Annotated in this window: 98 protein-coding genes and 1 tRNA gene (1 of these 99 running past the window's edge); 51 read left to right on the forward strand and 48 right to left on the reverse strand. The window is 66.5% G+C overall.

What is annotated here, in order from left to right; all coding sequences use genetic code 11:
* Positions 1-2,674, reverse strand: a 2,674-nt coding sequence (locus GXY47_15205; protein ID NLV32488.1) for a TonB-dependent receptor, incomplete at its 3' end; no start/stop codon positions are given.
* A 461-nt stretch (positions 2,675-3,135) separates the two neighbouring features.
* On the opposite strand from GXY47_15205, the gene GXY47_15210 reads away from it, so the two are divergent.
* Positions 3,136-5,505, forward strand: coding sequence for a tetratricopeptide repeat protein (locus GXY47_15210; GenBank protein NLV32489.1), 2,370 nt, complete (start codon positions 3,136-3,138; stop codon positions 5,503-5,505).
* A gap of 16 nt (positions 5,506-5,521) precedes the next feature.
* Here GXY47_15210 and GXY47_15215 read toward each other — a convergent pair whose 3' ends face one another.
* The 4 genes from GXY47_15215 to GXY47_15230 are packed head-to-tail and all read right to left on the reverse strand — an operon-like array spanning position 5,522 to position 8,863.
* Positions 5,522-5,746 carry a hypothetical protein gene (locus tag GXY47_15215; GenBank protein NLV32490.1) on the reverse strand — a complete coding sequence of 75 codons (225 nt, stop codon included), beginning with the start codon at positions 5,744-5,746 and terminating at the stop codon, positions 5,522-5,524.
* Between the two features lie 10 nt (positions 5,747-5,756).
* On the reverse strand, positions 5,757-6,164 hold the full coding sequence (locus tag GXY47_15220; GenBank protein NLV32491.1) for a hypothetical protein: 408 nt from the start codon (positions 6,162-6,164) through the stop codon (positions 5,757-5,759).
* Between the two features lie 12 nt (positions 6,165-6,176).
* The gene (locus tag GXY47_15225; protein NLV32492.1) at positions 6,177-8,003 is read right to left on the reverse strand and encodes a carbamoyltransferase; all 1,827 of its coding nucleotides are present in this window, start codon (positions 8,001-8,003) and stop codon (positions 6,177-6,179) included.
* Complete coding sequence (locus GXY47_15230; protein ID NLV32493.1) at positions 8,000-8,863, reverse strand: class I SAM-dependent methyltransferase; 864 nt, start codon at positions 8,861-8,863, stop codon at positions 8,000-8,002. The genes GXY47_15225 and GXY47_15230 overlap by 4 nt, the downstream gene beginning before the upstream one ends.
* 463 nt (positions 8,864-9,326) lie before the next feature.
* Between GXY47_15230 and GXY47_15235 the strand changes: the two genes are divergently transcribed.
* The 10 genes from GXY47_15235 (at position 9,327) to GXY47_15280 (ending at position 19,771) form a co-directional block, all read left to right on the forward strand.
* Entirely contained in the window at positions 9,327-10,253 is a 927-nt protein-coding gene (locus GXY47_15235; protein ID NLV32494.1) for a hypothetical protein, read from the forward strand.
* Between the two features lie 219 nt (positions 10,254-10,472).
* Entirely contained in the window at positions 10,473-11,432 is a 960-nt protein-coding gene (locus GXY47_15240; GenBank protein NLV32495.1) for a tetratricopeptide repeat protein, read from the forward strand.
* A 217-nt stretch (positions 11,433-11,649) separates the two neighbouring features.
* The gene (locus tag GXY47_15245) at positions 11,650-12,426 is read left to right on the forward strand and encodes a hypothetical protein (GenBank protein ID NLV32496.1); all 777 of its coding nucleotides are present in this window, start codon (positions 11,650-11,652) and stop codon (positions 12,424-12,426) included.
* A gap of 356 nt (positions 12,427-12,782) precedes the next feature.
* Positions 12,783-13,889, forward strand: coding sequence for a response regulator (locus GXY47_15250; protein ID NLV32497.1), 1,107 nt, complete (start codon positions 12,783-12,785; stop codon positions 13,887-13,889).
* Complete coding sequence (locus GXY47_15255) at positions 13,877-15,796, forward strand: 4Fe-4S dicluster domain-containing protein (protein ID NLV32498.1); 1,920 nt, start codon at positions 13,877-13,879, stop codon at positions 15,794-15,796. The genes GXY47_15250 and GXY47_15255 overlap by 13 nt, the downstream gene beginning before the upstream one ends.
* A 12-nt stretch (positions 15,797-15,808) precedes the next feature.
* A complete protein-coding gene (locus GXY47_15260; protein NLV32499.1) occupies positions 15,809-16,348 on the forward strand; it encodes a 2Fe-2S iron-sulfur cluster binding domain-containing protein in 540 nt (179 codons plus the stop codon).
* On the forward strand, positions 16,348-17,172 hold the full coding sequence (locus tag GXY47_15265) for a methyltransferase domain-containing protein (protein NLV32500.1): 825 nt from the start codon (positions 16,348-16,350) through the stop codon (positions 17,170-17,172). Before GXY47_15260 ends, GXY47_15265 begins: the two co-directional genes overlap by 1 nt.
* Before the next feature lie 8 nt (positions 17,173-17,180).
* On the forward strand, positions 17,181-17,975 hold the full coding sequence (locus tag GXY47_15270) for an SDR family oxidoreductase (GenBank protein ID NLV32501.1): 795 nt from the start codon (positions 17,181-17,183) through the stop codon (positions 17,973-17,975).
* A 71-nt stretch (positions 17,976-18,046) separates the two neighbouring features.
* Complete coding sequence (locus GXY47_15275; GenBank protein NLV32502.1) at positions 18,047-18,415, forward strand: hypothetical protein; 369 nt, start codon at positions 18,047-18,049, stop codon at positions 18,413-18,415.
* A gap of 81 nt (positions 18,416-18,496) precedes the next feature.
* On the forward strand, positions 18,497-19,771 hold the full coding sequence (locus GXY47_15280) for a hypothetical protein (protein ID NLV32503.1): 1,275 nt from the start codon (positions 18,497-18,499) through the stop codon (positions 19,769-19,771).
* 40 nt (positions 19,772-19,811) lie between these two features.
* On the opposite strand, the gene GXY47_15285 is transcribed toward GXY47_15280, so the two are convergent.
* Both GXY47_15285 and GXY47_15290 read right to left on the reverse strand, forming a co-directional pair.
* Complete coding sequence (locus GXY47_15285; GenBank protein NLV32504.1) at positions 19,812-21,650, reverse strand: aldehyde ferredoxin oxidoreductase family protein; 1,839 nt, start codon at positions 21,648-21,650, stop codon at positions 19,812-19,814.
* Positions 21,651-21,791: 141 nt separating this feature from the next.
* Positions 21,792-22,622, reverse strand: a complete 831-nt coding sequence (locus GXY47_15290; protein ID NLV32505.1) for a hypothetical protein — start codon at positions 22,620-22,622, stop codon at positions 21,792-21,794.
* Between the two features lie 190 nt (positions 22,623-22,812).
* Between GXY47_15290 and GXY47_15295 the strand changes: the two genes are divergently transcribed.
* A complete protein-coding gene (locus GXY47_15295; GenBank protein NLV32506.1) occupies positions 22,813-23,754 on the forward strand; it encodes a CAP domain-containing protein in 942 nt (313 codons plus the stop codon).
* Positions 23,755-23,789: 35 nt separating this feature from the next.
* Here the strand turns inward: GXY47_15295 and GXY47_15300 are convergent, their stop codons facing one another.
* On the reverse strand, positions 23,790-24,305 hold the full coding sequence (locus GXY47_15300; GenBank protein ID NLV32507.1) for a hypothetical protein: 516 nt from the start codon (positions 24,303-24,305) through the stop codon (positions 23,790-23,792).
* A 118-nt stretch (positions 24,306-24,423) separates the two neighbouring features.
* Positions 24,424-25,248 carry a TatD family hydrolase gene (locus GXY47_15305; GenBank protein NLV32508.1) on the reverse strand — a complete coding sequence of 275 codons (825 nt, stop codon included), beginning with the start codon at positions 25,246-25,248 and terminating at the stop codon, positions 24,424-24,426.
* A gap of 386 nt (positions 25,249-25,634) precedes the next feature.
* On the opposite strand from GXY47_15305, the gene GXY47_15310 reads away from it, so the two are divergent.
* Complete coding sequence (locus GXY47_15310; protein NLV32509.1) at positions 25,635-27,299, forward strand: methylenetetrahydrofolate reductase; 1,665 nt, start codon at positions 25,635-25,637, stop codon at positions 27,297-27,299.
* 3 nt (positions 27,300-27,302) lie between these two features.
* Here GXY47_15310 and GXY47_15315 read toward each other — a convergent pair whose 3' ends face one another.
* The 3 genes from GXY47_15315 to GXY47_15325 are packed head-to-tail and all read right to left on the reverse strand — an operon-like array spanning position 27,303 to position 29,454.
* Positions 27,303-27,854, reverse strand: coding sequence for a hypothetical protein (locus GXY47_15315; GenBank protein NLV32510.1), 552 nt, complete (start codon positions 27,852-27,854; stop codon positions 27,303-27,305).
* The gene (locus GXY47_15320) at positions 27,851-29,080 is read right to left on the reverse strand and encodes a serpin family protein (protein NLV32511.1); all 1,230 of its coding nucleotides are present in this window, start codon (positions 29,078-29,080) and stop codon (positions 27,851-27,853) included. Before GXY47_15320 ends, GXY47_15315 begins: the two co-directional genes overlap by 4 nt.
* A gap of 56 nt (positions 29,081-29,136) precedes the next feature.
* Positions 29,137-29,454: a hypothetical protein gene (locus tag GXY47_15325; GenBank protein ID NLV32512.1), complete on the reverse strand. Its 318-nt coding sequence runs from the start codon at positions 29,452-29,454 to the stop codon at positions 29,137-29,139.
* 230 nt (positions 29,455-29,684) lie between these two features.
* Here GXY47_15325 and GXY47_15330 point away from each other — a divergent pair, with 230 nt between their 5' ends.
* Positions 29,685-30,731, forward strand: a complete 1,047-nt coding sequence (locus GXY47_15330) for a hypothetical protein (GenBank protein ID NLV32513.1) — start codon at positions 29,685-29,687, stop codon at positions 30,729-30,731.
* A gap of 20 nt (positions 30,732-30,751) precedes the next feature.
* Entirely contained in the window at positions 30,752-31,384 is a 633-nt protein-coding gene (locus tag GXY47_15335; protein NLV32514.1) for a hypothetical protein, read from the forward strand.
* A 12-nt stretch (positions 31,385-31,396) separates the two neighbouring features.
* Here GXY47_15335 and GXY47_15340 read toward each other — a convergent pair whose 3' ends face one another.
* On the reverse strand, positions 31,397-31,906 hold the full coding sequence (locus GXY47_15340; protein NLV32515.1) for a hypothetical protein: 510 nt from the start codon (positions 31,904-31,906) through the stop codon (positions 31,397-31,399).
* A 286-nt stretch (positions 31,907-32,192) separates the two neighbouring features.
* Positions 32,193-32,543, reverse strand: coding sequence for a cytochrome c3 family protein (locus GXY47_15345; protein ID NLV32516.1), 351 nt, complete (start codon positions 32,541-32,543; stop codon positions 32,193-32,195).
* Between the two features lie 254 nt (positions 32,544-32,797).
* Here GXY47_15345 and GXY47_15350 point away from each other — a divergent pair, with 254 nt between their 5' ends.
* From GXY47_15350 to GXY47_15385, 8 genes are all read left to right on the forward strand, one after another.
* Positions 32,798-34,699: an OPT family oligopeptide transporter gene (locus GXY47_15350; GenBank protein ID NLV32517.1), complete on the forward strand. Its 1,902-nt coding sequence runs from the start codon at positions 32,798-32,800 to the stop codon at positions 34,697-34,699.
* A 243-nt stretch (positions 34,700-34,942) separates the two neighbouring features.
* Complete coding sequence (locus tag GXY47_15355; GenBank protein ID NLV32518.1) at positions 34,943-35,989, forward strand: hypothetical protein; 1,047 nt, start codon at positions 34,943-34,945, stop codon at positions 35,987-35,989.
* Between the two features lie 47 nt (positions 35,990-36,036).
* Complete coding sequence (locus tag GXY47_15360; protein ID NLV32519.1) at positions 36,037-36,837, forward strand: oxidoreductase; 801 nt, start codon at positions 36,037-36,039, stop codon at positions 36,835-36,837.
* Entirely contained in the window at positions 36,834-37,610 is a 777-nt protein-coding gene (locus GXY47_15365; protein ID NLV32520.1) for an NADH:ubiquinone oxidoreductase, read from the forward strand. The genes GXY47_15360 and GXY47_15365 overlap by 4 nt, the downstream gene beginning before the upstream one ends.
* Before the next feature lie 2 nt (positions 37,611-37,612).
* On the forward strand, positions 37,613-38,920 hold the full coding sequence (locus GXY47_15370) for a Ni/Fe hydrogenase subunit alpha (GenBank protein NLV32521.1): 1,308 nt from the start codon (positions 37,613-37,615) through the stop codon (positions 38,918-38,920).
* The gene (locus GXY47_15375) at positions 38,910-39,419 is read left to right on the forward strand and encodes a hydrogenase maturation protease (protein ID NLV32522.1); all 510 of its coding nucleotides are present in this window, start codon (positions 38,910-38,912) and stop codon (positions 39,417-39,419) included. Before GXY47_15370 ends, GXY47_15375 begins: the two co-directional genes overlap by 11 nt.
* 93 nt (positions 39,420-39,512) lie before the next feature.
* Entirely contained in the window at positions 39,513-40,955 is a 1,443-nt protein-coding gene (locus tag GXY47_15380) for a HAMP domain-containing histidine kinase (protein ID NLV32523.1), read from the forward strand.
* On the forward strand, positions 40,930-41,328 hold the full coding sequence (locus GXY47_15385) for a response regulator (GenBank protein NLV32524.1): 399 nt from the start codon (positions 40,930-40,932) through the stop codon (positions 41,326-41,328). Before GXY47_15380 ends, GXY47_15385 begins: the two co-directional genes overlap by 26 nt.
* 52 nt (positions 41,329-41,380) lie before the next feature.
* Here the strand turns inward: GXY47_15385 and GXY47_15390 are convergent, their stop codons facing one another.
* Together GXY47_15390 and GXY47_15395 are read right to left on the reverse strand one after the other, a co-directional pair.
* Entirely contained in the window at positions 41,381-42,103 is a 723-nt protein-coding gene (locus GXY47_15390) for a polyprenol monophosphomannose synthase (GenBank protein ID NLV32525.1), read from the reverse strand.
* A gap of 62 nt (positions 42,104-42,165) precedes the next feature.
* Complete coding sequence (locus GXY47_15395; protein ID NLV32526.1) at positions 42,166-43,965, reverse strand: hypothetical protein; 1,800 nt, start codon at positions 43,963-43,965, stop codon at positions 42,166-42,168.
* Between the two features lie 258 nt (positions 43,966-44,223).
* Between GXY47_15395 and GXY47_15400 the strand changes: the two genes are divergently transcribed.
* On the forward strand, positions 44,224-44,649 hold the full coding sequence (locus tag GXY47_15400; protein NLV32527.1) for a peptidylprolyl isomerase: 426 nt from the start codon (positions 44,224-44,226) through the stop codon (positions 44,647-44,649).
* 48 nt (positions 44,650-44,697) lie between these two features.
* Here the strand turns inward: GXY47_15400 and GXY47_15405 are convergent, their stop codons facing one another.
* The gene (locus GXY47_15405) at positions 44,698-46,752 is read right to left on the reverse strand and encodes a hypothetical protein (protein ID NLV32528.1); all 2,055 of its coding nucleotides are present in this window, start codon (positions 46,750-46,752) and stop codon (positions 44,698-44,700) included.
* A 326-nt stretch (positions 46,753-47,078) separates the two neighbouring features.
* Here GXY47_15405 and GXY47_15410 point away from each other — a divergent pair, with 326 nt between their 5' ends.
* Positions 47,079-49,106 carry a hypothetical protein gene (locus tag GXY47_15410; protein NLV32529.1) on the forward strand — a complete coding sequence of 676 codons (2,028 nt, stop codon included), beginning with the start codon at positions 47,079-47,081 and terminating at the stop codon, positions 49,104-49,106.
* Positions 49,107-49,128: 22 nt separating this feature from the next.
* Here the strand turns inward: GXY47_15410 and GXY47_15415 are convergent, their stop codons facing one another.
* The 3 genes from GXY47_15415 to GXY47_15425 all read right to left on the reverse strand — a co-directional run bounded on the left by GXY47_15415 (position 49,129) and on the right by GXY47_15425 (position 52,453).
* On the reverse strand, positions 49,129-49,758 hold the full coding sequence (locus GXY47_15415) for a CPBP family intramembrane metalloprotease (GenBank protein NLV32530.1): 630 nt from the start codon (positions 49,756-49,758) through the stop codon (positions 49,129-49,131).
* 40 nt (positions 49,759-49,798) lie between these two features.
* Complete coding sequence (locus GXY47_15420) at positions 49,799-51,634, reverse strand: hypothetical protein (GenBank protein ID NLV32531.1); 1,836 nt, start codon at positions 51,632-51,634, stop codon at positions 49,799-49,801.
* Between the two features lie 63 nt (positions 51,635-51,697).
* Positions 51,698-52,453, reverse strand: a complete 756-nt coding sequence (locus GXY47_15425; protein NLV32532.1) for a DUF4412 domain-containing protein — start codon at positions 52,451-52,453, stop codon at positions 51,698-51,700.
* 187 nt (positions 52,454-52,640) lie between these two features.
* On the opposite strand from GXY47_15425, the gene gcvT reads away from it, so the two are divergent.
* The 4 genes from gcvT to GXY47_15445 are packed head-to-tail and all read left to right on the forward strand — an operon-like array spanning position 52,641 to position 56,980.
* Complete coding sequence (gene gcvT / locus GXY47_15430) at positions 52,641-53,804, forward strand: glycine cleavage system aminomethyltransferase GcvT (GenBank protein NLV32533.1); 1,164 nt, start codon at positions 52,641-52,643, stop codon at positions 53,802-53,804.
* The gene (locus GXY47_15435; protein NLV32534.1) at positions 53,801-55,147 is read left to right on the forward strand and encodes an aminomethyl-transferring glycine dehydrogenase subunit GcvPA; all 1,347 of its coding nucleotides are present in this window, start codon (positions 53,801-53,803) and stop codon (positions 55,145-55,147) included. The genes gcvT and GXY47_15435 overlap by 4 nt, the downstream gene beginning before the upstream one ends.
* Complete coding sequence (locus GXY47_15440) at positions 55,144-56,619, forward strand: aminomethyl-transferring glycine dehydrogenase subunit GcvPB (GenBank protein ID NLV32535.1); 1,476 nt, start codon at positions 55,144-55,146, stop codon at positions 56,617-56,619. The genes GXY47_15435 and GXY47_15440 overlap by 4 nt, the downstream gene beginning before the upstream one ends.
* A 1-nt stretch (position 56,620) precedes the next feature.
* Positions 56,621-56,980 carry a phage holin family protein gene (locus GXY47_15445; protein ID NLV32536.1) on the forward strand — a complete coding sequence of 120 codons (360 nt, stop codon included), beginning with the start codon at positions 56,621-56,623 and terminating at the stop codon, positions 56,978-56,980.
* Here GXY47_15445 and GXY47_15450 read toward each other — a convergent pair.
* Positions 56,967-57,674: a type 1 glutamine amidotransferase gene (locus tag GXY47_15450; protein NLV32537.1), complete on the reverse strand. Its 708-nt coding sequence runs from the start codon at positions 57,672-57,674 to the stop codon at positions 56,967-56,969. The two genes, GXY47_15445 and GXY47_15450, sit on opposite strands and share 14 nt — an antisense overlap.
* 105 nt (positions 57,675-57,779) lie before the next feature.
* On the opposite strand from GXY47_15450, the gene GXY47_15455 reads away from it, so the two are divergent.
* Positions 57,780-59,981: a bifunctional (p)ppGpp synthetase/guanosine-3',5'-bis(diphosphate) 3'-pyrophosphohydrolase gene (locus tag GXY47_15455; protein ID NLV32538.1), complete on the forward strand. Its 2,202-nt coding sequence runs from the start codon at positions 57,780-57,782 to the stop codon at positions 59,979-59,981.
* Between the two features lie 7 nt (positions 59,982-59,988).
* Here the strand turns inward: GXY47_15455 and GXY47_15460 are convergent, their stop codons facing one another.
* Complete coding sequence (locus tag GXY47_15460; GenBank protein ID NLV32539.1) at positions 59,989-61,344, reverse strand: DUF5050 domain-containing protein; 1,356 nt, start codon at positions 61,342-61,344, stop codon at positions 59,989-59,991.
* Between the two features lie 138 nt (positions 61,345-61,482).
* On the opposite strand from GXY47_15460, the gene GXY47_15465 reads away from it, so the two are divergent.
* Positions 61,483-62,046 carry a nuclear transport factor 2 family protein gene (locus tag GXY47_15465; protein NLV32540.1) on the forward strand — a complete coding sequence of 188 codons (564 nt, stop codon included), beginning with the start codon at positions 61,483-61,485 and terminating at the stop codon, positions 62,044-62,046.
* A gap of 27 nt (positions 62,047-62,073) precedes the next feature.
* Here GXY47_15465 and GXY47_15470 read toward each other — a convergent pair whose 3' ends face one another.
* From GXY47_15470 to GXY47_15480, 3 genes are read right to left on the reverse strand one after another with little or no spacing between them, the layout of a single operon-like run.
* On the reverse strand, positions 62,074-64,518 hold the full coding sequence (locus GXY47_15470; GenBank protein ID NLV32541.1) for a hypothetical protein: 2,445 nt from the start codon (positions 64,516-64,518) through the stop codon (positions 62,074-62,076).
* Positions 64,519-64,541: 23 nt separating this feature from the next.
* Positions 64,542-65,471 (reverse strand): glycyl-radical enzyme activating protein, encoded by a 930-nt coding sequence (locus GXY47_15475; protein NLV32542.1) that lies wholly within the window; start codon positions 65,469-65,471, stop codon positions 64,542-64,544.
* Between the two features lie 45 nt (positions 65,472-65,516).
* A complete protein-coding gene (locus GXY47_15480; GenBank protein NLV32543.1) occupies positions 65,517-65,978 on the reverse strand; it encodes a cupin domain-containing protein in 462 nt (153 codons plus the stop codon).
* Positions 65,979-66,267: 289 nt separating this feature from the next.
* Between GXY47_15480 and GXY47_15485 the strand changes: the two genes are divergently transcribed.
* From GXY47_15485 to GXY47_15495, 3 genes are all read left to right on the forward strand, one after another.
* Positions 66,268-67,515, forward strand: coding sequence for an OmpA family protein (locus tag GXY47_15485; GenBank protein ID NLV32544.1), 1,248 nt, complete (start codon positions 66,268-66,270; stop codon positions 67,513-67,515).
* Between the two features lie 135 nt (positions 67,516-67,650).
* Positions 67,651-68,226, forward strand: a complete 576-nt coding sequence (locus GXY47_15490) for a DUF4126 domain-containing protein (protein NLV32545.1) — start codon at positions 67,651-67,653, stop codon at positions 68,224-68,226.
* Complete coding sequence (locus GXY47_15495) at positions 68,223-68,708, forward strand: PaaI family thioesterase (GenBank protein ID NLV32546.1); 486 nt, start codon at positions 68,223-68,225, stop codon at positions 68,706-68,708. The genes GXY47_15490 and GXY47_15495 overlap by 4 nt, the downstream gene beginning before the upstream one ends.
* On the opposite strand, the gene GXY47_15500 is transcribed toward GXY47_15495, so the two are convergent.
* Positions 68,680-69,420 carry a hypothetical protein gene (locus GXY47_15500; GenBank protein ID NLV32547.1) on the reverse strand — a complete coding sequence of 247 codons (741 nt, stop codon included), beginning with the start codon at positions 69,418-69,420 and terminating at the stop codon, positions 68,680-68,682. The two genes, GXY47_15495 and GXY47_15500, sit on opposite strands and share 29 nt — an antisense overlap.
* 150 nt (positions 69,421-69,570) lie before the next feature.
* On the opposite strand from GXY47_15500, the gene GXY47_15505 reads away from it, so the two are divergent.
* Together GXY47_15505 and GXY47_15510 are read left to right on the forward strand one after the other, a co-directional pair.
* Positions 69,571-69,954: a hypothetical protein gene (locus tag GXY47_15505; GenBank protein ID NLV32548.1), complete on the forward strand. Its 384-nt coding sequence runs from the start codon at positions 69,571-69,573 to the stop codon at positions 69,952-69,954.
* Positions 69,955-69,987: 33 nt separating this feature from the next.
* Positions 69,988-71,313, forward strand: a complete 1,326-nt coding sequence (locus tag GXY47_15510) for a hypothetical protein (protein ID NLV32549.1) — start codon at positions 69,988-69,990, stop codon at positions 71,311-71,313.
* A gap of 6 nt (positions 71,314-71,319) precedes the next feature.
* Here the strand turns inward: GXY47_15510 and GXY47_15515 are convergent, their stop codons facing one another.
* Both GXY47_15515 and GXY47_15520 read right to left on the reverse strand, forming a co-directional pair.
* Positions 71,320-73,128: a radical SAM protein gene (locus GXY47_15515; protein ID NLV32550.1), complete on the reverse strand. Its 1,809-nt coding sequence runs from the start codon at positions 73,126-73,128 to the stop codon at positions 71,320-71,322.
* An 18-nt stretch (positions 73,129-73,146) separates the two neighbouring features.
* On the reverse strand, positions 73,147-74,589 hold the full coding sequence (locus GXY47_15520) for an FAD-dependent oxidoreductase (GenBank protein ID NLV32551.1): 1,443 nt from the start codon (positions 74,587-74,589) through the stop codon (positions 73,147-73,149).
* 160 nt (positions 74,590-74,749) lie between these two features.
* Between GXY47_15520 and GXY47_15525 the strand changes: the two genes are divergently transcribed.
* Both GXY47_15525 and GXY47_15530 read left to right on the forward strand, forming a co-directional pair.
* The gene (locus tag GXY47_15525) at positions 74,750-75,631 is read left to right on the forward strand and encodes an acetoacetate decarboxylase family protein (GenBank protein NLV32552.1); all 882 of its coding nucleotides are present in this window, start codon (positions 74,750-74,752) and stop codon (positions 75,629-75,631) included.
* A gap of 18 nt (positions 75,632-75,649) precedes the next feature.
* Entirely contained in the window at positions 75,650-76,822 is a 1,173-nt protein-coding gene (locus GXY47_15530) for a TraB/GumN family protein (protein NLV32553.1), read from the forward strand.
* A gap of 45 nt (positions 76,823-76,867) precedes the next feature.
* Here GXY47_15530 and GXY47_15535 read toward each other — a convergent pair whose 3' ends face one another.
* The 6 genes from GXY47_15535 to GXY47_15560 form a co-directional block, all read right to left on the reverse strand.
* Positions 76,868-77,302, reverse strand: a complete 435-nt coding sequence (locus GXY47_15535) for a DUF2752 domain-containing protein (GenBank protein NLV32554.1) — start codon at positions 77,300-77,302, stop codon at positions 76,868-76,870.
* The gene (locus GXY47_15540; GenBank protein NLV32555.1) at positions 77,302-78,255 is read right to left on the reverse strand and encodes a hypothetical protein; all 954 of its coding nucleotides are present in this window, start codon (positions 78,253-78,255) and stop codon (positions 77,302-77,304) included. The genes GXY47_15535 and GXY47_15540 overlap by 1 nt, the downstream gene beginning before the upstream one ends.
* 75 nt (positions 78,256-78,330) lie before the next feature.
* Positions 78,331-80,307, reverse strand: a complete 1,977-nt coding sequence (locus GXY47_15545; protein NLV32556.1) for an oligoendopeptidase F family protein — start codon at positions 80,305-80,307, stop codon at positions 78,331-78,333.
* 87 nt (positions 80,308-80,394) lie between these two features.
* Positions 80,395-81,225 carry an alpha/beta hydrolase gene (locus GXY47_15550; protein ID NLV32557.1) on the reverse strand — a complete coding sequence of 277 codons (831 nt, stop codon included), beginning with the start codon at positions 81,223-81,225 and terminating at the stop codon, positions 80,395-80,397.
* A 15-nt stretch (positions 81,226-81,240) separates the two neighbouring features.
* Positions 81,241-81,438, reverse strand: a complete 198-nt coding sequence (locus GXY47_15555; protein NLV32558.1) for a YwbE family protein — start codon at positions 81,436-81,438, stop codon at positions 81,241-81,243.
* A gap of 64 nt (positions 81,439-81,502) precedes the next feature.
* Complete coding sequence (locus GXY47_15560) at positions 81,503-83,134, reverse strand: FAD-binding protein (GenBank protein NLV32559.1); 1,632 nt, start codon at positions 83,132-83,134, stop codon at positions 81,503-81,505.
* 218 nt (positions 83,135-83,352) lie between these two features.
* Here GXY47_15560 and GXY47_15565 point away from each other — a divergent pair, with 218 nt between their 5' ends.
* The 3 genes from GXY47_15565 (at position 83,353) to GXY47_15575 (ending at position 85,272) form a co-directional block, all read left to right on the forward strand.
* Positions 83,353-84,201: a hypothetical protein gene (locus GXY47_15565; GenBank protein ID NLV32560.1), complete on the forward strand. Its 849-nt coding sequence runs from the start codon at positions 83,353-83,355 to the stop codon at positions 84,199-84,201.
* A gap of 106 nt (positions 84,202-84,307) precedes the next feature.
* Complete coding sequence (locus GXY47_15570; GenBank protein NLV32561.1) at positions 84,308-84,688, forward strand: pyridoxamine 5'-phosphate oxidase family protein; 381 nt, start codon at positions 84,308-84,310, stop codon at positions 84,686-84,688.
* A 125-nt stretch (positions 84,689-84,813) separates the two neighbouring features.
* Positions 84,814-85,272 (forward strand): hypothetical protein, encoded by a 459-nt coding sequence (locus GXY47_15575; protein NLV32562.1) that lies wholly within the window; start codon positions 84,814-84,816, stop codon positions 85,270-85,272.
* A 65-nt stretch (positions 85,273-85,337) separates the two neighbouring features.
* Here the strand turns inward: GXY47_15575 and GXY47_15580 are convergent, their stop codons facing one another.
* Together GXY47_15580 and GXY47_15585 are read right to left on the reverse strand one after the other, a co-directional pair.
* Positions 85,338-86,876, reverse strand: coding sequence for a carboxylesterase family protein (locus GXY47_15580; GenBank protein ID NLV32563.1), 1,539 nt, complete (start codon positions 86,874-86,876; stop codon positions 85,338-85,340).
* A gap of 77 nt (positions 86,877-86,953) precedes the next feature.
* Positions 86,954-87,595 carry a flavodoxin family protein gene (locus GXY47_15585; protein NLV32564.1) on the reverse strand — a complete coding sequence of 214 codons (642 nt, stop codon included), beginning with the start codon at positions 87,593-87,595 and terminating at the stop codon, positions 86,954-86,956.
* Between the two features lie 206 nt (positions 87,596-87,801).
* Here GXY47_15585 and GXY47_15590 point away from each other — a divergent pair, with 206 nt between their 5' ends.
* The gene (locus GXY47_15590; GenBank protein NLV32565.1) at positions 87,802-88,386 is read left to right on the forward strand and encodes a hypothetical protein; all 585 of its coding nucleotides are present in this window, start codon (positions 87,802-87,804) and stop codon (positions 88,384-88,386) included.
* A 42-nt stretch (positions 88,387-88,428) separates the two neighbouring features.
* Here the strand turns inward: GXY47_15590 and GXY47_15595 are convergent, their stop codons facing one another.
* Complete coding sequence (locus GXY47_15595; protein NLV32566.1) at positions 88,429-91,764, reverse strand: UvrD-helicase domain-containing protein; 3,336 nt, start codon at positions 91,762-91,764, stop codon at positions 88,429-88,431.
* The gene (locus GXY47_15600) at positions 91,764-94,430 is read right to left on the reverse strand and encodes a hypothetical protein (GenBank protein ID NLV32567.1); all 2,667 of its coding nucleotides are present in this window, start codon (positions 94,428-94,430) and stop codon (positions 91,764-91,766) included. The genes GXY47_15595 and GXY47_15600 overlap by 1 nt, the downstream gene beginning before the upstream one ends.
* Before the next feature lie 178 nt (positions 94,431-94,608).
* Between GXY47_15600 and GXY47_15605 the strand changes: the two genes are divergently transcribed.
* The 3 genes from GXY47_15605 (at position 94,609) to GXY47_15615 (ending at position 95,771) form a co-directional block, all read left to right on the forward strand.
* Positions 94,609-94,854 carry a type II toxin-antitoxin system prevent-host-death family antitoxin gene (locus GXY47_15605; GenBank protein NLV32568.1) on the forward strand — a complete coding sequence of 82 codons (246 nt, stop codon included), beginning with the start codon at positions 94,609-94,611 and terminating at the stop codon, positions 94,852-94,854.
* Positions 94,851-95,237, forward strand: a complete 387-nt coding sequence (locus GXY47_15610; GenBank protein ID NLV32569.1) for a type II toxin-antitoxin system VapC family toxin — start codon at positions 94,851-94,853, stop codon at positions 95,235-95,237. Before GXY47_15605 ends, GXY47_15610 begins: the two co-directional genes overlap by 4 nt.
* Positions 95,238-95,345: 108 nt before the next feature.
* The gene (locus GXY47_15615) at positions 95,346-95,771 is read left to right on the forward strand and encodes a hypothetical protein (protein ID NLV32570.1); all 426 of its coding nucleotides are present in this window, start codon (positions 95,346-95,348) and stop codon (positions 95,769-95,771) included.
* A gap of 139 nt (positions 95,772-95,910) precedes the next feature.
* Here GXY47_15615 and GXY47_15620 read toward each other — a convergent pair whose 3' ends face one another.
* The 4 genes from GXY47_15620 to GXY47_15635 form a co-directional block, all read right to left on the reverse strand.
* The gene (locus tag GXY47_15620; GenBank protein NLV32571.1) at positions 95,911-97,899 is read right to left on the reverse strand and encodes an SUMF1/EgtB/PvdO family nonheme iron enzyme; all 1,989 of its coding nucleotides are present in this window, start codon (positions 97,897-97,899) and stop codon (positions 95,911-95,913) included.
* Between the two features lie 28 nt (positions 97,900-97,927).
* Positions 97,928-98,506, reverse strand: a complete 579-nt coding sequence (locus tag GXY47_15625; protein ID NLV32572.1) for a hypothetical protein — start codon at positions 98,504-98,506, stop codon at positions 97,928-97,930.
* A gap of 557 nt (positions 98,507-99,063) precedes the next feature.
* On the reverse strand, positions 99,064-101,049 hold the full coding sequence (locus GXY47_15630) for a hypothetical protein (protein NLV32573.1): 1,986 nt from the start codon (positions 101,047-101,049) through the stop codon (positions 99,064-99,066).
* Between the two features lie 84 nt (positions 101,050-101,133).
* Positions 101,134-103,041 (reverse strand): prolyl oligopeptidase family serine peptidase, encoded by a 1,908-nt coding sequence (locus GXY47_15635; GenBank protein NLV32574.1) that lies wholly within the window; start codon positions 103,039-103,041, stop codon positions 101,134-101,136.
* Between the two features lie 823 nt (positions 103,042-103,864).
* Between GXY47_15635 and GXY47_15640 the strand changes: the two genes are divergently transcribed.
* Both GXY47_15640 and GXY47_15645 read left to right on the forward strand, forming a co-directional pair.
* Positions 103,865-104,524 (forward strand): hypothetical protein, encoded by a 660-nt coding sequence (locus tag GXY47_15640; GenBank protein ID NLV32575.1) that lies wholly within the window; start codon positions 103,865-103,867, stop codon positions 104,522-104,524.
* Positions 104,517-105,383: a nucleotidyl transferase AbiEii/AbiGii toxin family protein gene (locus tag GXY47_15645; protein NLV32576.1), complete on the forward strand. Its 867-nt coding sequence runs from the start codon at positions 104,517-104,519 to the stop codon at positions 105,381-105,383. Before GXY47_15640 ends, GXY47_15645 begins: the two co-directional genes overlap by 8 nt.
* A 138-nt stretch (positions 105,384-105,521) precedes the next feature.
* Here GXY47_15645 and GXY47_15650 read toward each other — a convergent pair.
* The 3 genes from GXY47_15650 to GXY47_15660 form a co-directional block, all read right to left on the reverse strand.
* Positions 105,522-105,597, reverse strand: a tRNA-Ala gene (locus GXY47_15650).
* Between the two features lie 162 nt (positions 105,598-105,759).
* Entirely contained in the window at positions 105,760-106,662 is a 903-nt protein-coding gene (locus GXY47_15655; protein ID NLV32577.1) for an RluA family pseudouridine synthase, read from the reverse strand.
* Positions 106,659-106,985: a hypothetical protein gene (locus GXY47_15660; protein NLV32578.1), complete on the reverse strand. Its 327-nt coding sequence runs from the start codon at positions 106,983-106,985 to the stop codon at positions 106,659-106,661. The genes GXY47_15655 and GXY47_15660 overlap by 4 nt, the downstream gene beginning before the upstream one ends.
* Before the next feature lie 108 nt (positions 106,986-107,093).
* Here GXY47_15660 and GXY47_15665 point away from each other — a divergent pair, with 108 nt between their 5' ends.
* Positions 107,094-107,609, forward strand: coding sequence for a hypothetical protein (locus GXY47_15665; protein ID NLV32579.1), 516 nt, complete (start codon positions 107,094-107,096; stop codon positions 107,607-107,609).
* Between the two features lie 10 nt (positions 107,610-107,619).
* On the opposite strand, the gene GXY47_15670 is transcribed toward GXY47_15665, so the two are convergent.
* A complete protein-coding gene (locus GXY47_15670; GenBank protein NLV32580.1) occupies positions 107,620-108,993 on the reverse strand; it encodes a radical SAM protein in 1,374 nt (457 codons plus the stop codon).
* Between the two features lie 151 nt (positions 108,994-109,144).
* Here GXY47_15670 and GXY47_15675 point away from each other — a divergent pair, with 151 nt between their 5' ends.
* The 3 genes from GXY47_15675 (at position 109,145) to GXY47_15685 (ending at position 112,942) form a co-directional block, all read left to right on the forward strand.
* Positions 109,145-109,546: a hypothetical protein gene (locus GXY47_15675; GenBank protein ID NLV32581.1), complete on the forward strand. Its 402-nt coding sequence runs from the start codon at positions 109,145-109,147 to the stop codon at positions 109,544-109,546.
* A gap of 249 nt (positions 109,547-109,795) precedes the next feature.
* Entirely contained in the window at positions 109,796-110,827 is a 1,032-nt protein-coding gene (locus GXY47_15680; protein ID NLV32582.1) for a Gfo/Idh/MocA family oxidoreductase, read from the forward strand.
* 144 nt (positions 110,828-110,971) lie between these two features.
* Positions 110,972-112,942 (forward strand): radical SAM protein, encoded by a 1,971-nt coding sequence (locus tag GXY47_15685; protein ID NLV32583.1) that lies wholly within the window; start codon positions 110,972-110,974, stop codon positions 112,940-112,942.
* Between the two features lie 92 nt (positions 112,943-113,034).
* Here the strand turns inward: GXY47_15685 and GXY47_15690 are convergent, their stop codons facing one another.
* Positions 113,035-113,835: a hypothetical protein gene (locus tag GXY47_15690; GenBank protein ID NLV32584.1), complete on the reverse strand. Its 801-nt coding sequence runs from the start codon at positions 113,833-113,835 to the stop codon at positions 113,035-113,037.
* A 204-nt stretch (positions 113,836-114,039) separates the two neighbouring features.
* On the reverse strand, positions 114,040-115,343 hold the 3' portion of the coding sequence (locus tag GXY47_15695) for an APC family permease (protein NLV32585.1). It continues 34 nt past the right edge of the window; only the last 1,304 of its 1,338 coding nucleotides appear in the window; its start codon lies off the right edge, out of view; it ends in the stop codon at positions 114,040-114,042.

Consider the following 115,343-nt stretch of genomic DNA (forward strand, 5'->3'; position numbering starts at 1 on the left):
TCACCGAGTAGCCGCCGCGCAGCGTCGTCTTCCCTTTTCCGAACCAGGGGAGCTGCCACGCGAAGCCGACGTGAGGGGCGAAGTTGTTCTGGTCCTTGTTCCACGGGCTGATGTCCGGGTTCGGGGAATTCGGGCCCACGAACTGGTAGGCCGTCAGGTCGCCCTCCTGCTGCGCAGCCGGGTCGGCCGGCATCCAGGTGCTGAAGTCGCCGCCGGAGATGCCCCACAGGCTGGAACTGCCGCCCGCGAGTGCCGCCGTCATTCCGCTGTTTTCCCACGGAATCCCGTAGTACTCGTAGCGGAAACCCAGGTTCAGGGTCAGGCTGTTGTTGACCTTCCAGTCGTCCTTGAAGAAGAAGCTGAACTCCCGGTTGCGCAGATCCACAATCTGGTTCAGTTCCCCCTGGCTCGGGTCGTTCCACGTCAGATCCTCAGCCGAGTTGGCGTAGAAGTACTGGCGGATGTTGCCCACCGAGCCGGCGAAATAGGTCAGCAGGGCGTAGGCGTTGGGATAGCTCCCGGTAACGGAAGAATCGTCCAATCCGGCCATGCCTTCCCAGGAGCCTTCCGCTAGGCTGGAAAAGGTTCCGGGCTCATAGGCCGAGGTGTTGATCGTGCCACCCCTGACCGAGGGGAAGGTATTGGCGGAATTGACAAAACCGCCGGCGCCGTTGTTTTCCTGCCACGACTTCGCCTGGCGGTACTCGAACCCGCCCTTCAGGGAGTGGGCCCCCCGCATCCAGGTGAGGGTGTCGGAGAACGACCAGCGCGGGTCCACGCCGCCCCAGGTGGTGGGGAGGTTGCCGCGGCTGCCGTACGGATGGCTCGAGCTGGACTGGAAGAACCAGTTCATCGTATCCGTGGCGAACTCCATCGAGCCGCTGCCGGCGCCGATGACGAGCGGGTATCCCGTGTAGTTCGGGAAGTTCTCCGCCGTGGTCGGCATGAGGTAATCGAGGATCTCCCTCATCTTGTCGCCGTTCTTCGGATTGGTCAGAGCCTCGCGCGTGTGGGTGCGCGTGCGCGAGAGCCCGAAGCGGAACTCGTTGAGGAGCGTCGGCCGCAGGGTCGACGTCAGCGAGATGGTGAAGCTCTGCGGGTTGCGGTCCACGGCGCCGCCGTAGCCGTTCGGCCAGGTCGCATAGGCGTCCTCGCCGTAGTCGCTTTCGTAGGTGTACGTCCCGCTCGCGCGGTGCGCGTTGTTGATGTTGTGGTCGATCTTCATCGTGATCGACTTGCGCTCGTTGTCCTCGCCCGAGCCGAACACCGTGTCGCTGCCGTGCAGCACGCGCGTCCACTTGTGCGAGGCCACGTTGAAGCCGTCGCCGGTGTCGAACGCGTTCGCCCGCGGCATCATGTCCGTGAAGCGCTCGATGTAGCCGCTCGCGTCGTACCCGTTGCGGTACTGGTCCCACGCCGTGTCGGGCACAACGCCGGTGTTGGTCGCGGAGAAGTTGAACTGCGAGCAGTTGAGCGGATCGGCCGCGATCTGCGCCCGCGCCTCGTTCGTCAGCTGCCCGAACACGCTCTCGTACCTCAGCTCGGAGGTGACCGTCTCATCCTTCAGGTCCCCCCCCGTGTAGGTGTAGTCGTAGATGGGGGTGCCGTCGGCGTTGACCACGTTGCGCGTGGGCGTCGTCCCGTATTCCTGGACGAACAGCTCCGGGTTGTTGGCGGTGTTCACCCAGCCATCCAGGTAGCGGAAGATCCCCTTGCGCGCGCAGTCGGTCAGCACGCGCGGGTTCGCAACCGCCTTGGAGCGGACGATCTGCTGGTCCCAGGTCGCGAAGAAGAAGGTCCTGTTCTTGATGATCGGGCCGCTGGCGCTGAGGGTGTAATTGTTGAGGTTGCGCCAGTCGGTCGATTCGCCGTTACGCTTCTTGTACCACTCCACGGCGTCCAGGGCGGTGTTCTGGATGTTCCAGACCCCCGACCCGTGAAACGCGTTGGCGCCCGACTTGGTCAGGATCTGCACCTGTCCCGCGCCGCGCCCCATCTCCGCGTCCACCGGGGAGAGCACCATCTTGAACTCGCCCACCATTTCCTGGTTGATGCGGATGGGCGACACGATGCCGGAATTGTAGCGGACTTCATTCACCGTGATCCCGTCACGCTGAATGTTGATGTTCCCGGCGGCTACGCCGGCGAACGTCTGGGTGTTGTTCTGAAAGATGGGGTCTTCGGCCTTGACCACGCCGCCCATCACGTTGATGAGGTCCATCACGTCATTCGAGGCCAGAGGCAGCTCGGTGACCGATTCCTGCTGGAGCACGGTCCCGGTGGAGGACCCCGATTCCAGCATCAAGTTCTCGGCGCTGGTGAAGACCTCGACTTCCGTCTCCACCCCCGCCACTACCAATTCGAAGTTCAACCGGACCTGTGAACCCAGTCCCAGTTTGACATCCGTCTTGTTGGCTGTCTGAAAACCGTTCATTTCCGCAACCACCTGGTAAACACCAGGCTGTAGGCTGGGGAAATTGTAGATGCCCGCGTTGTTGGCCACCGTCTTCGATACCACGCCGGTCTGGGTGTTGGTTGCCGTGATATTGGCACCCGGTAGCACCGCCTGCGAGGTGTCCATGACCGTCCCGCCGATGGTGCTGGCGGATTGTCCGAACGCCTGCGCGACCAGCAGCAGGGGCAGCAGCGCAATCGCGAGGATCGCTTTCCTCATGCTGTTTCTACTGGAGATTCGTAGTGTCACTTCGTAAAACAACTCCTTAGACTTGCACTCCGGCCAGGGCAGGAGGTGGGTTAGCAAAACAATGCTCTTGCGGCCCTTCTTCCCCAAAAGCATTTTCCGTGCAGAAAAAACTCTTCATGCAGAAAAACTTTTCAAGCAGAAAAACCTTTCAAGCAGAAAAAGCTTTTAAAGCAGCAACCAACCTTTTTAAAAAGTCAGTCGGCCTATCCTATCCCGGATTTCAGGGGTGTCAAGAAAATTATGTGCCCGTCGCTGAAACCGTCTTTCATGAATCCGCCGCGGCGGCCGCGCCGCAAACCGATTCAATACTATTAATTAACTCGTACCATCCCGGGCGCCATCGCTTCGCCGACTCCGGATTCCACCCCCTCCTCCAACCCCGATGCCTATCCCATTGTAATATCTATCGACTAATTCACCAGGAGGAGCGCATGCCGAGCCGTCATTCCCGGGGTACTCGACGGGCCTCGCCACCGGGCCCGCCGGGGGCGGCCGGGGCCCGTCTGCGGTATCCCCGCACCCTGGCCGCGGCGGCCGGGATCCTGATGTCGGCCCTCCTCCTGCTCCTGTTGGAGGGGGGGCTGCGCCTGGGCGGCTTCGGGCATCCCGCGGGATTCTATATCCCTTCCCCCGGTCCCGCCGCCTGGGAGACCAACCCCCGCTTCGGTTGGCGCTTCTTCCCCCCTTCCCTGGCCCGGAGCCCGGTGCCGGGCTACCTCGATGAAAAGCCCCCGGGAACCCTCCGGATTTTCCTGCTCGGCGAATCGGCCGCCCAGGGGGTCCCGAACCCCGAATTCGGCTTCGGGCGCCTGTTGCGCCTGATGCTGGCCCGCCGCCACCCGGGGCGGGCGTTCGAGGTCGTCAACACGGCCATGACCGCGATCAACTCCCACGCGGTGCGCGAAATCGCCCGCGACTGCGCCTCCCTTGCCCCCGACGCCTTCCTCGTCTATATGGGAAACAACGAAATCGTGGGCCCCTACGGGCCGGGAACCGTGTTCCAGGGGTGGAGCCCCAGCCTCCCCCTGATCCGGGCCAACCTGGGGGTGAAATCGACCCGGACCGGGCAGCTGCTGGGCCGGCTGCCCGAACTGCTGCGCCCCGATCGGGCTCCTTCCCGCTGGCAGGGGATGGAGATGTTCCTCGGCAACCGGGTGGCGGCCGATGACCCCCGGTTGCCGAAGGTTTACGACAACTTCCGCCGCAACCTGGAGGACATCATCCGCGCCGGGCGAGGATCGGGGGCGGCCGTCATCGTCTCCACCGTCGCTGTCAACCTGCGCGACTGCGCCCCGTTCGCCTCGGAGCACGGCCGGGATCTCCCCGCCGCCGCCCTGGCCCGGTGGGAAGAGGCCTTCCGCCGGGGGAAGGGCCTGGAAGCCCGGGGCCGCCCGGAGGAGGCGCTCGAGGCCTACGAAGCGGCGGCCCGGATCGACGCTCAGCACGCGGAACTGCAGTTTCGCATCGCCCGCCGCCGGATGGAGAGCGGGGAAACCGGAAAGGCGCGGGAGCATTTCGGCAGGGCGCGCGACCTGGACACCCTGCGCTTCCGCGCCGACGGCGCGATCAACGAAATCCTGCGCGATGCGGTCGCATCCCCGGAATATTCCGGGGTCTACGGAGTCGATGCCGAACTCGCCTTCTCCGAGGCGGGCGGACCCGCCGGCGGCGTCCCGGGGGCGGACCTGTTCTACGAGCATGTCCATTTGAATTTCGAGGGCAATTACCTCCTGGCCCGCCTCTTCCTCGACCGGCTGGAGCGCGCCCTCCCCGGGCTCGGGGCCCGCGGGGATTCCATCCCGGTTCCCGGTCCGGAGGAGTGCGCCCGGCTGCTGGCGCTGACGCCCTGGGACCGGGCCCAGGCCGCCGCCACGATGGTGGGCGCCATGTCCCGCCCCCCGTTCACCTATCAGGCGGACAACGACTCCCGGGTCGCCGCCCTCCGCGAGGAGCAGCGCCGCCTGGTCGAACGGGCGAAGGAGCCCGGGGCTTTCGAAGAGGCGCGCGCGACCTACGAGGCCGCGCTCGAGTTTTCCCCGGAAGACCCGGTCCTCTACCGCCGCTTCGGCCGGTTCCTCCTGGATGCGGGGGAGCCGGAAGCCGCCATCGGCCATTTCACCGCCGCGCTGGAACGGTATCCCGGCGAGCCGTCGCTCTACGCCGATTTCGGGGATGCCGAGCAGAAGAGGGGGCGCGCCGAAGCCGCCGAAGCCCGTTACCGCCGGGCCCTGGAGATGGACCCCGACCTCGGGCGCGCCCGCTCGGGCCTGGCTCTCTCCCTGGCCACCACCGGGAGGATCGAGGAGGCGATCGCCGAGTACCGCGCGGTACTGCAGTCCGATCCCGGGTTCACCACCGCGCGCGTCAACTTCGCGGGGCTGCTGGCCCGCCTGGGACGCCTCGACGAGGCGATCGCCGAGTACCGGAAGGCGGCCGAGGCCGATCCCGGCGGCTCGCTGGCCCGCTACGGACTCGGGATGGCGCTGGCCAATCGCGGGCTGATCCCGGAGGCGATCGCGGCCTACCGGGAAGCGGCCCGGATCGACCCCTCCTTTTCGGCCGCCCACGTCAACCTGGGGAACCTCCTGGCGGGGAGCGGGCAACCCGGGGAGGCCCTGGCCCATTTCCGGAGGGCCCTGGAGATCGATGCGCGGGATCCGCTGGCCCTCTACGGCGCCGCCAGGGCGCTCGCGGCGCTGGGTCGCGGCGCGGAAGCCGCCGCCAGCCTCCGCCGCGCCCTGGAGATCCGGCCCGATTTCGCGGAAGCCCGCCGGGCGCTGCAGTCCCTGGCCGGCGACTAGAGCCGCCGCCCGGAGCTCAGAAAAGGGTGTAGATGAAGGGGGCCGCCCCGGTGCCGCCGAGGAAGGCGATCAGCGTGAGCGCCAGCAGCACGATGATGATGGGCGTGAGCCACCATTTCTTGCTGTGAAGCAGGAACAGGAAGAGTTCCTTAACCACCCCTCCCGGTTTCCGTTCCGCCTGCCTCCTGAAAGCGTCCGCGCGCTCCCCGCGCCCTCCGGGATAGGATTCTTTCCGTTTCATCGCCGCCCCCTCAATATTGATGGAAGTACCGGGCCGGGTCGTGTTCCGGCTCCCGGGGCTCCCAGTAGCTGGTCGCCGAAGACTCCAGCCGCCGCTTCATCGGGTCATGCCCCGCCAGGCGCAGAATCAGCCCCACCGGCGTGACGACGCCGTAGTAGGCCGCCGCCAGCGTCAGAAACGACACCGCCGCCCCGACGGGACGGGTGACGGCCGAGGTGAGGATGTAGGCCTTCAGCAGGACCTTCCGCCACAGGCAGCCGGCGGCCGGGACCAGAACGGCGACGGTGAGCAGCGCCGCGGCCGGGACCGAAACGCCCCCGGTGACCGCAGCCCGGGCGCCCCAGAAACCGAAGCAGAGGAGCCAGCACACCCCGAAAACCGCCAGCTGCCGCCCCGAGGGATTCTTGTCGATCTGCATCAGGCCACCCCGTCAGTCCGGAGGGAATTCTCCGGCGTAGCTCCCGGCGGGACCCTCCCGCCCTCGCGCCTGCTCCTCCTTGAACAGGACGAAACGCTCCATCACCAGCACGTCCATGTCCGTGGCCATGAAGCACCGGAAGGCTTCCTCGGGGCGGCAGACGATCGGCTCCCCCCGGACGTTGAAGCTGGTGTTGATCATGACGGGACAACCGGTTTTCGCCGCGAACGCCGTGAGCAGCCGGAAGAGGCGCGGGTGCCTTTCGGGGTCGACCGTCTGGATCCGCGCGGAGCCGTCGACGTGGGTCACCGCCGGAATTTCGCTTCGGATCGCCTTCAGTTTCTCCAGTCCGCGGAGCCCTCCCGGCGGCGGTTTCCGTTTGGACTCCGCCACCGGGGCGACCACGAGCATATACGGGCTTTCCTCCCCGGGCCCCCATTGGAAGAACTCCCCCGCCCGGTCGCGGAGCACGATCGGGGCGAAGGGGCGGAAAGATTCCCGGAACTTGATCTTCCGGTTGATGAGCGACTGCATTTCCGGGTCGCGGGCGTCGCCGAGGATGCTTCGCCCCCCCAGCGCCCGCGGACCGAACTCCATTCTCCCCTGGAACCAGCCCACTACCTTCCCGGCCGCGATCAGGTCGGCCACGGCATCGATGAGATCCTTTTCACCATAATAATGATACCGGCACCCGGAGCTCTCGAGAAACCCGCGGATCCGGTCTTCGGAGAACGCCGGGCCCAGGAAGGCCCCCCGCTCGGAATCGTCCGCCCCCGGGATGCGGGGGTTGTCCAGCAGCTGGTGCCAGACGAAGAGCGCCGCCCCCAGCGCCCCGCCGGCGTCGCCGGCGGCAGGCTGGATCCAGACCCTTTCGAACGGGCCCTCGCGCACGATCCTCCCGTTCCCCACGCAGTTGAGCGCCACCCCCCCCGCCAGGCAGAGATTTTTCATCCCGGTCAGCCGGTGCAGGTGGCGGGCCGAGCGGAGCATCACCTCCTCGGTGACCTGTTGAATGGAGGCGGCCAGGTCCATTTCGCGCTGCGTCAGCGCCGCTTCCGGCCGGCGAGGGGGCCCTTCGAAAAGGCGGTCGAACCGGGGCGACGTCATCACCAAACCCTGGCAGTAGCGGAAATAGGCCATGTCCATGCGAAAGGAGCCGTCCGGCTTCAGGTCGAGCAGGTGACGCAGGATCCGGTCGGCATAGACCGGTTCCCCGTAGGGGGCCAGCCCCATCAGCTTGTATTCCCCGGAGTTGACCCTGAATCCGCAAAAGTAGGTGAAGGCCGAGTAGAGCAGGCCCAGGGAATGAGGGAAACGCAGCTCCGAAAAAAGCTCGATCCGGTTGGCTCGGCCGCGGCCGAGGCTTGCCGTCGCCCATTCCCCCACCCCGTCCAGCGTCAGGAGGGCGGCCTCCTCGAACGGTGAGGGGAAAAAGGCGCTGGCCGCGTGCGCTTCGTGATGCTGGGCGAAGACGCACCTGCGCCGGTATCCCCCCCCCAGGCCCTTGCGGATTTCGCGGGGCAGGTGGAGTTTCCGGGCCAGCCACAGCGGCATGGCGCGGCGGAAGGAGCCGAAACCGGCCGGAGCGAAGGCCAGGTAGGTCTCCAGGAGCCTCTCGAATTTCAGGAGCGGTTTGTCGTAAAAGGCGACGTAGTCCAGTCCCCCCGCACCCAGTCCGGCCTCCCGGAGGCAGTAATCGACCGCGTGGACCGGAAAGCCGTCGTCGTGCTTGACGCGCGTGAACCGCTCCTCCTGGGCCGCGGCCACGATCCGTCCATCCACGACCAGCGCCGCCGCCGAATCGTGATAAAACGCCGAAATCCCCAGAATCGCGGTCATTCCCCGGGGCCCTCCTCCGCGCGCAGGATGATTTCAAAATCCAGCCCGAAGGCGCGCAACCCGGGAAGCCGCTTCAGGCGCGCCTGCCTGAAGCGGTAGGCGTCGTACCCGGGGAGGCGTCCGGGAGCGGCCGGAAGGCGGATCTCGGGCGTCGCGGGGGAAGGCGCCTGCGGCCGGTAGGGGTTCTTCCACCCGGGCTTCCGGGGATAGAGGCCCAGGGCCCGCAGGCCGCGCCGGATGCCGTAGGTGTGCGTCTCGACAACGGCGAATCCGCAGGCGCGGAACAGGACCCGGAGGGCGTCCCTGGAGAAAAAGAAGAGATGCCCGTCCTTGCTCCGGGGGGGAAGGCCCTCCCTGCAGTGGTACCTGACGAGACCGGCGCTGTCCACCGGGCCGTTGGGGACCGAGAGGTACAGGGTTCCCCCCGGCTTCAGGATCCGCCGGCATTCCCCCAGCAGGCCCCGGGGATCGCGCACGTGCTCCAGGACGTTGCTGACGTGCACGTAATCGAAGAAACGATCGGGATAGCCGAGGTCCGCAAGCTCCCCGCAGCGGACGTCGAGCCCCAGCCGGTCCCGGGCAAAAGCGGCGGCTTCCGGGCTGATCTCCGAACCGAACGCCCGCCATCTCCGGTCCTCGGCAACCCCGAGAAGGAAAAAACCGAGGCTGCAGCCGACATCCAGAAAACACCCCCCCACTTTCGGGAGCAGAACCCTCCGGAACATCCTCCCTTTCCCCCGCTGCTTGTACCAGTCGCCGCCGTAATAGCGGGGGGCGTAAAACCGGGCAAGCTCCTCCCCGGTCGGGAGCGGGTCCAGCATGCGCGTACCGCACCCGGAGCAGGCTACCAGGGCATACACCGGCTCCGTCCCGGAAAGCACGACCGGGCAGAGGCTTGTGCGCGCCTTCGCGCACCCGCAGACCGGGCATGAAACGGGGGGGGGTACAATCTCCTGGCCTGATTGCGCTTTTTCCATATCCACCGGATCCGGCTGATGTTTGTCCGCCGGCCTGTCCCGCCGGAACCGTCCCGGCCCTCATAGAATGCCACGTATTTCGAAAATGAAGAAGAATATCCTCCGGGACCCGTAACAGGCGGCGCCGCCGCATCGTAGTGCTTAGTTATGCAAAACCGTACCCCGGAACCCGGGACGGATAATATGAACCTTGAAGGCGGCAGACGGCATCCAAACCGGTAGTCGAATCCCGGCCCTTGGTTTGATTCGGCGCCGGGGTCGGCGCCGGGCAGGCGCGGAGGCGACGGGGAACAGGGGGGCTTCCGGGGAGATGCTTATGGATTCAGAACTTATGGGGAGGTTGTCTATGTCGAGGAAGACCGGGTCTTTCCTTTTAGCCGCAGTGCTGTGTCTTTCGGGCTTCGTCTGCCTGTCGGACGAGGTCGCCGCCGATGAAGAGCTCAAACCGGAACAGCTCGTGGCGGCGCATGTCAAATCGATCGGGAGCCCGGACTATCTGGCCAGGGTGCGTTCGCGCTCCTTCGTCGGAACGACCGAGGTGCAGTTCATCCAGGGGATGAGCGGCCTGCTCAAAGGCACCTCGATGTTCGTGTCCCAGGGCCCCCAGGTGGGTATCGTGATGAAGTTCCAGGACATCAATTACCCCGGTGAATATTTCGCCTACGACGGACAGGAGGTCACCGTCGGCCACATGAGCCCCGGCCAGAAATCCCCCATCGCCGAATTCCTCTATCGCTACAACCGGCTGATGAAAGAGGGTTTCATCGGCGGGTCCCTGTCCACCGCCTGGCCGCTGCTGACCATCGATGAACAGAAGGTGGAGATGAAGAGCCGCAAGACCAAGGTGGAGGGGAAGGAGCTCTACGAGCTGGAATACCGGCCCAAGGAAAGTCTCGGCGACCTCAGGATCAAGATCTACTTCGACCCCGAAACCTACCGGCACGTGCGGACCGAGTACCGGATCCGGGTGCGTGACGACATGTCCTTCGGCGGCTCCTCCACCTATGACCCGCTCGCCGACGAGTCGGTGGTCAAGTCCGCGGGCGGGGGGGGGATGGCTATAGGTGAAAGCCGTCCCGACTCCATCTACCTGCTCGTGGAGAAGTTCGACAACTTCAAGAAGGTCGGGAACACCGTCCTCCCCCACAAGTATGTGCTCGATTATTCGCTTGAGGGGAGCGGGCACGCCTTCATCGCCAACTGGACCCTGAACGCCAGCACCTGGGTGGTCAACCAGAAATACGACAGCAAGATCTTCCAGGCGCAGAAATAGTCCCGGTCGGGCCCGGTCCCCCGCGGGCCGCCTTCGGGCCGTCCGCGGGGGACCCCGGCCACAGCTCTCTGAAATGTCCGGTTTGATTGACAATGGCGCCCGGACGGCCATAAAATTGGGGGGCACACGATATTGTGGCCACTTAACCGGTCAGGAGGCAGCATGAGAATTTCTCCAACAAAGGTTCTTGTTTCGAACGCATTAATACTAGGATTGTTGATGCTATTGGCCTTGCCCGCAGCCGCGCAGAGCCGTGCCGTCAAGGGGAAGGTGACCGACGACAAGGGTCAGCCGGTCCAGGACGCCCAGGTCAAGATCGAAGGGGAGGATATTTACCGGGTCTTCACGACCAAAACCAACAAAAAGGGGGAGTATTTCTACCTCCTCGGCCTCCAGTCGGGCCGTTACCGGATCACCGTGCGCAAGGAAGGGTTCCGGCCCGCCTACCGGGAGCATATCCAGCCGGAGATGCGTGAGGAGGTGGAGGTCGACTTCCAGCTCACCCCGGGACCGGACCAGAAACTCCACTTCGAGATGACGGAGGAGGAGAGGGCCGAATACATGAAACGGTACGAGGCCCAGCAGAAGCAGAGGCAGTTCTCGGCGGAGGTCAAGGAACGGTTCGACAAGGGAGTCACGCTCTACGATTCCGGCCAGTACGAGGAGGCCCTGGTCGAATTCAACGCCGCCCTGGAGAAGGATCCCAAACAGCCCGGCATCATCGCCCGGACCGGGGATTGCTACCTGAAACTCGACAGGAAGGATGAAGCCCTGGAGGCCTACAACAAGGCCATCGAACTGAACCCGCAGGACCCCGCCCTGTACACCAACAAGGGCGTCATCCTGGGGCAGATGGGCAAGATGACCGAAGCCCAGGAGATGTTCAAGAAGGCGGCCGAACTGGACCCGATGGCCGCGGGACAGAACTTCTACAACCTCGGCGTCACCATGGTCAATGCGGGGGATTTCGAGAACGCCGTCGGCGCCTTCAAGCAGTCGATCGAGGCCGACCCCTCTTTTGCCGAATCGTACTACCAGCTGGGGATGAGCCTTTCGGCCAAGCCGGATACCATTCCGGAAGCGATAGCGGCCCTCAAGAAATACCTCGAGCTCGGGCAGAAGCCCGAACAGGTGGAGGTAGCCAAACAGATCATCAGCGCTCTGGAAGCGGCACAGTGATCTCCCGGGGGACGGTTCGCACCCCTTTTGCCCGGCTTCTTTGAACACACCCTCCCGCCGGAGGGCGGCCGTCCGACCGCCCTCCGGCCTACCTTTCCCCTTCGGCTCTCTTTGAAACCCTTAGTATCCCGGAGGAAACGCGGATTTTTCACTTGTGCCGCCGAAGCCGAAGGACCTATAACATCCCTATCCAACGAACCTCGATAAGGAGTTGAAAATGCAATTGTCAAGAAGTAGGAATCCGGTCCGGCGGACTCTCACCGGCTGGAGCGGCGTTTTGGCGCTGCTGCTTCCCGCTCTCCTGCTGATGGCGGTCTTCGCCGAGGCAAAAGACGAGTTCTGGGACAAGAAACCGTACGACGAATGGTCCCAGAAGGAGTGCCAGAAGCTGCTCACCAACTCCCCCTGGGCGAAGGAATACGAGATCACCGGGACCCAGATGATCGGCAGTCTCGGGGGAAGGGATGCCACGGACAACCAGCCTCCCTACATCAAATACCAGGTGCAGATCCGCACCGCCCCCCCGATCCGCCAGGCCATGGTCCGCATGATGCAGATCGCGCAGAATTACGACCAGTTGCCGGACGAGCAGAAAAAGCAGTTCGACCAGCAGACCCAGGGATTCCTGGCGGCGGACACCTCCGAAATGATCATCGTCCACATGTCCTACAGCACGAACTTCCCCCAGAATTACCGGGACCTCGCCCAGCACTGGCAGTCCCAGACGGCCGAGCTGCTGAAGAATTCGGTGTACCTGAGCGGAAACAAGAGCGACAAGGTCGCGATCGCCCAGTACATCCCGGGGCAGGAGGGCCAGAGCGAATTCCAGTTCATTTTCCCGCGCAAGGTTGACGGGAAGGATATCGTGGGCGACCAGGATAAGAACCTCCGCCTTGAATTCGCCTACCCCGTCGTCGGCCGCATCGGAGACGGCAGGGGGTTCCTCGAATTCAAGCTCGACAAGATGATGTTCAACGGAAACATCGTGTACTGATATCACCGCACCGGGGAAGCGGGAGCGGGGCCTTCCCGCTTCCCTTCCCTTCCCTTCCTTCTCCCCCTCCACCCTACCCGCACTGGCACAAAAAGTGCCACTCCCTCTCCTGCCCCGCTTCCTTCCGGATCGGCGAAAACAGGGCATCCGGGACATAAACTACTTATTAATGGATATTTATAGGAATACCCCCTCTCCACCGCAGCCCTGACGGGAATTAGGTGGTTATGGAATGAAAAAGGGTGTGGTAGTGTATCTCCATGTGGACAGGGAGATGCGCGCAACCCTCCCGGCCTCGACGGTTGCGCCCTCACCGACCGAATGGAAACGCATTTCGTCACTCACAGAGGTTACCTATGAACACCAGAAAACCGGTGGCCGGCGAGCAACCGGCCGAAGGGCCGCTCGATGTGCTGATCATGGATGGCGAGGAGGCCTTCGCGGCCGCCTGCCGCCGCACCCTCGAGGAAGCGGGATTCCGCGTGGCCGTCTCCGGCACCGCAGGACAGGGGCTGGCCCTGGCCGGGACGCGTCATCCGGGAGTGGTTCTCCTCGACCTGCAGCTGCCCGACATGCAGGGGGCGGAAGCGCTGGGAGCCCTGTCCCGGCAAGCCCCGGCGGCCGTTCCCGTAGTGGCCTCGGCCCACGGCACCGTCGACGCCGCGGTCGAATCGATGAAGCTCGGGGCGTTCGATTTCCTCACCAGGCCGGTCGCCCCGGAGAAGCTCGTGGAAACGGTGCGCCGCGGCCTGAACCTGAGCGTGTTGAGGAAGGAGGCCGCCGCGGGCGCCGCGGGCGCTCCGCCGCCGGACAAGTACGACCTGCTGCTTCAGGGGCTGGACATGCTGGGGGAGGCCTACTCCCTGGGCCTCGAAAAGCGGCAGCTGCTCGACGAGCTGACCTGGCTCGAAAACGAGGCGAAATACCACGCCGAAAGCCTCGGGCAGATCAAGAAGAAGGAACGGGTGATCCTCGACATCCGCAACGACCTCGTGGAGGCGGACGCCATCATGCGGAGGTACGATTTCCGCAAAAACGCCCTGATCCAGGTGCTGCTGGACGTCCAGGAAAAGTTCCGCTGGCTTCCGCGCCACGTCCTGAACTGGATCAGCGGCAGGCTCAACATTTCCCTCCGCGAAATCTACACGATCGCCCGCTTCTATGAGGCCTTCAGCCTGGAGCCGCGCGGCCGCCATATCGTGCAGGTCTGCACCGGGACCGCCTGCCACGTGCGCGGAGCCTCGGAACTGCTCACGCGCATATCGGCCACCCTGGGGGTCAAGCCGGGCGAAACCGACGCCAGACAGGCGTTCACGCTCGAAACGGTCCACTGCATCGGGTGCTGCGCCCTGGCCCCGGTGGTCCAGATCGATTCCCGCTACCACCGGAACCCTTCCAAGGGCCAGTTCGAAAAGATCATCAAATCCCTGGAAAAAGAGGAGGTCGACCCATGCCCCGCATAGAAACCCCTGACGATCTTGCCCGACTGAGGGATCAGGCCGTCGCCCGGCGCCATTCCAGGGAGACCTGGGTCGCCGTCTGCGCGGGAACCGGCTGCCGCGCCTACGGGGCCGAAGACCTGGCGGAGTCGCTGGAAACAGAGGTCGAAAAGCGCGGGCTCGGGAAGAAGATCGGGGTCCGCAAGACCGGCTGCCACGGCTTCTGCGAACGCGGCCCCCTGGTCGTCGTCCAGCCTTCGGACGTCTGCTATCTCGGGGCCCAGCCCAAAAACGTCCCCGCCATCGTCGACAAACTCGAAGGGAAGGACGCCGCAGTCGACAAACTCCTCTACGTGGACGGGGAGAACGGGAAGCCCCTCGCCCGCCTGGACGAAATCCCGTTCTACAAGCACCAGCAGCGGGTGGTCCTGGGCGACAACGTGCACATCGACGCCTCCGACATCCTCGACTACATCGCCGTCGGGGGATACGCCGCCCTGGCCAAGGCGCTTTCGGGCATGACGCCCGAAGAGGTGCTCCTCGAGGTGAAGGAAGCGAAGCTGCGCGGGCGCGGGGGCGGCGGTTTTCCGGCCGGCCGGAAATGGGAGACCACCCGCAAGGCCCCCGGGGAACCCAAGTACGTCATCGTCAACGCCGACGAGGGGGACCCCGGCGCCTACATGGACCGCAGCATCCTCGAGGGGAACCCCCACGGCGTGCTCGAGGGGCTGATCCTCGGGGCCTACGCCATCGGCGCGGGCGAGGGCTTCATCTACGTCCGCCAGGAATACCCCCTGGCCCGGGAGCACGCCCAGAAGGCCCTGGACCAGGCCCGGGAGTACGGCCTGCTCGGGGAAAACATCCTCGGCTCCGGGTTCAGTTTCGACGTGAAGATCCACCGCGGCGCCGGCGCGTTCGTCTCCGGGGAATCGAGCGCCCTGATGAGCGCCATCGAAGGGCACGTGGGGGAACCGCGGCCCAAGTACATCCACACCTCCGAGAAGGGGGTGTGGGGCAAGCCCTCCTGCCTGAACAACGTCGAGACCTGGGCCAACGTCCCCCACATCATCAACAGGGGGGCGGAGTGGTTCACGGGCATGGGGACGGAGGGGAGCAAGGGGACCAAGATCTTCTCCCTGGTCGGGAAGGTCAACAACACGGGGCTGGTCGAGGTCCCCATGGGCATCACCCTGCGCGACATCATCTTCAAGATCGGCGGGGGGATCCCGGGCGGCAAGAAGTTCAAGGCCGTCCAGACGGGCGGCCCATCCGGCGGGGTGATTCCCGAATCGATGCTCGACCTGCCGGTCGATTTCGACGAACTCACCCGGGTCGGGTCGATGATGGGGTCGGGCGGCATGATCGTCATGGACGAAAACACCTGCATGGTCGACACCGCCCGGTACTACATGAGCTTCCTCGCGCACGAGTCGTGCGGGAAGTGCGTCCCCTGCCGGGAGGGGACGCGCCAGATGCTGCGCATCCTCGACCGCATCGTCGCCGGAGAGGGGAAGGAAGAGGATCTCGCCGTCCTGGAGGAGCTCGGGGATTTCATGGAGGACGCCTCGCTCTGCGCCCTGGGGCAGTCGGCCCCCTTCCCCGTCCTCAGCACGCTGAAATATTTCCGCGCGGAATACGAGGAGCACATCAGGGAAAGACGGTGCCGCTCGGGGGTATGCACCCCCCTGATCGCCTACGACATCGACCAGGCCACCTGCGGCAAATGCGGCGCCTGCCTGCGGGCGTGCCCCGTCGCCGCGGTCGACCAGTCCGCGGACAAGGTCTTCACCATCCTCCAGGAAAAGTGCATCAAATGCGGCGCCTGCTTCACCGCCTGCCCGGAAAAATTCAGCGCCGTCGTCAAGGTGCCGGCATACGCCATTGGGAAACCGCCCGCGGGCAATCCGCCCCCGGAGGGAAAACGAGAGTAGCGAGAGGGCGCCATGAAGAACATAACCCTGGAAATTGACGGTCGCACGGTCGAGGCCGGGGAGGGGACCACCCTCCTCAAGGCGGCCCAATCGGTCGGGATCCGAATCCCCACCCTGTGCAACGACGACAGGCTGGAACCGTACGGCGGATGCCGCATGTGCATGGTGGAGATCGAGACCTCGTGGGGGCGCAAAAGACTGGTGGCCTCCTGCGTCTACCCCGTGGAGGAGGGCCTGCGGGTCCAGACCGACACGGAAAGGATCCGGCGCATCCGCAGGATGATCATCGAGCTCCTCTGGCCCTCCTCCCAGGTGTACGCCGAGGAGTACGGGGTCACCGGGTCCCGGTTCGAGCCCGGCCTGACCGACTGCAGCCTCTGCGGCCTCTGCCTCCGGTACTGTTCGGAAATCAAGGGGGAAAACAGGATCTACTTCGAGGGGCGGGGGATCGAACGCCGCCCGGCCCTCGTCGAGGGGTCGGAGCTCACCTGCCGCGCCTGCGGTGAATGCTTCACCCTCTGCGGCAGCGGCTGGATCGCCTCGAGGTGCTGATGAAAGGAGCCGGCCGCCTGGCCCCGGCGCTGATCCTGCTGGCGTTGCTGGGCCCGTTGACGCCCTGGCCGCCGCGGTCCGGGGCGGCGGCGGAGGAGTACCGGCCCGTCATAGGGCAGAGGGGGAAGGACGTCATCTGGGTGCCGACGCCCGAAAACCTCATCGAGGCGATGCTCGACACCGCCGGGGTGACGCCCGACGACTACGTCATCGACCTGGGATCGGGGGACGGGCGGATCGTCATCGCGGCCGCCCGGCGCGGGGCGCGCGCCCTCGGAATCGAATACAACCCGGACCTGACGGAGCTGTCGAGGCGCAACGCCGAGGCGGCCGGGGTGGCGGATCGGGCCCGCTTCGTGACCGCCGATATCTTCTCGAGCGACCTCGCCCGGGCCACCGTCGTCACCCTCTATCTCCTCCCGGACCTGAACCTCCGGCTGCGCCCCACCCTCCTGGGGCTCGCCCCCGGGACCCGGGTGGTTTCGCACGCCTTCCACATGGGGGAATGGGAGCCCGACGAGACCATCCTCCTCGCGGACCGTGAAGCCTATCTCTGGATCGTCCCCGCCCGGGCGGACGGGGTCTGGACCCTCCACGACGGGGACACGCCCTCCGAGCTTCGCCTCGTCCAGAACTTCCAGAAGATCGAAGGGACTCTGCGCCCCGGACTCCCGATCGCGGGCGGGCGGGTCCGGGGGGACCGGGTCTCCTTCCGCGCCGGCGACGCCTCCTGGGAGGGGCGCATCGAGGGGGATGCGATGGAGGGGACCGTGACCACCGGTGGAGTCCGGCGCACCTGGTCGGCCGCCCGGACCGGACGGTAGGGCCCAACATGAAGGAACATGCCCGGACGGCCATCGTCACCGGCGCTTCCAGCGGCATCGGGGAAGCTTTCGCCCGGCGCCTCCACCGGGAAGGATACCGGCTGGTCCTGGTGGCGCGCCGCGCGGACCGCCTGGAAAAGCTGGCCCGGGAACTGCCGCCCGCCGAAGCCCTGGAGGCCGACCTCTCCCTGGACGGGGGGATCGAACGCGTCGCCCGGCGCATCGGCGCCGAACCCGGGCTCGAACTGCTGGTCAACAACGCCGGGTTCGAGGTGCCGGGCCGGTTCTGGGAAGCGGACCCCGGGGCGCTCGACCGGATGCACCGGCTGCATGTCCTCTGCGTCGAGCGGCTCACCCGGGCCGCCCTGGAAAGGCTGGTGCCGCAAGGGCGGGGGGGCGTCATCAATGTCGCCTCGATGGCCGGCTTCTTCAGCATCCCGGGCGCCGTCGCCTACGGCGCGACCAAGGCCTGGGTCACCCGATTCACCGAGGGCCTCCACCTCGAACTCCGGAGCGCCGGTTCCCCGGTGCGCGTGCAGGCGCTCTGTCCGGGGTTCACCCGCTCGGAATTCCACGCCGCCGCCGGAATGGCCGCCGGCGCCATCCCGCGGCCGCTCTGGATGACGGCGGAGGAGGTGGTCGACGTCTCGCTCCGGGCGCTCGCACGCAACCGCGTCGTCGTGATCCCCGGGTGGAAATACCGCCTGACGGCGGCCCTGGGGCGCGCCCTCCCCCGTTTTTTGACCGACGCGGCCATCCTCGAATACAGCCGCAGAACGAAAACCGATAATTTCCGCCGCTGACACCGGCGCTTTTGCTACAGTAGGCGGGTCACGGGCATCGACCCGCCTCGGAATCGGAAGGAGATCGGGCAATGAAAAAAGGAAAGACCCTGAGGATGGTCCTGGGACTGGCCGCCGCCGCCATGCTGGCCGGCGCCGGGCGCGCCCAGGAACCGAAAATCACCGTGCACAACCCCCTGGGGCAGCCACCCGCGATCGCGCGCGTCCCCATGGCCCCCCGCATCGACAGCCTCGAGGGGAAGACGATCTACATCGTGGACATCGGGTTCACCGACACCCACCAGTTCTTCACCGAGATGCGCGACCTGCTCGCCGTGAAATACCCCAAAACCGAATGGGTGGTCCGTACCAAGATCGGCACCTATTTCGACGACGACCCCGGGCTCTGGGCCGAAATCAAGGAGAAGGGGCACGGCATGATCATGGGGATCGGGCATTGAAGCTCCTGTTCGCCGTCGGTCGTCGGCCACTGCTGGACAGTCGAAAAGCTCGGAATCCCCACCGCCCCGGTCGTCACCCGGGTGTTCGAGGAACTCGTCAAGACCTACACCTTTAAAAAGGGAATGCCCAACCAGCGCTTCACCTTCGTCCCCCACCCGATCACGGGCGTTCCGGCGGCCACCTGCCGCAGGTTCCTCCAGGGGAACGACCCGCTCACGGGCAAACCCGTCCTCGAGGAGATCATCGCCGCCCTCACCCTCCCTCTCAGCGCCGAGGACTCCAAAAAAGGATTCATCGAAAGGCCCACCCCCAGGATGGTGCCCCCCGACACGGAGGAGAACCTGCACCGCCTCTTCCTGGAAAACCAGTGGACCGACGGGCTCCCCATCGTGCTGCCGACCGAGGCCCGCGTGGCCGAGATGCTCAAGGGGACCAGCCACGCCCCTGACGAGCCGGTGGGCAAGATGCAGCCCTCCTCCCCGCACGAAGCCTGGAGCTACGACGTGGAGAGGGTGGCCGTCAACGCCGTGATGGCGGGCGCCCGCCCGGAGCACCTTCCCGTGATCCTGGCCCTGGCCTCCACGGGGGTTCCCTCCCTGTACACCTCCACGACCTCGTTCGCGCGCATGGTGGTGGTCAACGGCCCCATCCGGAACGAACTCAGGATGAACGCGGGGATCGGCGCGCTGGGCCCCTTCAACCAGGCCAACAGCGTCATCGGAAGGGCGTGGACCCTGATGTCGATCAACCTGGCGGCCGCGGGGAAGGCCGGGGAGACCTACATGGGGAGCCAGGGGAACAACTACAACTACAACAACCTGTGCATGCCCGAAAACGAGGAGGAGCTCCCCGACGGGTGGAAACCCTTCCACGTGCAGCTGGGATACAAGCCGGGGGAGAGCGTCGTCAGCACCTTCAACGGGTGGGGCTTCATCCACCCCGACCAGAGCTTCGGCAAGCCGTTCCACACGCAGATCCCGTTCTGGCTCAAGTTCGTCAGCCCCTTCTCCCCCGCCATGCTCTTGCTCGACCCCACCATCATCCACCAGCTCAAGGAGCGCGAAGGGTTCGATTCCAAGGAGCAGCTGATCGAGTGGATCCACAAGAACACGAAGGTGAGCGTCGGGGACTGGCTGGATAATTTCTACAGCGTCCAGAACTTCGTCCACCCCGTGGGGAGGAGGGGGGTGGAGCCCTTCGCATCCTGGCTCAAGCTCCCGCGCGAGGAGATGATCCCGCAGATAGCCAGCCCGGACAACATCCACATCCTGTCGGTGGGAGGGGGGACCAACCTCTTCTGGCAGGCGGGGGACTTCGGCCACGTTTCGAGCGCTTCGGTGGACAAGTGGCGCTGAGACACCGCCGCCGGGGCTTTCGGGAGCCCCGGCGGCCCCGCTACAGGTCGGAAGCCAGCCCGGCGAGCCCCAGTTCGGCGAGGCATTCCCTGGAAGGCTTCCCGGAGCGGACGTCCCACTTCATCTCGGTGAAGTACCCGTCGCGCAGCGCGCCGTAGTCGGTTTTCGCGGTGGACCGGATGCGCTTGGGGAGCTCGAACTTGTCCGGGGTCAGCCCCTCCCGCGCGTTGAACGCCTGCCGCAGAGTCAGGATGCGGCGTCCCGCCCGCAGGGCTTCCGCCCACCCGAAATCCCAACCCGTGGCCCCGGCGATCAGGTCGGCGACGGGAGGGGGGGCGGTGGCCACGGTGTAGAGGGAGCAGAGGCCGGCGGCGTTCAGGAGCTGGTGGTAGCTGCTGCCGATGGCATGCAGGGCGAACGGGCTCTGCCCCGAAGCCCGCAGCGCGGGGTCCGTCCCGATCGAGCCTCCCTCGGCCAGCATGCCCGAGATCTGGCTGTCCATGTGGTGCGCGGGGTTGGCGTCGGCGATGTTGGCCGTGCCCAGCGCCGGGGACATCCTCGGGTCGTGGTACGCCAGGCTCTTGCCGCGGATGGCGATGGCGTACTGGCCGGCCCCCTTGCCGATGCGGTCCGCCGCCTTCCCGGTCCCGTCCGCCAGCACCGCGCCGAACCCCTCCCGCCGGGCGATCTTTTCCACCAGCGCGACGATCGCGTCGGCGTTCCCCCAGGTGAGGTCCAGCCCGTCGGTGTCCTCCCTGCCGATCAGCCCCTTTTCGTAGCACTCCATGGCCATGGCGATCGTGCCGCCGACCCCGACGGTGTCGATGCCGTATCGGTTGCAGATATCGTTGGCCTTGATCACCGACTCCAGGTTGTCGTTCATCAGCATCCCGCCCAGGGCGGCCAGGGACTGGTATTCGGGGCGGTGCATCTCGTCCCGGATGGCGTAGCGCCCCTCCTTCTGCCGAATGATGGCGCCGCACGAGATGGGACAGGCGTAGCAGCCGTAGCTGCCGACCTTGTACTTGTCCATGTTCCCGCTGTCAAGGTTCGAGATGTTGGGGAGGGCGTCGAGCCCGCTCAACTGCCAGTTCTTGAGCGGCGCGTCGCCGATGGCGACCAGGAAGCTGATGTTGTTGCCGGTCCCCGACCGGGAGAGGGCGCCGGCGAACTCGTTGGTGCTGATGATGGCCATGAACTTTTCGAGCGCCGCGTGGAACTTCTCCGGATCGGCCGGCTCGATGGCGCACCGCCCGCCCCGGATGGCGACCGCCTTGAGGTTCTTCGAACCCATGACGGCGCCGACGCCGTTGCGGGCCGCTATCCTCCCCCGCTCGCTGACGATGCCGGCCAGGAGCGACCGGGCTTCCCCCGCCGGCCCGATGCAGGCGATTTTCGCCCCGGGGTCCCCCAGCGATTCATGCAACCGGTCCTCGGTCTCGTAGGCGTCCCGGCCCCAGAGCTCCGAGGCGTCTTTCAACTCCGCGCCCCCGTCCCGGATATCCAGGTAAACGGGCCTGGGGGAAATCCCGGAGAAGAAGACGGCGTCGTAGCCCGCCCCCTTGAGCTCCGGGCCCAGGGTCCCGCCCGAATTGGACTCGGCCCAGGTGCCGGTAAGGGGCGATTTGGTCACCAGCATGTGGCGCCCGCTGCCGGGGGAAGCCGTCCCCGTCAGTCCCCCGACGACGAACCCGAGGATGTTTTCGGGCCCCAGGGGATCGACCCCCGCCTTCATCCTTTCATAGAGGACGCGGACGCCCAGTCCGTTGGCCCCCACGAACTGCCGGTAGATCTCCGCGGGGAGCCGCTCCTCGCGTATATGCCCCCGCGTGAGGTCGACATTCAGAATTTTGCCTGCGTAGCAGCCGGGGATCTCCATAAAACCTGCACCTCACAGAAATCGGCAACCCTCCTCCGCCGCCGCGGAGCGGGACGGGAGGGCTCCCTTTCCAGAATAGCACGAGGGGCGGGGCGGGGGGGAGAATCGGTACGGAAATCGGGGGTTGAGAGCCTCGCGCGCCTATTTTCCGCCCCTGCACCTAAGGACGAAAAGGGCCGCGAGCCCCGTCAGCAGGAGAGCCAGGGTCCCGGTTTCGGGCACGACGACGTCCGAGGGGCGGACGACGAAGAGCGGGCGATGATAATAGGGGAGGATCGAGGGGCGCTGGGCCGCGACGAAGGAGTCGAGAGGGTCGAAGGGGACCAGGGCCAGGCCGGTTTCCGGCAGCGGCGACAGGTCGAGGCCCGTCCCGGGGCCGGCTGCAGGCGGGGCCAGCCGCGCCAACTCCGGGAAATCGAACGATTCCAGGAGCGGTTCCTCGTCGGAGACGGGAAGCTGCGGGGCGGCCGACACCCGGTTTCCGCAGCGGGCGCGCACCTCGCACTCGCCGTCGGTGAGGAGGGCTTCCCCTTCGGGGATCCTCACCTTGTTGGCCGTCCAGTAGACCTGGTCATCCCGGCGGTAGGACACGTGCATCATCCGGGTTTCCGGGGCCCTCACCATCCTGGCCGCACCGATCCTGAAGTCGGCGAAGTGGTCGGCCACCACCCGGTCCCCCGCCATGCGGGAGGCCAGCTCATACCTGCTGCGTACTCCGCCGGGGATGACCGAGTAGGGATAGACGACCCGGTCATAGCGGGCGGCCTGGAAATGCCCCACCGGGCCCGTCCCGGCTTCCCCGATCGGGTCGGGGGGGAGGGGAGACCGGATGGCCGTCTGGATGCGGCCGGCCAGGGCGACGGTGAGGAAGAGGAGCCCCACCGCGGTCAGCGACAGCATCAGCAGGCCGTGTTTCCTGAGAGCCGACCGCTTTTTCCTGACCTTCCTGCGAACATAGATGGAACTCTTCATACGGTCCACTCGATCGGTCCAGGCCGCACCGGCCGGGGACACATCCCGATCCCTGAAATGTGACATCTGTCACCGTTAATATCGGCAATCCCGCCCCCGGGGTCCAGAAAATAATTCGCACCCCCCAATCACCCTAATCTCCCGCGGCAGCCGGACGATAAGACCCCATGAAGCGGAGTGGAGTCATCGCATGAACTGCCGGTCGACCCGATTATGGATCGTTGCCCTCCTCCTCGGAGCCTGTGTTCTGTCCGGCGGGCTTCCGGGGCGGGCGCCCGAATGCCGGGCGGCCGAGGGGCTCCCCGACTACCCAGTAAATCCATACGCTACAATAACATGGGAGCAGGAATTACTGGAGATCACCAACCGGCAAAGGATGGAGCAGGGGCTGGCGCCCCTGGTCATGGACGCGCAGCTGATGGCGGTCGCGCGCAGCCATTCCATGGGCATGGCCCGGCAGGGGTTCATCAGCCACGATCTCCCCTCCGGAAGCCTCCAGAGCCGCCTGGTCCGCGCCGGGTATTATTCCGAGGTCGCCAGGGAAAATGTCGCCAGCGCCCGGACGGTTCACCGGGCCCATCGCGCGCTGCTTGAAAGCCCCCCTCACAAGAGCAACATCCTCGCGACCGACGTCACCCGGATCGGCATCGGGGTGGTCCGCCATCCGTCCCTCTGCGACAAGTACCTCTATGTCACGGAAGTCTTCGCCCGGCCGCTCGAGGTCGGGACCGGTTCCGCCGCAGTCCCGGACTCCCCGGATGCCATGGTCCGGAGCCTGCTCGCGGAGAGGGTGCACGACCTGCGCAAGGAGGGGGGCGGCCCCATGGACTCGGACCCTTTGCTGCACGAGATTGCGGCGAAATCGGTGGATTCCCTCAGCCTGCCCTGCGACCGGACCCAGATTCGAAGCCTGCTCGCGGCCTCCGCCGGCCGGCTGCAGGAAAAGGGGAAGAGCGACCTCTCACGGCTGGAGGCCGTCGTCCAGCTGGTGCGCAATCCGGGAAACCTGCGCCTCCCCGCGCGCAATCCGGAGGGCCGGGCCAAAAGCTACGGTTCGGCCGTCCGCCGGGTCACCGATGATCAGAACCAGCCCGCCTTCCTGGTTCTGACCCTGATCGGAATCGGGCGCTGAGGCGTCCCTCCCCCGCTCCCCGGAAGGCCCTGGGTTCATTCCGCTTCCAGGCGGAATTCCGGGGTATCGAACCAGAAGCCCCAGTTCCCCACGTTGTCGATTTCGGCCTGGACGATGGCCACGTGCCCGTCCTCGATCTCCAGGAAATGGTGAAAGAGCTGCTGCCCCTCCCCGTCGAGCTTGGCCGCCATCTCGCGATAGAACTCGCTGGTCCGGATTTCGGCCTCCAGCGCCTTCTTCAGCAGTTCCAGCTCGACATTCAGCTTGGTCCGCTGCGGTTTCACCGTTTTCCGCAATTCCTCGAGCCCGCGCCCGATCGCCTCCCTGGCGGCCGCCGGAGGCGAGAGCTTCCTTACCTTGATTTTCCCCGTCTTCTGCCATTGGGCCAGGCATTCCCGGAGGTAGTCCAGATGCTCCTGCTCCTCATCGCACAGCACCTGGAAGATGTGCTTCCCGGCCTCGTCGCTGGTCTTGGTCATCGCCTCGCGGTAGATGTCCCATACCCCCGCCTCGAACTCCAGCGCGGTCTTCAGGGCATTTTCAAGTTTCATGATATTCCCTCCTTGCCGTAAGGCCTCAGACGCCCTGCCCTGCAGGGATCCAGGATCGGATAAAAGATACCTTCTTCAGGTTTCCGGTGTCCCTGTCATTATAGCAGGTGACGGCGGCTCACGGGGTCGGCCGATCCGGAATGCGGAAGGCCCGGTTGGAATTGTCCCAGACCGCCTGCTCGACCTCCCCGGCCGGCTCGTGCCGGAGGGTCTGCAGAAATTCCAGGACATGCCGGGTGAAGGCCGGCTCGTTGACGCTCACCCGGTTGCGTACGGATTGCGGCGGAAGGAAGGGGGCATCGGTCTCCACGAGGATGCGGTCGAGCGGCAGCTCCCGCGCCGTCTGCTGCACCGAACGGGCATTCCTATAGGTCAGGACCCCGGAAAACGAAAAGTAGATCTCCCCCGGGAGCTCCATCAGCGCCCGCGCGAAATCGGGGTCCTGGCTGTAGCAGTGGATCACGGCCCGCCCGATCGGCAGGGTGCGCATGAGCGCGATCATGTCGGCGGAGGCGTCGCGCGTGTGGATGACCAGGGCCAGGTCCAGGCGCCGCGCCAGCTCCGCCTGTGCGGCGAAGAACACCCTCTGCACCCTTTTGCCCGCCTCTTCCCTCCCGGGCTCCAGGTGGTAATAGTCGAGCCCGGTCTCCCCGATCCCCACCACCTTGTCGCGGTTCCGCCGCGCCAGTTCCCCGAGCTTCTCCATCCAGCCGGGGAGCGATTCGGGCGCGCAGTCCTGGCAGTCGGTGGGATGCAATCCCGCCGTGCACCAGGTCTGCTCCCCCCAGTCCCGCGCGAGGGCGAGCGCCTCGAGGCTGCTGGCGTAATCGGCCCCGATCTGCACCGAACGGACGACCCCCGCCTCGAGCATGTGCCGCCGCACCTCGTCCTGCCGGTCCCCCAACCCCTTCCAGTACCCGTGGCAGTGCGTGTCGAAAATCATGCCGCCCATATTACCGGACGGCCGGCGCGCATGGAAATTGTGTTTTCCGGGAAACCTGTGGCAATCTGTAGCCTATGCGACCTGCAAATCGGACCCGAAACCTTCTGGTGATCAGTCAGGACCCCCGGACCGCCGAAATCGCGCGCCGGGCGGCCGGCACGGACATGACGGTGGATTATGCCGCGGGCGAGACCGAAGCTCTCGGCATGCTGCGGGACGCCCGTCCCGACATCATCCTGATCGGGGAGCTCGATCCCCCCGGGAGCGTCGCGCGCCTCTACCGCCGGCTGCAGCAGGGGTGGATCTCCCATCACGCCGCGCTCCTGGTGCTGGAACGGGACATCTCCGGCAACACCCACCGGGTGCTGGGGGACGAGAACCTGGACATGAGGCTCGGGGGGCACGCGTTCGCGACGGGGGCCGAAAGCCCCTTTCTTCCGATCGACCGGCTGGTCGCCAGGCTCGGGGCCGCGATCGCGCAGAAACTCGCGGCCAAGGGGAACCGTTTCCGGAACGCGATGACGGACCCGGACACCTTCTGCCTGGTCTGGGAGCAGATCCCCGGCCCGGGCGCTTTCGAAACCCGGCAGGAACTGGTCCTGGAGAACGCGCATCGGGCGGCGGCGGGGGGGAAGGTTTGCGCCGTCAGCATCACGGACAACCCCGGGGGCAACCCCGCCATCGCCACCGACATCCTCTGCGCCGAGATCCGCAAGGCGGGGGTGGAGCCGCTCGTGCACATCGCGATGCGGGACCGGAGCCGGAACCAGGCCGAGAGCCTCCTGTTCCAGCTGGCCGCCCTGGCCGTCCACAACGTGCTCGTCCTGACGGGCGATTACCCCTCCAACCTGGGCTTCACGGGCAAATCGAAGCCGGTATTCGACCTCGATTCGGTCAACGGGCTGCGCCTGGTCGCGGAGATGAACCGGGGCATGGTGCGCGAGATCATGCGCAAACCGGTGCGGCTGGCCCCCGCCAGCTTCTATTCCGGGGTCGCCTTCTCCCCCTTCAAGCAGATGGAGGCGGAGGTGATGGGGCAGTATTACAAGCTGCAGAAGAAGATCCGCGCCGGGGCGGACTTCGTCATCACCCAGGTGGGGTACGACGCGCGCAAGATGCACGAACTGCCGTTGTGGCTGAAACTGCAGAACCATTCGCTGCCGGTGCTGGCGGGCATCTACGTCCTCTCACACCCGGTGGCGCGCACCATGAACGCCAACCACATCCCCGGGTGCGTGGTGACGCGGAAACTGCTCGGCGAGATCGCGGCCGAATCGGCGGGCGGGGACAAGGGGAGGCAGGCGCGCCTGGAGCGGGCGGCCAAAATGTACGCGCTGGCGAGGGGAATGGGATACAAGGGGGCCTATATCAGCGGCCAGGGGCTCCCCTTCGAAAGCGTGGAGTATATCGTCGCCCGTGGGAACGAGCTGGCGGCCGACTGGATGAGACTGGTCCCGGAATTCGATTACGCCCAGCCGAACGGCTTCTACCTTTACGAGCGGGACCCCCGGACCGGGCTGAACACCGAGGCCCCAGCCCTCCGGACCCAGCCCCCGGCCCGCCCCGCGATCTACCGGGTTTCGCAGGCGGTCCATTCGACCGTGTTCGAACCGGGGGGCGCCCTGTTCCGCCCCGTCCGGAGGATGATGGAGCGGATCGACCGCTCCCCCTTCTGGAAGCGGGTGCTGCACCGGGTCGAACGCTGCAGCAAAAACAGCATGTACGCCTGCAAGGACTGCGGCGACTGCGCCCTGTTCGACGCCGCCTATCTCTGCCCGGTGTCCCAGTGCCCCAAGGACCAGCGCAACGCCCCCTGCGGCGGGAGCTTTGAAGGGTGGTGCGAGGTGTATCCGGGGGAGGTCGAGTGCATTTGGGTGCGCGCCTACCGGCGCCTCAAATCGGAGGGACGGGAAGGCGAAATCGCCGAAACCATCGTACCGCCGTGCGATTGGGAACTCTGGCAGACCTCCTCCTGGATCAACTATTTTCTGGGCCGGGACCACAGTTCGAAACAGAAGGGGATCCTGCCGCCGGAGAAAAAGCGGGTCTAGGAACTACAGGCTTCTGGCGCCCTCCCGGCTCTCCGGCGGTTCCGGCCGCCGCGGTGCCGGTTCGGGCTTCGGCGCCTCCTCCACCGGGGCCGTCCCCGGTCCGGCACCGCGGATCCCCATCTGTTTTTCGACGGTGGAAAGCATGGACCGCTCCGGGTCCCGGTCGTCATAGGGTGAGGGGATCGAGTAGACCATGTTCCGGACGGAGAAGGTGTAGTTCCCCGTCAGGCCCAGGTCCTTCTCGAGGTCCCAGACGATGACGGGCCCGTCGTCGACGATGGCCTTGCACTCGTCGATTGCGGCGCGCCGGATCGTCAGGACATAGTGGGGAAGCCGGGAGGTGAGCCCCTCCCTCTTTTCCACCTCGACACGGAAGCTCCCCTTGCCGGTGCAGCCGCCGCTCGAGACCTTGGCCGCCACGGTCCTCTCCCCCAGGAGCAGCTCGTCGAGCACCTCCTCCCCGGTCTCCCTGGGACCGTGGGAATAGCCTTGGCCGAAAGCCGGGCCGCAGAGAAGGAGACTCGACAAGAGTACCGGAAGCAGACGCTGATTCATGATTCGGGCTCCTCGGGATTCATCAGCCTTCCCAGGAATAGCACGCTCTCCGATTCCCGGTCGACGATGGCGAAAACAAACGGTCGGTCGGCGCGGAAGCGGACCTCGAGCCCGATCGACTTGGTGTTCAGGACGACGGCCGTCGCCGCGGCGGCCTCGGTCCCCTCCTCGTTGACGTCCACGAACGCCTTGTGGATGACCTTGGAGATATACAGGTCCTTCTTCCCCATGATGCCGGAAAAATCGGCGCGGTTCTCGTCGAAGGCGTCCTTCATTCCGAGGGAATGAAGCGGGGCGTTGAGCTCGAAGCGGGCGGCGGTCCGGAACCGGGGCAAAAACAGGCGCACGTCGGTCTCTTCCATTCCGGAGCGCCACGAGCGGAGGTGTTCGGGGGAGAGCAGCGTTTCCACCCTGTCGAGCGTCACCCCCCGGTTCGGCAGCAGGACGAGCATGGAAAGCCGGCCGCCGGCATAGGGGAGTTCGAGCATCTCGAAGTCCTTTTCCCTCAGGTAGGGGAATCTCCCCTTCTGCGTCATGAGCGGGACGGACACGGCCGCACCGTCCTCCAGGGCGAACTGCCCGGAGACGGTGTCGCGGGAATCGAACCTGGCGCTCCAGTTCCCCTTGAAATAGATCGCGTTGGTCAGCACCAGCCGGGTCAGGGGCTTGATATCGGGTTTCTGCAGCAGGTCCCGGATCTTCCCCTGGGTCTCCGCCTCCACCCACCGGTTGATGGTCCCGCGCGCCCCCTCGGCGTCATTCCCGTAATCCACCTCCTCGAACCCTCCCCGGTACCGGGCCTCGATCCCGGCCAGGAATTCCTTGCGGAAGGGGTAGCCCTTCTGCCCCCATAGCCGGTTGGCGATCGCCAGTTCGTACTCTTCCGAACTCCTGAGATCGTCGAGCAGGGCGGAAAAGGCCGGGTGAAGCTGCTGCCGGGGAAGGGTGAAGTGAAGCGCCGCGGCCATCTGCCGTTCGGTTTCCCCCGCGGCGCCGGCATAGGTCATGGCCAGGGCGGTGCTGATGCTGAAGGGGGAAAAGAAGAGGTTCCTCCCCTCATTCCCGAGCCTCAGTCTCCGGTAGAGATCGCAGGCCAGCCGGGTGTTCCCGTCGACCATGGCGGCGCGGTCCGGTGCGGTCGCGGCGGAAAACGCGGGCGGCGCCGCGAGCAGGATCATTCCCATCATCCGGACGGCCCAGGCCCGGCGCCTCGTGCGGTTTTTCATGGTGGTCCCCCGGAAGTCATCCCCGGCGCCGGGCGGGCCGGCGCAACGAAAAGGCCCTATTCGGCCGGTTCCTCGCCGTCCCTGCCCGAATTGTCGCCGCCGGAATCGTCCGCCCCGCCCTGGTCGGCGCCGTCGTCCGGGGTATCCACCGGCGTGGGCTCGGGGACGTCGGGAATGTCGCCGGAGGACCCGCCGATTCCGGTGTCGGTGCCGAAGCGGCTGCCGTCGCTGCCGTCAAAGAGGGTTCCCGTATTGGTCCCGTCCTCGAGCTGGTCGAGGGCTCCCTGGGCCAGCAGCGGGGACGAAGGGACGGCCAGCAGTGCGGCCATCAACGCAAAGAGGACGATCCGGGCGGTTGAGACTGGACTTTTCATGGTGCTCTCCCTGGTTCCAAAGACGTCTTCGACTGTGCGGCCGGTTCCACGCGCCGGCCTGGACCGCTTTTCGGCAGATTTTCCCGCTTCCTGCAGGAGAACTTCCGGAAAAAGCGCGGCGCCAATTCCCTAACAGGGACGGGGCCCCCGGCCGATATGGACGGTCGAATGACGCCCGCGCCGCCGCGGGAGTGAGTCTACCCGAACAAGCCGGAGGAGGAAGAAAAAACATGCGCTCGCGTCTCGGCCCCACCATCCTGGTCACAACCATCTTGTTCCTCCTGGTCACCGCGGCCGCTCCGCCGCTGCCGGCCCAGGACGCCGCCGAACTGCGCCGGCGCGCCGCGGTGCTGCGCCAGGCGGTCGAGCGGTGCCAGCGCCGCCTGCAATCGGGCGAACTGACCAGCTGCAGCGTGGCCGCCCGATTCGACATCAACCGCTCCCTCTCCATGGACGAGGCCCTGCAGTTCGCCGGCCTTTACGAGCGGCGCGCGCGGGACCTGGACACGCAGGGGGAGCGGGCGCGGTGCCAGGCGGTGCGGGAGCGCTTCATCCGGGACCGGGAGGCCTCCCGCCGCATGCTGGCCGACAGCCGGATGGGGGAGCGGGAACTGGAGGAGTGGACCCGGCGCAACGATGAGGCCCGGGTCGCCGCCATCCAGAGCTCCCTCAATCTCCTGCTCGACGGCGGCCTGGCCTACGTGGCCGAATCGACCCGGACCCTCAACGGGCTCAAGGGGGCCTACAAGGGCATGGAAGGCAGGATGAAGCGCCTCCGCGGAGACAGGAAGGCCCGGATGCAGGCCAGCCTGGACGCCCTGGACCAGCGCATCCGGAGGATGGACGCGGCCGTCTCGTCCGCAAAAAGCCTGCAGGGGAAAAAGGAGAAGGCGGAGGTCTTCTGGGGCTATTTCAGCGCCGGAGCCCGCGAGGTCGACGAATCGGCCGGGGCCGTCGGCGCCGCCCTCGCGGCGGTGGAGGAAGACCCGATCCTGCACAAGATCCTGGTCGACGAGGGGCTGCAGCCGCTGGCGAACCGCATGAAGTCATGGAAGGCTTTCCCAAAAAGGCCGTACGTGATCAACATGGCCGAGTTTCTGGTCGATTACGGCTACAGCGTGGCCGAATGGACCCTCAGCCGAAACCGGATCCTGGAGCAGATCAGGATCAGCGAGGAGCGGCTGGGCGTGGTCAAGACGCAGCAGGAGAACCTGAAGCGCTCCATGACCGAACTGAACGCATGCGTCGCCAAGGGCCTGGTGACGCGCCCCGAGTAGACCCTCCCGGAGGAACGACCGTGAAACCATGCCTCTTTTCCGCTCTCCTGCTTCTTCTCGGAGCCTGCACCCTCGCCGGTGCGGGGCCAGGGGAGTGCGTGGTGGAGGACGAGGAGGAATACGCCGTCCTCGCCGCCGTCCTCTTCCCGAACGACCCGGAGATTCCCGGGGAGATGACCGGCGGGATTCAACGCAAGGCCTGGCTCGAATCGCGCCGCGTCCGCCTCGACGGCTTTCACGGAAGCGATTACCGGGTCCTCGACGCCTCCATGACCGGGGAAATCCCGGAGTTGGACGTCCCCTATACGGGGGACGATTTCAACCGCCGCAACCGGGAATCGTGCCGATTCGTTGCGGAGCGGCTGCGGGACCACGTCCCCCCCGGGGGGACGGTCGCCCTGATCGACGCGGAATCGGCCCCGAGAAAGGTCTCAGCGTTTTCCGGGACCTCGGCGGCGGGCGGTTCCCTCCCGGGACGGGAAATCGTGCGCCTCTCCCGCCCCGGTTTCGACCCGGACCGGATCCACGCCGTGGTCCGCGTCGATCTCCAGGCCGGGGGCGAGATGGGGGTCGGCTACCGGGTCTACCTGGACAAGTCGAAAACCACGGGAAAATGGATCCTCACCGGCGCCGCGAGAACGCGCGTGTACTGACCGGCACGGGGATCAGCAGACGTCCTCCGCCGGAGACACGCCGTCGTCGGGCTGGGGAAGGAACTGGTCCCGGTCGTAGGGGAGGTCCTCGTGGGGCGGCATCTCGTCGTCCGGAAAATCGGACGCCCAGCCCTCCCGCTCGTCCTCGTCCGCGTAGTACTTCATCCGGATCGCCAGGTCCTCGGCGCTGCACCCGCCCAGGATGTCGATATGGCAGGCGGCGCGCGATCCCTGCGGCGGGATGCACGAGGGCTCCCTCAGGATCTCGTTCCAGAGCCTTTCGTACAGTTCCCGGTCGCTGAGGTGATCGGTGCTCGTCAGGTAATGCCCCAGCAGGGCCATGGCACGGATCACCTCCCACAGCCTGGCGTGCAGCGCTTCGTCGTCCAGCGTCTCCGGGGAGGGGAGCGCCACCCCCCCTTCCTCGAGATGGTCGAAGAGCGGCCGTGCGCCGACCCTTTCCATGAAACGCATTTCCTGTGCGAACATCTCCGCCCTGCTCAGCTTTTTCGATCCGGTCATGGCTCCCTCCCTGTTCGGCGCATCGCGCCCGACTATCCAATGAACCGGGACCGATTTGAGCGAAACTTTTTTTTGGGAGGGGGGAAAACCGGGTTACGGGTGCGGGTTCAGACCCCGGCCACGACGAATCCCAGGGCGCGGGCGCCGGTGGCCTGCTGAATCGTGGGCGGCGAAAACGAGGCTCTCCCTCCGCTGCCGCCTGAACGGCGGCAAGCCGGCGGCCCCGACATTGTCGGTTCCCACCGCCGGCCGGCCCTTTTCAGGACCCGCCGGCGGTGCAGGAAGATTATTTGAATTTCATCCCGGCGTGGCAATTCAGACACATCGGCTCGGTGGCCTTGTGCCCTTTATGGCACTGGGTGCATTCCAGGTCCTGGGACAGGGTGATGTGGTTCTCGTGCGGATTCACCGTAAAGTCCTTGGTCCGGGCGGCGACCGCCTCGAGCGATTCGTGGCAGGGGAGACACACCGTGCCGGGGACGGTGGCCGTGGGGGCTTCCTCCCCGTGGCAGGTGGAGCATTCGAGCCCCATCTCCTTGTGTTTGTCGGCGGTAAAAACCTCTGTCTCCTGGCTCACGGCCGCCAGGGTCCCCATCGCGGCCACCAGGGCGCAGGCGCAAAAAATTCGTTTCAGCACGGGCATCGATCCTTTCTTCCGGGAAGGCTTCCCGCCTTCGGCATATCCGCTACTTTCACGCTTCATTATACAGAAACCCGCTGCCCGAAACCAGCACGGTTTCAAGGCGGGACAGGGCGCCCCGCACCCCGGCCCCACCGGAATGGCGCCGCCCCGACTCAATCCTATCCATCCCCTTGCTCTTCGCCGATAAGTCTGGTCGAATAGGGGCATCGGAGCCCCCCCCGGGGGGACCGCGGAAGGGGAGACGGCGGATGGCGATCAAACAGCTAACCGAACAGCAGGTCAGGGAGTGGACGCTCGAGCAGAAGGACCGGTGGTGGCTGGAAAACGTCTGGAGGGGCGACATGCCCCAGTTGACGCTCCGTTCCGCCCTGTTCGGCATGATCATCGGCGGGATCCTTTCGCTGACCAACCTCTACGTGGGGGCCAAGACCGGCTGGACCCTCGGGGTCGGGATCACGTCCGTCATCCTCGCCTTCGCCTTCTTCAAGCTCGCCGTCGCGCTCCGGCTGGGGAGGGAGTTCACGGTCCTCGAGAACAACTGCATGCAGTCGATCGCCACCGCCGCCGGGTATATGACGGCGCCGATGATCTCGAGCCTGGCCGCCTACATGATGATCACCGGCCGGGTCCTCCCGATGCCCCTGATCTACGCGTGGCTCTTCCTCGTCGGGGTGCTGGGGGTCCTGTTCGCCTTCCCCCTGAAAAAGCGCTTCATCAACGAGGAGCAGCACCCCTTCCCCGAGGGGAAGGCGGCCGGGGTGGTCATGGACGCGCTCCATTCCGGGGACGCCAAGGACGGCGTTTTCAAGGCCCTCATTCTGACCGTGGCCGGAGCCTCCTCAGCCCTCCTCAAGGTCATGCAGAGCGAGCCGATCATGTCCAGGATGAGGGTCCCCTTCCATATTCCCGAATTCCTCGACGGCTGGCTCTACCGGTTCTGGCCGGTAAAGCTCGGCGGGATCGAACTCCGGGAGCTGAGCGTGCGCCCCGACACCGACTTCGTCATGATGGCGGCCGGCGGCCTCATGGGAATCCGCACCGGGGTCTCCCTCATGGCGGGCGCCGTCATCAATTACCTCCTCCTCGCCCCCTGGATGATCCACCGGGGGGACATCACCGGCAGCGCGGTCGACGGCGTCGTCCATTACGGGTTTTCCCGGATAACCCTGTGGGCCCTCTGGGGCGGGGTCGCGATCATGACGACGGCCTCCCTGTGCGCCTTCTTCGCCCGGCCGCGCATCATCCTCGACGCGTTCAAGGCGCTCCGGAGGAAGCGAAACCCGGGCCAAGGCGATATCCTGAAGGGGATCGAGCTCCCCCTCTGGCTCTCCTTCGTCGGCGTGCCCGTCGTCGGGGCGCTGCTGATCTGGCTGTCCCACCTCTATTTCGGCGTCGGCATCCTCATGGGCGTCCTCGCCATCCCCCTGGTCTTCGTCTTCATCCTCATCGCCGCCCACTCCACCGCCCTGACCTCCATCACCCCGACCGGCGCGCTGGGGAAACTGACGCAGCTCACCTTCGGGGCGCTGGCCCCCGGCAACATCACCACCAACGTCATGACCGCGGCCATCACGGGCGAAGCCGCCAGCAACGCCTCCAACCTCCTCATGGACATCAAGCCGGGGTACATGCTGGGCGCCAAGCCGCGGCAGCAGGCGATCGGCCACGTCCTCGGCATCCTGGCCGGAGCCCTGGTGGCCGTGCCCGTCTTCTACTTCGTCTTCCTGCGGGGGAACCCCGCAGGGCTGGTGAGCGAGCAGTACCCCATGCCGGCGGCCATCATGTGGAAGGCGGTGGCCGAAGTCCTGACCACCGGGCTCGAGAACCTGAGCCTGTCCGCCCGCTGGACCGCCCTCGCCGGGGCCCTCCTGGGAATCGCACTGGAGCTCGTCCGCATCCGGACCCGGGGCAGGTTCTGGCTGTCGGGCGTCGGCATCGGCCTCGCCTTCGTGATCCCGTTCAACACCTGTTTCGCGATGTTTCTCGGTTCCTTCATCTTCTGGGCCTCCGGCCGAGTCCTGACAAACCCCGCGCGGCTGTCCTACCGGGTGATGGTGCGGAACCTCGAACCGGTCTGCGCCGGCGTCATCGCCGGGGGCGCGATCACGGGCATCCTCATCATTGTGCTGGAAACCTTCGTGTTCGCGTGACGGTCGGCAGCGGGACAAAATTCACTTTTGAAACGGCACGACCTAGTGTCTAATAGGCGATCGGGACGGGAGGGGGCCGGATCGGCAATCCGGCCCCGGCGGGCCGGCTATTAGATGGGTGCGCCGGCATTGCGGACAATGTATACTGAAGTTTTGCCCGTTTCCCGCCGAGTGAGATCCGGGCTGCGCCGGACGCGAGGGGCCTGACGACAATAGGTTTGGAAAAGGGAGAGAGGACCGCTGATGAGTTATTACCTGGCAACCCAAAAAGAGATCGTGGACTGGATAAAACGGCTGGCGGCCGAAAACCCGCTCTATTTCCCGGAAAAACACGGGGCGGCGAGCTACCGGTTCACCCGGGTCGGACCCGGTTCCGATATCCAGTTCGACCACTACACCCCGACCGTGGTGCCTCCGGTCAAACTCCTGGTCCCGGCCAGGGAGGAACTGCTCCATTTCCGGACGGACGCCGACGGGAAGACCGAGGTGCGGCCGTCGCTCGACACCTCCTTCCGTATCATCGCCGGAGTCAGGAGCTGCGACCTCAAGGGGATCTTCCTGATGGACCTCTTCTTCAAGGAAGGGGTGCCCGACGCCTACTACCTGGCGCGGCGCGAGAACACGGCCGTCATCGGCTACGCCTGCAACACCCCCTGCGACGAACGCGCCTTCTGCGCCGCCGTCGACTCCCTGGACCACACCGAGGGGGCGGATGTCTACATCACCCCCGTCAAGGGGGGGGACCTCCTGGTGGAGGTCAAGACCAGGCTGGGTGAAACCCTTACGGCCGGCGTGGACTGGAAACCGTGCGAGGACGGGGCGGCCCGTCGGATCGGGGCGGTGACGGCGAGGCCGGAACCGTTCGGCCGGACCTTCCCCGCGGCCCTGCCCGAAATCTACAAGATCGTGGAAAAGAACTACGAGAGCCCGGTGTGGGACAAGCACGTAAAGCGCTGCTTCTCCTGCGGCACCTGCAACCTGGTCTGCCCCACCTGCTACTGCTTCGACGTGGCCGACGACCTGCACCTCGACGTGGCCTCCGGCAACCGCACCCGGTCGTGGGACGCTTGCATGCTCCCCCACTTCGCCGAGGTGGGCGGCGGGCACAATTTCCGGCCGGAACCGGCCGCGCGCCAGCGCCACCGGGTCAACCGCAAATTCGCCTACCTCCCCGAGAAGTACGAACGCGGCGCGGCCTGCGTGGGATGCGGAAGGTGCGGCCGCCAGTGCACCTCTCATATCGACATTTTTGATATTGTCACCGACCTGATCCAGGAAGGAGCTCGCTGATGAAGACGGGTACCGAATATTACCACCAGCTCGCCCGGGACACTTTCATGCCCCAACCGGGCAGGATTGTCGAAATCGCCGATATGACCGCCAAGGACCGGTATTTCCGCGTCGAACTGGAAAAGCCGCTGGGCCATCACCCCGGACAGTTTGTCATGGTCTCCGTCATGGGGGTGGGGGAAGCGCCGATCTCGATAAGCAACGGCCCCGGCAAGGACAATACGCTGGAAATGGTCGTCCGCCGGATCGGGCGCCTGACCCAGGTGCTCCACGATCTGAAGGTGGGCGATACGCTCGGGATCCGCGGCCCCTACGGTTCCGGGTTCGACCTCGGGAATTTCTACGGCAGCGACGTCCTTTTCGTGGCCGGCGGGCTCGGCCTGGTGCCGCTCCGCTCCCTGATCACCCCCGTCGTCGCCGAGGCGGACCGTTTCGGGAAGATCACCCTGATTTCGGGGTGCCGGAACCCCTCCGAGGAGCTCTACCGCGACCAGCTCGACGAATGGACCGACGCCGGCATCGAAGTGATCCGGCTCGTGGACGGCACGGAAAACATGCCCTGGAAATTCGGCGTGGGCCTGGTCACCGAACCGATCCCCAAGCTCAGGCTCGACCCGGAGAAAACCGTCGCCGCCCTGTGCGGCCCCCCGGTCATGTACAAGTTCGTCATCACCGCCCTGGGCGCCCGTAACGTGAGCTACGACCACATATACGTCGATCTCGAACGGCGCATGAAATGCGGCGTGGGCAAATGCGGACACTGCCAAATCAACAAAATATATTGCTGTCAGGACGGACCGGTGTTCCGTTTTTCCGATCTGGCTCTCTTACCGGAGGCGCTCTTATGAAACCCAAGATAGCATTCTTCGATTTTGCCAGCTGTGAAGGATGCCAGCTGGCCATCCTCAACTGCGAGGACATCCTCCTCGACATCCTGAACCTGGTCGAGCTCGTGGAGTTCCGCGAGGCGCTTTCCGAGACCGCCCCCCGCTACGACGTGGCCTTCATCGAGGGGAGCATTCACCGGGACGAGGATATCGAGAGGCTGCGCAACATCCGCGCCCGCGCCACCTACCTGGTGGCCCTCGGCGCCTGCGCCTGCAACGGGAACGTCCAGGCCCGCTCCAACTTCGTGGCCCCCGCCGTCAATTACGGGGAGGTCTACGGCGACGAAGCCCGCAACCGCGTCCAGGTCGATCCCGATCACTGGGGGCTCTGGTCCCACACCCGGGTCCGGCCGCTCGACGCCGTCGTCAAGGTGGACGCCTACCTGCGCGGCTGCCCCGTGGTGCCACGGGAATTTCTCCACCTCGTGAAATCGCTGCTGCAGGGGACCCAGCCCTTCTTCCCGCCCAACGCCGTCTGCGTGGACTGCAAGATGAACGAGAACGAATGTGTGCTCGAACGCGGGCTGACCTGCATGGGGCCAGTGACCTGGGGGGGGTGCGACAGCATCTGCGTCAACAAGGGCTACGTCTGCGACGGCTGCCGGGGTTCGCTCCCCCACGCCAACGTCGAGGCCCATATCGAACTGATGCGCGAACACAAGATCGACGACAGGGATATCCGGAGCCGATACCGGCTCTTCATGGGTGCCGAACCGATTGGCAGGGGAGTCTGATCATGGATTTGAGACAGAAAACGTACAACATCGACGTCAAGCATGTCACCCGGGTGGAAGGACACGGACGCATCATCGTCAGCACCGGCGAAGGGGCGGTCAAGGAGGTCAAGCTTTCCATCACGGAAGCCAACCGGTTCTTCGAGAGCTTCGTCAAGGGGATGCGCCCGGCCGAAATCCCCTGGATCGTGAGCCGCATCTGCGGCATTTGCTGCGTGGGGCACCAGATGACGGCCACGAAGGCGGTCGAGGCTGCCATGGGGATCCAGGTGAGCCCGCAGACGGTCCTGCTCCGCAAGCTGCTGACCGAATCGCAGTTTCTGCAGAGCCACGTCCTGCACGTCTACTTCCTGGCCGTACCCGACTTCCTGGGGGTCAAGAGCGTCCTGCCGCTGGCCAGGACCCACCCGGAGGTGGTCAAGCGCGCGCTCCGGCTCAAGAAGCTGGCGAACGACTACACCAGCGTCTTCGGCGGTCGGACGCTCCATCCCATGGCCAACACCCTCAAGGGGTGGCGCAAGCTGCCTTCCCTGGACGAGATCGCGGCTCTCCGGAAGCGGGTGGAGGACGCGATCCCCGACATCCAGGAGACCCTGAAGGTGGCCAAAACCCTCAAGATCCCCCCCTACGAGCGGGAGACCGAGTACGTGTCGCTGAAGCACCCCGACGAATACGCCCTGTACGACGGCGACGTCTACAGTTCCGACACGAAATCGAGCGTCCCCGTGGACCGGTATCTCGAGGTCACCAACGAGTTCACCGTGGCGCACTCGACCACCAAGTGGTCGAAGTGGCACCGGGAGTCGTACTTCGTCGGCGCCCTGGCCCGGGTGAACAACAACTTCGACCAGCTCGTGCCGGAGGCCAAACAGGCGGCCGAGGACCTGGGGCTGCGCGTTCCCTGTTACAACCCCTACATGAACAACGTGGCCCAGATCGTGGAGGTCGTGCACTGCGCCTACAACAGCGCGCGGATGCTCGACGAGGTGCTGGGCTCGGGCCTCAAGGAGGAGGACGTCTCCTACGAAGTCAAGGCCGGGCGCGGCGTCGCGTCCTGCGAGGTCCCGCGGGGGATCCTGTTCCACGACTACACCTTCGACGAGAACGGCCGCTGCGTCGCCGGAAACGCCGTCATCCCCACCAGCCAGAACATCAACAACGTCGAGCAGGACATGAAGGCCTTCGTCCCGCGGATGCTCCCCTCGATGTCGAAGGAGGAGCTGACACTCCACATGGAGATGCTCCTGCGGGCCTACGACCCCTGCATCTCCTGTTCGGTCCACATGCTGGATGTCGAATTTGTCGATTAGTCCGGCCGTGCCGGATGCGGGTGCCGGGCCCCCGATCGTGGGGCTCGGCACCCGCCACAGCGGCGACGACGAGATCGGTCTCGCCCTGGTTTCGGCCCTTTCCCGCTCCCCCGGTTTCCACCCGCGCTGCGTCCTGCTCGAAAGCGCCGACGCCGCCACGGTAGCCACAATGCTGCTCGAATGGGACCGGGCCGTCGTGCTGGTGGACGCCGCCGACATGCGCCTCGCGCCGGGTGAAAGCCGTTGCTTTTCCGACCACGAGGCCTCCGTACTCATCAGGACGAGTTCCGTCTCCACCCATGGCCTGGGCCTGGCCGAAGGGCTGGGAATCGCCCGCGCCCTCGGTTTCGATCACCCGGTGCGCATTTTCGGGGTGCAGCCCTTCGACCTCTCCCCCGGCCGCGGCCTCTCCCGCGTGATGGAGGACCGCTTCCCGCTCCTGCTCGAGGCGCTCCGCCGGGAGTGCGCCCCCGATCCGCTTTTCCAGGAACCCGAGTGAGGCCGCCGGAGACCGTCCGCCGGCGGGAGTTGTCGTCCGTCATTCGCCGTCTTATGATACGCTGGCGCCGCAATCGTTGAAACAGGGGGGCATGTGGAAGAGGGGAAAAAGCATTCTTTCTTTTACGACTGGGGTTCGGTGACCACCTACGCCTCCGACCTCCGGTCCCAGGAGATGGTGGCCCGCGCCCGGTGGTTCCTCAAAATGCGCTGGTACGCCATCCTGGCCTGCGCGGCCGGGGCGCTGGTGGCGCTCCTGGACAAGGCGCCGGCCGACCTCGACCCCGCCGCCTTCCTCGTCGTGGTGGCTTTCCTGTCGGCCACCAACCTGGCCTACACCCTCATCGGGCGCAACCTCTTCGGTAACAAGGGGCGGGAACGGGAGCTGCAGATGCTCCTGGCCGCCGAGATGATGGCCGATTTCACCGCCCTCAGCTACCTCAACTACGTCCTGGGGAGCATCGAGACTCCGATGGCGGCCCTGTTTCTGGCCCACATCATCCTGTCGACCCTCTTCTTCTCCCGCTGGCGCTCCCTCTTGATCACCGTCGCCGCGTGGTTCTACGCCGTCATGCCCCTGGTCCTGGAATGGGCCGGGGTCCTGCCGGCGCGGACGATCTTCGACGGCGGCTTCAAGGCTCTGGTCAACGGCAGCGCCGAGGTCACCTTCGGGTTCGTCTTCGCCACCGCCGGGGTGTTCCTCTTCTGCTGGGACATCGTCGGCGAGATCACCACCAGCCTGAAGATGCGGGAACACCAGCTCGAGGACGCGCACCGGATGCTGATCCGGCTGGACAAGGAAAAGACCCAGGCCACCCTGATGGCCACGCACGAACTGAAGGCCCCCTTCGCCGTCATCAAGAGCTTCGTCTACACCCTGAGGGACGGCTACTGCGGCCCCCTCCCCGAAAAGGCACAGGAGGTGGTGCAGCGGATCGGCGAGCGCTGCGACCAGCTGACCACGCGGATCACCGACATCATCCACCTCAGCAACCTCCGCACCCTGGTGGTGCAGGAGATGCACATGACACCCGTCAACATCGTGGACATCGTCGCGGACCAGGCCCGGGAGGGGGCGCTGATCGCGAAGACGCGGGGAGTGAGCGTGACCAACCACGCGGAGAACGCGCCTCCGGCCTACATCCTGGGATCGGTGTCGCACCTGCAGTCCCTCTTCTCCAACCTCCTCCGCAACGCCGTCTTCTACACGCACAAGGAGACGGGGCGCGTGGACATCTTCGTGAAACCGGAGGGGAGGAAGGTGGCGGTGACGGTGAAGGACAACGGGATCGGCATCCCCAGGGAAAACCTGGAAAAGATTTTCAACGACCATTTCCGCAGCAAAAACGCACTCTCCCACTACGCGTACGGCTCAGGCCTGGGGCTGTCGCTCGTCAAGGAGGTGGTGGTGCTGCACGGGGCCTCCATCGAGGTGGAAAGCACTGTTGGCAGCGGGAGCAGTTTCACGGTAAGATTCGATATTATTGACGCGACGGAGGAGAAACCGAATCATGGCTCACATACTGGTAGTCGATGACGATTTGGACATTGTGGATAATCTGAAGATGGTTCTCGAAGCCCATGGCCACCAAGTCTCCACCAAAACGGACACGGACGCCATCGTGGAAAGCGCGATGGAATTGAACCCGGACCTCATCATCCTGGACATCATCTTCCCGGAGGACCCGAGCGCCGGATTCGTCGCCGCCCGGGAACTGGAGAAAAGCGAGAAGGTCAAGGACATCCCCGTGCTGCTCCTGAGCGCGGTGAACCAGAGGAGCAAGATGTCCTTCGGGTTCTCGGAAAACGACATCAGCCGGGACTTCATGCCCGTGGAGGGCTTCCTCGAAAAACCGGTGGAGCCCGCCGCGTTGCTGGCCAAGGTCGGGGAACTTCTCGAAAGCGTATGAACACCGGGCGCCGGCCCGCAGGGCGCGCCCCGTGCCCTGCGGGCGGCTCCGCCTACCCCCGCAGCCGCAGTTCCCAGACGCAATAGAACGCTTCCATCCCGATCGAGGCGGACATCTTGCTTTTCCCCCCCCGGCGCTCGTCGAAGACGATGGGGAACTCCCGGTGCCGGAATCCCCTCCTGTGGGCGCGGTATTTCAGCTCGATCTGGAAGCTGTAGCCGTTGCTCCTGAGCGCGTCCAGCCCCACGCCGCGGAGCACCCCGGCCGACCAGCCGTTGAATCCGCCCGTGAAATCGGCGATCCCCACGCCCAGGATCGAACGGGCATAGAAGCTGCCGAACCGGGACAGGAGCCGGCGCCCCGTCCCCCAGTGCAGCGTCCCTCCCCCCTGGACGTAACGCGACCCGATCACGAAATCGGCCTCCCCGGCCATCCGGAGCATGGTCGGAAGATACCGGGGGTGGTGGCTCCAGTCCGCGTCCATCTGGATCAGGAAATCGTGCCCGCGCTCCAGCCCCCATCGGAATCCGTGGACATAGGCGGTGCCGAGGCCCATTTTCCCCGGGCGGAGGCTCAGCGACAACCGCCCGGAACCGGTCCCGGCCGCCAGTTCCCGGACCGCCCCGGCCGTGCCGTCCGGGCTCCCGTCGTCGACGACCAGCACGTGGATCCGCTCGTCGGCCCCCAGGATTTCGGGGATCAGCGACCGGATGTTCTCGCGCTCGTTGTAGGTCGGGATGACGACCAGCGGCTTTTCGGCATGTTCTCTGGGCATGGAGGTATCTTATCCGAACGCCGGGCCGATTCCAGCCGAAAACGGCCGGGGCCCGGGCCCCCTCAGCGGTTTTTCACCAGTACGCGGCCGGGCAGGCGCAGCACCTCGATCCCGGCCGGATCGAGCCGGCCGAGTTTCTCTTCGGGCAGCAGGGCGAAGACGCGCCCCTCGGAACGCCAGGCCTCGCCGAACTCCCCGGGGGTCAGCAGGAGCTTCGGGGCATCCGGAAACCGGAGCCCCGGAAGGAGCGCGTAGGCCGTCCCGTCCGTCACCTCCACCCGGAGCGGCTGGTAAAAGCTCAGCGAATTGGCCGACTCGTAGTCGTCCATGACCACCAGCCGGTCGCCGGGGAGCGCCTCGCTCGCGACCGCCAGCCCGAACCGCTTCGAGGATATGAGGTCCTCGCACAGGACCAGGCTCCAGTGAGTCAGGGCGCAGACCGCCACCATCACGGCGGCGACGGCCGCTACCGCCGCCTTCCGCCGCCGGCGCTTCTCGAGCATCAGGGCGGAAAGGAACCCGATCGACAGCACCAGGACCGTCACGGCGGCAGGAGCCGCCAGCTGCCGGACAAGGTCCGGGGGCATTTCGGCCATGATGCTGAAATCGGTCTCCGACAGGCGGTCGGAAGGACCGGCGGCACCGGAGGGGAGCTCGTTCCCCGCGGCCAACCAGGCTCCGGCGATGATCCCGCCGAGCAGCGCCAGGACCCCCACGGCGGCCAGGGCACGGAATCCCCAGAGGAGGGCGCGGCTCTCCCCCTTCCGGTAAAACGCCGCGGCCGCGAGAAGCGCAAACGCCGGGAGCGCCGGAAACACATAATGTTCCAGGCGGTCCGAGAGGGAGAAGAATCCCACCACGACCACGATCCAGACGAGGGCGAGCCTCAGCAGGACGGCCGTGTTTCCCCCCCGGGTCCGCCGGTCGCCCGAAAAGGCCGCCGGGAGGAAAACGGTCCAGGGAAAGAACCATACGGGGATCAATCCGAGGAAGGTCCCGAGCGGCACCGACCAGAGGACCGGGGGCTCCCTCCGCCCCAGGAAGCGCAGAAACTGCTCGCCGACGAAGAAGAACCCGAGGAAGCCCTCGTTGCGGACCTCCGCCAGCCAGTGCCAGGGGACGGTCAGGGCCAGGAAGAGGAGCGTCCCGGAAAGGAGGTGGAGCGAACGCCAGGAGGGCCGCCGACGCGAAACCAGGCAGAAGAGCACGGCGATCCCGGCCGGAAAGGCGACGCCGACCAGGCTCTTGCACATGAAGGCGCCCGCCATGGCGGCGTAGAACAGGAGGGCCGGCCGCAGGGTGCGCCCGGGGAGGAGGGTCCATTCGAGGAGCGCGTACATGGCCACGGCCAGAAAGAGCACCAGCCAGATATCGTGCAGGGTCTCCCGGGTGAAAAGATAGGTCCCCACGGAGAAGGCGGTCGCGAGCCCCGCCACGGCCACGGCCGGCCCCGCCGCGCCCTCCCGCCCCCCCGCCGGGGGCGATTGCACCGATGGCGCCCCTGCCGCCCCTCCCCCGAAAGCCCGCCGGGCGGTGAGCATGACGACCCAGACCAGCGCTATGACGGCCAGCGCCGTCGGCAGGCGCAGGGCGACCTCGTGGATGCCGAAGGCCTTGAAACTCCCGGCGGTCACCCAGTAGAGCAGGGGGGGCTTTTCCAGGAAGCGGACCCCGTTGGCGTAAGGGGTGACCCAGTCCCCTTCGGCCGCCATCCGCACGGCCGGCTGGGCGTAATACGCCTCATCGTAATCGGTGACCCCGCGGTCGGTGGTGGTGCCGAGATAGACCAGGGCCGTCAGAACGAGCGGCAGCAGCAGCCACCCGCTCCAGTCCCTTCGCGCGCCCGTTTCCATCCCCATCATCGGGCTACTATATCAACCCGCCGACCGGGGACGAAGAGCGAAATCCCCCGCTGCCGCAGGGCGCACTTGACATGCCCGTCCCCGCAGGCTAGGCTGCAGGGGAAGGGCTTGCGAGCCCGCAAACTGGCGCTCACTCAGTTGAGTATCTTGAAAGCCGTGTGGTTCGGGATATTGACTACACGGTTTTTTTATTTTCAGGCCCCCCTCCGGGGCGGATGCCTGAAGCCCGGAAATTCCGGGTTGGACCCGCGGGAGGGGATCATGCCTATCGAGAACGGGAAGAAAGTATCGTTTCACTATACCTTGACGGTAGAGGAGGAAGTGCTCCAGTCGTCGGAAGGGGCCGAACCCCTGTCGTACACCCATGGATCGGGGCAGATCATCCCCGGCCTTGCGGCCGGGATGGAGGGGATGAACGAGGGGGAGAAAAAAACCATCCTCGTGTCGTCCGAAAACGCCTACGGCCCGGTAAATCCCGAGGCCTTCAACGAGGTGCCGAAGTCCGCCCTACCCGGGGACCTCGAGATCGAGGAGGGAATGATGCTTCAGGCCCGGAGCCCGGAAGGGCAGTCGATGCCCGTCCGCGTGGCCGAGATCAGGGAAGACACGGTCCTCATGGACATGAACCACCCCCTGGCCGGGAAAGACCTGAAGTTCGACGTGAAGATCGTCTCGGTGGAATAAAGGTACGAACGCCCGGTCCCGTCCTCCCGGGCCGGACCGGGCGAGGGCTCAGGCGCCCAGTTTCCCCCGGCTTTCGAGCACTTCGGCCACCCGCCCGAGCCCCAGCTTTTCCAGGGTCGGCCGACGCGGATGCCCCGTCCGCGGATCCCACCCCTCGGTGGAGTAGAAAGCCGTTTTCCACCGCTCCACCCCGTCACGGTCGAGGTACAGCTCCCCGCAGTCTGTCCAGTTCCAGGAGGCCCCGTCGAACACGGGGATCCGGGTCTCGTAATGGGCGTTGGAAGCCCCGGGCCGGTACATGTAGCCCGAGAACTTCTCCGCGTCGCGGTTCTTCCCCTGCAGGGTGAAGATCGCGCGGATCACGTTCCAGGTCTTGCGGCCGATCTCGATCCCGTCCGTGAAACCGAGCCCTTTCCCGGTCACCGCGTCAATCAGGACCGGCTCGGCTGCGGGGGTGGCCCCACGGCCGTCCGCGGCTCCCGAACTGTAGGGGTTGGCGAACACCCAGTCGCAGAAGAGGATCGATTCCTTGTAAAACATGGCGTAGTGCTGGCGCCAGGCGATGAACCTGGCCTTATGGTCGGAGTAGATCCCGGTCCTGTAGGCTTGTTCCCCCCGCCAGCTGTAGTCGAACATGAACGGGTCGTCGCCGTGCGGGAGGCAGGCCGATGCAAGCAGCGCGACATAATCGGCACACGTCATCCGGTCGTTCGGGCCGAGCGGCACGTCATGGTTGTTGATGTCGCGCGAGTCCATCAGCGTCCCGTAGGCCCATTCCACGTTCGGCATCGTCCAGTGGTCGACGTACCCCCAGGCGGGATAGCGGAGGATGTCCTCTGTATCGTCTATCCTGCCGATCCGCTCGGCGAAACGGATCGTTCCCTCGGCCAGCAGGTCGCCGATGCCGACGCGCCGGGCGATCACCAGCGCGAAGATCTCGGCAAATTCCACCCGGTCCCAGATATCCATCGGGAGCGGAGAGGTGTCGATCCTCTTCCCTGGACCCGCCACCCCCAATTCGACCATCTTTTTCAGATACCAGGCGGTCCCCGTCTTGGAGGGAATCGCGGGCTGGATCGGGTGCCCCGGGGGGCTCGGGAAACTCCGGGACCCGATATAGGACAGTTCCGAGGCGTTGATCCCGAGCTGCTGGACGATATCGGTGGCCCGGTACTTTTCCCGGGAGTCCGGCTGCCGGTAGGGGGGGGGAGGATTGAACCAGACCGATTCGGCGCAGCCGTCCGAATCGAGGCCATAGACGGGATCCCGGGAGTGGCAGCCGCGGTCGCACCCCAGGCAGGAGGTGGATACGCGGCCGGCCCCCCGCCTGGGGGAGGGGGGCCAGGTGCTCCGCACCCATTCGCGCGCGGCCAGGACCTTTGCGGGATGGGCGACCTCTATCGCCCCGGTGCCGACCACCGCGATGGCCTTCAGGTTCTTGGCACCGAATACGCCTCCGAACCCCCCCTGTCCCGCGCCCGAGCCCCCTCCGTGGATCAGGGAGGCGATGCGCGACCGGTTTTCCCCCGCCGGGCCGATGGTGACGATGGCGGGCCTCTGGGTCGAGAAGGCGCCCCCGACCTTCTGCCATGTCTCGCCGTACCGGACGCCGCCCCGCGCCCCCTGCTCGCGCCAGATCTCCTCCTGGGCTTTCCAGCTGTCCAGGCCCCAGAGCCCGCCGGCGTCCTCCAGCGTCACCTTGTCGTCCATGATATTTAGATAGACCGGGGCACCCGCCTTCCCCTCCAGGACGATGCCGTCCCACCCGGCGAATTTCAGGAACGTGGCGAAACAGCCCCCGAAATTACTGTGTGAGAACCAGTTGACGGGCCAGGACTGCGGGGCCAGGCCTGAGACGCATATGCGCCCAGCCGAGGCGATACCGGTTCCGGCGAGCGGGCCCGTCATCAGGGTGAGGACGTTCCGGGGATCGAACGCGTCCTTGAGGTCCCAGCCCCCCGGGACGACGGCCAGGTCCCAGAAGATGGCGGCCCCCATCCCGAGGCCGCCGCCGAACTCCTCATATTTCGACGTCGGGATGGAGCCGATCTTCCCCCCGGAAAGATCGACCTTCAGAATTTTGCCCGCGTACCCGCCAGCCATCGGAATCCCCCCTGCAAAGGACGAAGCGGTGGACCAAGTCTTTCTTAATAGACTTTGTCTCCTATGTAGAAATATCCTAACCTCCGGGCGCGGGCGCGTCAAGCCGAATGATGCCGCTCCCGGCGACGCGGCCGGCATCTCCGCACCGCGCCGCAAAATTCCCATTTTTCCCGAAAACTGTAGTAAAATCGCGAACGCCATCGGGGGCCATCAACCCCGGACACCTTATCGGAATCACCAGCGACGGCTCCATCGGCGCCCCCCGGCGCAAAAGAGACTCCCTTCTCCCCCGGGGCGCGGGGGGCGGATCGGGAAGGAGTGGGACGATGTCCAACGGATATGCCGGCAAGATACTGAAGGTCGACCTGACGACGGGCGAAATCGGCACCCTGGAGAGCTCGAGGTACGAGGAGTTCGGGGGTGGCTACGGGATGGGGGCCGCCATCTTCTGGGACCTGGCGGTCGCCCCCGGACGGTGGGACCTCAGAGATCCGTACGACCCGGCGAACGTCCTCCCCATCATGGTCGGGCCCCTGGCCGGCACCGGCGTTCCGGGCGCGGGCAGGACGAGCGTGTGCGGGCTCTCCCCGGAGACCTACCCCACCGCGGAATTCTGGCGCTGCAATTTCGGCGGCCGCTTCGGCAACACGCTGAAGCACGCGGGGTGGGACGGGGTGGTGGTGACCGGAAGGGCCGACCGGCCCGTGTGGATCAACATCGTCGACGACCGGGTGAAGATCGAGGACGCCAAGGAGCTCTGGGGACTCGACACCTGGGAGACGCAGGACCGGATCACCCGGATGGTCGGGGGCCACACGCGTTTCGGGGAAGAGTGGCAGGAGATCGGGGGCGCCCCCGGCACCGCCCCCCCGCAGGTCCTCTGCATCGGCCCGGTGGGGGAAACCCGCTCCCGCCTGGCCGCCCTCGTCACCGGCAGCGGGGTCAGCGCGCGCGTCGGGGCCTTCGGAGCGGTCTTCGGGGCCAAAAACCTGAAGGCCGTCAGCGTCGCCGGGACCGGCGCCGTCCGGGTTGCCGATCCCGGGGCCATCATCGAGGCCCGGCTGCACCAGATGCGGGCTGCCGCCTCCTCCCCCGGAGGCCTCCCGGCGCCCGCAGCCGGGGCGGCCTGCTGCATGCCCTGCCTGCGCGCCGACCGGCGCCGCAGCAACTACTACGGGGGCGAAACGATGTGCGCCGACCAGGGTTGGCTCTTCGGCGCCTCCGCGCCGCAGGCGGCCGACCTGGCGAGCGAGGCCCTGATCAAATACGGCCTCAGCAGCTGGTCGGCCCATTTTCACGCGTTCAAGGTCGACATCCCGGGCGCGCCGCCGATCTTCAAGGGGAAGGTGCCGACCGACTCCGGTCTGGGCTGGTACCTGGAGACGCTCCACGAACAGGGGGTGCTGGGCCCCGGCAGGGAGATCGACTCTTCCCCGCTCCCCGTGGGGCAGTGGGGGGAATTGAACTTCCGCCTGGCCCTGCTCGAAGCCATCGCCCGGCGCCAGGGGATCGGCGACGCCCTTGCCGAGGGGTGCTGCCGCGCGGCGGAACGCTGGGGACGGCTGGAAGAGGACCGGGAGAGCGGGGCCCTGCGCCTGCCGGCCTGGGGATCGACGAGCCACTGGACGATGCCCTGGGTGGAGTGGGCCTACGCCTACATCCTCGGGGCGGGCGACCCGGCCTGGCACGGGTTCATGGCCCCCGTCGGAACCCCGGCCGAGGGGGTCTCGATCGAACAGTCGCTGGAAGCGCTCGCGAAGAAGACCATCCCCTACACCGGCGACATCTTCATGTTCAACTACGCGTGGAAGGGGGAGGAGGCGTGGAAGACGGGGATCTACTCCCCGCACAAGGCCAGGCAGGTGGCCTGGAGCCGCCACTACTCCTCGTTCTGGAACGAGTCGATGGCGTTCTGCGAGATGTTCCTCCCCGAACTGGGGAGCGACAGCCCCGAGATCGAGACCCGGTATTACCGGGCCGTGACGGGAAAGCCCGACTCCTTCGCCGACACCATGCGAACGGGGCAGAAAATCTGGACCCTGGAGCGCGCCATCCGCGTGATGCACGGGAGGACGCGCGCGAAGGAGGATTTCTTCCCCTACATGTACCGGCCGGGGGCCTCGGGGATGGCCATCTACGGCGGCGTGCCCATCTACGAAAATGGCCGGTGGCGCCACGACACGGCCCCGGACATGTACCTGGACCGCAAGGGGGTGGACGACTTCAAAACCCACTTCTACGCCCTGGAAGGGTGGGACAAGGAGAACGGCTGGCCCACGCGCCGGACGCTCGAGGAGTTCGGCCTGGGGCGCGTGGCCGACACCCTGGCCGCCAAAGGCAGACTGGGAACATAGGGGACAGTCACCACTGTCCCTTTCAACCCAAGCCCAGGTACAGCATCGTGATCCCGACGGTGTCGAAGCATCCGTGCACGAGTACCATGCACCATGCATTCTTCCGGAATGAAAAAAACAGCCCCCCCATGATGATGGAAAAAATGAACGTCCCGATGACGCCCGTGATTCCCTGGTATCCGTGGGCAAGAGCGAAGACAGCGCTGGTGATCCCGATGGCGGCAAAGCGGAAGACCTTTTCGTTCCGGACGAAACCCCGGATCCGGTTGAAGAGGTAGCCGCGGAAGAAGTACTCCTCGAACAGCCCCCCCACCACCCACCCCAGGCCCAGAAGCCCGATAAACCCGGCCAGGCTGCCCTTCACCTTTTCGTAGCCCCCGAGGTCGACCTCCTGCCCCGTAAGCCTCGCCAGGAGGGGGTCGAGGAACAGGTTGGCCGCCAGTCCCAGGAGCAGTCCGGCGCCGACGGCCACAAGAACGGCGCGCGCCTTCGGCCTGAAAAAGCCGTAATCGGAAAAGGTTTCCCTGGCCAGGAACCGGGTCGTCAGGGAGATGACCAGCACCAGGGCGACGTATAGGAGATTGAGGTTCAGAAGCGGCAGGGCGAGGAGCACGAGCAGTTCGATGAAAAGGAGCGTGTTCCTTTTGGTCAATTCCGATTCTCCCGGCGAAGGGGACAGTGGTGACTGTCCCCTATTCCTCCTCGTGCATCCAGCGCCGGAGCAGGGGCGAAAGGATGAAGCAGATGAGGGCGGAGACGATGGCCGTCAGGGCGATCTTTCCGAAGATGTCGCCGTAGAGCCCCACCGTCTCGATCGGCGGGGGAATGATCTGCACCTCCCCTTCCCCGTGGGAAACGCCCGTCAGCGAGGCGATCATCCCCGCCAGGTAGTTGGAAAAGGCGGTGGCCAGAAACCACGCACCCATGACCGTGCTGACCATACGCGCCGGGGAGAGCTTCACCACCATCGACAGCCCCACGGGGGAGAGGCAGAGTTCCCCGGTGGTCTGGAACATGTAACCCAGGATCAGCCAGACCATGCTGACCATGCCGCGCCCGTCGGCATGCGTGGCGCCGTACCAGAGGGCCGTGAAGCCGAAGCCGAGCTGCAGCAGCCCGAGCGAAAACTTGACAGGCGTGCTGGGGTCCCGGCCGCGGGCGGAGAGAAAAGCCCAGAGCCCGGTAAACACCAGCCCGAAGAGGAGGATGAAGATCGGATTGACCGCCTGGAACAGGGACGCCGGAATCTCGGCCCCGCCCGTCCCCATGCCGACATTCCCGTCGTCGACGCGCCAGTCCACGGTGTCCCGCCCCTCCTCCCTGGCCCGGGTGAGCGCGTCCAGGGCGAACATCTCCCCCCCGTTGGTGTAGCCCAACTGTTCCTGGCTGAGCTTGAGCGGCAGCGTCTTCCCGACGTCGCCGGAGGAGACACGATCCTCCTCGAACACGCGGTCGACGTTGCGGTCGGCGAAATTGTTGAGCGAACTCCCCGCCTGCTCGAAGAAGGCCCAGAAGAGCATGGAAAAGAACATCAGGATGAGGACGACGAAAAGACGGTGGCGTTCGATCTGCGCCGCCCGCAGCGCCTCGATGACGAGCCACACGAAGGCGGCGAGGCCGAAAAGGGTCAGTACCCAGCCGGCGATCTCGCTTCTGCGGATGAGCACGATCAGCACGGGGAGCGCCAGCACGATGCCGAGGTAGACGGCCAGGTCCTTCCGGAGGAAGCCCCACATCTTCTCCCCGAGCGCCTCGGGCCGCTTCGGCCGCCCCGCTTCGTCCGGCAGCCCCCCACGCCCCAGCGCCACGAAGGCGATGACGCCGGCGGCAATGAGCGCCAGCGCGATCAGGATGTTCACCGCCAGCTGGTAGGGGTTGTTCTGGAAGAACATGAGCGCCACCCCCGTCACCAGGGCGCAGCCCAGGATCAGTACCTGGGTGAGGCGGATCGGGGCGACGAACACGGCCAGGCCCATCAGCATCCCGATCGTGGCCAGCCCAAAGCCGTAATGCCAGCCGTAGGTCTCCCCGATGTAGCCGCAGAGCAGCGGCGACATCGCGGCGCCGAGGTTGATGCCCATGTAGAAGATGGTGAAGCCGCCGTCCCGCTTGCGGCTCTTGATGTCGTACAGGGAGCCGACGATGGTGGAGATGTTGGGCTTGAAGAAGCCGTTGCCGCAGATGAGGAGGGCCAGGGCGAAGAAAAACGCCAGTTCGTGCTCCACCGTCATCATCAGGTGCCCCATCGCCATGAGCAGGCCGCCGATCACGACCGCGCGCCGCGCCCCCAGGAGCCGGTCGGCCAGCATGCCGCCGATGAAGGGGGTGGCGTAGACGAGGGCGGTGTAGGCCCCGTAGATGGCGTAGGCGCGGCCGTCGGTGAAGTTGAGGAACCCCTTGATCATGTAGAAGACCAGCAGGGCCCGCATGCCGTAATAGGAAAAGCGCTCCCACATCTCGGCGAAGAAGAGGGTGTACAGCCCCACGGGGTGCCCGAAGAGGACTTTCTGCTCGCGACTTGTCGTCATAGCGCCCGCCATTGAATGGGTTTCCTGAAGATATCGGTTTCTTTCCGGAGCCAGGGCAAGGGGTCACTCCTCCCGGTCGGCCTCGACGCGCCGGTAGCCGGCGGGTATTTCAAAAACGGAGGGCGGGATCGCCCCCCTTTCGATCGAGGTGACCACCCGGGTGGTCTTCATCTCCATGTTCATCATCTTCATGGTCGTCACGGTCTTGAGCGGGAGGCCGTCGATCTTCTTCATTTCATCGATCAGCTGCCTCATATCGAGCAGCGGGTTGTCCGGCGCCCGGAGCTTCATCATGTCGTAATAGGCCGGGGGGATCCGCAGATCCGTCGCTGCGTGGATTTCGATCTCCATCGGCCCCCGGAGGAGGTATTTCGCGGTCGGGTATCCCGCGATCGTTTCGCCCGGACCCGCTTCGGCGACGGTGATGGACATCTCCGCCAGCCCCATCATCTTTTTGACCGTCTCCATCTCCTCCCCGTGTCCCTCCAGCGCTTCCCCCGCCCGGTCGAGCATCGCCCGGAGCTGATCGAACGTCACCTCGGAGTAGGTCCCGGCGCGGTGGTCGAGAGTGAGGATCCTCTTTTCGTCGAAGCGGATGATGCTGTCATCTCCCCCCTCGGTGCGGGTGCGCATGGCGCTGCCGCCGAAATACTCGGTGGCGGTGGAGTCGGAAGCCCCCATCCCGGAAATCGTGGTCCGGGTCTGCGCCGTGAAATCGCCCGAAGGCCCCTGCGCCGCGCCGCCTCTTCCCGCCCCGGTGGACAGGAAGACGGCAAGAAGACAGAACAGGGCCGGACGGTGATCGATGCGACACCTCATGGGGATGCTCCTCCGGCTGATTCCGTCTCCGGGCCCGAAACCGTTACGACACCCGGAATTTTGCATAGTATCCTCTAAAAGCCCCGTCCTCCGCAAGCGCTCCCTTTATCGGAAATGCTCCCCGAGCCTGTCGCTTTTTCGACCCCGATCCGGGTATGATAGCCTCACCTTTTTGCGGAGACGCGACATGAACCAGACACCGCTTCATCCATGCTACGCCCCCCTGCCAGGCGCCAGGATGGTGGATTTCGCCGGCTGGCGGCTCCCGCTCCACTTCGAAGGCGGGATCCTGGCCGAGCATAGGGCCGTCCGCGGCGCGGCCGGGCTTTTCGACGTTTCCCACATGGGACGGATCCGGCTGCGCGGCCCGCACGCCGCGGCCTACGTCGATTGGCTGGCCACCAACTCCCTGCCGGAAGCGGGTTCCAGCGGCTGCCGGTACTCGCTCCTGTGCGCCGAGGACGGGGGCTGCATCGACGACATCGTCGTCTGCAGGCCGGGAGAGCAGTCGCTGGACCTGACGGTCAACGCCGCGAGCCGCGCCCGCGTCCTCGAATGGATAACCGGGCCGAACCCCTGGACCCGCTCCGGCCGCGCCCTCCCCGCGATCGAGGACGTGACGTCCCGGACCGCGCAACTCGCGCTGCAGGGTCCGGCCTCGCTGGAGATCCTGGCCGCGCGCTGCGACGCGGACCTTGCGGGTCTTCGGAACTATCATTTTCTCCCCGGAATCCGCGTCGCGGGGATCCCCGCCCTGGTCTCGCGCACGGGGTACACCGGGGAGGACGGGTTCGAGCTGTTCGTCGACGCCCCCGACGCCCCCGCCCTGTGGCGCGCGCTCCTGGAGGCCGGGGCCCCTCTCGGCCTGGTTCCCTGCGGGCTCGGGGCCCGCGACACCCTCCGCTTCGAGGCCGGGATGCCCCTGTACGGCCAGGAACTCGGCCTCGGCATCAACCCCCTCGAAGCCGGGCTGGGACGCTTCGTCGACCTGGCCAAGGGGGATTTTTCCGGAAAGAGGGCGCTCGAGGCCGTGGCCCGGGACGGGGCGGCCCGAAAGCGGATCGGGCTCGAGATGATCGACGCCGCGGTGGCGCGGACCGGGCATGCCGTCCGGCGGGGGGAGGAGGAAATCGGACGAATCACGAGCGGGGGGAAATGCCCCACCGTCGGCATCTTCGGAGCCATGGCCCTGGTGCGCCGGGATGCAGCGGAAGAGCCGGAGTACGAGATCGACATCCGCGGCCGGTGGAAACGGGCCGGAGCGCGCCCCCTCCCCTTCTACCGCCGGGGGACGGGACCGCGGACCGACGAGGCGGCGGTCTCCGCCCGGGGAAAGGGGCGACGCCCATGAACACTTTCGCCTATCTCCCCCACACCCCCGAGGATGTCGCGCGCATGCTCGGCGTCATCGGGGTGGAGAGCCTCGAGGACCTCTTTTCCGACATCCCGCCCTCGCTGCGCGCCTCCGGGGCACCCGACATCCCCCCGGGGCTCTGCGAAACCGCGCTCTACCGGGAGTTCGAGCGCCTCAGGAACGCGGGCCGGACCTGCGTGTCCTTCCTCGGCGCCGGGTGTTACGACCACCTGGTCCCATCGATCGTCCCCTTCGTGACGGGACGGACCGAATTCGCCACCTCCTACACCCCCTACCAGGCGGAGGCGTCGCAGGGGATGCTTCAGGCGATCTACGAGTATCAGACCATGATCACGCTCCTCGTCGGCCTGCCGGTATCGAACGCCTCGCTCTACGACGGCGCCACGGCCGCGGCGGAAGCCTGCGCCATGGCGCGCAGCGCGCGCAAGGGGGCCCGCGTCATCGGGGTCTCGCCCCTCGTGCACCCCCACGCGCTCGAGGTCCTCGAAACCTTTTTCTCCGATTCCGGGGCCGAAATCGCGCGCCTCCCCGAATCGGAAGGGGCGACGGACTGGAGCGGGCTCGGGAAGATCGAGGGGGAGGAGCTGGCGTGCGTGCTGGTACAGAGCCCGAACCGGTACGGGATCGTGGAGGACCTGACCGGCCTCGCCGCCCGCCTCGGCAAGACCGGCGCGCTGCTGGTCGTCTCGGCGAACCCGATGTCGCTCGGCGTCCTGAAAAGCCCGGGGGAATGGGGGGCCGACATCGCCGTGGGGAACGGGCAGCCGTTCGGCCTCGGGCAGAATTTCGGGGGGCCCGGGGTCGGATACATCGCCGCGGGGAGGAGCCTGATGCGCCTCATGCCCGGAAGGATCGTGGGCGAGACCGTGGACAGCGAAGGGGCGAGGGCGTTCGTGCTCACCCTGCAGGCGCGCGAGCAGCACATCCGGCGCGAGCGCGCGACCTCCAACATCTGCACCAACCAGGCGCTGGCGGCGCTGGCGGTCGCCGCCTACCTGACCGTGGTCGGGCGGGAGGGAGTGCGGAGGATCGCCCGTCAGAACGTGCACAAGGCGCGCTACCTCGCCGGGCGCCTCACGGCGGAAACGCCCGCCCGGATCGCCTACGACAAGCCTTATTTCAACGAATTCGTCCTCGACCTCCCCTGCCCCGCGCGGAAGGCGGCCGACGCCCTGCTCGGGGAGGGGGTCCTGGCCGGGGTCCCGCTCGACGAATTCGGCGGCGGGGACCCGAACCGGCTGCTGGTGGCCGTGACCGAAAAGAGGACGCGGGCCGAAATGGACCGGTACGTAGAACTGATCCGAAGGGTGATCGCATGACCGAACCACTGGTTTTCGAGCAATCGCGCCCGGGCCGGACGGGCTACCGCACCCCGGAGTGCGACGTCCCCGAGACCGACCTCGGGACCCTGTTCCCGCGGGCGCTGCTGCGGGAAACGCCCGCCCCCCTCCCCGAGGTCTCGGAGCCCGCCGCCGTCCGCCACTACACCCGGCTCTCGCACCGCAACCACGCGGTCGACCTCGGCTTCTACCCCCTGGGATCGTGCACGATGAAGTACAATCCCAAGATCAACGACGAGGTCGCCTCCTGGTTCCGGGACGTCCACCCGCTGCAGCCGGCTCCCACCATCCAGGGGATCCTCGAGATCCTCCACCGCACGATCGGGAGCCTCTGCGCCATCACCGGGATGAAGGCCGGGACGCTCCAGCCCTTCGCGGGGGCCCACGGGGAGTTCACCGGGATGAAGCTGTTCCGGGCCTGGTTTGGCAAGCGCGGGGAAGCGGGGCGCCGCGTGCTGCTCGTCCCCGATTCGGCCCACGGCACCAACCCGGCCTCGGCCCGCATCGCCGGCTTCGACCTCCGCGTCGTCCCCAGTTCCGGGGGGATCGTCACGCTCGACGCCATCCGCCCCTGGCTCAACGCCGAACTGGCCGGCATCATGATGACCAACCCCAACACCCTGGGGCTCTTCGAACGCCAGGTGCTGGAGGTCTCCCGGGCCGTGCACGCGGCGGGGGGCCTCCTCTACTACGACGGCGCGAACCTGAACGCCATCGTCGGCACGGCGCGCCCCGGGGACATGGGCTTCGACGTCGTGCACCTCAACCTGCACAAGACCTTTTCCACCCCCCACGGCGGCGGAGGCCCCGGAGCGGGGCCGATCCTGGTCGGCCCCGCGCTCGAACCGTTCCTCCCCGCCCCGGTGATCGTGCGCGACGCGGCCGGCTACCGCTTCGCGCCGGCGGGCCCCGACTCGATCGGGCGGGTCTCCGGCTTTCACGGAAACATCGGCGTCATCCTGCGGGCCTTCGCCTACATCCTTTCCATGGGTTCGGACGGCCTGGGCGAGGTGTCCCGGCTGGCCGTGCTCAACGCGAACTACCTCAGGGCGCGCCTGCGGGGCCTGCTGACACTCCCCTACGAGGCGCTGTGCAAACACGAATGCGTCTTCTCGGCAAAGGAGCTGAAGGAGAGGACCGGGGTGTCGGCCCTCGACCTGGCCAAGCGGATGCTCGATTTCGGGATCTACGCCCCGACCGTCTATTTTCCGACCATCGTCTCCGAGGCGGTCATGATCGAGCCGACCGAGACCGAATCTCCCGAAACGCTCGACCGCTTCGTGGAGATCCTCGAACGGATCTGCCGGGAAGCGGAGGAACAGCCCGATCTGCTGCGCTCGGCCCCGCACACCACCCCCATACGGCGCGCCGACGAGGTGCGGGCCGCGCGCCAGCCGCGCCTCGCCTGGGAGCCGCCGGCCGGGGCAAGGCCGCCCGAAGGAGGAAACTGACATGGTTCGTATGCTGATTCACTGGGTCCTCATGGCCCTCGCCGTGGGGATCACGGCATGGATCATCCCCGGGTTCGAAATAAGCGGAGTCCTCGCGGCCTTGGTCGCGGCCGTCATCATCGGATTCATCAACGCCACGGTGGGGCTGCTGCTGAAGATCGTCACCTTTCCGCTGACGGTCGTCACCCTGGGGCTGTTCTGGCTGCTGATCAACGCGCTGATGCTGAAGCTCGCCTCCGCCCTGGTCCCCGGTTTCCACATCCGCGGCTTCGCGGCCGCCTTCTTCGGCGCCATCGTGCTCAGCCTGGTCAACATGCTGCTGAAGAAGCTCCTGCGGCCGGAGCGGATCAAGCCCCGGTAGGGGCGGCTCCGCCGCCGGTCAGCCAGGAGAGCACCCTGGCCATGACCTCGTTGATCTCCCGGTAGCGGGAAGCGGGGGCGGACAGGAGCTGCTCCTCGCCCTGGACGAAGGGACCGGGAACCAGCTCGTCCCGGCAGTGCTCGACGAGGCCCCGGGCGCTCTCCTCGGTGGTCTCGAGGTGGAACTGCAGCCCGATCACGCGGCGCCCGAACTGGAAGGCCTGGTTGCGGCACGCGTCGCTTTCCGCCAGGTGCACGGACCCCGGGGGGAGGTCGAAGGTTTCCCCGTGCCAGTGAAAGGCCTCGCACGCCGCGGGCAGCCCCAGGCTCCCCGCGGGGGCCGGGACCGCGCGCACGGGGAACCAGCCGATCTCCTTGACCGGGTTCGGGAAGACGCGCGCCCCCAGGGCGGCGGCGATCAGCTGGGCCCCCAGGCAGATCCCCAGGACCGCGACCCCCCGCTCCGCCGCTTCCCGGATGGAGCGCTTCTCCCCGGCGAGCCAGGGGTGCCGCCCCTCGTCGTTGACGCTCATCGGCCCGCCCATGACGACGAGGAGATCGACCGACGCGGGATCGGGCAGGGGATCCCCCGCGAACAGGCGGGTGCGGCCGATGTCGGCCCCCCTCTCCCCGAGCCACCCGGCGATGCTGCCGGGACCTTCGAACGGAACATGCTGCAGGACGTGCGCCTTCATCTCTCCCCCATTCTCACGACCCCGGCCCGCGGACTCCCATGAGGCCCGGCGCACCGGGATCTGGTATATTTTAGTGGAAATTGCAGCTTATGAAACAGGGGGATCATGGTCTACGTTCCTTCCGCACTGGACGCGTCGCTGCCGGACGGGGAGCTGACGGAAAAGATCGGCGCCGGGCTCTCGGAGGCCGACGCCGGCCGCATCCTGCGCGCGCTCGAATTCGTCGGCCCCCTCTACGGCCGCCGGCGCCTCGGCACCGGCGAGGAGATCGTCCGCCATGTCCACGGCATGGCGCTGATCGCGGCCGCTCTGCGCCTGGACGCGGACTCACGCCTGGCCGCGCTCCTGTTCGCCGCGCATCACCTCGAGGCCGGCAAGTCGATCGCGGAGCTTTTCGGCGAGGACGCCGCCCGGCTGGTCGCGGGGCTCCACCGGCTGAACGGCCTGCGCCTGCTCGCGCCCACCCCCGCTTCGGGGGTGCGCGACCTGCGCACCCAGCCGGAGGTCCTGCGCAAGATGCTGCTCGCCATGAGCGAGGACGTGCGCGTCGTCCTCCTGCGGCTGGCGAGCCGGACCCAGACCCTGCGCTTCTACGCCGAGAACCCCGGACCGGACCGGGAGGAAACCGCCCGGGAATCGATGGACCTGTACGCGCCGCTGGCCAACCGGCTCGGGGTGTGGGAACTCAAGTGGGAGATCGAGGACCTGAGTTTCCGCTTCCTCGATCCCGAAACCTACCGCGGGATCGCCCGGCAGATCGACGAAAAGCGGTCCGAACGGGAGCGCTTCATCGCCGAAGCCATCTCCATCCTCGCGAAGGAGTGCGATTCGGTAGGAATCCGGGCCGAGATCTACGGCCGGCCGAAGCACATCTACAGCATCTGGAAAAAAATGCGGGCCAAGCAGATCCCCCTGGAGGAGGTCTACGATCTGCGGGCGCTGCGCGTCATCGTCCGGCAGGTGCATGAATGCTACACCGTCCTCGGCATCGTGCACCGGATCTGGGTCCCGATGACGCGGGAGTTCGACGACTACATCAGCAGGCCGAAGGAGAACGGCTACCAGTCGATCCACACCGCCGTGACCGCCGCCGACCGGCGCCCCCTGGAGGTGCAGATCCGCACCCGGGAGATGCACGAGCACGCCGAACTGGGGGTGGCCGCCCACTGGCGCTACAAGGAGGGGACCGCGGCGGCGAAGAAAAGCGACGCCTACCACGACAAGGTCTCGCTCCTGCGCGAGCTCCTCTCCTGGAGGGACGAGGTGGCCGACGCCTCCAGCTGGGTGGAACAATTCCGGCGGGCGGCGCTGGACGACACGATCTACGTGATGACGCCCCAGGGGCGCATCATCGACCTCCCCCGGGGCGCCACCCCCCTCGATTTCGCCTACCGGGTCCATACCGAGATCGGACACCGCTGCCGGGGGGCCAAGGCCGACGGGGTCCTGGTCGCGCTGAACCGGCCCCTCGAGTCGGGCCAGACGGTCGAAATCGTCACCGCCAAACAGGGGGGGCCGTCGCGCGACTGGCTCAACCCCCAGCTCGGCTACCTCCGGACCCCGCGGGCCCGCCAGAAGGTCAAGCAGTACTTCACCGCGCTCGACGAGTCGCAGACCGTGGCGGAGGGGCGCGTCTTCGTGCAGCGCGAACTGCAGCGCGAGGGGGCGACGCAGGCCAATATCGAGGCCCTGGCCGAGCGGATGGGCTACCCGGGGGCCGAGGCGATGTTCCTCGCGGCCGGCCGCGGGGAGCTCGGCCCGCGTGCCCTGCAGCAGGCGCTGCGCCCGGCGGAGGCGCCTCCGGAGCCCGCCCCGGAGTTCGTGCCGCGCAAGAGCCGGGCGGGGGGGAAGGGCGACGGCATCCTCGTAGTCGGCGTCGACAAGCTGCTGACGCAGCTGGGGCGCTGCTGCAAGCCCGCGCCCCCCGACCCGATCAAGGGCTACGTCACCCGCGGCAAGGGGATTTCGATCCACCGCGCCCGCTGCGCCAACTTCGCGGGGATGGCCCGGCTGAACCCGGAGCGGGTGATCGAGGCGGCCTGGGGGGAGACCCCTCCGCAGGGCCCGCGGGCCCCCTCCTATCCCGTCGATGTCTCGGTGCAGTGCGAGGACCGGACGGGGCTGCTACGGGACATCACCGAGGTCCTGACCCGGGAATCGATCAACGTCACCGCCGTCCACACCGCCGCGCGGCAGCCGAACGTCCGGCTTCACTTCACCCTGGAGGTGCGCGACGTGGCGCACCTCGAGCACGCGCTCAAGCTCATGGGCGGAATCCCCTCGGTCGTCGGCGCCCGCAGGATCTGAGCGCCGGCTATCGGGCGACGGCGATCTCCTCCGTGACCCGCCCGTCCGGCAGCGCCCGGAAGAGTCTCCCCTCCGCGCTCCAGAAGAGGATCCGCTCCCCTCCCCAGTGCCAGGAGACGACCTCGTCGCGGGGCGCGAGTACGAGCTGGTCCCGCTTCCCGTCGGTCTGCATGCGGCGCAGTTCGCGCCCCCGGGTGTAGTAGATCCACCCGCCGGCCGCCCACTGGATCGAGTCTCCCGAAACCAGCTTCACCCTGGAGATCAGGCCGTCCGGGAGCGGGCCTCCCGTCCCGTATTCCTCCCTGTCGAGCGCCAGGACCCTGAACCAGCCTTCCGAGGGGGAATGGTCGATTCCGGGCAGAATGGCCACATCCCCATGGTCCCCGTAGCTGCAGTAATAGGCGACGTCGTCCCGGTCCTGGTCGAGGATGACGGGGGACGTATTGACATTGACCGAGAGGTGGCTGTTGACCTTCTTGGATTTGAGGCTGTAGGAAAACACCCCCCCGGCCCCCCGGGGCTGGACGATGTCCTCCCAGTGGCGGTTGTAGAAGATGTGAAAATCGTTCACCGCCATCGAATGAACCGGACGCCCGTCGAAGACCTTCTGCGCGGCTTCGCCCGGCTTGTGCGTCCGCAGGGAGAACACCTCCCCCCTTTCGTTCAGGTAATAGGCCCACCCGTGCCGGTTGACGCGCAGGCAGGTGATCGAGTCCCTGTCGTTGAGGCACGTGCGCTCCTCCCCGTCGATGGTCATGGTGTAGAGGCCGTACCCGGTCTCACGGTTGCCGTTGTAATAGTAGATCCGCCGCCCCGCGACGTTGAGGTGGCAGGGCTCGTCGTCGGAAAGGCGCCCGAGCCGGGAGCCGTCGGTCCGCACCCGGTAGAGCTTTCCCCCGTCGGCCGGGTGGGCGAAATAGACCCACCCGCCCTGAACGACCAGGGTATCGGTACCGCTGACGCTCCCCCAGTGGTTCGGCTTCGAAACGGTGACCGCGCAGTCGTTCGACCTTCTCCCGTCTGCGGCGAAAGCCCGGATTCTCGCCTGCCCGAGCCCCGTGGGGCTCACCAGCCCCCTTTCGTTCACCCTGGCGGCCCGTGGATTGTCCGATTCCCAGCGCGCGGCCGTGTCCCGGGTTCCGTCCGCCCTCTGCACCGACAGCTCGACGCTGCCGCCGTGTTCGAACAGGTCCAGGTCGCGGCGGGACAGCCGCAGGTCGGCCGGACTTCGCTCCCCGACCCGCTCGCGCGCCCCCGCCTGCGCGTCGGCGGCCGCTTCCCGGTGCCCCCGCGAGCGCGGTTCCTGCCCCGACAGAAAGACGGGTGCCGCGGCCAGCAGCACCACCAGCAGACCTTTTTTCATGACCCGGCCCTTTCCCTTTATATGTTAAGTTTTAAATGGCTTTACACCCATAGCCTTATCGGCGGGGAGCGGCGCTCCCGTTACGCCGGATGCAGGGAGCCGAAGCAGACCCTGAACCTGAAACGAGGAGACACGACAATGGCTGAAAAAAAGACCACGGGAACGAACAAGGGATGGGCGGTCCTGGCCCTGATGGCGGCCGTGCTGCTGCTGGTTGCGGCGGCGCCCGCCCGGGACGGAGGGGTGACGGCGGCCACCCTGCTCGACCGGATCCTGATCGAGGACCTGGTCACGGGGTACTACGTCGACCTGACCTCGGGGAGCGGCCACGACCTGTCGGAATACTTCACCGAGGACGCCGTCCTGGACGTTAACGGCACGGTCTCGGAAGGGCGCGCGGCGATCGAGAAGATGTACTCCGGCCTCGACGCGGGGGAGGCCAACCTGGGGGGGAAGATGCACATGCTGCTCAGCAACCCCGTCATCCGCGTCGAGGGCAGCACCGCCAGGGCGTGGTTCGTCTGGACCGGCGTCATGAACGACAACATCCGCATGTCCCCGCGGCTGCTCGAACAGGGGCGGGAGTACGACGAACTGGTCAAGATCGACGGCCGCTGGTACATCAAGAAGCGCTACATCACCGCCGACAGCGGTCTCCCGGCGCTCTGGGACAAGACCTACAAGCCCCGGGATTTCCGGTAGGCCGCGTCTTTCAGGCCCCCGGGCGGCTTACAGGCTGTGTTCGCTCCGGTTGATGACGTCGTCCTGGATGTCGGGGGACAGCTGGGTGAAATAGGCGCTGAACCCCCCGATCCTGACGATCAGGTCCGGGTATTTTTCGGGATGCGCCTTGGCGTCCCGGAGCGCGTCCGTGTCCACCATGTTGTACTGGATGTGCGATCCCCCCTCCGCCATGAAGGCGTTGGTATAGGCCGCCAGCTTCTCCACGCTCTCCCGGCTGCGCAGCATCGAGGCGGTGAATTTCTGGTTCAGCACCGAGGCGTAGGACTCCTTGAACCCGGCCGTGAGCGCGGAACGGAGCACGGCGGTCGGTCCTTTCCGGTCGGCCCCCCGCATCGGGGAAATGGAGCCGTCGTTGAGCGGCTCCAGCGCCTTGCGGCCGTTGGGGAGGGCGCCCACGCCGCGCCCGCCGAAGTAGTGCCACGCGAGCCCTTCCCGCGCGACCATGTAGGGGCGGAAGGGGGCGTTGTCGTAGGCGCGGATGATGCGGTAGGAGTCCTCGCTGAGGCGCCGTGCCAGCAGGTCCACCTCCTCGATGTCGTTGCCGAACTTGGGGGCGGCCAGGCAGAGGCGCCGGATCTCCCCCCCCCGCTCCCCCTCGAAGTCGCCGTCGAGGGCATCGAGCAGTTCCGCCATGGTGAGGGTCCGGCGGTCGAATACCAGCGTCTTCACCGCCATCAACGAATCGGCCACGTCGATGATGGCGCGGTCGCTGATCCCGAACATGCTCGTGGCGGGGTCGGGGATCAGCAGGTCCTGGCCCAGGTCCATGCAGCTCTGCACCCCCACCGCCGAGAGAAACGGCATCCGGACGTGCTTCGGCTGCTCCTTCCGGGCGATGGCGGCCAGCCAGAAGATGCGGTGGGTGATGAACTCGTGCTGCCGGAGCAGGGCGCCGTACAGCTCCTCGAAGCTCGCGAAACCGCGCGGGTCCCCTGTCCGGATCCCGGTGCGGCGGCCGTTGCAGTCCAGGCCGTCGTGCAGGACGAGGTGGAGCATGGCGGCCAGGTTGCAGGCGGCCACCCCCTCGGCCCCGTAGTGCTCGGCCCTCGAGGGGAGGCAGGGGTAGACGCAGCCCAGGCCGCACCACTGCGCCGCCTCCTCGAGCGGGATCCCGTCCTCGACGAAGCGCGCCACGACCACCTCGTCGTTTTCGAACAGGGGGATCCCCCCCTTGGTGGCCATATTCGTCCGGATCGCCTTGTCCATGATCCAGTCGGGGGTGCTGCGGTTCCAGCGCAGCCCCAGGGTCGGGGAGGAGAGCCCGAGCAGCCCGACGACGTGCAGGAAGAGGTAGCTCAGCTCGTTCGAGCAGTCGCGCCCCCCGGCGTCCACCCCGCCGACCATGGCGTTGTTGATCCCGAAATTGATCTGGTGGGACTCCATGGAGCTCTCGGAGGAGACGAAGGTCTGAGTCCCCCAGCGCCCGATGAGCTCGGCGAGCAGGTCGGACGCCTTTTCCAGCGAGGTGGCCCCGCTCCTGACGTCGCGGATGAAGAAGGGGTAGAGGTACTGGTCGGCGCGCCCCCACTGGGGGTTGTTGTGCATCGGGTGCTCGTAGTTCTTGCACACCCCGACGATGGCCATCGACTGCAGGGCCTCGTGGAAAGTCCGCGCCGGGTGTTCGGGCACGTGTTCGCACGCCTCCGCCATCCGGAGCAGCTCCTCCCGGCGCCCCGGGCGCGTCTCGGTCTCGGCCATCTCCCTGGCCAGGGCGGCGTACCGGTGCGCATGCCGGATCGCCCCCTCGCAGGCGATCACGGCCGCCTGCCAGAAGTAGAGCCGGTCGATGTCGCTCTCCCGGTTCGCCAGGAAGGCGTCGATGTGCCCGCGGGCTTCCCGGATGATGCCCCCGAGCCCCTCGCGGAGGATCTTGTCCCACATCAGCACGGACGTGGTCTGCCCGAATATCCCGGTGTCCAGGGTCGGGTCCTTCAGCTTGGCGGCCTCGGCGTCCCGGATCCACTTCCCGACCACCGCTTCCCACGCCTTGTACGTCATCTCCGGCGCCGTGCGCCCCCGGAACTCCCTGGCGCTCGCGCGCAGGGTTTCGATGCTCTCCCGGTCCAGGCCGACATTGGCGTCCATGGTGATCCGCAGTTCCTCGCCGTCTTTCCAGATCCCCGGGATGTAGTCCCCGCAGACGTCGATGGAGGTGGCGCAGCCTATGACGGCGGGCGTCAACCGGCCCGCGAGCAGGTCATAGTCCTGGATGCGGATCTCGACGTTCTCCACGACCTTCCGGAAAAGGAGGGCGCGGCGCAGCTCGATGTCCATCCCGACGGTCTCCCGCCAGGATTCCACGGTCCATTTCTCCCGGTCGGCGAAGAGTTTCCAGCCCGCCTCCTTCATGGCCCGCTTCCACGCGCCCACGCTTTCCCCGAGGGAAAGCCGGTCGATCCTGTCCAGCAACTGCCTGTCGATCTCCACCATGTCTCACGCTCCGTTCCGGAGGGTCACCTCGAAACCGTGCAGCGGATGCCGCGCTGGAGGTAGGCGGCCCTCACCTCCTCGGCCCGTGCGTCCCCGTCGGCGCCGAGTTCCTCCATCTGGTATTGTACCCCAAGCGCGCGGTATTTGCTCTGGCCCATCCGGTGGTAGGGCATCAGTTCGAGTCGGGGCTCCTTCATCCCCAGGCCCGACAGGAAGGCGGCCGTCGCCTCGATATCCTCCGGGGAATCGTTCAGGCCGGGGATCACCGGCTGGCGGAAGAGGACATCGGCCCCGCTCCGCACGAGCAGGCGGGCGTTTTCCAGGACCGGGCCGTTCTCCCGGCCCGTGCACTCCCGGTGACGGACCGGGTCGATCACCTTCAGGTCGAAGAGGAAATGGTCGGTGACGGGAAGGACTTCTTCGAGTGCCTCCCGGCCCGCGTAGCCGCAGGTCTCGATGCAGGTGTCCACCTCCCCGGCCCGGCAGAGCTCGAAGAGTTCCCGGACGAATCCCGCCCGGGCCAGGGGCTCCCCGCCCGAGGCGGTGACCCCCCCGCCCGAACTCCGGTAGAACATCCGGTCACGCCGCACCTCGTCCCAGACTTCGGCCGCCGTCATCCTCTCGCCGTAGCGGACCAGGGCGCCCCCCGGGCAGACATCCACGCAGGCCCCGCAGCAGGTGCAGCGGGCGTAATCGATGCGGTGGCCCCCTTCGCCGGTGCGAATGGCGCCCTCCGGACAGGCATCGGCGCATTTGCCGCAGCGCGTGCAGAGGGTTTCGAGAAACCCGATCTGCGGCTCCGCCGAAAGGCACTCGGGGTTGGCGCACCAGCGGCAGGAGAGGGGGCACCCCTTGAAGAAAACGACCGTGCGGATGCCGGGCCCGTCGTGCAGGGAAAAACCCTGGATATGGGTGATGACGGCCGTCCGGGCCGGGGTGCTTGAACCGCTCATGTCCATACGCTCGCCGCGGGCCTCTTCATCCAATCATCGGGCCGGCTAGGTGGGCGGTTCGCTTTCGAACTTGTCCTGCCGCAGCATGGCGATCTGGAACACCGGCCGGTCGATCTTCCGGAAACAGAGCCCCCCGTGCTCCACCCCCGCGGGGACGTGCACGAAACAGGTTTTGGTGATCGTCGTCTTCACCCCGTCGACGATGAGATCGATCTCCGCGCCCAGTTCGGAGGGGTCCGCCATGTCGCTCCCCACGAACCCCAGGATCTCGTCGTGATCGTGACGGTGCACCGGGTGGACCGTGGGCACCGACCCGGTCACCCACACCGCCTCGACGTAAAACGAGCCGGGGACCACCCGGTCGTCCATGTATATGACCCGGTGGATCGGGTCGGGCGCCTCGGCCGGCTTGCCCGCGGAACCTTCCGCTTCAAAACCGTGGACGCCCGGCGGCAGCTTCACGTTGGTGGAAAAAACGGCTTTCGGCCTGGCCTCGCCTTCTGACATGCTCGACTCCTTGTCCATGGGCGCCCGGCATCCGGCGCCGGTGCGTCTCCAGTTCATTAGATTCCATCCACCGCCCCTTTGTCAATCGGATCCCGGGCCGGAGCGCGGCCGGACCGGGAACCTGACATTGCGAAAACAGGATCCTATGTCGCGCTCCGGCCCTGGGACTTTGACAGCCGGGCCGAAGGGTGTAAAATTCGGTTTCTGGCACTAAATAGCAATTTGCAGGATAACCCCGGTCCGACGGCGGCACCGGATATTGTCAAAGGATCGCACGAAAGGGGAACACATGAAAAAACAGGTATCTTGGTTCAGCGCGGGGGTCCTGGGCTTGCTGTTGGGATTTCCCGGTATTGGATCCGCTCAGATTCGCGAAGGCTCGTTTTCTCTGACTCCCCAGGCGGGGGGATTTTTCTTCGAGGACGGCGAACCGCTCGATAACGGCATGACGGGCGGTCTCGGGATCGGTTACAACGTCACGAAGGTATTCGCCCTGGAGGGGAGCTTCAACTACATCCGGACGACCCCGAAGCATGGGGGGGAGACCCTGGACGGGTACATGCTGCGCGAGGACGCGGTGTTCCACCTCGCGCCCAATCAGAGACTCGTCCCCTACGTCGCCGGGGGCCTCGGCTGGCTCTGGCTCAACGGGCCGGCGACCGACCGCCACGCCCGCGTGACGCCCAATTTCGGGGGCGGGGTCAAGGGATTCCTCACGGAAAACGTCGCCATCAGGGCCGATTTCCGCCGGGTCCTGCCTACCAAGCCCTTCAATGAAAACCTGATGGTCACCATGGGGGTGGAATTCCTCCTCGGGGGCAAGCAGAAACCCGCGCCCGCCCCGGCGCCGCCGCCCGCGCCCGAGCCGGCGCCCCCGGCGCCCGAGCCCGACAGCGACAACGACGGCGTGGTCGACAGCAGGGACAAGTGCCCGAACACCCCGGCGGGGGTGAAGGTCAACAGCGACGGCTGTCCCTTCGATACCGACGGCGACGGGGTCTACGACTACCTCGACAAGTGCCCGAATACCCCGGCGGGGGTGAAGGTCAACAGCGACGGCTGTCCCTTCGACACCGACGGCGACGGGGTCTACGACTACCTCGACAAGTGTCCCGACACGGCGAGGGACCTCAGGGTCACCCCCGACGGGTGCCCGATCCTGATCCAGAGAAAGGTCACCAAGACGCTCGACATCCAGTTCGACACCGACAAGTCGGACATCAAGCCGGAGTACCGGGAGCGGCTGAAGGAGGTGGCCGATTTCATGAACAAGTACCCGCAGACGTCGACCGTGATCGAAGGCCATACGGACAGCGTCGGCTCGGCCAAATACAACGTGGGGCTGTCGCAGAGGCGGGCCGACAGCGTCAGGAACTACCTGGTCGAGAACTTCGGCGTCAGCGCCGACCGGCTGGAGACCAAGGGCTACGGCGAGGAGAAGCCGGTCGCCTCGAACGACACGGCCGAGGGGCGCGCCCAGAACCGCAGGATCGAGGCCACCTTCAACGCCCAGACGGAATACTACGAAAAGAAGTAGCTGTCCGGGCTGGCTTGAAAGACGGGGGGGCCGCAGCTGCGGCCCCCCTTTTTTTTCGCCCATCGATTTCCCGGAGCGGCGGCCGGGACGCCCGTTCTCTTTTTAATTGGAGCCGGGAGGCGTACTATGGTCGACATGAACACCGAAACGATCACCGCCGTAGCCCTTGGGATCGGCCTGGCCTCGAGCGCCGGCTTCCGGGTTTTCGTGCCGATGCTGGTGGCCAGCATCGGGGCCCATCTCGGGTTCCTCCCCGTCCACGAGGGCTTCGAATGGCTGGCCGGGTGGCCCGCCATCATCTGCCTCGGCACGGCCACGGCCCTGGAGATCATCGCCTACTACGTGCCGGTGGTCGACAACCTGCTCGATACCATCACCACGCCCATGGCCATCGGCGCCGGAACGCTGCTGCTGACCTCGGTCCTGCCGATCGACAACAACCTGCTCAAATGGACGACGGGCCTCATCGTCGGCGGCGGGATGGCGGCCACGGTCCAGAGCGGCACCGTGCTCACCCGGCTGGCTTCCACTGCGAAGACCGCGGGGATGGGCAACCCCGTCGTGGCCACCGGGGAACACGCGGCCGCCTTCGGCTCCTCCATCCTGTCGTTTCTCATCCCCGTGGCCGTCGCGCTGTTTTTCCTTGCCGGCGTCATCGCCCTGGCGGTCGTTTTCCGGCGGAAGCTCTTCCGGAGGAGGGTCACGGCATGAACCCCCGTGCGATCCAGGAGGACTACCCCGACGACATGAGCCGCTGCTACGGCTGCGGGCGCCTCAACCCGGACGGGCTGCAGTTGAAAAGCCGCCGGGAGGGGGAAGAGATGGTGGCCCGCTTCCGGCCGGAGCCGGCGCACACCTCCATGCCCGGCTTCGTCTACGGCGGGCTGCTGGCCTCGCTCGTCGACTGCCACGGCATGGCCGTCGCCGCGGACGCCGCGCTCCGGGCCCGGCCCGAGCGGGGGATCGAGCGCTTCGTCACGGCGTCGCTCGAGGTCACCTACGTGCGCCCGACCCCGATCGGCGTCGAACTGGAAATCCGCGGAAAGATCGAGGAACTGGGGGAGCGGAAGGCGGTGGCCTCCGCCCGGATCCTGGCCGGCGGGGTGGAGTGCGTGCGGGGCAGGGTCGTAGGAGTTCGCGTCCCGGTCACCATGAGCCGGCCGGCTACCGGAGAAGCCTCGCACCGGGAGTGATGCTGACCTCTCCCGTGGATCGCAGCGTCACGTGGTAGACCCTGCCCGGCTCCATCCGGGTATAGGGGGCGTCCCCGTGGATGGCGCGTACCCCCGACCCGGCCGCCAGGTCCTCGTCGCCGGCCAGTTCCCAGAACCGCCCCCACAGCTCTTTTTCGAAGCCGGTGACCGCGTTGCGCTCGGCGTAGACCTCGGGCGGCAGCCCCTCCCGGTCCAGCACGTGCCCCTCTTCCGGCCGCATGCCGCTGGTGAAAATTCTCCGGAACAACATCAGGGCCCGCCCCTTGAGCGGGTCCCCCTGCTCGACGAAATGGTCCTCGAACCGGATGGTCAGGGTATCGATGTAGACCTCCCGCCCGGCCAGAGTGAACTCCCGGGCCACCGTCACGGGATTCCCCGCCCCGTCGATCTCGGTGAACCGGATCGTGGTGACCGGCACTCCGGCGTCGTCCAGCCGCTGCCCCAGGACCTCGATGCGCGCCCGCCGCTCGGTGAAGCGCAGGAGCCTGAGGTAGGTCTCGAGGCGCTGGTTGCGCTCCTCAAGGCGCGCGATCTCGCGCTGCTGGTCCTCGATCCGCCGCTCGAGCGCCCTCCGGGGCGCCACCAGCAGCCGGTCGGCGACATAGATCCCGGCCGCGGCCGCGGCGACGAGCAGGACGGCCCACAGCGTCAGCCGCACCGGCCATTTTCTTTTCGGTCCATCCTGTGCCATCGCTCCCTCCGCGTCTGCCCGGCCCTCGGCGGCCGGCGCCTGTGATTGTCGCATAAAAGGGCGCCCCCCGCCCCTCTTTCTTCGGCGGGGATCCGTCCGCGCCGTGCTAGAATCGGGCACCTGCACCACACATTTTATCGGGAGGCGAGGATGGCACCGAAAAGCCTGGTTACCTTCATGCTGCTGGCGGGAACGGTCCTGGCCGGCGTCCCGGCGTTGGCCGAAGACTCCGGGGGGCGGCGCATCACGGTCCTGAACCCGGCCGTAACCGAAAAGCGCGCGCCGCGGGTGCCGCTGGCGCCGCGCGCGGGCACCCTGGAAGGGAAGACCGTTTACCTGGTGGACATGAACTACGAGGGGCTCGGGCGCACCCCGGTGCTCGAGGAGATGGAGCGGTGGTTCGGCGCGAACATGCCCGGCGTCAGGACCGTGCGCCGCCTCAAGAGCGGGAGCTACGTCTCCGACGACCCGGCGCTGTGGAAGGAGATCGCCGCCAGCCGGGCCGGGGGGGTGATCCTCGGAGTGGCGGGTTGATGGGGGTGTCTGGCGGCCGTGAGCCGCTTCGGCATGACCCTGGAAAAAGAGTACGGCATCCCCACCGTATCGCTTTCAAACGAAAACATCGTCTCCTTCGGCACCGGCCCCCACCAGGAGTACAGCACCGGGATGCCCCTGCGCTTCGTGGGGGTCCCCTACCCGTTCACCGGCCTCGGTGAAGACAAGCTGGGGGAGTGGCTCCGGGGGAAGGACCGCGTCAGCGGAAAGAGCCTCATGCCCGCCATCGTCGACGCGCTGACCGAGCCCCTCACGGCGGAGGAACGGAAATCGGGGACGCCGCCCGAGGCGGCCGCAGAACCCCGGTTCCTCCCCCCCGACACGGAGGACAACCTGCAGCGCCTCTTCAAGGAGCGCGGGTGGACCGATTTCAACCCCGTCATCCTCCCGACGGAGGAGAGAGTGCGGGCGATGCTCCGGGGAACCAGCCACCGGCCCGACGAGCTGGTGAAAAAGGAGGCCGGCACCTTCGGGACCTCGCGTCCCTTCACCGTGGAGAAAGTGGCCGTCATCGCCGTCATGGCGGGGGCGAAACCCGAATACCTCCCCGTCATCCTGGCCCTGGCGAGCCAGGTGCCCTACATGGATTCCACCACCTCCAACGCCAACATGGTCCTCCTGAGCGGCCCCATCCGCAGGGAGATCGGGATGAACTCCGGTATCGGGGTCCTCAGCCCGACGGCCGAGGCCAACAGCGTCATCGGCCGCAGTATGAACCTGATCCACAGCATCATCCAGGGGTACAAGGAGGGGGAGACCGGGTTCTCCTCGCTCGGGAATCCGCTGCGCTACAACAACATGACCCTGGCCGAAAACGAGGAGGCGCTCCCCGAGGGGTGGAAGCCGGTCCACGTCGAGAACGGGCACCCGCCCGAGGCCAGCGTGCTGACGATCTTCTCGGGCTGGAACTTCGTCAACTGCTCCGGTTCGGTCGTGGAGCACTACGCCCCGCAGCTGCTGATGCGCGATTTCACCCGCGTGCTGGCGGCCACCGGCTCGGCCACCCTCATCATGGACCCCTCGGTCGCCCGGCAGCTCAGGGAAACCCAGGGGTTCGCGAGCAAGGGGGCGCTGGGGGAGTGGCTCTCGAAAAACGCGGAAGTTCCCGCGGCCACCTACTGGGCCAACTCGATCACCTCCGGCATGACGGCCCCCCTGGGACGGCAGGGGCTCGAGCCCTACGCCACCTGGCTGAAGGTCCCGGGGGAGACGCTGATCAAGCACCTCCCCAACGCGCGGAACATCCGGACCATCGTAGCCGGGGGCGAAACCGCGAGCGTCTGGTTCCTCACCGATTTCATGGGGGGGAGAGGGGTCTCGATCGACCATTGGCGTTAACCAGCATTATTCATGGGGGTACAGGGGAAAGGGGAGGTCGATCACCCGCCCGGGGCGGTCGGCGCACCACGCCGCAAGCGTCCCGCTCTCCCGCGGGCCGAGGCGCGGATCGAGGAGGACCCAGGGGGCTTCCCGGCAGGCCTCCCTCCAGAGGGGCACCTCCCCGGGACGGGGAACGGCCGCCAGTTCGGCCTCCGGGGACGCGTCCAGAAGGCTGCGGGCCGCGGCCGCGTCGTCCACCGCCTGAAACAGGCGCACCGAAAACGCCCCCTGCGGGTCTTGGCCGGGGCGGCGGCCGCGGTTGAGAAAATGCCCCGGGAAGTAAAAGAGGCCGCGCAGCCGCCGCCAGCGCTCCGCCGGCCAGGACTCGCTCCCCGCATGGAGGAGGCGCCAGCAGGTGTGCGGAGACTCGGCCATCGCCCGGCCGGCCCAGGAGCGGAGGCGCACGTCATCGGCCGCGGCCGCATCGAGGAGCAGGAGGACCGACCGGGCCAGCGTCGCCGGCTCGGGGAGGGGCCCGTCGAGGGTGCCGCCGCGCAGGTCGACCAACGACCGCAAGCCCGGGCCGGCGCCCCCCCCGAGGGGGGGGATCGGGGCGAAATAATCGATCCCCAGGCGGCGCTCCAGGATCTCGAGCGCCGCGGCGAAATCCTCCGGCCGCATCCGATTGGTCCGCAGCGCCCAGTAAGGGGGACGGTCCATCGCCCGGATCCCCCAGCGGTCCCGCAGCCGGCGCAACCGGGTGCCCGGGAGTAGGGAGAGGATGTAGGCCTCCACCCCCCCGGCCAGCCCGGCCCCCTCGAGAAAGTCCAGGGTGGAGAGCAGACCTTCCAGGTCGTCCTCCGGCAGCCCCACAATGATGCCGGTGCGGATCCCGATCCCCCGCTCGAGCAGGCACCCGGCGCCGGCGAGGAACGCCTCCCGGTCCCAGGACCGGCCCACCGCCTCGAGGGCCGCGGGGTTGACCGACTGCAGCCCCGCCTCCACCGACCGGACGCCGGCGGCCGCCATCCGGTCGGCCGTGGCGCGGTCGATCCTCTCCAGGCGCACCTCGGTATGGATGGGCACGCGGCGGGGATTGGCGCGCTCCACCCGCTCCAGGCGCCCCGCGAGCCCCTCCCGGCCGTTGAAGGTGGGATCCATGAAATAGACCTCGGTGCCCGCCCGGGCGGCCGCCAATCGGAAGATTCCCTCCACCCGGTCGGGGGGGAAGCGGCGGACGCGGCGCCGCCCCTTGCCATAGTAGCAGTAGGCGCACCGCTCCGGGCAGCCGCGCATCTGCTCGAAATGGACGATCTCCCCGTCACGCACCGGGAGCAGCCCGGAAAGGTAGGGGTCGGGCACACGGCCGAGGTCCGCGATCTCACCGGCCCGGAAGATACCGCGGAGCGAGCGCGCGGCGCCGTCGTCGACGAAGCGGGCGAAGAACTCCTCCCCTTCCCCGGCGCACAGGAGGTCGATACCGGGAAAATCGGCGGCGTCCTGGTCCGGGGTGACCTCCGGCCCGCCCGCGACCGTGACGACGGACGGCCGGCGCCGCTTGACCGAGCGGGCGATGAAGAGGCTCCGTTCCCGGTTCCAGAGGTAGAGGGTGAACAGCAGGGCGTCGAACCCCTCCTCGAGGGCCCAGGCCGCGAGGGCGGCGTCGCCGCCGTGATCGGACAGCTCCTCCGGAGCGATCACGGCCTCCCAGCCGCGGCTGCGGCAGTGGCGGCGCGCGTAGCCGATCATGAAGGCGGCCGCCAGCGGGCGGTTCGCCTTCGCCTGGGAGGCGCCGTGGCCCGGGACCGGCAGTTGAAGGAACCCCATGCGCATGATGCCGCCGCGGCCCCGTCAGCCCCTGTCGGGCCGCCGCAGCTTCCGGATCCGCTCGGGGAGGATGACGCCCTGGTCGAGCAGCCGCTGCTGCAGCACGGCGATATCGGCCTCGCGCGGCCCGATCCCCCCCTGCACGGCCAGCGCGGCCGCGGTCCCGGCCGCCTGCCCCATGGCGATGCAGTGGGGGATGAGGTTGAAATACTCGTTGAAGGGATACTCGGAGGAGAAGGCGCGGCAGGCCACCAGCAGCCCCTCGACCCCCTTCGGGACCAGGGCGCGGTAGGGGATGCACACGCTCGGGTGCCGGGCCGAGATCTCCCCGTTGTCGTTGTTCGGGAAGACGGCGACGGTGTCCCCGAAGACCTCGTCGGAGGTGATGTCCCGTTCGGTGCACACGTACTCCCCCACGACGCGTTGCCCCCCCTGGATGCCGAGCTGCATGGAGCTGAGCGAGATGTAGCTCTTCTCGAAACCGGGCACGCGCTTCCGGTAAAAGTCGTAGGACAGGAGCATCTTCTTCCGCCCCTCGAGCTCGACCCGGTTGATCTCGTCGATGTCGGCCTGCCGCAGGGACGGGTGGAAGGGGTAGAACCAGGCGACCCCCTCGTGGTTCGGCACGAGGTCCTTGATGTAGAAGGCCGCGCCGCCGAGCCGGTCGAGTTCCCCCATCAGCTCCGAGTAGGTCTCCGGCTCCTCGGCGCGGAATCGCTCCACCCTGTCCATCCGGACGTTGCCGACCCAGAAGGGGAAGGCGAAGGCGGCGATCCGGAGTCCCGGCACCATGCGGTCGTCGCACTCGGCCCCGGCGGGCCGGAGCAGGTCCCCGTCCCCGGTGCAGTCGATGACGACCTTGGCCGTGATCGCCTGCCGCCCCGACTTGCTCTCGACAAAAACCCCCGTCACCCGGTTTCCGTCCATGATGGGGCGCACGCCCCAGGAGTGGAGCCGCAGCGTCACGCCCGCCTCCTCCATCATGGTGTTCAGTTCGCACTTCAGGATCTCGGGATCGACCAGGGCGGTGTAGAGCACCCGGTCCTTTCCCGTGTTGAGGTCCCGGCGGATGTAGAAAAAGGCGAGATTGGCGTCGACGTAGTGCTTCACCAGATCGGCGTCCGTGGAACCCCAGTCCCCCTTCTTCGGGTAATCGGCCGCCCCCCGCGCGTCCACCCGGTCGATCACCTCCTGGCAGATGCCGGCGATCTGCTGCTCCCCGTCGATGGTGCCCAGGTTCGGAATGATGGCGACCAGGCCTCCCGTGGCCATCCCCCCCAGGTAGCCGTAACGCTCCACGAGCACGGTGTCCGCCCCGCTGCGCGCAGCGGCCAGCGCCGCCCCGATCCCCCCCGGCCCCCCGCCCACGACGACGACGTCCGCCTCCCTGCTGATCTCGATGTCGCGGGCCGGTTCGGTGACACTCTTTCCGGTAAACACAGCGCTCATGGAAGCCTCCTCTGTCATGGGGTCAAAAGGCGGACATGTCCCATATTACGACAACCGGGGCGCCGGGGGTGAACGGAATCCGGCCCCGAGATTTAGAGGGTGACAGAACGCCCCCCGCCCATTATATTTCGGCAAACGGGGGCACTGGTGACTGTCCCCATAAATAAAGGAGGGCGGGATGATGAAACGGAATGCCTTTTGGATCGCGGCAGCCTGTTCGTGCGCGCTGGTGGCGGTTTTGGCGCTGACGGGCCTTGCCCAGGACAGCAAGCCGAAGCGGGCGGAATTCGTGCCCTCTCCCATTTTTTCACCCCCTTACCCGCAGTTGCCGCACCATTTCCGGGACGTGCACACCATCCAGATCCTGTGCCAGGCCCCCGCGGGGGCGATCGCGCGCGCCGTCATGCCGCCGCTCGAGCCGGCCGGGAGCGCCGACACCTTCGTGCTCCTGATGGCCTGGACGCCGGACGTGGAGGAGATGGGATTCAACGTCCACGAGATCGCGCTCAATACCCCCGTCAAGTGGAAGGATCGGGTGGGCAACACCACCCTGATCGAATACATCGACAGCGACATGGGGCTGATCGCCGGGCGGGAGGTCTACGGATGGCCGAAGAAGATGGCCGACATCACCTGGACCCGGACCCCGACCGGGTGGATGGTCGTGGCCAACAAGATGAGGGACCAGGGGAGTCTCCCGCTCATGAAGGTCGAATACCGGGTCTCCGGCGCGGCCCCCCAGGCCCAATGGCCGGAGATGGGCCCCTCGCTTCTGGTCCGGCGCATCCCCAACGCCTCCCCCACGACCCCGGCCTTCTTCCAGATGGTGTGCGTCGGCTGCGACCTCCCCGGGGCCCCGGAATCGGGAGCCCCGCTGGTGGCCCCGTCGGGGTCGAAGGACACGCGGGGGACCGCCACGGTCCAGTTCTTCGACGGCCCCCACGACCCGCTGACGTTTCTCGGCCCGCTCAAGGTGCTCGACGCGAAAATGAGCATCCTCGAGGGCCGCATGCCCTTCGGGCTGGGCCTGGGCGAGGTCCTCGCCTCCTGGGAAGAGTAAAAAACGGTGCGACCGACCATGACCGAAACCATCGAGCTGCCGGAAACCGTCACGCATGTGAGGGTGGGCGACAAGAATATCTACCTCGTCGGCACGGCGCATCTCTCCAGGGAGAGCGTCGAGGATGTCGCCGCGACCATCGAGCGGGTCCATCCGGACGCCGTCTGCGTCGAACTGTGCCCCGGGCGCTACCAGGCCATGACCCAGGCCGACAACTGGGCCAAGATGGACATTTTCAAGGTTGTGCGGCAGAAGAAGGCCGCCTTCCTCCTAGCGCAGCTGATCCTGACCAGTTTTTACCGGCGCCTCGGGAAAAAACTCGGGCTCCAGCCTGGGGCGGAGATGCTCAAGGGGATCGAAATGGCCCGGGAAAAGGGGGCCGAACTGGTCCTGGCCGACCGGGAGATCGAAATCACCCTCAAGCGCGTCTGGGGATACCTCGGCTTCTGGAACAAGCTCAAGCTCTTCTCCCAGATGACCATGGGCGTGCTGGGGGGGGAGGAGATCGACGGCGAGATGATCGAATCCCTCAAGAAGAAGGACCAGTTCGAATCCGTCATGGCCGAATTCGCCGTCAGTTTCCCCGAGATCAAGCGGAGGCTGATCGAGGAGCGGGACACCTGGCTCGCCGAAAAGATCCGCACCGCGCCCGGCGCCAGGATCGTCGCCGTTGTGGGGGCCGGCCACGTGCCGGGGATCGAGCGGCAGGTGCACGAACCGCACGACCTTGCCCCGCTGTCGGAACTCCCCCCGAAATCGATCTGGCCCGCTGTTTTCAAGTGGGGGGTGCCGATCGCCGTCCTGGCGCTGATCGCCGCCAGTTTCAGCAGGGGGAGCCAGCACGGGGTCGAGAACATCGCGATCTGGTTTGCCGTCAACGGCGTCCTTTCCGCGCTCGGCGCCGCCCTGGCCCTGGCCCACCCGCTGACCATCCTGACCGCCTTCGTGGCCGCGCCCCTGACCAGCCTCAACCCGATGCTGGCCGCCGGCTGGGTGGCCGGCATCGTCCAGGTGCTGCTGAAAAAACCGAAGGTGGGCGATCTGGAGGCCCTGCCCGATGCGATCACCAGCGTACGCGGCTTCTGGCTCAACCCGGTCACCCGCATCCTGCTCGTGGTGGCGCTGGCCAACCTGGGGAGCGTGATCGGAACCTATGTCGCCGTCGCCTGGATCGCCGCACGTTCGGTGTAGACGGGGGACACAGCACTGTGCCCGTCCGGCGCGCAAGAAGAACGGTCAGGGGACAGTGGTGACCGTCCCCGTCAGGCGGGCAACCCAGTAAAGGAGCCAGGCGGCGGTGATCGCCCATAAGAGGCGTTTCCCCCCCCGCCGGCCGATGGGCCGGCGAAAGGCCCGCCCCCCGATCGCCTCGAAGGAAAGCGCCGCCAGGGCGAGGATCATTCCGATCAGGACCAGCGGCCCCATCAGGTGATATTGGAGCGCGGCGGCCCATTCCCCCCGCGCCAGGGCCCCGAGCGAGCGCGTCATCCCGCACGTCAGGCACCCATGCCCCGTCCATTCGTAAAAAGCGCAGCGCGGCAGGGGCATGTTTCCCGGCGGCACGACCACCAGCGTGCCCAGCGCCAGCAGGAGCCCGCCGGCCAGCAAGGCCCTCGCGATGCGCCCCCCGCGCGTGAGCGCCGAGGCCGGAGCCGCCGTGGTTTCCGGCATCAGGCCAGAACTGGCGGCCGCTCGGGCGGCACGTCCCCCAGCACCGGGATGATCTGGAAGTCATTGCCGAACTGCTGCAGAAACTCCACGCTGAAGGCCCGCAGCGTATAGGACACCGGCAGGAGCACCACGGCGCCGATGTAGGGAATCATCAGGACCACGAACCCGATGCAGCAGGTGACGCACCCCGCCAGGAGCACCGCCGCGCCGATCCCCAGGATCAGGAAGAAGAGCAGGAGCGCATACCCGATGAAGTGGAGCAGCTTCGGTCCCAGGATCGTCATGAATTTTTTGACCGCCGGAAGGGTGCCGGTCCGGTCCCGGTACATGATCGGGAGGACGAAATCCTTCAGCATCAGGGAAACGAACCCGAAGAGGAAGAAGATCACCATCATCCCCAGCCCGTAGAGGATCCCGGGCACGATCAGCACCGCACCGCTCGAGGTGCTCTCGTAAAGCGCTTTCAGGCTGAGGAAACAGAAGACCAGGTAGGGGAGGGTGACCAGGGCGCCGACGACGCCCAGGACCAGGTTCCAGAGGAAGAACGAGTTCCCTTCCCTGACGTACTCCCGCCAGGGCCGGGCGATGAGGGCATGGTCGCGGACCACGTTGTCCAGGAAGACGAACTTCGCCCGGGCGGAGACCCAGGCGAGCGCGATCCCGATCGCGACGACGACGAGGAGCAGGACCGCGATCGCGATCATCCACCCGGGGTGCTCGACGATCCAGTTCCAGACCTCGTAGGGCATCCGGAAGATCTCCCCCGGGTCCCCCCCCTTGCGCTTCCCCGCCGGGTTTCCCCAGAACCCCCCGTTCGAGCGCGCGTCCGTCAGCCCCGCCAGAAACGCCGCGAACCCCACGACGAACCACTTGCGCAGGTCGAAGGGGTGGAAAAGCGCCCGCTTCATGCGGTCGAACGCGCGCCCGAGCGGCGCGAAATATTCAATGTCCATGACCTCCCCCTTTGCGATGCGGTGTCCCCGATACCCGTCCGGCCGGGCTCCGCCCGAATGGATCCTACCTCTCCCTTACGAACGCCCGGGGCCGAAGGTTCCGCCCGCGTCCGATTTTCTTCCCGCCCGGCGTCCCTGCCCGACGAGCAGCTTCTCCGCCTCGTCCAGGGCGCGCTCGAAAACGCTCATGGCGGCCTCGATCGCGTCCGGGCGGGTCAGGTCGACCCCGGCCCTTTTCAGCAGTTCGAGCGGGGGGGCGGACCCGCCGCCCCGCAGCATCTCCAGGTAGGCCTCGGCCGCCGGCTCGCCCCCGGCGCGGATCCGGTCCGCGATGGCGATGCCGGAGGAGAGGCCCGTGGCATAGGACCAGACGTAATACTTGTAGTAGAAATGGGGCACGCCCGCCCACTCCATCCCGTCATCCCGGCCCAAGGTGAAACCGGGGCCGTAATATCTGGCAATCAGCCCGCGGTAGGTCTCGTCGAGCAGCGCCGGGGTGAGGGGAGTGCCCGCCTCCCACATCCGGTGGATGTCGCGCTCGAACTCCGCAAAAAGGGTCTGCCGGAAGATGGTCGTCCGGATGGTCTCCAGCCGCTCCGCCAGCAGGTACGCCCTCCGGGCGGGGGAATCGGCCCCGGCGAGGAGGTGATCGGCCAGGAGCGATTCGTTGCAGGTCGAGGCGATCTCCGCGATCATGCTGACGTAGCGGAAGTCGGGGTAGGCTCGGCTCTTCATCGCGAAATGGCTGTGGAGCGCGTGCCCGTACTCGTGGGCCAGCGTGGACAGGTCGTCGAGCGAGTTCATGTAGTTCATCAGCACGAAGGGGTGCGGGCCGTAGACGCTGAAGGTGAAGGCGCCGCTCTGCTTCCCCCGGTGGGGATAGAGGTCGAGCCAGCCGCTCGCCGGGTCGAGTCCCTCCGCCAGCACCGCGCCGTACTCCGGTCCGAGCGGTTTGAGGGCCGCCAGGAGGGTCGATCGAGCCCCGGTGAACGGGACGCTTTCCTCGACCTCCGCCGCCAGCGGCACGTAGAGGTCCGAGACCCGCACGTCGGGCAGGCCGAGCACCTTCCGGCGCAGTTCCACGTACCGGTGCAGCAGCCCCAGGTTGCGGTTGACCGTGCCGACGAGGTTGTCGTAGACGGCCACCGGCACGTTGTCCCGGTCGAGGTAGGCCTCGAGCGAGGAGTCGTACCCGCGGGCCCGCGCGTAGGCCGCGTCCAGCCTGACCTGGCCTCCGAGGGTGGCTCCCAGCACGTGCTGGTACCGGCGCAGCATGCCGAAATAGGCTTCGTACGCCTCCCGGCGCACCTCGCGCTCCGGCGCCCGGCGCAGGACCGAGAGCCCGGCCATCGAAAGGCGCACCTCCCTCCCCCGTTGGTCCCGGACAACGGGCCACGTCATGTCGGCCATGAGCCCGTTGAAAGCGTCCTCGAGCGGGGACGGGATCTCGTTGAGGTCGATTTCGGCCCAGAGGTTGTCGCCGAGCAGGGCGAGCGCGCGCTCCGCGTCGGGGGACAGGATGCGGTTCGAACGCCGCCGGAGGTTGGCGAGATAATTCCGGTATTCCGCCAGGCCCGGCTCCGCCGCGAAGGAGTTCTCGAGCGCGCCGGCCGGCAGCGCCGCCGTCTCGCGCCGGATGAAGGCTGCGCGCCGCATCAGCTCGTCCATCGCCCCGAGCGCCTGCTGCACCCGGCGCGACGCCGCGTCGTCCGCCCGTGCCACGTTCTGGCGGAGGTTCGCGTACATCGCCACGTGGCTCGCCTCGCGGTGCAGCCGGAAGTAGAGGCGCAGGCAGTCGCCGAGCTCGGCCGGGTCGGACAGCTTCCCCTCGAACCGCGCGAGCGACGGTGCCTCCCGCAGGATCTCGAGCCGCGCCGCCTCCCACGCCTCCGCGGAAGGATAGAGGGGCGCGAGGTCCCACTTGTACCCGTCCGGCACAGCGGCGCGCTCCGCGTTGGGGTCGGGCTCGTACTCCCGCAGGTCCCCGGCCCCGGCGACGGCCCAGACGCAAGCCAGGCCGATCAGAATCGACAGCCAGATCCTCCCGCGCATGATTGAGTCCCTCCTTCTTGCCCGACGCCGGCCGGCTGATGTCTCCGGCAGGGTTTCAGGTCCTTCCGCACCGCTCAGCGCCACGCGCTACTTTGCCGCAACGCCCTCCCACCACCGGCGCAACCACTCGAGCGCGGCGCCGAACTCCGCCTTGTGGAGGACCGTGCGGGCGAAGAAGGCGGCCGCGTCCTCGACGGTGGCCTCCATCATCCCTGGGAGCGAGACGAACTCGTGGATCAGGTCCGCGTACAGGCGCAAATCGGCGGTGCGCCCCGCCCGGCGGATGGCCTGGTAGAGGTCCAGGGAGAGCTCCGGCGGGGTCATGGGGTCGCGGTCGCCGCAGAAGAGAATGACGGGGGGGAGGCGGCCGGCGTGGGTCCGGAGGTCGAGCGCCGCGGCGGCGCCGGGGCCCGTGATGCCGAGCGCGGCCCCCTGCCGCTCCGGGAGGACGGCGGGGGTGAAAAAGGCGGCGACCCCGGCGACCGTTTCGGGCTGATCGGCGCATGGCTCGCCCTCCCGGGCCGGGCCCGCGCTCCCGCTCGCGGCCAGGAGCGCCAGGTGCGCCCCCGCCGAATAGCCGGCCAGGAAGATGCGGTCGGCGGCGATCCCAAGCACGCCTGCTTTTGCCCTCGCGGCTCGGATGGCGGTGCGCGCGTCCTCGAGGGGCGCCGGCCAGGCGGCCTCGCCAAGCAGCCGGTATTCGGGCGCGATGGCCACCCAGCCCCGGCGGGCGAAGGCCTCGCAGGCGGCGGTCATATTCGCCCGGTCGCCCACCCGCCACCCTCCCCCGTGATAGACGAGGACGCCCGGCGCGCCGGCGGCCCCCGCGCCGGGCCGGAAGACGTTCCAGCACAGGGGCCGCCCGGCCTCGGCGTAGACCACGTCCCGCTCGGCCACGATTTCAGCCGCACCCGTCATATCGCTTCTCCCGTCTCAGGGCTGGACGATCTCCTTGACCCGTCCGACGACGCCGCCGTCGAGCATCACCTTGATCCCGTGGGGGTGGGTGGGCGACCGGGTGAGGATTCTCTGCACGATCCCCTCCGTGAGCTTTCCGCTCCGCTGGTTCTGCTTTTCCACCACCCGCACCGTCATTCCAACCTGGACCCGGGCCCGTCGTTCGCCGTTCATGCCTGCATTATGGCACAAACCGCCCCCGTTCCTGCAGGGCCGAACGGGCGGCAGACCGCCCCGTCTAGCCCTTCTCCGCGGCGGCCCATTTGCCTGCGAGGTAGCCGTGGGTCCAGGCCATGCTGTGGCTGAGGCCGGGGAGGATGACGGGGTAGTCGTTGGCGAAGCGGCGGCCCACGGTGTTGCCCGCCAGGTAGAGGCCCGCGATCGGCCTCCCCCGCTCGTCGAGCGGCTGCAGGCGCGGGTTGACGACCAGGCCTCCCATGACGGCCAGGAAATCGGGGGTGTCGCTCCACCCGGCGAAAAACGGCGGCCGGTCGACGCGCGTCAGCCGGTCGGGGCGCTTGCCGAAATCGAGGTCCCGCCCCTCGCGCGCGAGGGTGTTGTACCGCTCGATGGTCGCCCGGAAGCGCTCCTGGGGCACCTTCATCTTCGCCGCCAGTTCCCCGATCGACGCCGCCTGGAGGATCTGGCCCGATTTGAGCTGCGACTGGAACCTCTTCCTGGTCCCCTCGTCGGGTCGCCAGACGCGGCGGAAGCCCAGGCCCATCTTCGGCACGTCCTCCGGCCAGCCGGCGTCGAACACCACCCAATACCCCCCCTGCTGCAGGCACTGGTTGGCCAGGCTCTGGGTGTCCACGTCCTCGTTCTCGTACCGCTCGCCGTAGCGGTTGACGCGCAGGAAGGCGTCGGTCCCCATGACGTGGAACATGTGGGCCATCGGGGCGTGGGGCCCCAGTTCCATGACGGCCCCCATCCGCATCGCCATGCGGTGCCCGTCCCCCGTGTTGTGCGCCACGCCGAGCACGCGCTTGAGGTTGGCCCGGGAGGCCGCGAGCGCGGCCGCCTGCGGGCAATATCTCTGCATCATTTCCGGGTTGCTCCCGTAATCGCCGGTGGTGAGCACGACGGCCTTGTGCGCCCGGATCTGGACGTAATCGCCCGCTCCCGTTTCGGCCAGGACGCCGGTGACCCGCCCCCCGGCGCCCGCCAGCAGCTCGGCCGCGCGGGTCTCGTAGAAGACGCCGGCGCCGCGGCTCCGGGCGTTCTGCTCCAGCACCTCGAGCAGCAGCCGCTGGTGGGCCCCCTCGTTCCACCGGTGGGCCGTCGGGTATTCCACCGTCGATTCGGCCCGGTAGTCCCACCCGGCCGGAAACCCGGTCGGGCGCGGCCAGGCGTCGATGCGGGCGGCGGTCGCGTCCAGCTCGGTGGGGATCCAGAGCCCGGCCCGCAGCCCGGCGGCGTCGGTCATGCCGAGGATCCAGTCCATGACGCGGCCGCAGTTGAGGGCCCAGAGCCGGATCAGGCGCGCGTCCGGCTTGTTCCCTCCCCAGCGCATCAGGGCTCCGACCACCTCGTCGATGTCGATCTCGATACCGAGCTCTTTCTGCAGCCGGCTGCCGATGGCGGTGTTGTCCCCGCCGAGCGCGGTGAAGGTCGCCGCCTTGTCGATGAGGGCCACCCGGGCCCCGGCCTCCGCCGCCGAGACTGCGGCGGCCAGTCCCGCCGTCCCCGCCCCGACCACGAGCACGTCGGTCTCGAGCGCCCGCCCGGGGGAGAGGACGGCGTCCCCGGGCGCGGCGGCCCGGGCCGGCCGCCCTCGCAGCAGCCCGCCGAAGGCGACCGCGCCCGCGGCGGTGCCGGTAAGAAATTCCCTTCGACTCGAGGTTCCGGTGGTGCTCCGTTTCGGTTTCACGATGACGACCCTCCCGTTCAAGGAAAACTTATAGGGCCTAATCCGCCGCGGCACAAGCGGGAAACACCGAGGGCATGGAGGAGATTGCTTTTTGCATCCGCTTGGGCAAGAATGCTGCCGTAACCAATACGGGTTGATCGCCGTCGCGCGTTCTCCTGGAGGCGCACTCTTGCCTTCAAATGATCTTGATGTTGCGAACTGAATCCAAAGGAGGTTCCATGATCCGTACAATGATCAGTCTGGCGATCCTGCTCGCCGGCTCCGGCGCGGTTTACGCGCAGGAATGCACCCGGCCGATGCTCCAGGCGGCGGTCGAGAGCTATCTCGCCGCCCAGACCTCGGGCGACATCTCCAGGATGTCGCTGGACGCCAAGGCGAAGTTCCAAGAAAACATGATCCCCACCACCAGGGAGAAGGGGCTGTGGAACACCGCGCTGCCGATCGCGCACACCATCAGCATCTACGACGTTCCGCGCTGCAAGACCTTCACCGAGGTGATCGTCACCGAAGGGGGTCACCCCTACGTGCTGGGCACCCGCCTAGCGGTCAAAAGCGGCAAGATCACCGAAATCGACAGCCTCGTCAGCGACCAGGACGACTGGCTCTTCAACGCCGCGGATTACCTGAAGTATTCGAAGGCCGAAGACTGGCCGGTGCTCGAGCCTGACGATCGGGTCAGCCGTCAGGAACTGATCGACGCCGGGAACCAGTATTTTGATTTCGTCTTCCTCGACAAGGGGATCCGCCCCCCCTGGGGGACCCCGTGCGCCCGGCTCGAGGGGGGGGCCTACACCAATCCCAAGAACGAACCGAGGGACACCTGCCAGATCCCGGCGCCGCTCGGGGAGATGTTCGTCGTCAACCGCACCTACGTGGTCGATGAGGAGATGGGGACGGTCAACGTTTTCTGCCGTTTCGGCGACAGCAAGGAGGGGATGCCCGATTCCCACCTGTTCCGTCTGGTGAACGGGAAATATCGCTGGATCCACACGATCAGCGTCAACCTGACCGGCAAGCCGATCGTGATCGATCCGCCCCCCAACGCGATTCCGGAAACCGCGCGGTAGCGGTTGCCTGCGGCTGACCGGAGGCAGCGCGGCAGAACCGCGGAATCACGAACCGACCGGGAGGGGGAAACCGGTTTCCCCCTCCCCTTCCCAGGGAGCGAGCGCCATGCTGTTGAGCGAATATTTCGAAAAAGCCCAGGGCCGGGGGGTCATGGCCACGGCTGATTCGGCCGGGCGGCCGACCGCGGCCGTCTATGCCCGTCCCCACTTCTTCGGGGAGGACTCGGTCGCCTTCATCATGGCCGATCGGCTGATGCACTACAACCTGCAGTCCAACCCGCACGCGGTCTATCTCTTCATGGAATCGGGCGAGGCCTACGCGGGGCGGCGCCTCTATCTCACCAAGACCCGGGAGGAGGTAAACTCCCCCCTGATCGAAGAGCTCCGGCGCCGCTGCCCCGCCGAGGGGGGAAAGCCGGAATCGACCCGGTACCTCGTCCATTTCTCGGTCGACCGGGTCCTCCCCCTGGTCGGCGATGGTGAGTAGGGGTCTGACCCTGCTCCCAGGCTTCTTTAGGTCCAAAAAATATCCTCCCCATCCAATTCAATCTTGAATGTTTATCACAATAATGATAATAAAATTCATAATTGATTAAGGGAAAGGAGGATCGTATGAATGACCTTCACAAACTGGTGATCTCGGTTGCGCTCCTGCTCCTGCTGGGAGCCGCCGCCCCGGCCGCTTTCGCCCAGGGAGCCGGCGAAGCCAACTGGCCCATGACGGTGACGATGCAGGAGTCGTTCCGCATCGGAGATCTCGTTTTCCCGGCGGGGAGCTATTACATCCGGCTGACCCCGGGAACTGTTTCCCGTAATGTCGTGATGGTTTACAGCCTGGACCGCGAACGCTGGGAAGGGATGGTCCAGGGAATTTACGCCAGCCGCGAGGATAAGGACGTTTCCTCGGGCCTGATTTTCTCCAAACGGATGATGGGAGAGCCGCTCGCCCTGGAGACCTGGTTCTATCCCAACTGGAAACGCGGACTCAGCTTTGCCAACCACCAGGGGATCTATCTGGCCGGTAACAGATCCGGGGATAGCACCCAGGCCGTGGCCATGGCCGGCAGGTAGGTGTTGACAGTCTCAGGGGCGGGTCCGGGGCCGGGAGGCCCTGAACCCGCCCCGCGGCCGGCCGGTTACTTCGCCTCCCTGAGCCCTGAGAAGTAGGCGTCGAACGCCTTCAGTTTGTCCAGATTCGGGACCGGGCGGGCGCCGGGCGCCGCGTCGAACACCATCGCCTTCTGGTCCTTTTCCATAAATGCGGGCCAGGCGGGCAGTCCGGGCCCGTTCGGGTCCCCCTTCCGGGCAAAGTTGACCCAGTAGGAACTCATCAGGTCGGAGAGTTTCAGATCCTCCGGCTTGGGCTCTCCCTGCCGCCCGGGTCCCAGGGTCCTGAAGGCGTAGGGGAGGTCGCTCCCGTGCCCCGATCCCTCGGCCGTAGGCTCGTGGTAATCGAAATAGTAGGTGTACGCCTTCCCCTTCCCCTTCGCGGACTGGAGCCGCGCCCAGGTCCAGGTGCTCCAGCCGAATTGGCTGTCGCGCGACACCTCCTTGGTCGAGCGGGCCGCCTCGGCGTCGGTGGCGTGCGGGTAGGCGGCCAGGATCGTCTCGGCCGCGGCGCCGTACTGCGACCGGATCTGTTTTTCGAACTGCTCGGGGGTGACCGGGCCGCGGGCGCCGAACCCTCCCAGCTCGTCGGAGGTGATGCCGAGCAAAATCGGGGTGTCGTTGAAGCGGCGCGCCTGGTAGATCGAATAGAGGTCGCTCGGGATGACGTACCCGTCGGCCACCGGCCGGAACCTTCCCGCGGCGTTCTTCTGGATCTCCTCGGCGCCGAGCGCGCGCGCCGCCCGGATGTCGGCGACTCGCAGCTTCTCGAGCAGGGCCCTTCCCGACGATTCCGCGAGTTCGAGCGCCGGGATGCCCAGTCCCGGCGCCCCCTGCGCCGAGGTCTGGAGCGGGGCGAACGACCCCCCGCTCATGCAGAGGACACGGTGGAACAGCCCCTTGGCGACCGGGGAAGCCGCGAGCTGGTTGACCGCCATCCCGCCGGCAGAGTGGCCGAAGAGGGTGACGTTCGAGACATTCCCCCCGAATCGCGCGATGTTTTCCTTCACCCATCGGAGCCCCGCGATCATGTCCTCGAGGCCGTAGTTGCCCGACCCCCGGCCGCTCTCCCGGCTGAGTTCCGGGTGCGCGAGGAACCCGAACGGGCCGACGCGGTAGGCGACGCTGACCACAACCACGCCCTTTTTGGCCAGGCCCGCCCCGTCGTACATGGGGATGCTGGTCGAGCCGCCGCTGAACCCCCCGCCGTGGATCCAGACGATCACCGGGAGCTTATCGCCCGCCTTTTCGGCCGGCGTCCACACGTTCAGGTAGAGACAGTCCTCGCTGACCGGGGCGGTGTTCCCCTGCGAGTTGGGGGGTTGCATGCAGGCGTGGGCGAACGCGTCCGCCTTCTTGACGCCGGTCCAGGGCGCCACCGGCGCGGGCGCCTTCCAGCGCAGCTCCCCCACCGGGGGCGCGGCGAAGGGGATCCCCTTGAAGACCGAAAGGCCGTCGGCGACGATGCCCTCGACCTCCCCGCCCGTTACCTTGACCGTTTGAATCTGTGAAACCGCCAGCTGCGCCCAGGCGCCGACCAGAAAAAGGGTGATCCATATTTTCTTCATTCCCGCCTCCATGTGAACCTCGAACGTAACCCTCGCGTCCCCTGAAACCTTCCCGCCGCCCGTACCGTCCCGCCGGGTCAGGAAACCAGTCCGGCCCCCAGTTCGAACGCCCGGCGGCAGTCTTCGGGAAAAACCTCCGCGCGGCGCCGGGCCTTCTTCCCGGGATCGAAACGCGGGGCGTAGACCTTGCCGTAGTCCTCGAACTGGTAGGTGTCGTAGCTCCAGAGCTCTCGCGCGCCCCCGAACACAAGCTCGAGCAGAAACCGGTGGGCGGGGGAGTTCGCCTCCATGCTCCGCTGCCGGGCCGCTTCCTCGCCGGCACCCATGGTGTAGATAAATCCGGTGCGGATCTTTTTGGGAAAGAGCGTCGCCGGGGGATCGGTGTAGGTCAGGTAGGGGAAGATCAGCCGCTCCAGGAAGGACTGCATCTCCCCCGTGACCGACCCGAGGTAGACGGGCGACCCCAGGAGCAGCGCATCCGCCCGCGGGACCTCCTCGAGCAGCGGCCGGAGCCCGTCTTCGATCGGGCAGCGCCCGTAGCTCGCGCCCCCCGGGGTCTTGCACGCAAAGCAGCTCACGCACCCCTTGAAATCGAGATCGTAGAGATGAACCAGTCCGGTTTCCGCCCCCCGCGCGGCCGCCCCCTCCAGCGCCTTTTCGAGCAGGGTCGCCGTGTTCCACCTCTTTCTCGGACTCCCGTTGACCGCCAGAAGTTTCATGTCCGTCCCCCCCGATGGCCGACAGGATAGCACAGCCCCCCCTCGACACGCCGCCGCAAAAACGGAAAAGGGGGCGACGGCGCACCCGTCTCCCATTTTCCAGGCGGGCGCAACAGGGTAGGCATCACGGGGCGTTTCTGGAATACTGAGAGGGGTGGGCGGGCCACTGCGAAGATTTCGTCAACTATCGGCATGAGGTATCCAGAATGGACAGGAAGACTTTTTTGAAATTGGGGCTGAGCGGAGCGTTCCTCTCGGTCGCTCCCAAAGCGTGGGCCCTCGAGTATTACCCGAATCCCTCGGATAAAAAATGGGCCGTATTGTATGCCACCTGGTGCGGAACCTCGCGAGACGCCGCGGTGTGGATTTCGGAAGGGATGGGCGGGATCGCCGACGCTTTCGACGTCCGGGAGAATCCCGATCTGAAGGGGTTCGATCACATCATCGTGGGCAGTTCCATACGAAGTTTCACCATTCACCCCCTGATGGAAAAATATTTGAGGGACAACAGGAGCGTCCTTCAAGGCAAGGTGCGCGGGTTTTTCGCGGCCTGCAACAACCGGGGACTTCCCCCGGGGCCGCAGGAGCACACCAATTACATCGACAATATCCTGGCAAAGCTCTGCCCGGCCGGCGACGTGCCCGGAAAGGTGTTTCCGGGGAGGGTGACCAAGGAACTGGTCGAGCCGGACAGCCGCGCCATGATCAGTTCGCATCCCGACAACGACAACCTGAAGCGCGCGGACTGCATGGAGTTCGGCAGGGTGGTCCTGAAAAGCGTTCGACCCTGACTGGGGAGAGGCTGCAGACCGCTCCCGACGGTCCGGTTCGCGCTATTCGACCTCGCGCCAGGCGCCCAGGAGGGGGAAGTAGAGGGCCGTGCGCACCGGCCGCTCCTCCAGCATCCCGAACAGCTTGCGGTATCTCTCGAGTTGACCGCGGTAGCGGGCGCACTCGTTGTCGAGGAACGCGTCGACGCCCGCCCCTTCGTGCAGGCTGGATTTGTAGTCGACGACCCACCGCGTGCCCCGCTCGTCGACGAAGGTCCGGTCGATCCGCGCGCCGACCACCCGCCCCTCGACGACGCCGCTGAGGGCGTATTCGCACGCCGCCAGCCCGTGCGGCCCGAGCAGCCACCTCCCGCGCTCGTCCCCGAGCGCCCCCGCCAGCGCGGCGGCCACCCGGTCCGCCGCCGCCGCGCATTCCTCCCGGGGCACCCCCAGGGAGGCGAGGGCGGAGCGAAACGACGGCACGCGCCCCCTGACCGTGTCCTCCGTCCACGCTCCCCCCTCGGCGATCTGTCTGAGCGCCTGGTGCACGACGGTGCCGACGTGCCGCAGCGTGTCCCCGACCCAGTGGAAGCTCACCCGGCCCTCCCCGGCCTCCCCCGGCTCCGCGGCCGTTCCCTCGACCGCGGCCGGAAGGACCGGCAGGGCCCAGCCGGGCGCCAGGCGGCGGATCGGCCGGGGTACCCGCCCCGCCGGGGGCGGCGCCCCGCCGTCGACCTCGGCCGGGGCGTACCGCGCCGCCGCCTCCTCGAACGCCCCCCGCGCGGCCGGCCACAGGCAACCGAGGAGCGATCCCGAGGCCGGCTCCTTCAGTTCGATCCCGTCGTCCCCCTCCTTGAACCCGGCATGCCCGAGCAGGTGGAGTTCCGACCGGGCCCGGGTGGCGGCGACATAGAGCAGGCGCCCCGTCTCGTGGGCCGACTTCAATCCTTCGATCCGCCTGAGGTAATCGTAGGTCCTGTCGCGTTCGGCGCCGGCGGCGCCGGGCGAAGCCAACAGCAGGTCGGCCTCGGCATCGGCGAGGCGGGGGCGCTCGAGCCACAGCATCAGGCGCGCTTCGTCATGGTTCGGCGGCCGGCCGAGGCCCGGCACGACGACCACGTCGAACTCGAGGCCCTTGGCCTTGTGGATGGTCAGGATCTCGAGGAGGTCGTCCGCCCCGGGATCGGGCCGGGCGTAGAGCTCCCCGATACGCTGCTCGAACCGCTCCATGTCGAGCGTGCCGCCGTCGTCCATCTCCTCGAGGAGGTCGAAAAACACCCCGGCGTTCTCGATATCTTCCGGCTTCGAGGCGCATGCCGGCCCCCCGAGCGCGAGCCACGTCCCCTCGACCCGGGCGCGCAGCGACGCCGACCGCATCCCCCGCGCCCTCTCGAGCGCCGCGGTGACGCGCGCGAGCCGCGAGCGTCCTTCGGCGCCGAGCGCCGCCGTCACGCCTTCGTCGCGCGAGAGGTCCCGGACCGCCGCCTGGAGATCGTTCCCCGCGACGGCGCAGAGTTCCCCAAGCGTCATCCCGCACCACGGGGCGCGCAGCACGGCGAGCCACGCGATGCGGTCGGCCGGGTGGATCAGCGCCCGCGTCAGCGCGGCGAGGTCCCCGATGACGCTCATGAGCGCCAGCGGCTCGATCTCCACGGCCCGGAACCCTACCCCGGCGGCCTCGAGTGCCGGGAGGATCGACGCCAGGTGGGAGCGGGAGCGGACCAGGATCGCGGCCTTGTCCCCCCGGTCCCGGGCCGACCGGACGATTTCCACCACCCGGGCGGCCTCCCCTTCGTCGTCTCGCCCGATGAAGGGATGCAGGGTGACGGCGGGCCCCTCCCCCGCCCCGCGCACCGCCGCCGAGGGGCTGAACGGTATCGCGCCGGTGGGGATCTCCTCCTCCTCCGGCATGACGCCGGGGAAGGTGTCGTTCACCCACCCGACCACGCCCGCGGCCGACCGGAAATTGGCCTCGAGCGTGATCGGCTCCATCGGGACGGAGCCGATCCCGTCCCGGCGGGTCTTGAGAAAAAGCCCCACTTCCGCCTCGCGGAAGCGGTAGATCGACTGCATCGGGTCCCCCACGGCGAAGACCGTCCGCCCGTCGCCCGGCCGCCACCCGGCCGTCAGCGCCGCCAGGAGCGCGTGCTGGCTGACGGAGGTGTCCTGGAACTCGTCGACCAGGATATGCTCGACGCGCTGATCGGGGCCGGCGCCGGACGAGCCTTCCAGCGACCTGCGGGCGGCGATCGCGACCTCGACGAAATCGGCCGCCCCCCGCGCGCGGAAGATGCCGTCGAGGTGGCCGACCGCGACCGGCAGCAGCTTCACGACCGATGACAGGATCCGCCACTGCTCCTCCGAAAAACGCCGGTCGGGGAGGTGACGGAGCTCGTCCAGGGCCCGGCGCGCCGCCTCGCTCGCCGAAAGGGTCTCGATCAATCCGCCGCAGCGCTCTTTCAGCGGCTTGTCCGTCGAGGGGAACCCGTTCGCGACGGTCAGGCTCTTTCTCCAGGCCCCCCCCTTCGTGAGCAGGATGTCGGCCATCCCGAGCCAGGCGTCGAGACGGTCCGCGCCGGGGGGTCCGGCCAGGCCGACGCACGCCAGGGCGGCTCCCTCCCTCCCCGCCTCCTCGAGGTGGAGTCCCGCCTCGGCCGCGATCGCGGCCATCTCCACGGCCCACCGGTCCGGGACCGCCCCGCGGACGGCGGCGACGGCGTCGAGCGCCACGTTTTCCAGCGAACGCTCCAGCGCCGCCCGGCTCTTTTCCGGTTCGGCCGCGTCGATGTGGCGCAGCCACTGGTCCCGCCGCGCGAGCATGCCGACGAGCAGGCGCTCGAGGGCCTGGCGATCGTTGTCCACGTGACGGAGCAGGATGGCGACCTCTTCCCCGCACCGGCCCCCTTCGAGAAGATCGAGCGTCGCCCGCGCCGCTTCCCGGTACAGCTCGCGGGCATCCTCGACCACGGAGGGCGCGCCCCCCATGCGGGAGAGCCACGGCAGCCGCCTCACGACCGAGGCGCAGAGGGCGTCGATCGTCTGGATCCCGAGCCGCCCGGGATTGTGCTCGAGCCGCCATCCCCGCGCCTCGCTGTTGGCGCGCACCCGCCGGGCCAGCTCCCAGGTGAGGGCCCGGTGCCCCTGGTCGGGGCGTTCCCCGGCGGCCGCGGCGAGGGCATCCATGACGCGCCGGCCCATTTCGCCCGCGGCCTTGCGGGTGAAGGTGATCGCGCTCACGGCCTCGGGCCGCTCCACCAGGCCCAGCAGCGTCAGGTACCGCTGGATCAGGAGTTCCGTCTTTCCCGACCCCGCGGGAGATTGCACGATGAACGAGCGGGACGGGTCGAGCGCGCGCCTTCTCTGAGCGCTGTCGGGGCTTTCGGTTTCGGGATTGGCCATCAGTCCTCCTCCCCCTCATCCCCCGCGCCGGCGACCGGGCATTCGGAAACGCGGCAAAGGGTACCCAGGGGGCAGTAACGGCAGGTCCGGTCGCCGTCCCTGGGGTCCACCTCCGCCCTCCCCTCCCGGAATTCCCCGCCGATCCTGGCGAGGACCGCGCGCCACCGCTCGACCTTCGCGCCGAGATCGACCCGCTCGCAGCCCGGGAGGGTCACGTCGTCGTCGACCAGCCCGATAAAGCGCAGGTCCCCCGCCCTGACCCGGGCATAGAGCACCCCGGCCAGCGGCTTCCCGTGGATGGTGCCGTAAAGCGGCAGCTGAGGTTCCTCCGGCCGGTCCGACTCCCAGGACCGGGGGGTGGTGATCCCGGTCTTGTAATCGACGATCATCTCGCGTCCGTCGGCCAGCCGGTCCACCCGGTCGATCTTGACCCGGAAGCGGACGCCCCCCGTCTCGGCGTACTTCTCCTCTTCCGGCTCGATGACTTCGAAACTCTCCCGCTCCCGGTCGACCTCGAGCCAGTCCGCGGCCAGGCGCCGCAGCCGCTGCCGCTCCAGGGCGGCGAACCTCGCGGGAAGCGGGTGCCCCCGTTCGTGCTCGAACCGCCCGATCGCGCCGTCGGCCGAGCGGGCGACGACCTCGTCGATATCCGGGCGGGAACAGAGCGCCGCGTGGGTTTTCAGCTCCCTCCAGGTTTCCTCGAGCACGGCGTGCACCAGGGTGCCCCGCGCCGCGGGGTCCAGCCCGGGGAGCGGGGACTCGAGCTTCTCCGCCCCCAGCCGGAGTTCGGCAAAGGCGCGGAACGGGCACGCGGACTGGAGCTGAAACACCCGCGTCCCCCCCCGCTGCCGGGCCTGTTCCCCGAGCGGGGGCGCCGTTTCGTCGACGAGGGTTTCGATGACGCGCGAAGCGCGGATGACCTCTTCGGCCGACGGGCCCGCCCACCGCTCGATTTCTTCCGGGGCGGCGCGCCGCACCCCCGCGACGAGCGGGCTGGGCCCGAGTTCGCGGTCCCCTTCCCGCAGGGGATGGGAGAAGACCGGGTCGGCCGCGCTCCCGAGGAGGCGCCGGGTGATCCGCACCGCGAATTCCAGCTCCCGCTCGGGAGAGCAGCGCGGCATCCCCTTTTCCTTCTGCAGCCCGATCGGGAGGAACGGGTTCGGGTTGGCCGGCCCCGGCCAGGACCCGTCATGCAGCCCGGCGACCCAGAGGTGTTCGAAGGAAAGGCCGGAAGCCTCGAGCAGGCCGAGGACCTGCACCGGCGCCCCTTCCGTTTCGGGCTGGAACATGAGGCTTCCGGCCATGCGCCCGAGCATGGCGACGGCCTCCCCCCGCGCCATCGCCTCCCCGGTCAGGCCGGTGGAAGCGAAATCGGACAGGAGCCCGCTCCAGGCATCGAGCGCCTGGAACTCGAGGCTGTCCAGGGGCCGCTCCCCCGGCCACCCGAAGGCCTCGAGCAGCGAGGAGAACGCCCGACTCCATTCGTCGGCGGTCCGCGGCGACGCCGAGGCGCCGCACGCCTCGAGCCATTTCCGCAGCAGGCGCTCCAGCACCGCGCACCCCGCACCCTCCCGGCGGCAGAGGGCCGGCAGGCTCGAACCGGCGATCAGGAAGTCCCCCCGGCGGCGGAGGCGCCGGTCGAGCGCCGCCCGCGCGCCCTGTTCCCGGTCGGCCCCCTCGAGGTATGGGTTGCGGAGCAGCCCGCTGATGTCGCTCCACGCGTTGTCGCCCGGGGTCAGGCCCAGGAGGGCGAGCGCGCTCCGGACGAGGGGCCAGGATGAAAGCGGGCGGCCGGCCGAAAGGTTGAACGACGACGGCCGGGCGTCCCCCTCGATGAGGGCCGCGGGCTCCAGGACGCCGCGAAAGACGCGCTCCACCCGGTCCCGGCGTCCGGCGAGGCCGTGGACGACCACTCCGATCCTCCCCGCCGCCCCCCTTTCCAGCAGCGCCCGCGCCCAGCGCGCGGCCGCCTCGAGCTCCCGGTCGGGGTCGGGAAAGGGGACGAGCACGGCTCCGGCGCCCGGCCCGGCCGGCTCCACGGCGGTCCGGGTGACGGTGCAGCCGGAGGCGGCCAGCGCGCTCAGAAAGTCGAGCTGCTGCGGCGGGTAGTCGTCGAAACCGGCGAGCAGGACCGCGGCGGGAAGGCGCAGCCGCCCGATCCCCTTCTTCACCTCGTCGGCCAGCCGCGCCCGGTCGAGCCACCCCTCCTCCCTGCAGAGAGCGGCGAAGCGGCCGGCCCAGCCGGCGAAGGCGCGCGCGTCCTCGTTCCCCGCGCGCCGGATCGCGGCCATATCGAGGCGCCATTCGTGTGCCAGGCGCCACGCCTCCCGCGCGGTTTCGGCCGTGCCGTGGGGCTCGAGCAGCCCGTCGGCCCCGGCGGAGGCGCGCACGACCCGTTCCCAGAGCGCCTGCTCCTGCCAGCCCCCCAGGACCACCGGCGCGTCGCTTCCGGCCAGGAGCCGCTGCCCCCACAGCTCCTCCACCCATTCGGGCCAGGTCACGATCCGCGGCGACTCCCACGCCCCCCGCCCCGCCGCCTGCTGCGCCGAGGCGTACTCCCGCCCGAGCGTGCGCGCCAGCCGCCGCGTCGCCGTGATCACCGTCTCCCCCCGCTCGAGCGCGCCCAGCAGTTGTTTCAGCATCCAGAGCCCCTCGAACCCTCCCATTTCGCTTCCCGCCCGATCCTATCGGCCGGCAGTGACATCCGGGGTCCCTCGCCGTTCCATTGTATGTTCCCGCGCGAGGGTGCCCAACTGCTTTTTCAGGGGATGGAGCCTTCTTTAATGCGCTATCGGGCGAAAAATGCTAAACTAAGTCCGATAAACTAAGTTTATTGGGGGCTCTATGCTGACAATCAACATCCATGAGGCAAAAACCAACCTTTCGCGCCTGATTGAGAGGGCCGTCAAAGGGGAGCCCTTCATCATTGCCAAGGCAGGCAAACCCCTCGTGAAGGTCACGCGGATCGAGGCTGCTGCCGAGAAACCTAAAAAACGGTTAGGCTTCATGATCGGCCAGATTTCGGTGCCGGACGATTTTGACCGGATGGGCGACAATGAAATCGATCGGCTTTTTGAGGGCGAAGCATGAAACTGCTGATCGACACCCCTTTGCTGCTGTGGGCCGCCGGTGCTCCCGATCGGCTGTCGGCGGTGGCGCGTTCCTTGATCGAAGAATCGGAAAATGATCTCTTTTTCAGCGCCGCCGGCCTCTGGGAGATCGCGATCAAGCGAAACCTCGGAAGGAACGATTTTCATGTCGATGCCAGGGTATTGCGCCGGAGTCTGTTGGACAACGGATACCGGGAACTGCCGATTACGAGCGAGCACGCGGTGGCTGTGGACACTCTGCCACCGATCCACAAGGATCCCTTCGACCGGATCCTTGTGGCTCAGGCAACGGTTGAAGGCATAACCTTGCTGACATCGGATTCTGTCGTCGCGCAATACCCGGGGCCGGTGCGCCTCGTTTGAACCACGGCAATCCTGGCGATAATACCTGTGAGCGGGCAACGAATTCGGTGGCAGGCTGGTTCGCCAACGAAACTTTCGCGAACCATGAAGCGAGCAAGGAGGGGGACGATGCGGGCTTTGGGAATCATTGTGATGCTCGGCGCGGTCATGGCCGCAAGCTGCTCGCGCGGGCAGACGGACGAGCCGCCCGCCGCTGCGGTGAGCGACGCCCGGACCTACGTCGTCCGCGGCGAGGTGATCTCCCTGCCGCAGGCGGGCAAGCCCGGGACGCAGTTCCTCGTCAAGCACGAGCCGATCGACGACTTCCGCGGCGCCGACGGCCGGATCGTGGGCATGAACACGATGGGCATGCCGTTCACCCCCGGCAAGGGCGTATCGTTGGAAGCGATAGAGCCGGGAGACAAGATTGAGCTCACGTGGGTCATGCAGTGGCGACCGGAAGCAAGGGAATACGTGGAGTCGGTGCGGAAACTGCCGGCGAATACGCCGCTCAGGTTTGGCAAGGCGCACCCGCCGGCGGCATCCTCCAGGTAAAAGGGGATGTCCCACACCCTTCCCTGTATTCGGCCATGACCATCGACTCAGAGCGGAGGCCTGGCGGGGAGAAAACTGTCGCCGGTCCATGATCGGACGGCCTTCCCCGGCGCAGGCCTCAACGCCGCCCCCTTTGCCTTCACCTTTTTTCGACCGCTCTCGCCACCGCGCTTCTGGCCACCCGCAGCCCGGCAAAGTCATATTGAAGATGCCGTGCAAAATACTGCCGTGCGGCGGTGCGGCAGTATCTGGCAGGAAAAGACCCCGCGCCTCCCCGGAGCACGATCAGTTCGGCGGCATCGGCATGCGTTTCCCTGCCATCCACGCCCGAATACGGATAGGGCCGGTACATGGAACTGGTGAACTCCCAGGCGTTGCCCGCCATTTCATGGATCCCGAAGGGATTGGGGGGGAAGCTCCCGACTGGGTATAGGGCCTGCTGCGAGCCGCCGTTTTTATCACGGAAGGCCGCACTGCCTCTGTCCAGGCTCCCACCTGATGTCGGATAGGGATGCTGTTTGCCCCCGGAGGCGGCATATTCCCACTCCGCCTCGGTGGGCATCCGAAGCCCTGCCCAGATGCAGTACTTCACGCCGTCCCTCCAAGTCAACCCGACGACAGGGTAGTCCGGCCGAGAATAGGCCGGATCGCTCCAGAAAAGCGGCTCGCGCTGTCCGGGGTTGGCCTTCAGGAATTCCGAATATTGAGCGTTGGTGATCTCATATTTCCCCAACCAGAAACCCTCAACCGCCTGGCGATGGCGCGGACGTTCGTCCTCGTTTCCCTCGTCCGAACCCATCAGGAAATCTCCTCCCGGAATCCAGACCAGCACCGACCCGTCGATGGGATTGGTGTACGCATCTCCGGGAGCGGGCCCGACCTTCGGGGTTCCGGACGCCCCCCCCGGTCCGGGGCCATCCCCGGCGTCGGCCCCGCCCGCTCCGTCGGCCGGATCTTCCTCCGGACGCTCAGGCATGAGCCCCCGATCCCTGGCCGCACTCCAATTCCGGGCGACCGCCCAGCCGTCGTTGTTGACCACCCCTCCCCCCTGGTCCTTTTCCAGCAATCCGCAGAATCTCAGATTCTGCCCGTCCACCCTTGCCTGGAACAGAACACTGGCCCCCCAGGAATAAAAGGATTCGAGAGGCTCCGGTTCGTCCGAAGACCCGGCGCCCATGAAACCCGCCCTGAGATCACCCCCCCGGCGTTCGATGACAAGCGTGCCCCCCGAACCCCGGAACCCCGCTACATCGATACGCCATCTCCCGGCGAGATCCACGTGGTCCCGGACGGCGCGCCATTCGTATTCTTCCCATTTCTCCCCTCTTCTCACCCTTTGCGACCCGAGGATGTGGTCTCCCTCTACGATGCCCCTGCACTCTATGACGGCGATGGCATCATGGTCCGGAAGCGCTGCGCGGAAAACGATCTCCTTGCCCATCAACCGGCCTTCGTCTATCCGGGCCGTGGATCCTGTCGAAACCGTCAGGGCGCCGGCGAGCATCTGAAATTCCTGCCTCAGGAGAAGCCTGGCGGCTTCCGGCCCGTCGATGCCTCCGAGTTCGGTCTTCCAGGTTCCACCAGCCTGCGCAGGAATCCGCCATAGGAATATCCTCTGATTTCTCGCCTTGGGATGTTCGACAACCTTGTCCGCTTCCCACTCATCCATATGAAAGGCGTGAGACACCACACGCGCTCCCGGGGCCAACTCGCAAAACAGCTTCGGCCTCAATCGAAGATTGATCGGATCGAGAAGGTACAGGGTGACCACCGTGGCATCGTGAAGATCCGTTTGGAATATGTCGCCCTGTTCTATCTGTACGCGGTCGCCCAGGTCATCGAATTCGGCGTTTTCCCTGGCTTCCCGGACCCGCCTTGGATCCATATCCACACCACGGCCCCGCGCGCCGTACAATCTGGCCGCCGCCGTCACGATGCGTCCGTCGCCGCAGCCCAAGTCAACGACCCTGTCGCCCTCCCCTACCTCGGCCAGTTTCAGCATGACCGCGACCACTTCGGGGTGAGTGGGCTCGAAGGGCACATCGAGATCCGGCGCGAGCGATCTTTCGACCGCGGGACAGAGCGATAGCAGCAGCACGAGCGCTGCCAGGACGCAGACGCTCCTCATGGGCCTCCTCCCTCCCCGAAGGAAACCCCTAGGGCTTCCATCCCGAGCTGGCAAACCCCTTTTCCCGGTCACAAACCTGTCCGATCGCAACCCACGCACCACCTACATCCTGTTCCATGTACCCAAACAGCACATCGATGTAGACGGTCGTAGCCTCCGTAGCGCGAACGGAGGTCTGCTTTTTCAAAAACCCGGGCCCGTTCGTGGTGCTCAGACTGATATCGCGGTCGCTGTCAGCTGACGAGACAAACGAGGAAAGACCTTCGCATGGAGCGACCTCGTTATTTTCCCCATGATAGTAATGGAGGGTCACATCCGCACAGGCCAGGGTGAGCCTCGTCCCCGCCGGCTTGGAGATCCTGAGGGTGGCGATGCCGAGCCGATACTTGTCCTTCTTGTCGGCGTTGATCCGCATCCATCGAGTCCCGTCCCTGACCTCGTCGACGAACACCAGACCCGTCAACTCGGCTTTGATGCCTTGCTGGAAATCGAGTACCAGCGGCGCCTCCCGCCCCGATTGCCCCAAACACACCGTTGAAAGAACAACCATGGATAGAGCCGTGAAAAAAACATGTTTCAGCGGCGCTGGAATGCCTTTTCCCTTCATCTCGGACCCTCCTCATGGATGCAGTTGTTGGACTTCGCCGCTTGCGCGGATTGCCGCCTCCCGCCCGATGGTCCCAGCTCAGGGCTCGGCCGGGCGCCCCGGATCATTCGGTCGTGGATTCAGCGCATGCACCGCCCGGATGAAACGAATAGGTTTCATCCTTTTAAACGTCCCGGAATCGACAAGGAATCGCGTGATTGTTTTCTGATATTTCTATAGATCTATTAACCACTTTTCCCCATTCTTATGCAATATCATTTTTAAAAGGCGAACTCCCCTGCCTTTTGCGGGTTCCAGAGGATGGGGATCTGGACGGCGTTTCGCCAAACCGTTCACCCTGATCGATTGAATCGGCGGGTCCGGACCGGCGTATCCGGCCCAATGCGGTGCACGTTCGGAAGGTAACGTCTCGCTGATTTGCCCGTATCGCCGAAAACCGGCCATGGGGCAGGAATCATCGCAAGTCCCCAACGTTTCGATATTACGGGCCAGGCCGAACCGTATGGATACGGGGCATTAGGGGCTGAAGGAACTCGCAGCGGAGCAAAGCCCTCGTTTCATTCAGGCGTATAGAGCCATTTCCCCGTTTTGGATTCGCGGGCGAAATGCTTCATGAAGTTCCAGGCGATCTCGCCGTAGTTGGGATACAGCGCGTGCGTCAGGTTCTCGGTGCACGACAGGCCCAGGATCGGGATCCCCTCGTCATTCTTGAAGGACCACAGAAAGGTGCGCCACTCCCCGGCCAGCGTGGTCACCTCCATCCGGTCTGCCGGATACCCGACCAGGGGATGGGCCGAAAAATCGCGGACATCCGCCAGCTGGACCCGGTTCACCCGGGCAAAGTCGCGCAGCAGCTTGAGGGTATTGTCCGTCAGCCGGCCTTCCTCCTGCTGGAAGCCCAGATCGAAGGTCGATGTCAGAATCATGACAGGCATTCCAATCTCCCGCAGCCGCGCATCCTCTTCCGGGGTACTGAAATAAAACATGTCGTCGTGCATGCCCGCCATGGGAACGGCAGCCGCGATCTTTTCCATGCCGCCGTATATGGCCCGGTAGGTGGCGCCGCCGCCGAGGGAATATCCGGTGGCGTATACCCGGGAAGCATCCAGCGCCGGATATTTTTCCAGCACGTGCGCGATCAGCCGCGGCAACGCCTGGACCAGGACCCCCTCGGAGACCGGCACTCCCATGGCGACCCGTGCCCCCTCATGAACGACGACCAGTTCTTCCTCGAAAGGAGCGATCACGGCCGCCTTTTCCCGTCCGGCGACCTCCAGAAGCCCGATTTCATCGACGAACATCAGGGGATCGTCCCCCGTTCCGTGCAGCGCCAGGATCACGGGAACGCTCCCCCTGGGCGCCGTCCCATCCAGGACGTCCTGCGGGATGCATTCATACCAGCTCTGCAGATACTGATCGTACTGGGTCTTCAGGTCGCCGAAAATCTCCTCCTGGCGCAGGGAGACATGAAGCCGGCCCCTGGCCGTGACGCCATCGACGATGGCGTTCCGAGGGCAGAGCGCATAGCGGCTGATTGCGGGCGCCGCGACGTAGTCGAGGTAGGGCGGGGTGTTCACAGCCTCCTGCGCCAGCGAGCGGATCACGGACACCCGCTGGGCCTCGAGGAAAAGGTCGTGGAAGGCATCCGCAACGTGGGTGGAAAGCTCCGGCCGCGGATCCCTGGCCGCCATCACCCGCCGCAGCGGCACCAGCCGGTTGTAGAACACCTCAACGCCCTCTTCCACGCGGTAGGCGTCCGTCCCGTTGACCCTGCGGTACCGCTCCACGGCCGTCGGCGGGCCGTTGAGAAGGTAGGCGGGCACATAGGTGCCGACCTTCACCGACGCGTCCATTTCGCCCCCGATCAGCATCAGGCCGGAACAGAGGCCGACGAGGTCTTTCCGCGGCGCGATCCGATTGTTGATGAAAGTCGCGCCGCCATCGATGCCGATGAAATACACCTTGCCGTAGGCGCCGCAGTACTCCGCGTCGGAGTAGTAAAGGATTCCTTCATTCGTGCGCTGAGAGGCGTTCTGCGTGAAGAGGACGCCGTGCAGGGTGTCATAGTTCTCGAGATCCGTCCTGGTAAAGCCCGCGCCGGGCTCGGCCGGCGTGACGAGAATGACGCTTCCCGTCACCGAATCGATTTGCCGGATCAATCCCAATTCCGTCAAGAAGCCGAGCGCCTCGTCCTTCCCCTGGAAGCGGCGTTCGCAAAAAACCACCACGGCCGTATTGTTCCGGGCGGCCGTCCGTCCCCCGTAGAGATTGGCCGAACGGTACACATACACGCTTCCCGCAGGGAAGGTTTCCAGGGCGGGATGCGGCGCGAATCGCTTTTCCCCGTTTCCGTACAGGGACGCCACCGCTCGCGGCCCGCTCTGACGCGCCTCTTCGAGAAGCTCGAACGTCGCCCCGTTGTTTTGACGGTTGCGGTAGTTCATGTAGGAGTATGGGGCCTCGGCCCCCGTCAGGCTGAACGTACCCGCCGCCAGGAGAATTGCGGCAAACAGTGCGCTCTGTCCGGCGACCGATCTACTCATGCCAACTCTCTCTTTCTGCAGCGGCGCCGCCGCCGTCAAACAGGTACCGGTCGGAAAAAGCGGTTCCCGAACCGCTCCCGTGCCTTAATCCACAAAAGCGTTGTATACGATTCCGCCGGTTTCCGGGTTTCGCGAGTAGTGCTTCGCGAAGTTCCAGAAGATGCCGGCGTACTCCTGGTAGAGGCCGTGGGGCAGAAATTCGGTGACGTTGAGCCCCACCATGGGGACGCCGTCGCCGTTGTGGATCGTCCAGGTATGGGTGGCGTACTCGTTGTTCAGCATCACCCTCTCGTACGCGTCCCCCTTGAACCCGCTCATGGGATAGGCGGCGAAGTCGAACCGGACCGGGTCCATCCCGTTGTAGCCGAGGTACTGGTTGATCAACGTCGTATAGTCGAAAGTGATGGACTTCATGCCGAAATAGTAGTTCAGGCGCAGCGCGAGGGTGGCCTCGTCCATGTGGAAATCGTAGGTGGAGGTCGTGAAGAGAATCGGGATATCCGTGTCCGCATACTGTTTCGCCTGCTCCTCCGTCGCCAGGTAGGTCACCGCGCCCTGTGCAACGGCGGCGGCAAAGATCCTGGCGTTCCCGCCCAGCGCCGCCAGGGTGGCCCGGCCACCCATGGAGTAGCCGGTACAATACACCCGCGACGGGTCGAGCGCGGGGTAGGTATCCAGCATATACTGCACCAGTTTTGGCAAGACAGCGCTCAGGAGGTTTGTCACATTCGAATGGAAGGGGGCGACGACGGCGATCCGTTTTTCGCCTGCCAGGTGAACCAGGCCGATTTCATCGAGATACTGCAGGGGATCGTCCCCGCCGCCGTGATTGGCCAGGACGAGCGGAATCGAATGCCCTGGCGCCGTGTTGTTCTTTACCTCCTCGGGGAGCAGTTCGTACCAGGTATCCAGGTATTCGCCGGACGCCGACACCACATCCTTGAAACGGTCCTCCTGATGCTCGATGACATGGACCTTGTCCGCCGTCACCCCATCCGTGATGGCATTGCGCTTGCCCAGGGAGTAGGGCGCCGCGTTGAAGTTATAGTCCGCGTAGGGAGTGGACGCCGTATGGAGATTCGATTTGACCACGGGAACGCGCAGCGCCCTGGTGAAGAGCCGATCGTAGGCGTCCCGGACGATGGACGGGAGGTCCGGATCGTTCGCGGAAGCCACGATCACCCTCTGGAGCGGCTGCGCCTGATTGAAGCAGTACTCGAGCTCCCCCTGCCTGCCCCAGGCGTCCGCGCGGTTGCCCGCCCGGTATTTTCCGATGACGGCTTCGGGCGCGTTGACAAGATACACGGGGACAAAAGAAGCCACCTCGCGGATGCGTTCCATATTCCCGCCTACCAGAAGCAGGCCGGCGACGCGGGTGATATAGTCGAAGGTGCTGGAAATGTAGTTGTTGATGAACGTGGCCCCGCCGTCCAGGCCGATCAGGTAGCGATACGTCACGCCGCCGTACCAGGCGCTGTCGGCGTAATAGCTCAGCTTCCGTTCCACACGCCTGGAGTAACCGACATTGCACATGGCGGACTGCAGCTGGTAATAGGCGGTCTGGTCCGCAATGCCGAACCCCTTTTCCTTGTCGATGGGCGTCACCAGCACCACGCTGCCGAAGGCCTTCCCGATGATGCCGGTCAGGCCGAGCTCCTTCAGGAAGGCGAGCGCCGCATCCTTGCTTTCGAAGGACCGGTCCGTATAGACCAGGATGTTCGTGTTCATCCGTGCGGCCGCACTCAGGTCGGTGAACATCCTGGCCGAGCGGTACACGAAGGTGGTGCCGGCCGGATAGGTCTCGAGGGCGGGATCGGGCACATAGGTGCGGCCGGTCCATTTCGCAAGCAGGGCAGGGCCGTTGAGGCGGGCTTCCTCGAGGGTTTCAAAACTCGCATCGTTGCCGAAATGCTGTTGATAGTTCCTTGCCGTCGCGCTGCCGCAATAAAACAGAAAAAGAATGGAAAACAGGCACGCGATTCCAGGTTTCATTGTGCATTTCCTTTCAATCCGACCCGCCGACCCGAGGTCATCCGCGACATCCCCGACCGCCGATGAAGAAAGGGGACCGCGCCCCTTTGGGTGCGTATAACTGCTTGCGTCCAATAAAGTTGCATACCATCAAGGCGGCCTTTTGAAAACCCAATCTATCACGCAGCCGCCACCTTTCCGAACACATTTTCGCCGCCCCGTTACCGTGGTCCGGGAAGGACGTATTGGCGCTGGAACCATGCGGTCGCAAGGGTTCACGGGCGAAAAACGGCCGGAGGAACCCGCCCATATGTCGCATCCAACCGGCACGGGAACCGGGCCACTCTCGAAACGCTGGAAGAAACCCCCGTGAGCAGACCTGCAGCGGCCCCCTTGTACTTGATCTTCAGCCCGGCCAGCATGCCGCCTTCCATCGCAACCGCAAAGGGAACGTCGTTCCCGTCGATTTTCCCTTCGGTTATCCTGCCTTCGCCCCCCTGACGGCCCGGGGTCGTGCCAGTGAAGCGGTGTGCACCTCACTCATGGAGTTGGTCATTGCGCCCGGACATTCATCTCACAGAATGCTTCGGTACGATATAATCCTGACATGTCCAGTGTTACCGACGCTATTCCATAATGGCGCTCGATCAATACAAAAGGGGACGGCGATATCCTGACCCCCTGGGAGCCGGCCATCGAAGAGTTTCCCGGTCTGATGAACAAACGATTCTCAAGGATAGAATAAGAAGAGGCAGCCAAACAGATACGTCGTTATAGTCACAGTATGTCGATTGTTTGTCGACATACCATGTAGTTATATTCTATATTTGTCCGGGAGCGCGGCATCGTGATCGATGATCTGAGAAGACGAATCGCTGGAGAAGAGTTTGACTACCAGAATCTTCTGGATAGCCTGAAGGAGTACGAACGTCCCCGGGATAAAATCACCAGTCTCCTCCGGAAAAACTCGATTATCCGCGTGAAGAAGGGCATCTATATCTTCGGTCCGATGTATGCCCGACGTCCCTTTTCCCGGGAAATTCTGGCAAACATGATTTATGGCCCGTCTTGCATCTCGCTCGATTATGCCCTCCATTATCACGGCCTGATCCCGGAACGAGTTGAATCCATCACGTCAGTGACCACCGGCAGAAGCCGCCGTTTCGTCACCCCGGTCGGATTGTTTATTTATCACCGGATTGCGCCGCCTGCATTTCCTGTCGGTGTTGACCAGGTTCAGCTCGAAGGCGGCCGGGCGTTCCTGATGGCAGTCCCGGAGAAAGCCCTTGCAGATAAGATCCAGGACGATCGCGGAACCGGCATCCGCAACCAGGATGATATGCGCAAGTACCTGACGCAAAACCTGCGGATCGATGCCGAAAGCCTCGTAAAGCTGAGGGCCGATACCCTGGCAATCCTCGCCGAACGGTATGGATCACGCAAGTTGCGTTTGCTCCAAAAGGTTGTAGCGCGTCTCCAAAAAAGTGGAGTTTCCCATGAATGAAGCCGTAGCGCGTATGTTGGCACGATACGAACGCAGGAGAGCAGAAGACGATGTTAAAGTCCTGCGCGAGATCTTGCAGGAGATTGCGCTTCTTGGCCTGTGGCGAAGCCGCTTTTTCGAAAAAGCCGCATTTTATGGAGGCACGGCGCTGCGCATCCTCCATGGAATGGATCGTTATTCCGAAGACCTGGATTTTTCTTTGTTGAAGCCTGCGGCGGAATTCGATCTCTCCCGCTACTGCAATGCTCTCGAAAAGGAGATCCGCTCGTTCGGATTTGATGCAACCGTGACCGGCAAATCAAAGAGTGGTCAAAGTGCAATCCGGTCGGCATTTCTCAAGGCGGATACTTTGAAGCATCTCCTTGTCATCAATACCACTGAGGGTCTAACTGCGAGTATTCCACCCGGACAGGTTCTGAAATTAAAAATAGAAGTGGATACGGATCCTCCGCCCGGATTTGACACCGAGACGCGTTTCCTTTTGCAGCCTATTCCGTTTTCGGTCAGGGCATTCGCCCTTCCCGATATGTTTGCCGGCAAAATGCACGCAGCACTTTGCCGGAATTGGAAAAACCGCGTGAAGGGACGGGACTGGTATGACTTGGTCTGGTATGCAGCCAATCACCCGCAATTACATCTCAAACATCTTGAGCAACGGATGATTCAAAGCGGTCATCTGAAAAAAACGGAAAAGCTGACACCGGAAAAGTTATCCGTCATTGGGAAAGCCGTTGTTCAAAGATTGGATGTAAATCAGGCAAGAAAGGAAGTGGAACCCTTCGTAAAAGATCCCGAGACACTGACTGCCTGGTCCCGCGAATTCTTCCACGATGTCATGCGCCGAATTGTATTTACCTAGATGACATTTGTACTTTTCCTGGCTGTTCACACCGTGGCTGACCATAACCTCGTCGACGCATCATGACCGTTTGCCTCCCCCATGCTACCCCAGGATGATTTATTGATTGGATGAATATCGGTAAGTTATTGATTTTATTGGTGGAGCTGACGAGGATCGAACTCGTGACCTCCTGACTGCCAGTCAGGCACTCTCCCAGCTGAGCTACAGCCCCACTCTTTTCCTGCGGTGTCCGGCGTGGGCGGCGGGCGGCTCCGGACACGGGGTCCGGGGTGCTCGTAGTCCACGGTAGAAAAAGATAGGGGATTATGGGGAGGTTTGCAAGGGGAAACGCATGCCCGGGGAGGAGCGGGGTGTCGGGGGAGCGGGGGGGAAGTCAGCTTAGGCGGAGCAGGGGGGGCGGGGCGCAGGTGATTTCCACCCGGCGGGCGTCGGCGGGGTGGGGGAAGGCCAGGGTGAGGTGGTGGAGGTGGTAGCCGAGGTCGCCGGGGAGGGCGCGGCAGCCTTCGGGGGGGACGCCGCCGGGGGCGTAGAGGGGGTCGCCCACGAGCGGGTGGCCGGCCGCGGCCAGGTGGATGCGGATCTGGTGCGGGCGGCCGGTCGTGATCTCGACCTCTACCAGCGCGGCGCCCGCGCGGCGCTCGAGGACCCGGACCCGGCTGTGGGCCCGCTTCCCTGCCGGGTGCGCGGCATGGACCGAGCCGAGGAGCGCATGGGGGACGGGGCCGATCGGGACGTCGATATCGAATAGGTCCTCGGCGGGCTGGCCGGAGACCAGGGTGCGGTAAAGCTTCCGCGTGCGTCCTCCTCCCCATAGGGCGGAGACGCGGGCGAAGGCCTCCGTCGTCAGGGCGAAGAGCACCACCCCCGAGGTCCCCCGCCCCAGCCGGTGGAGCGGGTTCGCCCGGGGGAACTGCCGGCGCACCAGCGCCAGCAGGGTATGCTCCATGAAGAGGCCGCCCCCGGGCATCGTCGGGAGCCCCGCGGGCTTGGCCACCGCGAGAAGGTGCGGGTCCAGGTGGAGGATGGCGTAGTCGAGAGGCACCTCGGGCTCCTCCCACGGCGGGCGGGACCAGGTCAGCTCCCGCCCCGGCGCGAGGAGGGTGTCGATGGAGGCCGGGACGCCGTCGAGGAGCACCCTCCCCGCACCGATGCGGTCGAGCCACTTATCTTGAGCGGTTCCGGGATAGTGGCGCCCGAGATATTCGAGGAGGGGGACGCCGGCGGCTTCCGGGCCCAGGCTCCTGCGGAATGCGTACCCGCGGTTTTTGCCCCTCATGCCGGGGAGTGGATCCGGTGCTCCTTGAGCGCCAGGTAGATCGACTGCGCCAGGGTCGATTTCCGGAAACCCACGACCTTGGTGTTGCGCACCCCCAGGAGCTTCTCCAGTTCCGCGGAGGTGTAGCAGGCGACGACGGGGTAATGGCGGAAGTCCTCCAGGATTTCGTCGCGGCTGTTGGCGGAGAGGTCCTCGGTGACCAGCACGAAGTGGAGGCGCCCCCTGGCGCGCGCGATATTGTCCCGGCCGACCAGGAGAATGCGTGCGCGCACCGCGAAACCGAACAGGGTCTCCGGCGATGCCACGGCCTGATCTTTTGTCATGGCCCGATTGTACCATTGCGCGCCCGGAACCGCCGCACTCCTCGAGGCCGCCGGTCGGGGCCGCCGGTTGGGCTCGAAGTGCCCCGCGGAATCTGGCACAATCGGGAGATGAGGATCGAACTGCCCGAATACGCCCGAGTCGTCCGCGGCCTCCCCTGCGGCCTCCACCCATACAGTACGCTGCTGCCGCGGCTCGCGGAGAGCCCCGTGGCGCGCCGGATCGGGACCGCCGCCACCCCGCTCGGCCCGCTGCTCGAGCGGGCGCGCGTCGATATCCGGCAGGAGGAGGGGTTCTGCTTCGTCGATATCGAGCTGCCGGCCATCGCCCTGTTCGAGTCGTACTACCGCGACGGGAGCGGGCTCGACCTCTACCTCGACCTGGCGCACGAGCTGGCCCACCTGCGCCAGTTCTACGAGGGGAAGGACCTGTGGGACCGCGGCCTGCACTACGTCGACCGCCCCACGGAGATCGAGGGGTACGCCGTCGCCGTGGAAGAGGGGGTGCGGCTGGGGATGACGGAGGAGGAAGTGATGCGCCACCTGTCCAACCCATGGCTCAGCCCGGCCGAGGTCGCCCGGCTCCGCGCCAACGTGGAACGGTTTCTGTCCAACGGCCACCCCTGACGACGGTGCGTCAGCCCGCGTAGGTCCGCAGAATGTCCCAGAAGGCGCCGCGGCAACCCTTCCCGATCGCTTCGACGAGGCGCTCGTTGGAATCGTAGTTGTAGTTCCGCTTCGGCCTGGAGGGATCGAAAAACAGGAATTTCGGGTCGGCGCCGATGAGGGCGTCCAGCCGCTCGAAGACGGAACCGGCGATTTCGGGCTCCAGGAAGAATGCCGGCTCCACGCCGGCGTTCCACCCCAGCTGCGCCGCCAGCGGCGTCCCCGGGAAGACCCGCACGCCCAGGGAGACCCCCGCCAGGTCCGCCCCGGCCCGGCGGACCATCTCCACCGTCCGCTCGATCCCGCGAAGGGTTTCCCCCGGGGCGCCCAGGAGCAGGTCCACCATCACCGCCATCCCTTCCTCCCGGGCATTGCCGACCGCGTCGACGACGTCCGCGGGAACGTGGCCGCGCCCCAGCCTTTTCAGCATGGACCCGTCCCCGTGGTCGGCGCCGAAATCGATGCCGGCGCAGCCGGCCGCGCGCATCGCCCGGGCCAGCCCGCGCGAAAAGGGGACGGGGGAACAGTAGGCGTACCAGCGCAATCTCTCCCCCAGCCCGCGGCGCGCGATCTCCCGGCAGACGTCGAGGGCGTGGGTTTCGGAAAGGTTGAACTCCCCGTCGCAGGTGTGCAGGACGTCGATCCCCTGGCCGAGCAGGTGTTCGATTTCGTCGGCCACCGCTTCGGGGGGCCGGCGGCGCACCCGCCTCCCCTTGGCGACCGGGTCGGCGCAGTAGATGCAGCGGCCGGAACACCCCCGTTGGGTCTCGAATCCCGCCTGCCCCCCCTCCCGGAAATAGCGGCCGTTGTCGAGCCAGCGCCGCCGCATCCGGGGGAGCCGGTCGAGGCGGCCGAAGCGGGGGGGATTGCGCTTCCAGACCCCGTTCTCCGGCCAGACCAGGCCGGGGAGGCCCTCCACCGGCAGCTGCCGCTCGAGCCGGCGGGCCAGTTCCGGCAGGACGAATTCCCCTTCCCCCCAGATACCGTAATCGGCCCCGGTCAGTTCGAGGATCTTTCCGGGCATCACCGAAAACCCGACGCCCCCCAGCACGATCGGGGCGTCGCTCGCGCGCCGCACCGCCGCCACCATCCGCGCGAATCCGGGAAGGTGACTCCCGCGGTTCGGATAGGCGCAGTCGTCGGTGTTGCGCAGGGTCATTCCCACCAGGCCGCACTCTTCTTCAGCCAGGAATCGCCCGATGGCGGCCTCCGGATCCTCCTCCCAGCAAAGGTCGAGGAGGGATACCGCCTGCCCGGCCGCGTCGAGCGCCTCGGCGAGATAGTCCAGGGCGATCGGCGCCACCGGGGGTCGAAGGCGGTTGGTGTTGATGAGGCCTATGCGCATCTGCCGACTCTCCTTTGCGGCGCGGGAAGGGTTCCGCCGGAGGATCTTAAATGAATTTTGTTTCTCTGTAAAACCGGATCTGTTATCGTTGCCGCATCCGCCTCGACCGCCCCATGACGGGAGCGGCGGCGGATCGAGCGGCAGGCCCACCATGACTTTTCCGGACGGGAATCATCGCAGGCAGGGAAAGAACCCGCATGGGCGGCCGCACGGGCGGCCACCCGGCGCGGGCCCCCGCCACGCGCCCCACCACCCCCGGCGCCCTCATCAGCCCCACCCCGCGCCGCATCCCAACCAACTGCCCTACGGCCTGCCGGTCGATCCCGGGGAGAGCGAGGATTGGATCCACCCCGGCGGCACGGGGGAGGAGGCGGCCTATCTCAAGGGGTTGGTCGATTCGCACACCAAAGTCACCGTGGTCCTCACGGACGGGGAAAGATTCCGTGGCCACATCCGCTACTACGACCGGGACTGCTTCAGCATCGGGCTGTCGGCCCAGGGGCCCCGCCTCCTCGTGCGCAAGGAGCACGTCGCCTGCATCGTGGAAGACTAGATCAATCCAGCAAACCCAATTTTATCAATAATATGCCAAGACATTAGTCCGTGCGCGAAACGGTTTCGGGCCGCGGGATTTCCGTCCCGACCGGGCCATTTTGCCATAATGCCGGACGCCAGGATGCCGATATCAATGGGGAACCGCGCACGCAGACGACGGCAGTGGAAAAGCGAGGGCACCTTGCGGGCAGATGTTTTTAAGAAATGGGCTAAATCCTTTAAATTCGTGCTTGTAGGATGCGGTCGGATGGGCCACTGCTACGCCACGGTGATCCACAACCACCCGCACATGAGTCTCGAGGCCGTCATCGACCCCAATCCCGAGGCGGCGAAGGCGTTCCGGCATTCCTTCCGGTGCAAGTCCTACGGTTCGGTGGAGGACTGCCTGGCCGCCGGCCACCAGGCCGAGGGGGCGGTGATCTGCACCCCGCCGGCCAGCCACGCGGAGATCGCCACGCAACTGCTCGAGAACCGGACCCACACCCTGTGCGAACCGCCCCTGGCCCTCGACCCGGAGTCGGCCGAAAAGATGAAGGAGACGGCGCGCCGCTGCGCGGCCACCCTCATGATGGGTTCCAAATTCCGCTTCGTGGCCGACGTCATCCAGGCCAGGGGGCTGATCCAGGCCGGCATCCTCGGCCACGTGCTCGAATTCGAGGGGGATTTCCGCGAAACGGTCGACATGACCTCGCGATGGAACGTCCAACCCGAACTCAGCGGCGGGGGAGTGCTCATGGACAGCGGCCCCCTGGCCGTGGACGTCGTGCGCTACCTTTTCGGACCGATCCAGGCGATCCGGGCGGAGGAGGGGCGCCGCGTCCAGTCCAGGGAGGTGGAAGACACGGTCCGGCTGGAACTGAGCACCGAGCCGGGCATCCTCGGGACCCTGCACCTGAGCTGGGCGCTCAAGAACAACGGCGAGGACTATTTCCGCATCTACGGCACCCAGGGGAACATGTGCATCGGCTGGCGCAAATCGTTTTACCGCCCCACCGGGGCGGCCGACTGGATCCACTTCGGCGAGGGGTACAGCACCCAGAAAGCCCTCGGCCTGCAGCTGAGCCATTTCATGGATGTCGTCTCGGGCGAGGAGGTCCCGGAAATCACCGCCGAGGAGGAGCTCGCCTCCGTGCGCGTCATCGAGACCGCCTACAGGTCGCTGGCGACAGGCAGGCACATGCACATCGGCGCTGCGGACCCGGACGCGGCCCGCGCGCGCAAGCTCTCGTTGATCTCCTCGTCTGCGAAACCTTTCCCCACCTGGATTTTCAACCGCTGAACCCCGGCGGGGCGGGCGGCCCCAATGGCCCGCCGGGCGGGGTCCCTTTATGTAAAAGCTCTGTAAAAGGAGCCCCCGGGGCGTTGCGCATCCCTTTTCAGGACCCTAAAATCACCGGGTATAACCTTGAACAGGATGCAGCAGATGACCCGAAGTCTTTTCAGATCGGCCCGGCCCACGGGCAGGACCCTCCGCGTCGTCCTCATCAAGCCGTCGAAGTACGACGACGAGGGCTACGTCATCCGTCATTTCCGGGGGGTGCTGCCGAGCAACACCCTGGCCTGCCTGGCCAGCCTCACCCGCGACGTCGCCGAGCGGCGGTTGCTCGGGGACATGAACGTGGAGGTGGAGCTGCTGGACGACACCGTCGAGAAGATCCCCGTGCGCCGCATCATCCGGTCGCACCGCCCGCCCCGCACCCGGACCGTGATCGCCCTCGCCGGCGTGCAGTCCAACCAGTTTCCGCGGGCGGCCGACCTGGCCCGGAAATTCCGCGCCGGGGGGCTCGATGTCCTCATCGGCGGCTTCCATGTCAGCGGCATGCTGGCGATGCTCGAGGGGATCTCCCCCGAAATCCAGGAGTTGCTGGACCTCGGCGTGACCGTGGTGAAGGGGGAGGTGGAGGAGACGTGGGGGGACCTGCTCCGGGACGCGGCCGAGGACCGGCTGCGGCCGCTGTACGACTTCATGGACCGCAAGCCCGATCTTCACGACCGCCCCATCCCGATGATCCACGGGGACTACCTCAGGAAGTTCATCGTCTCCAATTTCGGGACCATCGACTGCAGCCGGGGCTGCCCCTTCAACTGCAGCTTCTGCTCCATCATCAGCGTCCAGGGGCGAAAGATGCGCGAGCGCTCCCCGGAGGCGCTGATCCGGACCCTGCGCGAAAACTACGCCCGGAGCCGGGTCAATTTTTATTTTTTCACCGACGACAATTTCGCCCGCAACGGCTACTGGCGCGAAATCTTCCTTGAGCTCATCCGGCTGCGGGAGGAGGAGCGGATCCCGATCGAGTTCATGATCCAGGTCGATACGCAGTCCTACCGCATCCCCGATTTCATCCCTCTGGCGGCCCGCGCCGGGTGCACCCAGGTATTCATCGGGATGGAGAGCATCAACCCCCGGAACCTCGAGGCCGTCGGAAAAACCCAGAACCACGTAGAGGACTACGCGCGGTTGATCGCCGCCTGGCACGAGGCCAGGGTGGCGACCCACGTCGCCTACATCTTCGGCTTCCCCTTCGACACCCCGGAATCGCTCCGCGCGGACGTGGCCCGGCTGCAGGACGAACTGCAGGTGGAGCAGGCGTCGTTCTTCATGCTGACCCCGATCCCGGGCTCCCAGGACCACGCGCGCATGGTGCAGAGCGGCGAGCCGATGCACCCCGACCTGAACGATTACGATTCGTTCCACGAAACGATCCGGCACCCGAACTTCCGCCCCGGGGAACTGGCGGCCTCCTACCGGGAAGCATGGAAGAATTTCTATTCCTTCGATTACATGCGCTCCGTGCTCCGCCGCGCCAACCCGGAGAATTACCGGAACATCTTCTTCGATTTCATCTGGTACCGGAACTCGGCCCTGATCGAGGGGGGGCACCCGATGCTGCACGGGTTTTTCCGGCTCAAGGACCGCCTCGACCGCCGTCCCGGGTGCGTCGTGGAGTCCCGGCGGCGCCATCTCCTCCGGCGCAGCCGCGAAATCCGCGCCACGCTCCGGAGCTGGCTGGCCCTGACGCTCGAAATGGAGGAACTCTGGCTGCAGACGCGCCAGCGCAGCGAGGCCGAACTGCGGCTGCTGGCCGAGATCGAGAACCTGCGCGGCCAGCTCAACCGCAACCTCCGCGCCGCCGAACTGCAGATCGCGCACATGCGCGCCCGGATGCAGTTTCCGGAGCTGCGGGTGCCCTCGCGCCTGGCGCTGGCGCTGCGCAACCTGAACTTCGGGATGGCCAAGCGCCTCACCTGTTCCCGTTCCGATCTCCGGCAATTCTGGCAGCGGGCCACCGCCAGGCCGCTCCGGCTGCTGGCCCGCCCGCACAGGGTGGTCCTCAATTTTCTGAAGGACGCGCAGCTCTTCTTCCTGTTCCTGAGGGAGCTCGCCCGGACCTGAAGCCCGGCCGGGCGCGCCCACCACAAAAAAGGGCGGCCGGTGACGGCCGCCCTTCTCCATTTCGTTTTTCCCCGCGCTGATGAAGCCCGGTCCTACCTGGGCCGCTCCGCGGAGATGACCTTGTCCTTGGGGATGCTCAAATACCCCCCCACCTTGTTCTTCTGCACCCAGTTGATCACCACTTCGTAGCGGATCCGGTTCTTGCCCACCAAAAACTGGATTGGCTCGTTGATGAGTCGGTCCTTCTTCTCCAGCTGATTGTCGTCCACGTAGATCTTCAGGTTGAACTTCCCCTTCTTGTGGTCGGTACGGGTCAGCTGAATCCGGATGTCCTCCACCTTGACCGGGTTCTTCTTGTCGGGGAGAGTGAACTCGAAGAAATCGCGCTCCCCTTTCAAGCGGAGCTGGGCCAGTTCGCTCGAATTCTTCGCCACGGCGGCGCTCAGGCTGTCCTTCACATCCACCAGCTGCCGCCGGGTCCCCTCCAGGTCCCTGCGGGTGCTCTCCAGGTCGGTGCGGACGCTCACGACCTCGGTCTTGACCCCGCCGACCTCGGTGCTGACCTGGCCTATTCTGCTCTCGGCCTCGCTCTTGACCGCCTGCACCTGGGCCTCCACGTGCGAGGCATCGGCCTTGGTGGAAAGCGCCTGGGCCAGTTCCTGTTTCGTCTTCTTCCCCTCGGCCTGGATCTGGGCCGTCGTTTTCTTGAAGGTTTCCTCGGCGCTCCCCACGGCCTCTTCCAGGTTGGACTTCAAATCGGACACCTGGCTGGCCAGGGCCGCTTCCGTCACCTTGTTGCGGGTCTCCAGTTCGGCTATTCGGGCTCCGAGCTGATCCAACTCGGCCTGCTGCGCCCTCCGGTAGCGGGAGTGGGAGTAGAAAAGGTAAATCACCAGCTAAAGCAGAATCAGGATAAGCGCAAGCTTCACGGCTTCCGGAACCAGCCCCTTTTCCTGGGGCGCCGGTTTTTGCAGATCTGGGTTCAGGGAACTCATCACACCTCCTGGTGCATGAAAAGGCGGCACACGCGGCCGCCCATAACCGCCCCAATAATACGGCCGGCCGATCGAAAGTGCAATAAGGCGCAGGGGCGGAGGCTACGGCGCGGCCTCATCCGGCACCTCGGGCTCCCCCCCGAGGGGCCGCCGGGCACGGGTCACGAAGTAGCCGATGAGGGCGGCCAGGATGCTCGAACCGACCCAGAGGTTCAGCGTCGGGGAGCTCTTGAAGCCGAAATAGAGCATCACCCCGGAAAAGGCGAGATAGATGAGGGCGGCCGCCAGGGCGGCGGTCTGCGGCCGGGAAAATTCCCTGCGGCGGAACCGGACCCAGAAGAGGGAGAAGATCGTCAGCGCCGAAAACAGGGTGAGGATGGCTCCCACGTTGCTGAGCACCTCACCGAGCTGGTAGGCCAGGACCAGGAAAAGGGCTATGCCCCCCTGCAGCATCACCGCCCCCACCGGGGGGCGCCCCTCCTTCCCCTTGAGGACCGCGGGGAGAAACCCGTCCCGGGCCATGGCGGCATAAACGCGGGGTCCGAGAAACGTCATCGCGCTGACGGCCGAGATGAAGGCGATGATCGCCAGCACCGACATGCAGGCGGCGCCGAAGTCGCCCACCACGTCGCGCATGATCAGGTGGCCGAGGGTGATCCGGGCGGTTTCGTAGTCGTTCACCACCCGGAACTGCTCGGGGGTGAGGTTGGCCACGAACACCCAGTTCACGAACAGGTAGAGGACGCCGACGATGGAGCACCCCAGGATCAGGGCCCGGGGGACGTCGCGCCGGGGGTTGCGGAATTCGGAAGCGGCGTAGACCGCCGCGTTCCAGCCGCTGAAGGCGAAGGCGATGAAGAAGAGGTTCTGCATGAAAGCCCCCAGCGGGAAGCCTTCCGAGGGGCTCGTGGGCTGCCAGGTGGGCCAGGCGTTGTTCCCGCCCGCGAGGCCGACGGAGATAAAGCCGACCACGAGGACGATCTTGAGCGCCACCAGGGCGTTCTGCGCCGTAACCGAGAAGCGCAGGCCGACGGCGTGCACCGCCGTCATCAGCACGATCAGCCCGACGGCGAACAACGTGGGGTTCACCCAGTCGCCGAGCGTATGCGCGAAGGCGCCCGCGGCGATGGCGTCGATGGCGATCGGCGCGGAAAATCCCAGCAGGAGGGAGGCCCACCCGGCCAGGTACCCGAGCGCCGGGTGCACGAGGGTGGACAGGAACCGGTACTCCCCACCCGACCGGGGAACGATCCGGGCGATCCCGGCGTAGGCCCGCGCCCCGCACAGGGCCAGCAGCGCGCCGATCACCCAGGCCAGCAGGATCTGCCCCGGGGTGAGGTCCTGGGCCATATAGCCCGTGCTCAAGAAAACCCCCGCGCCGATCATGTTGGCGATGACCATCCCGA

This window comes from Acidobacteriota bacterium (assembly GCA_012729555.1).
Classification (GTDB): Bacteria; Acidobacteriota; UBA6911; order UBA6911; family UBA6911; genus UBA6911.

Coding starts and splice junctions, on each gene's coding strand:
- GXY47_15355 (NLV32518.1), top strand. CDS start 34,943: ATGAGTTATTACCTGGCAACCCAAAAAGAGATCGTGGACTGGATAAAA.
- GXY47_15670 (NLV32580.1), bottom strand. CDS start 108,993: ATGCGCATAGGCCTCATCAACACCAACCGCCTTCGACCCCCGGTGGCG.
- GXY47_15525 (NLV32552.1), top strand. CDS start 74,750: ATGATGAAACGGAATGCCTTTTGGATCGCGGCAGCCTGTTCGTGCGCG.
- GXY47_15495 (NLV32546.1), top strand. CDS start 68,223: ATGAACCCCCGTGCGATCCAGGAGGACTACCCCGACGACATGAGCCGC.
- GXY47_15460 (NLV32539.1), bottom strand. CDS start 61,344: ATGAAAAAAGGTCTGCTGGTGGTGCTGCTGGCCGCGGCACCCGTCTTT.
- GXY47_15615 (NLV32570.1), top strand. CDS start 95,346: ATGCGGGCTTTGGGAATCATTGTGATGCTCGGCGCGGTCATGGCCGCA.
- GXY47_15490 (NLV32545.1), top strand. CDS start 67,651: ATGAACACCGAAACGATCACCGCCGTAGCCCTTGGGATCGGCCTGGCC.
- GXY47_15315 (NLV32510.1), bottom strand. CDS start 27,854: ATGAATCAGCGTCTGCTTCCGGTACTCTTGTCGAGTCTCCTTCTCTGC.
- GXY47_15370 (NLV32521.1), top strand. CDS start 37,613: ATGGATTTGAGACAGAAAACGTACAACATCGACGTCAAGCATGTCACC.
- GXY47_15435 (NLV32534.1), top strand. CDS start 53,801: ATGAACACTTTCGCCTATCTCCCCCACACCCCCGAGGATGTCGCGCGC.
- GXY47_15685 (NLV32583.1), top strand. CDS start 110,972: ATGACCCGAAGTCTTTTCAGATCGGCCCGGCCCACGGGCAGGACCCTC.
- GXY47_15250 (NLV32497.1), top strand. CDS start 12,783: ATGAACACCAGAAAACCGGTGGCCGGCGAGCAACCGGCCGAAGGGCCG.
- GXY47_15255 (NLV32498.1), top strand. CDS start 13,877: ATGCCCCGCATAGAAACCCCTGACGATCTTGCCCGACTGAGGGATCAG.
- GXY47_15600 (NLV32567.1), bottom strand. CDS start 94,430: ATGGGAGGGTTCGAGGGGCTCTGGATGCTGAAACAACTGCTGGGCGCG.
- GXY47_15260 (NLV32499.1), top strand. CDS start 15,809: ATGAAGAACATAACCCTGGAAATTGACGGTCGCACGGTCGAGGCCGGG.
- GXY47_15675 (NLV32581.1), top strand. CDS start 109,145: ATGACTTTTCCGGACGGGAATCATCGCAGGCAGGGAAAGAACCCGCAT.
- GXY47_15295 (NLV32506.1), top strand. CDS start 22,813: ATGAACTGCCGGTCGACCCGATTATGGATCGTTGCCCTCCTCCTCGGA.
- GXY47_15680 (NLV32582.1), top strand. CDS start 109,796: ATGGGCCACTGCTACGCCACGGTGATCCACAACCACCCGCACATGAGT.
- GXY47_15310 (NLV32509.1), top strand. CDS start 25,635: ATGAGGCTCGGGGGGCACGCGTTCGCGACGGGGGCCGAAAGCCCCTTT.
- GXY47_15515 (NLV32550.1), bottom strand. CDS start 73,128: ATGCGCATGGGGTTCCTTCAACTGCCGGTCCCGGGCCACGGCGCCTCC.
- GXY47_15540 (NLV32555.1), bottom strand. CDS start 78,255: ATGGACATTGAATATTTCGCGCCGCTCGGGCGCGCGTTCGACCGCATG.
- GXY47_15445 (NLV32536.1), top strand. CDS start 56,621: ATGGTTCGTATGCTGATTCACTGGGTCCTCATGGCCCTCGCCGTGGGG.
- GXY47_15330 (NLV32513.1), top strand. CDS start 29,685: ATGCGCTCGCGTCTCGGCCCCACCATCCTGGTCACAACCATCTTGTTC.
- GXY47_15610 (NLV32569.1), top strand. CDS start 94,851: ATGAAACTGCTGATCGACACCCCTTTGCTGCTGTGGGCCGCCGGTGCT.
- GXY47_15585 (NLV32564.1), bottom strand. CDS start 87,595: ATGAAACTTCTGGCGGTCAACGGGAGTCCGAGAAAGAGGTGGAACACG.
- GXY47_15500 (NLV32547.1), bottom strand. CDS start 69,420: ATGGCACAGGATGGACCGAAAAGAAAATGGCCGGTGCGGCTGACGCTG.
- GXY47_15565 (NLV32560.1), top strand. CDS start 83,353: ATGATCCGTACAATGATCAGTCTGGCGATCCTGCTCGCCGGCTCCGGC.
- GXY47_15210 (NLV32489.1), top strand. CDS start 3,136: ATGCCGAGCCGTCATTCCCGGGGTACTCGACGGGCCTCGCCACCGGGC.
- GXY47_15245 (NLV32496.1), top strand. CDS start 11,650: ATGCAATTGTCAAGAAGTAGGAATCCGGTCCGGCGGACTCTCACCGGC.
- GXY47_15265 (NLV32500.1), top strand. CDS start 16,348: ATGAAAGGAGCCGGCCGCCTGGCCCCGGCGCTGATCCTGCTGGCGTTG.
- GXY47_15275 (NLV32502.1), top strand. CDS start 18,047: ATGAAAAAAGGAAAGACCCTGAGGATGGTCCTGGGACTGGCCGCCGCC.
- GXY47_15480 (NLV32543.1), bottom strand. CDS start 65,978: ATGTCAGAAGGCGAGGCCAGGCCGAAAGCCGTTTTTTCCACCAACGTG.
- GXY47_15440 (NLV32535.1), top strand. CDS start 55,144: ATGACCGAACCACTGGTTTTCGAGCAATCGCGCCCGGGCCGGACGGGC.
- GXY47_15660 (NLV32578.1), bottom strand. CDS start 106,985: ATGACAAAAGATCAGGCCGTGGCATCGCCGGAGACCCTGTTCGGTTTC.
- GXY47_15305 (NLV32508.1), bottom strand. CDS start 25,248: ATGATTTTCGACACGCACTGCCACGGGTACTGGAAGGGGTTGGGGGAC.
- GXY47_15340 (NLV32515.1), bottom strand. CDS start 31,906: ATGACCGGATCGAAAAAGCTGAGCAGGGCGGAGATGTTCGCACAGGAA.
- GXY47_15350 (NLV32517.1), top strand. CDS start 32,798: ATGGCGATCAAACAGCTAACCGAACAGCAGGTCAGGGAGTGGACGCTC.
- GXY47_15455 (NLV32538.1), top strand. CDS start 57,780: ATGGTCTACGTTCCTTCCGCACTGGACGCGTCGCTGCCGGACGGGGAG.
- GXY47_15385 (NLV32524.1), top strand. CDS start 40,930: ATGGCTCACATACTGGTAGTCGATGACGATTTGGACATTGTGGATAAT.
- GXY47_15470 (NLV32541.1), bottom strand. CDS start 64,518: ATGGTGGAGATCGACAGGCAGTTGCTGGACAGGATCGACCGGCTTTCC.
- GXY47_15425 (NLV32532.1), bottom strand. CDS start 52,453: ATGAGGTGTCGCATCGATCACCGTCCGGCCCTGTTCTGTCTTCTTGCC.
- GXY47_15535 (NLV32554.1), bottom strand. CDS start 77,302: ATGCCGGAAACCACGGCGGCTCCGGCCTCGGCGCTCACGCGCGGGGGG.
- GXY47_15595 (NLV32566.1), bottom strand. CDS start 91,764: ATGGCCAATCCCGAAACCGAAAGCCCCGACAGCGCTCAGAGAAGGCGC.
- GXY47_15220 (NLV32491.1), bottom strand. CDS start 6,164: ATGCAGATCGACAAGAATCCCTCGGGGCGGCAGCTGGCGGTTTTCGGG.
- GXY47_15570 (NLV32561.1), top strand. CDS start 84,308: ATGCTGTTGAGCGAATATTTCGAAAAAGCCCAGGGCCGGGGGGTCATG.
- GXY47_15655 (NLV32577.1), bottom strand. CDS start 106,662: ATGAGGGGCAAAAACCGCGGGTACGCATTCCGCAGGAGCCTGGGCCCG.
- GXY47_15410 (NLV32529.1), top strand. CDS start 47,079: ATGTCCAACGGATATGCCGGCAAGATACTGAAGGTCGACCTGACGACG.
- GXY47_15235 (NLV32494.1), top strand. CDS start 9,327: ATGTCGAGGAAGACCGGGTCTTTCCTTTTAGCCGCAGTGCTGTGTCTT.
- gcvT (NLV32533.1), top strand. CDS start 52,641: ATGAACCAGACACCGCTTCATCCATGCTACGCCCCCCTGCCAGGCGCC.
- GXY47_15630 (NLV32573.1), bottom strand. CDS start 101,049: ATGAGTAGATCGGTCGCCGGACAGAGCGCACTGTTTGCCGCAATTCTC.
- GXY47_15665 (NLV32579.1), top strand. CDS start 107,094: ATGAGGATCGAACTGCCCGAATACGCCCGAGTCGTCCGCGGCCTCCCC.
- GXY47_15645 (NLV32576.1), top strand. CDS start 104,517: ATGAATGAAGCCGTAGCGCGTATGTTGGCACGATACGAACGCAGGAGA.
- GXY47_15420 (NLV32531.1), bottom strand. CDS start 51,634: ATGACGACAAGTCGCGAGCAGAAAGTCCTCTTCGGGCACCCCGTGGGG.
- GXY47_15365 (NLV32520.1), top strand. CDS start 36,834: ATGAAACCCAAGATAGCATTCTTCGATTTTGCCAGCTGTGAAGGATGC.
- GXY47_15505 (NLV32548.1), top strand. CDS start 69,571: ATGGCACCGAAAAGCCTGGTTACCTTCATGCTGCTGGCGGGAACGGTC.
- GXY47_15620 (NLV32571.1), bottom strand. CDS start 97,899: ATGAGGAGCGTCTGCGTCCTGGCAGCGCTCGTGCTGCTGCTATCGCTC.
- GXY47_15360 (NLV32519.1), top strand. CDS start 36,037: ATGCCCCAACCGGGCAGGATTGTCGAAATCGCCGATATGACCGCCAAG.
- GXY47_15530 (NLV32553.1), top strand. CDS start 75,650: ATGACCGAAACCATCGAGCTGCCGGAAACCGTCACGCATGTGAGGGTG.
- GXY47_15605 (NLV32568.1), top strand. CDS start 94,609: ATGCTGACAATCAACATCCATGAGGCAAAAACCAACCTTTCGCGCCTG.
- GXY47_15225 (NLV32492.1), bottom strand. CDS start 8,003: ATGACCGCGATTCTGGGGATTTCGGCGTTTTATCACGATTCGGCGGCG.
- GXY47_15575 (NLV32562.1), top strand. CDS start 84,814: ATGAATGACCTTCACAAACTGGTGATCTCGGTTGCGCTCCTGCTCCTG.
- GXY47_15625 (NLV32572.1), bottom strand. CDS start 98,506: ATGAAGGGAAAAGGCATTCCAGCGCCGCTGAAACATGTTTTTTTCACG.
- GXY47_15545 (NLV32556.1), bottom strand. CDS start 80,307: ATGCGCGGGAGGATCTGGCTGTCGATTCTGATCGGCCTGGCTTGCGTC.
- GXY47_15240 (NLV32495.1), top strand. CDS start 10,473: ATGCTATTGGCCTTGCCCGCAGCCGCGCAGAGCCGTGCCGTCAAGGGG.
- GXY47_15590 (NLV32565.1), top strand. CDS start 87,802: ATGGACAGGAAGACTTTTTTGAAATTGGGGCTGAGCGGAGCGTTCCTC.
- GXY47_15485 (NLV32544.1), top strand. CDS start 66,268: ATGAAAAAACAGGTATCTTGGTTCAGCGCGGGGGTCCTGGGCTTGCTG.
- GXY47_15550 (NLV32557.1), bottom strand. CDS start 81,225: ATGACGGGTGCGGCTGAAATCGTGGCCGAGCGGGACGTGGTCTACGCC.
- GXY47_15270 (NLV32501.1), top strand. CDS start 17,181: ATGAAGGAACATGCCCGGACGGCCATCGTCACCGGCGCTTCCAGCGGC.
- GXY47_15300 (NLV32507.1), bottom strand. CDS start 24,305: ATGAAACTTGAAAATGCCCTGAAGACCGCGCTGGAGTTCGAGGCGGGG.
- GXY47_15325 (NLV32512.1), bottom strand. CDS start 29,454: ATGAAAAGTCCAGTCTCAACCGCCCGGATCGTCCTCTTTGCGTTGATG.
- GXY47_15635 (NLV32574.1), bottom strand. CDS start 103,041: ATGAAACCTGGAATCGCGTGCCTGTTTTCCATTCTTTTTCTGTTTTAT.
- GXY47_15215 (NLV32490.1), bottom strand. CDS start 5,746: ATGAAACGGAAAGAATCCTATCCCGGAGGGCGCGGGGAGCGCGCGGAC.
- GXY47_15465 (NLV32540.1), top strand. CDS start 61,483: ATGGCTGAAAAAAAGACCACGGGAACGAACAAGGGATGGGCGGTCCTG.
- GXY47_15290 (NLV32505.1), bottom strand. CDS start 22,622: ATGAAGAGTTCCATCTATGTTCGCAGGAAGGTCAGGAAAAAGCGGTCG.
- GXY47_15520 (NLV32551.1), bottom strand. CDS start 74,589: ATGACAGAGGAGGCTTCCATGAGCGCTGTGTTTACCGGAAAGAGTGTC.
- GXY47_15580 (NLV32563.1), bottom strand. CDS start 86,876: ATGAAGAAAATATGGATCACCCTTTTTCTGGTCGGCGCCTGGGCGCAG.
- GXY47_15555 (NLV32558.1), bottom strand. CDS start 81,438: ATGAACGGCGAACGACGGGCCCGGGTCCAGGTTGGAATGACGGTGCGG.
- GXY47_15510 (NLV32549.1), top strand. CDS start 69,988: ATGACCCTGGAAAAAGAGTACGGCATCCCCACCGTATCGCTTTCAAAC.
- GXY47_15395 (NLV32526.1), bottom strand. CDS start 43,965: ATGATGGGGATGGAAACGGGCGCGCGAAGGGACTGGAGCGGGTGGCTG.
- GXY47_15405 (NLV32528.1), bottom strand. CDS start 46,752: ATGGCTGGCGGGTACGCGGGCAAAATTCTGAAGGTCGATCTTTCCGGG.
- GXY47_15475 (NLV32542.1), bottom strand. CDS start 65,471: ATGAGCGGTTCAAGCACCCCGGCCCGGACGGCCGTCATCACCCATATC.
- GXY47_15450 (NLV32537.1), bottom strand. CDS start 57,674: ATGAAGGCGCACGTCCTGCAGCATGTTCCGTTCGAAGGTCCCGGCAGC.
- GXY47_15285 (NLV32504.1), bottom strand. CDS start 21,650: ATGGAGATCCCCGGCTGCTACGCAGGCAAAATTCTGAATGTCGACCTC.
- GXY47_15320 (NLV32511.1), bottom strand. CDS start 29,080: ATGAAAAACCGCACGAGGCGCCGGGCCTGGGCCGTCCGGATGATGGGA.
- GXY47_15390 (NLV32525.1), bottom strand. CDS start 42,103: ATGCCCAGAGAACATGCCGAAAAGCCGCTGGTCGTCATCCCGACCTAC.